Raw genomic sequence first — 99414 nt, 5'->3', positions numbered from 1 at the left:
GCCGAAGCTTCTAATTGGATTATCATCAACGAGTGCCCACACAGATTGATAGGTCTATATTGTTAAAGAGCTTGCTTTGCGAGAAGTTTTTCTCTCAAAGCGGAGGTGCATTCTAGCGATTTAGTCGTTAGTGTCAAACACTTTTTTAAACTAATTTTTTGTAGAAGCTTTTTACCTCTTCGACCCTGCTGAAGCCTTGTGACGTCTGCCGTGTCGATGGATGCGCATTATAGGGAGAAGATTTTCTTTGGCAATACTAAAAATGCATTTTTTCTAAAAAAACATGCCAAATGGATACTTTCCATCCAACCCTAAAATTACCCAGAAATAACACTCAGGATTTATACAATTTACTCACAAAAAGCTGTGGATAACTACTCATCACTATCAAAGAAATAAGAAATACGCGAACGCGGATTTAGATACTCTTTTACTTTATCCGGTAATTTTGACGGATGAATCGCGTTAACTATCTTTATATCTTTTGAGGCAAGATCAATGATTGGCGCTTGCGTCCTTGGTACTGATGGATCGTAAACCAAAACATTCGGGAATAATAGATGCGATGCATTCACTGAGATAACCAGGCCGACCATATTATTAGAAAGCTGAACTACGGTACCCGGAGGAAACACGCCCATAAACTTAATTAGGATGTTCAGGTTCTCTTCTTTATATAGGTGTTTACAGTTCTTATATAAATGAGAGAGTGCGGTATAAGGAATCTTTTGGTCTGAGACTATCGGGGTATGGCACAAGTTATCAAACGCATTGGCTACAGCAATAATTTGAGCAAACTCGTTGATCTCATCTCCTTTCAGGCCTTTAGGATAACCAGACCCATCTCTTAGCTCATGGTGCTGCGCGATCACAATTCTCGCGACTTCGGGAAAAGCCTCGATTTGACTCGCAAGATCGACGCCATATTTAGTATGCAACTTTAAGTAGTTGGTTTCTGGCTCTGTTAGAGGTAGTTGCTTTCTTAATATTGCAGTCGGGATTTTTATTTTCCCGATATCATGGAATAGTGCGGAGAAGGAAAGCTCTTTCAACTGTGCTGCTGAGTACCCTTTAGCACGGCCAATCATCATCGAGATAACAGCCACGTTCAATGAGTGGAAATAAATATCTTCAAACTCATTTTTTCCGTTCATCAGATGTAACGTAACATTATCATCGCACATTAACTTCTCGACGATATCTTCAATAAGAAGCTTTGCTTCATCAACTGCTGCTGTCGGACGGTTACGGATTTTAGTCATGACTGAACGCATACGTGCCAGAGAGCGCTCAAACTCTTTTTCACACTGAATCACGCGTCGACGGTATGCACTTAACTTTTCTATGCGGTTCTGTTTTTCTTGCCACATTTTTTGAGTTTCATGATCTAACGACGCTTCATTTGTTACTCTGTCAGCTTGTCTTTGATCAACAGGGAGTGGAACGGCATCGCTTTGCTCTGGATTAAAGTAAACGAACTCTACGCCGAGGTGGCGGATCATCTCGACTTGCTCTTGGTCTTTAATCTTAAAGCTATTGAGTAGAAAGGGGTGATCGTTCCACTTTAGCGGAAGACGGATATGTAATCCGGGTTGAATACGATCGACCGTTAGTTTAATGGCTGCCACTTATTCACTACTGATTTATATTTCTTAAGAGAGTTAGAATACTAGTAAATTTTGTGAATAAATTCATCAGTAACTATCAAAACATCAAACCGTTATTTCTAAGCGACTCACTTAATTAGATAGAAGTAAGCTACTTTAAGGAGCGATCTGCTTTGCGTATTTTAAGCTTGGCCTCGAACACTGGCTTGTCTATTACTTCTTGATCTTTGACTAGCCCCATTAACGTTTGTACCGCTACACGGGCCATGTCACTGATAGGAAAGTGCACTGCTGATACTGTAGGGTAAAGACTTTCACAAAGATCAACACTGTCAAAGCTAGTTAATGAGATTTGCTCTGGTACAGAAATACTGTGCTCGTGTAAGTACTGCATTGCGCCAACCGTCATTTCTTCACTGCACGAAAAGACAGCCGTCACATCAGGGTGTCGTTGTAAAATTGCAGCCATTGCATCATAACCACTTTGCCGGCCATAATTCCCTTCTTCACACCAGCTTTCATCAATATCTATACCAGCATCCTTCATTGCATCAATATACCCAAGCTTTCTCAATACACTGTTATGACGTTGGGATGGACCGGCAATACAAGCAATCTTTCGATGACCACCAGCTAAAAGGTGCTCAACGGCAATACGGCTTGCATGATGATGGTTAAAGGTAACACAACGCTCTTCTATTCCTTCCACGTAGCGATCCAGGAGAACGAAAGGTGTTGGCTGTTTAGCTAGTTCACGTAAGTCATCATCTGACAAATAACGACTATGAAGTACATAGCCGTCACAACGTAAATCATTAAAACGCTGAATTGCCTCTTTTTCACCTTGTGCAGAATGATGGCCTTGAGCTGTAATCAAAAACTTCTTATGAATATCCAGCTCGGTCTGAACCTGCTCCATCATCTCGCCAAAGAAGCCCCCCGTATAGTAAGTCACCAATAACCCAACCATATTACTGGATGAGGTTGCGAGTGAACGAGCAATTGCACTGGGACGATAATTCAATTGCGCCATAGCCTGCTCTACTTTTTTTCGAGTTTCCTCACGAAATTTCCCCTCTCCATTAATAATTCGAGAAACGGTAGAGCGATTTACACCGGCGAGTTCGGCTACATCTTTAATCCTTGCCATAATGCTATTGGGTCCAACTGCAATTGTTATTAAATATTCGTTTGTATAGAACGGCTGCCAGCAATTCGTAAGGTGCTATAGGGGGCGAAGCTGGCAGCCTTTAATCATACACCGACCATTTGATTGGTAGAAACAAGCTCAGAGTAATCCGTGACAGTTATACCATGATGAGCTAACTGTTCTTTTAAAATGGGAGAGGTAAGAACTTGTAACTCTAGCTCTCGCTGAAGCGCATAGCCACTCTTTAAGATAAGCGCCTGATCGGCCTCTGCCGGGTGGCACATCACCTCAACCAAGTCATAGTCAGCTTTTAAGCTCAATAGATGTGCCATTAAGCCATCCAAGCTCACTTTTTGATCATAAAACTCATCAGTAAAGATATACCTGATTGTCATCGATTCTTGACACAAGCCAGTGCCCCGCAGTGGCACTCGGTATTCATTCGCTACTTCTTTAATAACGGGCAAAATTTGAGGGTGAGTATGCGCGTGATGATGGCTATCTAAGTGGCTTAGCTCTAACCCAAGCGATAAAAAATGTTCCACCTGAGCTTTTGCTTCATCATAAACGACCTGAGTTTCGAAGTCCTGCTTACTCCAAAGTTCGTCATAGTTGATAAAGTGCGCTCGGCCGTTAGTCAAGTTACGATGCTTCGTTATAGGCACACCTGCTGTAAACCTAAGATGAACGCCAACTTTCAAGTCTGGATTATGGCGAGCTAGTTCTAAGGCATGTTGCTCAGCATCCATACCCACCATCATGGTGGTTGAATGAACCACACCTTGCTGATGAGCTTTAACGATGCCGTTATTTACACCTCTCGTTAAACCAAAATCATCAGCATTAAAAATGACTTTCATCGGCGCCCTTCCTTAGTCTTACAACGTCGTTAGTTTAAATTGAGGTAAATACGGAGCGTTCACCGCCAGAATATCATCCAGGATTGACTTGGCGCGGCCAATGTCAGGCACCAATGGGTTATTGGTTAATGCCATAAGCGCCTTGTCATAATTACCTTCGACAGCAGCTTCTATTGTTAGCTGCTCATACGCTTTAACTTGATGGAGTAATCCTTTGATATTGTTTGACAACTCGCCAACCGCAAGAGGTTTCGCCCCCCAGCTACCAATCACGGCACTACATTCAATCACAGCATCGTCAGGTAGGCCGTTGATCGCTCCATTATTTAAAACGTTAACAACATGAATACTATTACGATTGTTATAAATTGAATCAACTAGGTTCAGTGATGCATCAGAATAATAAGCACCACCCCGCTCCTCTAACTCTTTCGGCTTATGATCGAGGGTAGGATCTTGATAGAGCTTAAATAGCGCATTTTCTGTTTCCATTACCCGCTCAGCACGAGTGCCTTTTTCATCGGCACTTTGTTTCTCTTCAGCAAGCATGGCATCAGTTTGGTAGAAGTAACGATGATAAGGACATGGTATCGCCCCCAGTGCTTTTAGAAATGCCGGATCCCACGGCTCTTCCCAGATATTCTTCATACTGAAGTTGGCACCATCACCAACTTTCTCTAATACCGTTTGAGTAATATCTTCCCCATTGAGCCATGCTTTGTGTACCCACACGAGATGGTTTAACCCAGCAAACTCAAGTTGTAGCTCTTTTGGCTCGCACTCCATCATTTCTGCAATCATCATTTCCATTGAAACGGGCACATTGCATAAACCAATACTTTTTACTTTGGTGTACTTACTGACCGCTTCGGAAACTAAACCCGCTGGGTTGGTGAAATTGAGCATCCATGCGTTTGGAGCCAACTCTTCAATGTCTTTACAGATATCAAGAATGACCGGAATGGTTCGCAGTGCTTTAGCAAAACCACCAGGGCCCGTTGTTTCTTGGCCGATGACGTCGTACTTGATTGGGATTCGCTCATCATTAGCGCGAGCAGCAAGGCCACCAACACGAAACTGCGTCATCACAAAATCCGCATCTTTTATCGCAGCACGGCGATCGAAACCGGCTTTTATCTCAATTTTTGCTCCGGCTTTATCGACCATTCGCTGAGCCAATCCTTTGATGATCTCAAGCTTCTCAGCTCCTGACTCAATGTCCACAAAATGGATTTTCTTAACGGGTAAATATTCTAAGCGCTTAATAACCCCTTCAACCAATTCCGGGGTATAGCTACTACCACCGCCAATAATGGCAAGCTTGATCGCCTCTCTAGACATTTTCATCCCCCTTTATTTGTTCGAGATTTTTTTGTTCAGTGCGACGATTTCTACAGCCATCTCTTGAGCCAAAATCGTAGTCATTAGGTGATCTTGAGCATGCACCATCACTAACGTCATCGGGACTTTCCCTTCTCCCTGATCTTCTTCAATAAGCTGAGTCTGTATTAAGTGGGCTTTATTAATGCACTCTCTTGCTTGAGAGAGCTTCTCATCAGCCGCTTCAAAATCTTGCTCTCGAGATAAACGCAATGCCTCGTAGCTTAAACTTCTGGCTTCACCAGCATTGCAAATGATCTCCATTACAACCAATTCTTGTTCCATCATTTTCTCTCCGAAAATCGGGCCGCGGTAATTGCGGCCCATTAAGCACAGTTAAGCAGTAACGCCTTCGCCTGACGGCTGCGTGTCACCTTTAGTTTCCTTCGTCGTTGGCAGTTCTTGCTCCAACATTTGCTTCTCAAACATTTTGAAGAATGGGAAGTAGATGATTAGATCAAGAATTAATAAGCCAATGACGAGCAATACTGGCGCAAAGGTCCAACCGCTACCCCACGAAGCACCTATCAGTGCCGGTGTTGTCCAAGGTGTTGTAGCGACACCCATACCCACAAAGCCGACATGCACAGCAAAATACGCAATCGTAGCGTTGATGACTGGAGCGAAGACGAACGGGATAAACAAGGTCGGGTTCATCACAACTGGGCTACCGAAGATCACTGGTTCGTTGATTTGGAAAAAGCCAGGCACCGCACTCATTCGACCAATGCTCTTAAGGTGAACAGAACGGCTAAACGACATCAGCATAACAAGAGCAAGTGTTGCACCAGAGCCGCCAATAAAGATGTAAAAATCCCAGAACGGTTGAGTAAATACATTTGGAATCGGTTCACCTGCAACAAAGGCTTCAATGTTGGCACCAATGTTGGTCAAAAAGATTGGAGAAAGCAGTCCAACAACAATTGCAGCACCATGAATACCCGCAAACCAAAGCAGCTGGCAAAGCAATAAAGCGCCAATAATGGCAGGCAATGAGTTAGACGCACTAATTAGCGGTTTAAAGATAGCCATAACAGCATCTGGAATCAGCATGTCGTACTGGGTTTGTACGAAAAGGCTAAGTGGATATAAGGTAATGAATATCGCTAAGACTGGTAGCAATACTTCAAATGATCGCGCAATCGCCGGTGGAACCTGCTCTGGCATGCGAATCGTAATATTGTGCTTTTTCATAAAACGGTAGAGCTCCACCGAGAAAAATGCACACATCACTGCGGTGAAGATCCCGGTTCCGCCCATGTGAGACATAGACAACGCGCCATCTTTAGCTGGGGCCGCAATGAGTAAAAAAGACATTAGTGACAATACAGCACTCGTGATCCCATCCATCTTGTAAGCCTTCGCTAAACTATAAGCAACGCCCAGCGAAACAAAAATGGTCATGATCCCCATCGACATGTTGTAGGGCATCATTATGGTATCAAAATGTGTAGTGGCGAAATCGAGCCAAATTCGACCAAAAGTAAAGGTTGTATCTTCGGCAAATGGGGGGAATGCAAAAATCAAAATGAAACTACCGACAATAATAAACGGCATTGCGACAATAAAACCGTCTCTCATTGCGCGAACATGGGGCTGATTCCCCACTTTAGCTGCTATAGGGGCTATATGCTTTTCGACTGCGCCTATAATTGCGTCATAAAGCTTCATAGAATCCATCCTTATTTTAGGCAAAAGAATCCCGCATCAAATATTTATATTTGATGTACAGTTATCTTTTTAATTTAAAACTATAGTTTAGTTAATTAATTCTAATGCTTGCTCTAGTACTTCTTCTCCCTTCATCATTCCATAATGCTGAGGAGAAATAGCATCAATGTTTTTACCATGCTCTTGCGCCGTTTTTCTTAGCTCTTCTAGCTGAAAACGTACTTGAGGCCCGAGAAGACAAACATCGTACTCTTTAATTACATCTTCAAACGCATTCACTGACATTGCATCAATTTTGCACTCAATTCCTTTATTTTCAGCAGCTTGCTCCATTTTCTTAACAAGCATACTGGTTGACATCCCTGCGCTACAGCATAAAAGGATCTTTTTCATAGCCTTACTCCCGTTGTGTAAATTTCAACCTGTAAAAACTGTAGCAAAAATAACCAAGACAAAAAAGCGCAACCGGTTGCATTATTCGTGAACACAATCCCAATTTAGAAAATACCACCTATTTTTTTGTAATTATTTAGGTCTAGGATAAAAGTCATAAAATAATTTAAGACATCACATTAAGTTTCAAATTATCAATATTTTACTACTGACAACGTCGTTATTAATTTCTTAAAAGGAATAGAGAATGAAATTTAATAAATTGGCTATTGCAGCGCTTGTAAGTGCCGCACTATCACAGCACTCATTTGCTCAAACCGACTCTAAAGGCACCATTTATCTAACGTTTGATGATGGACCAATCAATGCATCTATTGACGTTATTCAAGTACTTAACCAGGAAGATATCAAAGCGACGTTTTACTTTAATGCTTGGCATTTAGATGGAATTGGTGATGAGAATGAAGACCGTTCGCTAGAAGCCTTAAAGCTCGCATTAGACACTGGTCATATTGTCGCGAACCATAGTTACGATCATATGGTTCATAATTGCGTTGATGAGTTTGGACCGAACAGTGCTGCGGAGTGTAATGCGACCGGGGACCACCAGCTTAACTCGTATCAAGACCCTGTTTACGATGCCTCAATGTTTACGGAAAACTTATCTGTGTTAGCAAAGTATTTGCCGAACATTACAAGCTACCCGAACTACAAGGCAACAGAGTTTGCTAGACTGCCCTACACCAACGGTTGGCGCGTGACGAAAGACTTCAAAGCAGATGGGTTATGTGCCACGTCTGATGACCTGAAACCTTGGGAACCAGGATATGTATGCGATACATCCAACCCATCCAACAGTGTAAAAGCAGCTATCGAGGTTCAAAATATCCTAGCGAATAACGGCTATCAAACTCACGGTTGGGATGTGGACTGGGCACCTGAAAATTGGGGCATTGAAATGCCAGCAAACAGCCTTACAGAAGCAGAAGCATTTCTTGGATATGTGGATTCCGCGTTAAACACTTGTGCACCAACAACGATTAACCCGATCAACTCCAAAGCTCAAGAGTTCCCATGTGGTACACCTTTACACGCCGATAAAGTTATCGTTTTAACTCACGAGTTCCTATTTGAAGATGGTAAGCGTGGCATGGGGGCAACGCAAAACTTACCTAAGCTCGCTAAGTTTATACAGTTAGCAAAACAAGCGGGTTATGACTTCGACACAATGGATAACTACACACCGAACTGGCAAGTTGGTCATAACTACGACGCTGGCGATTACGTCTTACACCTAGGTACTGTATACCAGGCTGTAACAAACCATACTGCACAACAAGATTGGGCACCGTCTCCAACCTCTAGCCTCTGGACAAATGCAGACCCAGCCACTAACTGGACTCAGAATGTTTCCTATAAACAAGGTGATGTGGTGACTTATCAAGGTTTGCGTTATCTAGTTGATGTACCGCACGTGTCCCAAGCAGACTGGACTCCGAACACTCAAAATACCTTGTTCACAGCTCTATAGGCTGTTCCTACTATCACCATGTAGTAGTTTGCGCGAGGCATACCCCTCGCGCTTTTTTGTTTTGAAGATCCAGATACAACAAAGCCCCGACTTTCATCGAGGCTCTGTCTTAAAATATGGTACCGGTGGACGGAGTTGATTGGACTGGCATTCCTGCCGCCACCGCGAAGGCAACGCTAACTTCCTTTTGATATTTACGAGCACCTAAAACGACGAAAGGCCGCTATAAAAGCGACCTTTCTGATATGGTACCGGTGGGCGGACTTGAACCGCCACGCCCGAAGGCAACGGATTTTGAATCCGTCGTGTATACCAATTTCACCACACCGGCATCTTTGGGCTATTGCCCTTTGATGGTTGGCATTATACGTAAGCTTTTGACCTGCGCAAGCAGAAATACCTTAAATAACTATCGTTTGCTGATAATTTCGCCACAAAGTGTGACAAAGCTGTACTCATAAGAAACGTACGCTCCATTTTCTACTACTCTTCCAGATGAAAATGAGTATACGAAACTCTTTTTAAGTTCTATTCACTGTAATATCAGAAACATAACCATTCCCAATGCTCGACACCGCATTATGGAGCATCTCTGCGGCATCTTCTGCTTGCATGAAGTGACTCGTGTCCATCGTATTGCCGCTTGTTTTCCAGAATTCCGTATCCATTCCACCAGGATAAACCGCGATGATTTTCATAGGTTTTCCTTTTAGCTCCAAACGAACCGACTCAATTAATCCTTTGACGGCCCATTTCACTGCACAATACGTAGACTCTTGCGCTTTAGGTTGTTGCGCGGCTGTGGACATGATCATGACCACTTTTATTGGATGATCTTTGTAACGCTTTACTAACTCTCTTAACACATGAATCGCAGAATTCAGGTTGTTATCAATCAACTTTTGAATCTCTTCCGGCTCCTGCTCTTCCAGTAAGCCAAAATAACCACTTCCCGCACTATGAATGACCATTTCAGGGGACTGTTTCACCCCATCAAAGAGCTGTTTCACATTTTGGTGCGATGAGAGGTTGCAAGCTTGATAACCAACGTTATGAGAGAGTTGTTTTGCTAGTGCGGATAGTTTTTCTGTGTTTCTTCCTATGATATACGTCTCTTTGTCTTCCGCATCATAACGCTTTGCCAACTCTGCCCCTAAACCGCTACTTGCACCTGTAATTACAATCATGCGCTACCTCTTTTCAATCACATACTTTTAATTCATCTATCAATTAAGGTAACAGAATCGTGGTAATTCACACCTCAAGAGCACCATTCTTTGAAGCAAGCGGCTTTCTTACTTTCGTGATGCATGAAATATCAAGCAGAACGACGGGCATTTAACCTATGCTTAAGCAAGAATAACTTTCTGAATTTTCTATCGACTTTCTAGTGAGAACTGAATAGGAGCAAAGAATGACTGGGTCAAAATGGCAGTGGTTACTGAAACAGATGACGCGAAAACTGTGGGTCCGGACGTCACTCTACGCATTACTTGCTGTTGCTACCGCCTTAATGTCGATTGTTTTAAACCAGTTCATTACTCTGCCCCCTGCCATCAACGTCAGCAAGGATTTGTTGAACAACATATTAAATATCCTCGCAACCTCCATGCTTGCAGTGACTACATTCTCTCTCAATATTATGGTCTCAGCGTACAGTGCCGCTAGTGCAGGGGTAACGCCGCGAGCGACAAAACTGTTGATGGAAGACAGCACAACACAAAATGCCTTAGCAACCTTTCTTGGCTCTTTTCTATTTAGTTTGGTAGGAATTATCGCGCTAGGTATTGGGGCCTATCATCAACAAGCTCAAATTTATCTGTTCATCGTGACTATCGCCGTAATCGTGATGATCATACTCACTCTGCTACGTTGGATTCAGCACCTTTCCGTACTAGGAAGGGTCAGTGAAACCACTTCATACGTGGAGCAAGCCTTGTTAGATGCGATAAGAAAACGGGGCAAAGAGCGTTGGCTAGGTGCTCACCCGTGGAGCCACCCAGAACATAAACCCAGAGGAAGTAAACCTATTTTGAGCCAAGAAATTGGCTACTTACAGCATGTTGATATGCATCATCTCGATAGTATTGCTGAAGCAAACCAATGCACCATCTACCTTGAGCGACAACCGGGAAGTTTTGTGTACGTAGGTCAACCATTGGCTTGGGTTTGTGGAGAGTCGCCAGACGAAAGCGAAGTAACGGCAGCCTTCACGATTCGAACGGAGCGTTCATATGATCAGGACCCTCGCTTTGGTTTAGTCGTTATGGCGGAAATCGCCTCACGAGCACTATCTCCGGCTGTAAATGATAATGGCACCGCGATTGACGTTCTTGGGCGTTCTGTACGAGCACTTTCATTATGGGGAGACCTACTCAGTGAGCCGCCTACCAAAACTCGATATCCTAGACTATTTGTGCCCGCATTGAGCTGCCAGGATTTGTTTGATGATGTCTTTTTGCCGATAGCACACGATGGTGCAGCGCAACTCCAAATACAGATTCGCCTACAAAAGGCCTTGCTAGCTCTCTCTAGTATGCACCCTAAGTTATTTTTGTCACCAGCAATCAAGCTGTCAGAAAAAGCTTTAGAGCTTTCATTAAGCCAACATTATACCGAAGATGAGAAACACCAACTCTCTCAGCTATCTAATCTGGTCACAGACCAAAAAGCCAATGGTTAAGAGAGTCGAATTCAGTTGAAACATATTGCTGCACGGCCTCGTGTATCATGACATGTGCTGATAACGTAGGGCAGAAAAGTCTCTTCGTTTATACACAATTAAAGACTCTGTGCGTTAGGTCTCTTTTCTCTTGGTGAGGGAATCTATATTCTGACGCACAATTTTTAAGGTAAGTGATGGAATAATGACAACGTCTACAACTCTTCCACCTGCTGGTCTCTTTCGCCGACTTGCAGCGTTGATTTACGACACATTGATTATTATCGCAATTGAAATGATGGCCGCTGGTATTGTTATGGCCGTTGTGTTTGCACTAAATGCAGCAGGATTGTTGAGCTATGGCGAGTACGCTGATGCCGCAGATATGCTCGGAAAGCACCCTGTATTCAGCCCTCTATTTACACTTTATCTTGCGGGTGTGTGGATATATTTCTTTGTGTTCTTCTGGACGCGAGCAGGACAAACTCTTGGGATGCGCGCTTGGAAGCTTCGAGTTCGCAATGCCAAAGACGGAGCACCAATTACGGTAACTCAAGCTCTGATTCGTATTTCGACATCTGGCTTTGGCTTGGCAAATCTGACTGTACCGATTGATCCGAAGAAACGTGGTTTCCACGACATTTGGGCCAAAACAGAGGTTGTTGTATTACCTAAGGCAAATTAACTTGTCTAGGAACACAAAAAAGGAAGGCGTAATGCCTTCCTTTTACATTTGGTTCGGTAAAACTTGGTTTATTCGATGATGCTTCAGTTATAGCTTTCTTCGTAGCAGTGCAATCGCAATAGCTAAGAACACCAAACTCGGGGCCAAAGCACCAAACACTGGGGATATGCCATACACCAAGCTTAATGGGCCAAAGAACTCACTGGATATGTAAAAAGTAAACCCGGCAACCACGCCCGACAATACCCTTGCCCCCATGGTCACGCTTCTGAGTGGACCGAAAACAAAAGATAGCGCCATTAACATCATCACAGCAATTGAAAGCGGCTGAGTCAACTTACGCCAAAACGCCAACTCATAGCGAGATGCATCTTGTTCCGATGCTTTCAGGTAAGTCACATAATCATACAAACCGCTCAGTGACAATTCCTCTGGCTTCACGGTCACCACAGCTAGCTTATCTGGTGCCAAAGAGGTGTGCCACTCCATCTGTTCGATGTCTTGCTTTGAAATTACGTTTTCATTTTCCATGTCCGTAATCTGTACGTAGCGCATCAGCCAGTTGTTATCTTGTTGGTAGTCGACTTCTTCGGCGAAAATAACTTTTTGTAGATTCTTATCATCATCAAAACGCCACATATTTAAAGCATAAAGCTTGTCGTCTTCGACTTTACCGATAAAGATAAAGTCGTTTGCGTCACGAGCCCACACACCTGAGCGCACAGACACAATGCTACCACCTGATATCGCAAACGCACGTAAGTCACGGGCCATCTTCTGGGCCTCAGGAGCGCCCCATTGACCTAACGCCATAACGACAATCATGAGCGGGACGGCCGTTTTTAGTACCGATAACCCGATATCCAGCTTAGAGAAACCAGCAGCTTGCATCACCACCAGCTCAGAGCTTGAAGCCAACATACCTAAGCCGATCAGGGCACCGAGTAATGCCGCCATTGGAAAGAACATTTCGATATCACGCGGCACACTGAGTAACACAAAGTACAACGCATGAGTGAGGTCGTATACACCTCGCCCTACTTTACGTAGCTGTTCTACATATTTGATGATGCCCGATAAGCCAACAAACGTCGCTAAAACCAAGGCAGTGGTAGAGATGATGGTTCTACCGATGTAAAGGTCTAAGATTTTGAACACAGCTTACGCGAGCCTCTTCTTGCGGAATTTGTCTTTTATTCGTCTAGCAGCAACGCTGTCCATCATATTCGCCATGATAGCAACAATCAGCAACATCGCATTGATTGGCCACATACCAATAGCAGCCGGGATGTCACCATCTTCTAATGCAGATTTGGTTGCACTGATCGCCAAGAAATACGCTAGATAGATCAGAATCGCAGGCCCCATTTTGGCAAACCGTCCCTGACGCGGATTCACCGCAGACAAAGGAATAACGAGCATTGTTAAGAGTGGAATACACACAAATAACGAAATTCGCCATTGTAGCTCCGCTTGCGCCTCTGGATCTGGGTGACCTATCAAGTCAACCGTTGGGTATGCTTCCCAGTCTCGCCCTTTCTTTTTGACCTCACGTTGGCCGATAACACCTTCGTATTCATCGAATTTCGTGATCATATATTCAACGCGAGTAGGCACACCTTCATAACGCGTACCTTCTTTCATAGTGATGATCTGACGACCGTCCGAAAGCTCTTTTACTTCACCAGAAGATGAGAACATCACACTCGGTAACACCGAATCTCGAGGGCGCATCTGCGCAACAAAAACGTTGCTCAAGGTATTGTCTTTAATGTCATCGATGAACACAACCGATGAACCGTCTGGTGTACCTTGGAACTGACCTTTTTTAAGTAGGTCAACGCTGTTTTCTGACGCTACCTGCTCATAAAGCTGCTCAACGCGGTCTTGAGACCACGGCGATAGCCACAACGCATTGAAAGCCGCCACCGCTGAAGTAATCAACGCTAGGTATAAGGCCGCTTGAACCAAGAATTTATTACCAATACCTGTCGCGTTCATTACGACAATTTCGCTCTCTGCATACAGACGACCAAATGTGATCAATATGCCGATATACAGACTTAAAGGCAGCATTAACAGACCCATTGCTGGCATGTTCAAACCAACAATCGAGAAAATCAATCCAGCAGGAATATCCCCATCAGAAGCATCAGCAAGAACACTTATGAATTTCTGGCTTACAAACACCAAAAAAAGTACGAAAAAAATCGCAAATTGGCTCTTGAGTGTTTCGCGGATCAAATATCTAACAATAATCACGCTGAAATTACCTATACAAAACTTGTTTTTTTGGTCGAATCACTATAGTTTCCCGTTGAACCATTTATTTTTTTAAAAATTATAAACTAGATGTTAGTCGCTTAATCAGCTCTGCATGTAAGCCTGGAGCTAAAATTCAACAAGTAAGCGATCATTATCTAACATTTAGAGCAATTTGTCTTCAGGATGTAGGAGTACGCATGGAGTTCAGTGTAAAAAGTGGCAGTCCAGAGAAACAACGTAGCGCATGTATCGTTGTTGGTGTGTTTGAACCACGTCGCCTTTCTCCAGTAGCCGAACAACTTGATAAAATCAGTGACGGTTACATCAGTTCACTACTTCGCCGTGGTGATCTAGAGGGTAAACCTGGTCAGATGCTGCTACTGCATCAAGTACCAGGTGTTTTGTCAGAGCGCGTTTTACTTGTCGGTTGCGGCAAAGAGCGTGAACTTGGCGAGCGCCAGTACAAGGAAATCATTCAAAAGACGATCAGCACACTTAACGAGACAGGCTCAATGGAAGCGGTATGTTTCCTAACTGAACTGCATGTTAAGGGTCGTGATACATACTGGAAAGTGCGCCAGGCTGTAGAAGCGACTAAAGATGGTCTATACACATTTAATCAATTCAAGAGCGTGAAACCTGAGACTCGCCGCCCACTGCGCAAGCTTGTTTTCAACGTACCAACGCGTCGTGAATTGAACTTGGGTGAAAAAGCAATCACTCATGGTCTTGCTATCGCATCAGGTGTCAAAGCCTCAAAAGACCTTGGCAACATGCCGCCAAACGTAGCTAATCCAGCTTACCTTGCTTCTCAAGCTCGTCGTCTAGCGGACGATTACGAAACCGTAACCACCAAAATTATTGGTGAGCAAGAGATGGAAAAACTGGGTATGACCTCTTACCTAGCAGTAGGCCGTGGTTCTAAAAACGAATCTATGATGTCTATCATCGAGTACAAAGGTAACCCTGACTCAGATGCAAAACCGATTGTGCTCGTAGGTAAAGGTCTAACCTTCGATTCAGGCGGTATTTCTCTAAAACCGGGCGAAGGTATGGATGAGATGAAGTACGACATGTGTGGTGCGGCATCGGTATTCGGTACAATGAAAGCGCTGGCGAAGCTAAACCTACCAATCAACGTTATTGGTGTTCTAGCGGGCTGTGAAAACATGCCTGGCAGCAACGCTTACCGTCCAGGTGACATCCTAACGACCATGTCTGGTCAAACTGTAGAAGTTCTGAACACGGATGCTGAAGGCCGTCTTGTTCTTTGTGACGCACTGACTTACGTAGAGCGTTTCGAACCAGACTGCGTGGTTGACGTTGCAACGCTAACTGGTGCTTGTGTTATCGCACTAGGCCACCATATCAGCGGCGTAATCTCTAACCACAACCCTCTTTCTCATGAGCTAGTAAACGCTTCTGAGCAAGCGAGTGACCGTGCATGGCGTCTACCAATGGCAGACGAGTACCACGAACAGTTGAAGAGCCCGTTTGCGGATATGGCAAACATTGGTGGTCGCCCTGGTGGCACAATTACTGCGGGTTGCTTCTTATCTAAGTTCGCGAAGAAGTATAACTGGGCACACGTCGATATCGCAGGTACCGCGTGGAAATCAGGCGCAGCGAAAGGCTCAACGGGCCGTCCTGTCTCAATGCTTGTCCAATTCCTTTTGAACCGCAGCGGCCAAGAGACAGAAGAGTAATTTCTGAACAGAATCTAAAAGGGCCGCAAGGCCCTTTTTTATTATCCTAATTTTCTAAAATGAAAGTGGGACTTAAGATGGTCTTAGGAAGAGACCCAAGGCAAGTGAGAGAATGATGCAAACTGCAACCTTCTACATCATTAACGAAGAGAGCCCGCAAGCAACGGTGGCTGGCTTTGAAGAATACATCGTGTTTTTGGCTCAGCACTTTGCTCGCCAAGGCGCTAAAGTGTATTTAAACTGCCAAGACAAACCACACGCCGAGCAGCTCGCTGAAGCCTTTTGGCAAGTTGATGCAGACAAGTTCATGGCACATAACCTCGTAGGCGAGGGACCGAAATACGCCACCAACATTGAAATCGGCCATGAAGGTGTAAAACCTAATTGGAACCGTCAGCTGGTAATTAATTTGGCGGAAAATGAGACAACCTTTGCGAACAAGTTTGCTCAAGTGGTAGACTTCGTGCCCTGCGAAGAAAAAGCTAAACAACTCGCAAGAGAAAGATATAAAATTTACCGTCAAGCAGGTTACCAGCTGCAAACGATCGAAATTCAATATCCTTAACGGTCAATCCTTATAGTTAAGGCGATCTTGTTAAGATCCCTCACTTATAAAGATTGACTAAGATTCAACCATCAACGTATCCATTAAAAGAGCGCTATGGAAAAGACATACAACCCAACTTCAATCGAACAAGCTCTGTATCAGACTTGGGAAGAGAAAGGCTACTTTAAGCCACACGGTGACACTACTAAAGAATCATACAGCATCATGATCCCGCCACCGAACGTCACTGGTAGCCTACACATGGGCCACGCGTTCCAAGATACGATCATGGATACGCTTATCCGTTGTGAACGTATGAAGGGTAAAAACACCCTTTGGCAAGTAGGTACTGACCACGCTGGTATCGCAACTCAGATGGTTGTTGAGCGTAAGATCGCTGCAGAAGAAGGCAAAACAAAACACGATTACGGTCGTGAAGCTTTCATCGACAAAATCTGGGAATGGAAAGGCGAATCTGGCGGCACTATCACTAAGCAGCTTCGTCGTCTTGGCGCATCTGTAGACTGGGATCGTGAACGCTTCACGATGGACGATGGTCTATCTAACGCCGTTCAAGAAGTGTTCGTACGTCTATACGAAGACGATCTAATCTACCGCGGTAAGCGTCTAGTTAACTGGGATCCAAAGCTACACACAGCGATTTCAGATCTAGAAGTAGAGAACAAAGACACTAAAGGCCACATGTGGCACTTCCGCTACCCACTGGCAGATGGCGCTAAAACAGCGGATGGCAAAGACTACATCGTTGTTGCAACGACTCGTCCAGAGACCGTGCTAGGCGATACGGGTGTTGCAGTTAACCCAGAAGATCTACGTTACAAAGATCTTATCGGTAAAGAAATCATCCTTCCTATCGTTGATCGTCGCATCCCAATCGTGGGCGATGAGCACGCAGATATGGAAAAAGGTACTGGCTGTGTGAAAATCACACCTGCGCACGACTTCAACGACTACGAAGTAGGTAAGCGCCACCAGCTACCAATGATCAACATTCTGACTTTCGACGCAAACATCCGTGATGCTTCTGAGGTATTCAACACCAACGGCGAAGCAAGCGACGCTTACAGCACTGAGCTACCAGCTAAATACCACGGTATGGAGCGTTTTGCCGCTCGTAAAGCTATCGTTGCTGAATTCGACGAGCTAGGCCTACTTGAAGAAGTGAAAGATCACGATCTACAAGTTCCTTACGGCGACCGTGGTGGCGTGGTTATCGAACCAATGCTAACTGACCAATGGTACGTACGTACTGCGCCTCTAGCGAAAACTGCAGTTGAAGCAGTAGAAAACGGCGACATCCAATTCGTTCCTAAGCAGTACGAAAACATGTACTTCTCTTGGATGCGTGACGTTCAAGACTGGTGTATCTCTCGTCAGCTATGGTGGGGTCACCGCATCCCAGCTTGGTACGACAACCAAGGTAATGTTTACGTAGGTCGCACTGAAGAAGAAGTTCGTAAGAACAACAACCTAGAGTCAGTCATTGAACTTCACCAAGACGAAGACGTACTGGATACGTGGTTCTCTTCTGCACTATGGACGTTCGGTACTCAAGGTTGGCCAGAGCAAACTGACGATCTGAAAGTATTCCACCCTTCAGACGTACTAGTAACTGGTTTCGACATCATCTTCTTCTGGGTTGCGCGCATGATCATGATGACCATGCACTTCGTGAAAGACGAAAACGGCAAGCCACAAGTACCATTTAAGACGGTTTACGTTACTGGTCTAATCCGTGACGAAAACGGCGACAAGATGTCTAAGTCGAAAGGTAACGTCCTTGATCCAATCGACATGATCGATGGTATCGACCTAGAGTCTCTCGTAGAGAAGCGTTGTGGCAACATGATGCAGCCTCAACTAGCGAAGAAGATCGAGAAGAACACTCGTAAGACGTTTGAAAACGGTATCGAAGCATACGGTACAGACGCACTGCGTTTCACTCTTGCAGCAATGGCATCGACAGGTCGTGATATCAACTGGGATATGAAGCGTCTTGAGGGTTACCGTAACTTCTGTAACAAGCTATGGAACGCAAGCCGTTACGTAATGATGAACACAGAAGAGCAAGATTGTGGCTTCAACGGTGGTGAGATTGAATACTCACTAGCAGACAAGTGGATCGAGTCTCAGTTTGAACTAGCAGCGAAAGCGTTCAACAACCATATCGACAACTTCCGTCTAGATATGGCTGCGAACACGCTTTACGAATTCATCTGGAACCAATTCTGTGACTGGTACCTAGAGCTTACTAAGCCAGTTCTATGGAAAGGTACTGAAGCACAACAGCGTGGTACTCGTCGTACATTAATCACGGTTCTTGAGAAGACTCTACGTCTAGCTCACCCAGTGATTCCTTACATCACTGAAACTATCTGGCAAAGCATCAAGCCATTAGTTGAAGGTGTAGAAGGCGAGACAATCATGCTACAAACACTTCCTCAATTCGACGAAGCAAACTTCAACCAAGAAGCGCTAGATGATATCGAATGGGTGAAGGCGTTCATTACCAGCATCCGTAACCTACGTGCTGAATACGACATCAACCCTGGTAAGCCGCTTGACGTTATGCTGAAAGCAGCAAATGCAGAAGATGCCTCTCGTCTAGAAGCAAGCAAGCAAGTACTGATGTCACTAGCGAAGCTAGAAGCAGTACGCGTGCTTGAAACTGGCGAACAAACTCCTGCATGTGCGACAGCACTGGTTGGTAAGTCTGAGTTGATGATCCCAATGGCAGGTCTGATCGACAAAGATGCTGAGCTTGCTCGTCTAGATGGCGAAATCAAGAAGACTCACGGCGAAATCAAGCGTATCGAAGGCAAACTAGGTAACGAAGGCTTCGTAGCGAAAGCACCTGAAGCAGTTGTTGCTAAAGAGCGTGAGAAGCTTGAAGGCTACAAAGAGACACTAGCTAAGCTAGAAGAGCAGAAGACAACGATCGCTGCGCTTTAAGCCTCAGTGAAAGAGAAGAATTAACACTTCTCACTTTTGGTTCAAAGGTTGGTCATCATGGCCAACCTTTTTTGTATACATTTCACCAAAACCATCATCAATAGCTTCCCCCTATCACAACAATACTCATTACCCATTAGCATTAATGAGAATTATTATCGATAATGAACTCATCGAAACAAACACGATTGAGTAATTATCATGAAAAAGACACTAACTTTCGCAGCACTGCATTTTACTATCGCATTTAGTGTCGCTTACGTACTCACAGGCGACATTCTAATTGGTAGTTTAATTGCCATGATTGAGCCTTCAGTGAACACCGTAGCCTTCTACTTTCATGAAAAGGCATGGGCAAAAGTCCCAGCACTTAAAGCTCGTCAGTGGATGACCAAATTAAAAACCGCAAGCTTTGCGACCGTGCACTTCAGCGTCGCTTTTACCGTGGTTTACTTACTAACAGGTGATGCATTTGTCGGCGGCGTAATGGCGATGCTAGAGCCGAGTTTGAACACGGTGGCTTACTACTTCCACGAGAAAGTATGGATGCGTAAATCATCAGAAAAAGCTCCAGCACCGCAGTTTTGTTTACATCACCACGCTTAAACATGGAGGCTCACTACGTCTCCTAACGAGAAAAATGACATTTACCATTGACAAGGTTGCGCACCGCAATTAATTTAATTGCGGTGCGCAACTTTATTTTTAGAGGTAAGTGATAATGAACGCTCGTCAACTTCGACACTACTCCCGTCAAGCCGTCCGATTGCTTGGTATGCTTGATAAACAATGCGGCGATGTCGCTCTCACTCCAGTGCAAGCGCACGCATTGGGTGAAATCCAATTGCAGCCATTGACCATCAATCAGCTGGCACAGCAGCTTAATGTCGACAAGTCCAACGCGAGCCGAACCGTTACTGGTTTGATTAAATTAGGTTTGGTCGAGAGCATCGAAAACCCAAAAGACAAACGTAGTCAACTCGTAGCGATTACAGAGCAAGGCCAACAGGCGTTATCACAACTGGACCAACAGCAAAACCACTTCTTTGAACAACTGCTTACCCAACTCGATGACAGCGAGCAAGAGCAACTCAAACTTGGTCTAGAGACTTACCTAAAAGGGCTAACAAAAGTGTGTCAGTCTGAGGAATACGTTCTTCGGCCTCTTACTAAAGCAGACAACCCGCAAGTCGCAGATGTGATTCGTAAAGTCTCTGCAGAATACGGCTTAACCGCAGACAAAGGTTATGGTGTGGCCGATCCAACGCTTGATGATATGTATTCGGTTTACAATCAATGCGGGGCCGCCTATTGGGTCATTGAACATCGCGGAGAGATCGTTGGTGGCGGTGGCTTTGCCCCTTTAGCTGGCGAGCCAAATGTGTGTGAACTACAAAAGATGTACTTCTTACCTCAAACACGAGGACACGGTTTAGCCAAACGCATCGTCGCATTGAGCTTACAATTGGCGGAACAATTTGGGTATCAGCAGTGCTATTTAGAGACAACTGAATGTCTGAGAGAAGCGGTAAGCTTGTATGAAAAGCTAGGCTTTGAGCATCTCGATGCCCCGCTTGGACAAACAGGGCATGATGCATGTGAAGTCGTAATGCTTAAGATGCTGTAATAGATAATATTATTAGAAGTTAAAGCACAACATGGGTAACACAAAGCTCCTGGCTCAAGGCAACAGTGAAGTTTTGGTGCTGCCCATCCAACTCAACAGACAATTGGTAGAGATCACTTGGATCAGGATCAGTAAGATCGGCATACTTTGGCGCTTCGATCTGGAATAAAGCGCTCGCATGCTCCGCTCGGACATCAATAGGAATATGGTAAGTCATACCATTAAACTTAACCGATGCAGAGACCAGACCCGGCGCAAAAGTTTGATAGTACAAGTCTACTTTAAACTCGCAACCACCACCGTGGTGCCAAATCTGCTCGGTTGCCACGCGGTCTAAACGTACATTGCGAATGAACTGCAGATACGGTTCTTGCCATACCCCTAAGCGCTCATCACTTTTTTTATATTCATGATCGGACAGAGAGCACAGCTCAGGTTTATCTTCATCAAACAGAAGATCCTCTTCTTCCTCTAAGAACAAGATTTCAAAGCGGTTACGCCCCATTTGCATGAACGGACGAATGTCTTTCTTGTAGACATTTTGAGAACCGTCACAGTCGAACAATGCTACTCCGTTCAAACGCACTTCTGCATGGTAATCCACACCACCCAACACCATTTCTACCGCAGGGAATGCCATCATGGATTCGTCCACTTCAATGTCATGCATCAGGTGCCACTCTTGCTGACGAATTGCTTCTTCTGTCAGTTCAGCTGGCAATACCTGACTCAAAGGAGCAGGGAAAGTAATGTCATCCTGTGGGATAGAAAGGTCCGTCAGTGGAGAGACTTGCCATAAACCGGCGAGTGAGAGTTGCATATACACCTTGAGCTAGATCAATTTTCACGCATTATAGGGAGAAATCCCCTATAAACTCAATGTGAATTATTTATCGCCTCCACATTCGTCAGTTTTTCAAGGAATAAAAAAACCAGCGTTAAACGCTGGTTTTTCCAAAAGTAGTGAGCTTTGATTACTCGTCGTCTTCATCTTCTTCAGGGTAAAGCGCATCTTCGCCTTCGTAGTACGTACCCCAACCGTCATAGATGATGTCGTATTTTTCTGCCAAGTGAATCAATTTTTCAACTTGCGCATCAATCGCTTCTGCGTCTAGTGCGGACTCCATAGTCGCATCACAGCAAAGCAACTTGTTACCATCTTCATCTTCAGTTTCTTCTGCTTCAAGAACTTCAAAGCCCATCTTGAATGCTTCAACTACCGCTTTTTCTAGCGTGTCAAAATCTTCTGCAAACAGGTGGTGCTCAATTTCGTATAGCGAATCTGGATCGCTGCCATCTTCTAGCAATGCTGCAATGATATCGCGAGTCTCTTCCTTTTGAATCTCAATTAATTCTTCTACTGATAGATATTCATCTTCGTGAGACATGTTTTGGCTCCAGATTAGTTACTTGATGGAAACACAATACCCGATACTGAGTATGCTGATCCGGTGAAATATGGCATGGATTGCGATGAAAAGCCACAAACAAACATCATACCACTGCGATTCTTATCGGTTATTTGAATCTAAATATTAAACCGACCACACAAAGAAACAAAAAATTAACAAAGAATGGCATTTTTTAATATTCAGAACATCCTAATTGACACTTAATGTGGTTATTTTCTCTTTCTATGCGTGTTTATGATGCTTTCTTGAATACACTCACGTGTAAAACGAAGAAGCATAACGAATAAATTCACTTTAATAATGCATAATTTAGAATAAAAATGCACGTTTTATGCACTGTGCGTGTATTCTTTCTCAACGGGAAAATTAGAATAAAAACGCACGCACTCTAATTTTAGTAAAATAGCATTTATATCTAATAATAAATTTCATAAGAATCAAAATAAAAATAAAAAACTCACAAAACCAGAAACACCAGAATATAAACAAAGCTTGATAACTTGCATCTTTCTAGGAAGCTTGTCATAACTAATGGCTGGAAAATTTGTAAGGATACAAAATGAGCAAGCTGTACGTTGGATCAGAAGTTGGTCAACTTCGACGAGTTCTATTAAATCGCCCTGAACGCGCCCTAACCCACTTAACTCCGTCAAACTGTCATGAGTTGCTATTTGATGACGTTCTTGCTGTAGAAGCGGCAGGTGAAGAGCACGATGCATTCGCACGTACGCTGCGCGAGCAAGACGTTGAAGTGCTTCTCCTCCACGATTTACTGGTCGAAACCCTCGCTGTTCCAGAAGCAAAACAATGGCTGCTGAACACTCAGATTTCTGACTTTCGCTACGGGCCAACATTTGCGCGAGACCTACGCCAATACTTTTCAGAAATGGATGATGAACATCTTGCCTGCATCTTTTTAGGTGGCTTAGCATACTCAGAGCTACCGATCTCCTCATCTTCTATGCTGCCAAAAATGAAGCGTCCTCTCGACTTTGTTATTGAGCCACTGCCTAATCACCTCTTTACTCGTGATACCTCATGTTGGGTTTATGGCGGCGTTTCTCTTAACCCGATGATGATGCCTGCACGCCAACGTGAAACAAACCACCTACGTGCGATTTATCGTTGGCACCCAATTTTTGCTGGCCAAGATTTTATCAAATACTTCGGTGACGATGATCTGCATTATGATAATGCTAATGTCGAAGGCGGTGATGTGTTGGTTATTGGTAAAGGTGCAGTTCTGATCGGTATGTCTGAGCGTACGACCGCGCAAGGCGTAGAGAACCTTGCAGCGAGCCTATTTAAAGCAGGCCAAGCGACCGAAGTGATTGCAATTGATCTGCCTAAACACCGCTCATGTATGCATTTAGACACCGTGATGACCCATATGGATGTAGATACTTTCTCTGTCTACCCAGAGATCATGCGCAAAGATCTCGACACATGGCGCTTAACACCAAAAGGCAACGGTGAAATGCATGTTGAAGCCTCACATAACTATCTGCACGCGATTGAGTCCGCTCTTGGCTTAGATCAGCTGAAAATCATCACCACTGGTGGCGACAGCTATGAAGCGGAACGCGAACAATGGAATGATGCCAATAACGTTCTAACTGTAAAACCGGGCGTAGTAATTGGTTACGAACGCAACGTATACACCAACGAAAAATACGATAAAGCTGGCATCAAAGTACTGACAGTACCTGGTAACGAGCTTGGTCGTGGTCGCGGTGGCGCTCGCTGTATGAGCTGTCCAATAGAGCGAGACGATATATAACTTACTCGTCCCTTTACATTAGGTGAATCAAAACTAAGGTTGATGTGAATACATCAACCTTTTTTAGCTTTATTTGAAAATAATTATTCACAATAAAAGCATTTATATGTTTTAATGAATTCTATTAATCTAATCACATGTACTAAGGGACGAGCTATGGCTTTCAATTTACGTAACCGCAACTTTTTGAAGCTATTGGACTTCTCAACCAAAGAAATCCAGTTTTTGCTCGAACTGTCTGCAGAGCTGAAAAAAGCTAAATATGCAGGAACAGAGCAGAAGAAACTTCAAGGTAAAAACATCGCACTAATCTTTGAGAAATCTTCGACTCGTACCCGATGTGCGTTTGAAGTCGCTGCCTTTGACCAAGGTGCTCAAGTCTCTTACATCGGCCCTTCTGGCTCGCAGATCGGTCATAAGGAATCGATGAAAGACACCGCTCGTGTTCTTGGTCGTATGTACGACGGGATTGAATACCGAGGCTTTGCCCAATCCATTGTTGAAGAGCTTGGTACGTATGCTGGTGTTCCAGTGTGGAATGGTTTAACGGATGAGTTCCACCCGACCCAGATCCTTGCTGACTTCCTGACCATGCAAGAGCACGGCCGTGGTAAACAGCTGCATGAAATAACCTTCGCTTACCTAGGTGATGCGCGCAACAACATGGGTAACTCACTTATGGTGGGCGCAGCGAAAATGGGCATGGACATTCGCCTTGTCGCGCCAAAAGCGTTCTGGCCTGAAGAAGAGCTCGTGGCAACTTGTCAAACTATCGCGCAACAAACCGGTGCAAAAATCACGTTAACAGAAAGCGTTGAGGAAGGTGTGAAAGGTTGTGACTTCCTATACACCGACGTTTGGGTGTCTATGGGTGAGTCTGCCGAGGCATGGGATGAACGTGTAGCGTTAATGACACCTTATCAAATCAATATGGACGTGATTGAGCAAACGGGTAATCCACATGTGAAATTCATGCACTGCCTTCCAGCTTTCCACAATGATGAAACCACCGTCGGCAAAGAAGTCGCTGAAAAATACGGTATGAAAGGCCTTGAAGTAACAGAAGAGGTATTTGAATCGGAATACTCCATCGTATTCGACGAAGCTGAAAACCGTATGCATACCATCAAAGCCGTGATGGTTGCGACGCTAGGAAGCTAAACCAGTGCGCAAAAACAGCCGATAAAAACCATGATGTAATCGCTTGCGCTCACGAAAGTTAAGCGTATAATGCTCGGCAATTTGTCTGAGGATTAAGAAATGACCACGCTGATTGCTGACGTAAAAACGCGATTTGCTCTCGCTAAGCGACTACGCTTACGTGGTGTTATTTTCGTTAATTCTATTGAATTTTAAAACCTCCCCATTGGGGAGGTTTTTTTATGTCCAAAATTCCTTTCGGTTATTTGGATGTAGTCATCAATGTTATAGGGAAGAAGATCATGGCGAACTCGCTTTACCAGAAGCACATCATCTCTATTCCAGAGCTTTCACGCGAAGAACTGGAACTTATCGTAGAAACAGCAGGTAGCCTTAAAAAAGCACCTCGACCAGAACTGATTAAAAACAAAGTCGTTGCAAGTTGTTTCTTTGAACCATCAACACGTACACGTTTATCGTTTGAAACAGCGATTCAGCGCATTGGTGGTGACGTGATTGGCTTTGATAATGATGGTAATACCTCTCTGGCGAAAAAAGGCGAAACACTCGCAGATTCAGTACAAGTCATCTCTTCTTACGTCGATGCCTTTGTGATGCGTCATCCACAAGAAGGCGCCGCTCGCTTGGCATCTGAATTTTCAAATGGCGTGCCAGTGATCAACGCGGGCGACGGTGCAAACCAACACCCAACTCAAACGCTACTCGACCTATACACCATCGCGGAAACACAAGGGCGTCTAGACAACCTGAACGTCGCATTCGTAGGTGACCTAAAATATGGCCGCACAGTGCACTCACTGACTCAAGCCTTAGCAAAGTTTAACAACATCCGCTTCTTCTTTGTTGCACCAGATGCGCTGGCAATGCCAGATTACATCTGCGAAGAACTAGACGAATCTGGCATTCAATATAGCCTACACACAGACATGGAAAGTGTGATTCCTGAACTGGATATTCTGTACATGACACGCGTACAGAAAGAACGCTTTGACGAATCGGAATACGCTCATATTAAGTCGGCTTACATCCTAACGGCGGCACTACTAGAAGGCGCGCGTGAGAACTTGAAAGTACTGCACCCACTACCACGTGTGGATGAAATCACAACTGATGTTGATAAAACGCCTCATGCTTACTTCTTCCAGCAAGCTCAAAATGGCGTGTATGCTCGCCAAGCACTGCTGGCGCTTGTTCTAAACGAAACACTGTAATCGAGGGGAAAAATCATGGCTAAAGAAACTCAATTGCAGGTAGAAGCAATCAAAAATGGTACGGTCATCGACCACATCCCTGCGCAAATCGGCATCAAAGTATTAAGACTGTTCGATATGCACAATTCATCACAACGCGTAACGATTGGACTGAACTTGCCATCATCAGCACTCGGTCATAAAGATCTACTCAAAATCGAAAATGTGTTTATCAATGAAGAGCAAGCGAGCAAGCTAGCGTTGTATGCTCCTCACGCGACCGTGAATCAAATCGAGAATTATGAAGTGGTGAAAAAGCTCGCGTTAGAGCTTCCTGAGCGCATCAATGATGTATTTGAATGCCCGAATTCAAACTGTATTTCTCATAATGAACCAGTAGAAAGCAGCTTTAGCGTGTTCGAGAAAAAACAAGAAATCCGCCTAAAGTGTAAATACTGCGAGAAAGTGTTCTCACGCGAGATCGTAACCGAGCGATAAACACGCCGCACGACTAGGCTGTGATACGTTTAAAATACCCTGCAATGTCAGGGTATTTTGCTCTTTACCTACCGAGGGTTTAGAGGCAAACTGAGAATCTTTATTCCCTACAACTGATGGAAAAAATCAAATGACGAAAGTACTTCACACTGAGTCTGCACCAGCAGCAATCGGTCCTTACGTTCAAGGCGTAGATCTAGGTAACATGGTTCTTACTTCTGGCCAAATCCCAGTAAACCCAGCGACAGGTGAAGTGTCTGCTGATATCGCAGAACAAGCTCGTCAGTCTCTAGAAAACGTAAAGGCTGTAGTTGAATCTTCAGGTCTTAAAGTATCTGATATTGTAAAGCTAACGGTTTTTGTTAAAGACCTAAATGACTTTGGCACGGTGAACGAAGTTTACGGCAAGTTCTTTGATGAGCACGGCGTAGCAAACTACCCTGCACGCTCTTGTGTAGAAGTGGCTCGCCTACCAAAAGATGTTGGCATCGAGATTGAAGCAATCGCTGTTCGCAAATAATTGCACTTGCTGACAAACAAAAAAACAGGTAGCTCAGGCTACCCGTTTTTTATTGTCTTTTCGTGATGATATCGCAGTAAAACTTAAGCAGCGTTGCGCTGTTTGACTTCTTCATCTAACGATTCAAGCTTCTCTTTCATCTGTTCACGACAGATATTCGCTAACTCGCGAATGCCCTCTTTACCATAGCCTTCAGTGCTGATTGGAGGTAGCATTTCAACAATCACATGACCATTGTTCCAACGGTTCAGCTTAATTTTATTCGTCGAGCTACATACGATAGGAATGATTGGCACACCTGCACCAATTGCCGCATGAAAAGCACCTGTTTTGAATGGCAGCAAACCACGCCCACGAGAACGCGTGCCTTCTGGGAACATCCACACAGAAACATCACTTTCTTTCATGCTGCTCACGACCTGATCGATAGTACCTTTTGCTTTAGAACGATTCGCTCGGTCAATCAGAATGTTACCCGTAAGCCAGTAAAGCTGGCCAAACAGTGGCATCCAAGCCAAGCTCTTTTTACCTACTGTCACAACTTTCGGAGTCACAGCCGCAGAAACAGTAAACATGTCCCAGTTGTTCTGGTGGTTAGCAATGTAAACATGTTGGCCGCGTGAATACGCATCTTCAGGGATACGCAACTCTAACTTAATCCCAAACACACGAGACATCTTGGCAAACAAACGGCCAAAAGTGAAAACGTGCTTAGGGTTTCTAGGGCTTAATAGGCAGTAACCACAACCACCAATAAACATAACAATCGCAAAGATAGCGACAGCAAATACACGTAACAGTGCAATCATTCTTGTTCTCCAGGAACCGGCTTTTGCCAGATACAGCTATTAATATCTCTCTTTCCATAAAGGGAAAATATGGTCATGAGAGTGATATAAAAAAGCCGAAACTCAGGTTTCGGCTCTCTTGATATCCAAGTTACCTGCGGTGCAGTTTAACTTGCCTAGCTCACTCGCTCAATATTTGCGCCAAGTGCAGCCAGTTTATTTTCGATTTTGTCGTAACCACGGTCGATATGGTAAATACGATCAACGACGGTTTCGCCTTTAGCAATGCAACCTGCAATAACCAAACTAGCCGAAGCTCGTAGATCGGTTGCCATCACTTGCGCACCGCTGAGTGACTCAACATCACCACAGATAACCGTATTGCCTTCGATCTCAGCTTTAGCGCCCATACGCATGAGTTCTGGTACGTGCATAAAGCGGTTTTCAAAGATAGTCTCTGTGATCACGCCGCCACCTTTCGCCATCATGTTCAGAAGCGTAAATTGAGCTTGCATATCCGTCGGGAAACCAGGATGTGGCGCAGTACGTACACTTACCGCTTTTAGCTCGCGGTCGGTCATATCAACGGAGATCCAGTCTTCCCCCGTTTCGACAAGCGCGCCAGCTTCTTCCAGCTTGGCAAGAACCGCTTCAAGCAAATGAGCATTAGTGTTGCGACATACCACTTTACCGCCAGATACTGCTGCTGCGACAAGGAATGTTCCCGTCTCAATACGGTCAGCAACCACGTTGTGTTTACAACCGCCTAGGCGCTCAACACCTTCAATCGTAATGGTATCTGTGCCAGCGCCAGAGATTTTTGCGCCAAGCTTATTTAGGAAATCAGCGGTATCGACGATTTCAGGCTCACGCGCAGCGTTATCTAGTGTTGTTGTGCCTTCCGCCAGCGCTGCGGCACACATGATGGTGATCGTCGCGCCTACGCTGACTTTATCCATCACGATGTGCGCGCCTTTTAGACGACCATCCACTTCTGCTTTCACATAACCATCTTCTAATGTAATGGTTGCGCCAAGCTGCTCTAAACCAGAAATATGCAGATCCACAGGACGGGCACCGATGGCACAACCGCCTGGTAAAGAAACCTGACCTTGACCAAAGCGCGCCACCAAAGGACCTAAAGCCCAAATAGAAGCACGCATGGTTTTCACCAAATCATAAGGCGCGCAGTATTCTGTAATACTGCTTGGGTCAACATGAACAGAGCCATTGCGGCTTACTTTCGCGCCTAAACGCTTAAGCAATTCCATGGTTGTATCGATATCACGAAGGTGTGGTACGTTTGCCACTTCTACTGGCTCTTCCGCCAAGATAGACGCAAATAAAATCGGCAGTGCTGCGTTTTTTGCACCTGAAATGGTCACTTCACCAACTAGTGGTTTATCTGACCCAATAACTCGAAACTTTTCCATCAATAAACCTTAAAGCGACATCAATTTCTTATCACGAGCCCACTCTTCTGGTGTGAACGCTTTGATTGATAATGCGTGAATGTCGTTACGCTGGATGTATTCCATCAGAGGAGCATAAATTAGCTGCTGCTTCTTAACGCGGCTCATTCCATCGAAACAAGCATCAACAGCAACCACTTCATAGTGGCTACCTTCACCTTTCACATGCACTTCTTGAAGGTTTAGTGCTTCTTCTAATAACTGTTGTACTTTTGCGCTATCCACAATTTACCCCTGATAATTCTGTACGTGTTTGGCCACTAAAGATTCAACATTGCTCAGTTGAAACAAAGTGCGCAGTTGCGCCGGCACGAAACTGAGCATTATATGACAGTTTTGCTTTTTTGCATGCTCTAATAAGTGGATTAACATCACCATTCCTGCAGAGTCGACTCGCTCTATCTCTTTTAGCGAGCATTCCAGCTCCGATTGAGCAGGTTGCCATTGCTGTGCATACGCCCACAATGAAGGCACTGTATCTCTATCAAGTGCCCCTGTTAGCTTAAGAATGTTTTGATCCAATTGCCACTGAGCGGGAGTCTGGGCCATTATTTCTTCGCCTCGAAGCGGATCGGTTCTGCGGCCAATTTTTCTAAGTCTTTAGCAACAGATAGAATGCCTTCTTGACGAATTTTACTGTTCCATTCGGATTGTTTACTAGAAAGCAAACTAATGCCCTCTGCAATCATATCGAATGCTTCCCACTCACCAGACTGGTTGTCTTTACGCAGTTTAAACTCAAGTTTGATGTTTGGACGCGGAGTATCGATGATATCAACTTTAATGCTTGTAATACGCTTAGAGTCATCAATGCTAGGCTCAGGACCAAACTCAATTTTTTGGTCAGAGTATTGCGTCAACACTTGTGCATAAGACGCAATCAGGTACGCACGAAATGCATCGATAAACTCAAGTACATCTTCACGCTTAGCACCTTTTAAGTTTGGACCAAGAAGTTTTAACCCTGCATATCGGTAGTTGACGTAAGGCATTAGCTCTTCTTCAACGATCACTTTAAGTAAATTTGGATCTTGTTTGATTTTCGGCTGTTCGGCTTTCAATCTTTCGAACGTGACTTCAGCTACTTGCTTCATCATCTTATAAGGTTCAGTTTTATCCACCTCGGCTGCTGTTGCTCCAAAAACGCTAAACACAGCACAAACTGAAAGTAGTAATCTCGCTAACATAGTTATTCCTTACTTGAGTCGTCTGAACCACCTACGCTGTATAGTACTTGACCAATTAAGTCTTCAAGCACAAGCGCCGATTTGGTGTCTTCGATGGTATCACCATCCACCAGCATGACTTCATCATCAAAAACGAAGCCAGGTACTAAACCAATGTATTGCTCACCAATCAGGCCAGATGTCAAAATTTGTACGCTCGACGTTTCTGGGAACTGATTGTATTTGCTATTGATAGATAGTGTTACAACTGGCAATAAGTTATCTGGGTTAAGCGAAATACTACTTACTCGACCAATCACAACGCCCCCCACTTTTACGGGAGAACGAACTTTTAAACTGCCAATATTATCGAACTCGGCTTTGAGGGTATAAGTATCACCAGAGCCAATGCTTTTTACGTCAGCAACTTGAAAAATCATCACAAGAATCGCGCAAATTCCCGCTAATACAAAGCTGCCAACCCATAATTCAGTTTTACGTGTTTGTTGCATGATTAATTCCCAAACATCAATGCGGTCAGTACAAAGTCTAATCCTAGTACTGCTAAAGAAGAATGCACAACAGTGCGCGTAGTTGCTCGGCTGATCCCTTCCGATGTTGGAATAGCATCATAACCGTTAAATAGAGCGACCCAAGTAACCGTAATTGCAAACGCAAAACATTTGATCATACTGTTACCAATGTCTTGCCCTAGCTCAACAGAGGACTGCATCGCTGACCAAAAACTGCCGTGATCAACGCCTTTCCAGTCAACACCAACAAGCTGAGCGCCCCAAATTCCCACAGCCATGAAAATCATAGCCAGTAAAGGCATTGAGATAACCCCAGCCCAAAACCGTGGTGCAATCACTCGTTTCAATGGGTCTACCGCCATCATTTCAAGGCTAGACAGTTGTTCCGTTGCTTTCATTAGACCTATCTCTGCGGTTAACGCAGAACCGGCACGACCAGCAAACAAAAGTGCAGTAACAACGGGTCCTAATTCACGGAGTAACGAAAGCGCTACCATTTGCCCCAAACTGCCTTCTGCGCCGTAATCCACCAACACAACATAGCCTTGTAGACTCAAAACCATTCCAATGAACAGACCAGATACGACGATGATCGCCAGCGACTGAACACCAACAGAATAAAGTTGCTTAACAAGCAGAGGAAAGCTTCTGATCGGTTGTGGCTTAGAAAATAGCGCCCCAATCAACATGAAAGTCGCACGACCAAATGCTCCGCAAATAGAAAGCGTGCGTCGACCCAGCGAGGCGACAAAGTGAATGAAGTTATCGACCATCAAATAAGTCCTTTTCGATACTTTGAGAAGGGAAACGAAACGGTACAGGACCGTCGGCATCACCTTGTAAGAACTGCTGGACACGAGGATCAGAGTTTTGAGTCAGCTCTTCTGGCGTACCATAGGCGATGATTTTTCCATCAGCCATCAGGTATACCCAGTCAGCAATACTCATGACTTCAGGTACGTCGTGAGAAACCACAATAGAGGTCAAACCTAACGCTTGGTTTAGATTGCTAATTAGCTCAACCAAAACGCCCATAGTGATTGGGTCTTGCCCCACAAACGGCTCATCGTACATGATCAGGTCAGGATCAAGTGCGATTGCACGAGCCAAAGCAGCGCGTCTTGCCATACCACCTGAAAGCTCACTCGGCATTAATTGCGCCGCGCCGCGCAGACCGACAGCTTCGAGCTTGAGTAACACCATGGTGCGAATCAAATCTTCCGATAAATCGGTATGCTCTCTCAATGGAAAGGCGACATTATCAAAAACATTCAAATCAGTGAATAAAGCCCCTGACTGGAACAACATGCTCATTTTCTTTCGAGCATGGTAGAGTTTTTTACGCGAGAGAGAGGGAATATTGTCGCCATCAAACCAGATCTCTCCTTGCTCGGGATACAACTGACCACCAATCAAACGCAGCAGTGTTGTTTTACCAATTCCCGATGGTCCCATAATGGCCGTCACTTTGCCCTCAGGAACATGCAGATCAATATCATCAAAGATCATGCGTTCTCCCCGTGAAAAAGTGAGGTTGTTCACGGTGACTAAATCGTTGTTCGACATATCATCTCTTCTACTGTAGGAGCGTTGCAACTCACGGAATCATCAAGCAGATACTCATCGGAGTTGAATTCTACGTTTAATAAAGTAACGTCGGTACATTTATTAGGCTGCAATCATAAGCACATTGGCGTTGAATTTAAAGCACTGTTCAATTAAATAAAGTCGAGTATATCCCTGCAATTTCTCATGGTTTATGACCGAATTAGCACGAAGTGTTTAAATCCTAGACCAGAATTGCTCATTTAAATGAGTGAGATTTACATACATTTTCGTTACTAACCTTTAATTTATTCTTCGTTTATCTTCCATTTTAGGCCGCAAAAGGTCAAAATTAGCGGTTATTCATTTTACTTATTTAATACTTAGGAATTCTCATGCTCGAAGCCGTTGCGTTGCTTATAGTCGGTCTTGTTTTGCTTGTTTGGAGTGCAGATAAACTTGTTTTTGGCTCTGCAGCGATAGCCCGCAACGTCGGTATTTCCCCGCTTGTCATCGGCATGACAATCCTCGCGATGGGCTCATCCGCCCCTGAGATGATGGTATCTGCAACCGCTGCTTGGGATGGCAAAACAGATACAGCGGTGGGTAACGTATTAGGCTCAAACATAGCGAACATTGCGTTAATCCTAGGTATTACAGCGCTGATCAAGCCTTTGTCGATTAGCTCCGCCGTCATCCGCCGAGAACTTCCACTCATGATAGCCGTAACCGTACTCGCTGGTATTCTGCTTTGGAATAGCCATCTCGGTTTTTATGAGGGTGTCTTATTGTTTGTACTCTTTGGGGCATTTTTATTTGCTATGTTGCAAATCAGCCGCAAAGAGCAAAAATCAGGTGATGTTTTTCTTGATGACCAAGAGTCAGAGATCCCTGAAGGCGTCAGTAACCCTAAAGCAATCATGTGGGTGGTTATTGGCTTGATACTGCTTCCTTTGGCAGCCAGCATGCTGGTTGATAACGCGGTAATTATTGCTAAACACTTTGGTATGAGCGACCTTGTTATCGGTCTAACTATTATCGCCATTGGCACTAGCCTGCCTGAACTGGCCGCATCACTTGCGGGAGTTTTAAAGGGTGAAGACGACATGGCTGTCGGTAACATTATCGGTTCGAATGTGTTTAACATTCTGGCGGTAATGGGGATTCCTGGCATCATTAATCCATCGGTGCTCAGTGAGTACGCGATGGGACGTGACTTCTGGGTCATGTTAGGCGTTTCATTGTTACTTGTCGCGATGTGTTTGGGTAAATCACGCAGTATTAACCGTATTGAAGGTGCCATCTTGTTTGTGTGCTTCTTAGGTTACCAAGTGTACTTATTCGCAAACATGACCGCTTAATTACCACGATCAATAAGTAGAGATCTGATATGTCCAATCAATTTGATTTTCGCGCTGCTGCTAAACAAGTTCTTGATATCGAAGTTGCTGCTCTGCAAGAGCTAGATACCTACTTTGATGATCAATTTGAAAAAGCGTGTGAACTTATCCTTTCCAACAACGGCAAAGTTGTCGTTATGGGTATTGGCAAGTCAGGCCATATTGGTAACAAGATTGCCGCCACTCTAGCAAGCACTGGGACTTCGGCGTTTTTCGTTCATCCAGGCGAAGCCGCACATGGTGACTTGGGTATGATTAGCCCTGGTGACATTGTGCTGGCAATTTCTAACTCTGGTGAATCAAACGAAATTCTGTCTCTATTTCCAGTATTAAAGCGCCTGAATATTAAGATCATCAGCATGACAGGTAAGCCAGAATCAAATATGGCCAAGCTGTCTGACTTACACCTGCAAATTACGGTACCTCAAGAAGCTTGTCCGTTAGGCCTGGCGCCAACTAGCAGTACGACTGCCACATTAGTGATGGGAGATGCATTAGCCGTAGCTCTGCTTCAAGCTCGTGGTTTTTCTGCCGAAGATTTTGCCCTATCTCACCCAGGTGGTGCACTGGGGAGAAAACTGCTACTTAAGTTGTCTGATATTATGCACTTTGGAGAAGCGTTACCTAAAGTTTCTCCTGACGCATTAATTCGCGATGCCCTGCTTGAAATTTCAGAAAAGGGGTTAGGCATGACAGCCATCGTCGATGAGCACGATGCTATGCTTGGTATATTCACCGATGGTGATTTACGTCGTACCTTAGACAAGCGTATCGATATTCATACGACGGCAATTGGCGAGGTCATGACGACAAACCCAACCACAGCACACCCTGATATGCTGGCGGTTGAAGGTTTGAACTTGATGCAGAATAAAAACATTAACGCTCTGATTTTATGTAAAGACGAAAAAATTGTGGGTGCACTGAACATGCACGATTTACTAAAAGCTGGCGTGATGTAATATCAGCACAAACATTTAAATCATTTATTAGACGAATCAAGGCAATGGTCAGGGAAGTACTGAGCTAAACGATAGGCCTTCATTATATGAGTTTTACTCGCCTTATTTATTTGCTCTTGATCTTCGTTGTAGCGTGGTGCGGTTATTACCTACTAACCCCTAAAGGCAACGACGCAATTCAAGTAGCACCAGATTCTGAACTGCCCATGTTCAGTGGTTCTGGATTAGAAAACATCACCTACGGTGAAGATGGTGTCCGCAGTTACATCATTCGCTCCACTAACTTAGACCATTATGCTAAGAGTGGAGATACTATTTTTAATAACCCGACTTTGATGGTTTACCGTGAAGGTAGCGTCATTGAATGGAAGGTGACTGCCACAAGAGCAGTGTTAGATGAAGACCAAGTTTTGACTTTATATGACAAAGTCTTAATGCAAAATCTTCTGCCTGGTGCGAGTTTTGATACCATGGCAACAGACAAATTGGTCATTAATCTAACCAATCGTGATTTTAAAGCTGACCAACAAGTGATGTTGGTTGGACCACAATTTGAAACTACTGGAGGCGCAATGCAAGGCAACTTAAAACAGCATACTGCGACTCTGACAGATGAAGTTCAAGGTCGATATGAAACCGTTACACCTTAGCCTACTGGCACTGGTATTGGCGGCGCCTCAAGCGCTGGCACTCAAGTCGGATACTCAACAGCCGGTTTACATAAACTCTGACACCCAACAGGTTGATATGAAGAGTAACCAGGTTGTTTTTGAAGGCGATGTATCTCTTAAGCAAGGGAGCATCAATATCGATGCTGATAGAATCGTGGTAACTCGCGATCCTAAAACCGAAGCAATTAAACAGATTCAAGCATTTGGTAAACCTGCGAAGTTTTCTCAGCTGATGGACGATGGTAAAACACTTAGTGGTCAAGCTACGGAGTTGGATTACCGTATTTCTACAGACGAACTGACCATGAAAGGTCAAGCGCAGCTGGCGCAAGACAACAACACCATCAAAGGTTCTTCGATTCGTTACCAAATTGGTAAACAAAAGCTAGTCGCAGATAGCTCTAAGGAAGAGCGCGTTACGACCATTTTGCAACCCAATCAGATAGAGAACTAATATGGCAGTACTGAGTGCGAAAAACTTGGCGAAAAGCTACAAAAAACGCAAAGTCGTCACTGATGTTAGCTTAGAAGTTGAATCTGGTCAGATTGTTGGGCTGCTCGGTCCAAACGGTGCGGGTAAAACCACCTCGTTTTACATGATTGTCGGCTTAGTACCTCGCGATGAAGGCACCATTACCATTGACGACAATGACATCAGTATTTTGCCGATGCATAGCCGTTCACGACTTGGCATTGGCTATCTTCCGCAAGAAGCGTCGATTTTCCGTAAGCTTTCAGTAGAAGATAACATCATGGCCGTACTTGAAACTCGTCAAGAAATGACGAGGGAAGAGCGCCAAGATAAACTGGAAGATTTGTTGGAAGAATTCCACATCCAGCACATCAGAACCAGTGCTGGTATGGCACTATCAGGGGGTGAACGACGCAGGGTGGAAATCGCTCGAGCTTTAGCGGCTAACCCTCAGTTCATTTTATTGGATGAACCTTTCGCTGGTGTTGACCCAATTTCGGTTAATGACATCAAGAAAATCATTGAGCATCTGCGCGATCGTGGTCTCGGAGTGTTAATCACTGACCATAATGTACGTGAAACACTGGACGTATGTGAAAAAGCCTATATCGTGAGCCAAGGGCACCTAATTGCATCGGGAACTCCGGCAGAAGTTCTCAATAATGAACAGGTGAAACAAGTTTATCTCGGCGAACAATTCCGTCTATGATTATATTAGGAACGGTAAGATTCTGAGCATTACAAGGTAAGTAACACTGAATGAAACCTTCATTACAACTCAAGCTAGGTCAGCAGTTAGCCATGACGCCACAGTTGCAGCAAGCGATTCGCTTATTGCAATTGTCGACACTCGATCTTCAACAAGAAATCCAAGAAGCGTTGGACTCAAACCCATTATTGGAAGTTGAAGAAGGCCAAGACGAGCCTCTAGCAAACGGTGAAGATAAGTCAGCGGTCGAGGCTGCTGATAGCAACAGTGCTAGCGAACCAACAGAAATTGACGTTCCAGATAGCTCCGATGTGATAGAGAAATCAGAAATTAGCTCTGAACTTGAAATCGACACGACTTGGGATGACGTCTACAGCGCGAATACTGGTAGCACTGGCTTAGCTCTTGATGATGATATGCCCGTCTACCAGGGCGAAACCACTGAATCATTACATGATTACCTCATGTGGCAGCTTGACCTAACACCATTCAGTGAAACCGACCGCACGATTGCATTAGCGATTATTGACGCTGTTGACGACTACGGCTATTTAACTTTGTCGCCTGAAGAGATTCATGAGAGCTTCGATAATGAAGAGATAGAGTTAGACGAAGTAGAAGCTGTTCGTAAACGCATTCAACAATTCGATCCTCTTGGCGTTGCATCGCGTAACTTACAAGAATGTTTGTTACTGCAACTGACGACCTTCCCAGAAGACACGCCGTGGCTTGCTGAAGCCAAAATGATACTTGCGGATCATATTGATCACCTAGGCAACCGAGACTACAAGCTCGTCATCAAAGAGACTAAGCTGAAAGAAGCCGATCTTCGTGAAGTCTTAAAGCTTATCCAACAGTTAGATCCTCGTCCAGGTAGTCGCATCACTCCTGATGATACCGAGTACGTAATTCCAGACGTATCCGTTTTTAAAGACAATGGCAAATGGACCGTTTCTATAAACCCGGATAGCGTGCCAAAATTAAAAGTAAATCAACAATATGCTCAATTAGGCAAAGGTAATAGCGCGGATAGCCAGTACATCCGCAGCAATTTGCAAGAGGCAAAATGGTTAATTAAGAGCTTAGAGAGTAGAAACGAGACGCTACTCAAAGTTGCAAGATGTATTGTTGAACATCAACAAGATTTCTTCGAGTATGGTGAGGAAGCCATGAAGCCAATGGTACTCAATGATGTCGCTTTGGCTGTGGACATGCATGAATCCACGATTTCTCGTGTAACAACGCAAAAGTTTATGCATACACCACGTGGTATTTTTGAATTGAAGTACTTCTTCTCTAGCCATGTTAGTACTGACAACGGCGGAGAATGTTCGTCAACAGCAATTCGTGCACTCATTAAAAAACTGGTCGCAGCAGAGAATACTGCCAAACCACTGAGTGATAGCAAGATTGCTGCTCTTCTGGCTGACCAAGGGATTCAGGTCGCAAGACGTACGATAGCCAAATATCGCGAATCCTTGGGAATTGCCCCTTCAAGTCAGCGTAAACGCCTATTATAAGGCACTAACTGAAAAGGAAAGTCTATGCAAATCAATATTCAAGGCCATCACGTTGATCTTACCGATTCAATGCAAGACTATGTAAATTCTAAGTTTCAGAAGCTCGAAAGGTTCTTCGACCATATCAATCAAGTGCATGTTGTACTAAAAGTTGAAAAAATTACTCAAATCGCGGAAGCTACGCTTCACATAAATCAAGGCGAAATCCACGCATCAGCCGATGACGAAAATATGTATGCCGCGATCGATTCGCTGGTAGATAAATTGGTTCGCCAACTTAATAAGCACAAAGAAAAACTAAACAGTCATTAATCATGCAACTGAGCGAAATACTGTCATTGGACTGCACCAAAAGTGCGGTCCACTGCACGAGTAAAAAACGCGCCCTTGAAATGATCAGCCGTATCGTGGCTGATCAAACGGGCCAAGATTCTACCGAGCTGTTCGAATGCATGCTCAATAGAGAAAAAATGGGCAGTACCGGTATCGGAAACGGTATTGCGATCCCTCACGCGAGAATGCAATCAAGCGACAAGGCCATTGCTGTCTTACTGCAATGTGATGAAGCAATCGAATTTGATGCGATTGACAATCGACCTGTCGATCTTCTTTTTGCGCTCCTTGTACCAGAAGAACAGTGCAAAGAGCACCTCAAGACTCTATCCTCTATGGCAGAACGTCTGAGCGATAAGCAAGTATTGAAACTACTGCGTAATGCTCAGAGTGATGAAGAACTTTACGACATCATGATTCACCAATAAGCAGGACTAACTCCATGCGACTAATCGTTGTTAGCGGGCACTCAGGTGCCGGTAAAAGTATTGCGCTTCGTGTACTGGAAGACTTAGGTTACTACTGTGTTGATAACCTGCCAGTTAACTTGCTGGACGCATTTGTTCATTCTGTTGCTGACAGCAAACAGAATGTTGCAGTCAGCATTGATATTCGTAATATTCCTAAAAAGCTAAAAGAACTGACGAGTACACTAGAACAGTTAAAAACTGAGCTTGATGTGACCGTGCTTTTCTTGGACGCTAATAAAGAAACGCTACTCAAACGCTACAGCGAAACACGCCGAATTCACCCGTTATCTTTAGGTGGCACCTCCCTCTCGCTCGATCAAGCCATCGAGCGTGAGAAGCAAATTTTGACGCCACTCAAAGCGCATGCAGATCTGGTCCTAAATAGTAGTGGGCAGTCTTTGCATGAATTGAGTGAAACCGTGCGTATGCGCGTTGAAGGCAGAGATCGCAAAGGGCTCGTTATGGTATTTGAGTCTTTTGGTTTTAAATACGGCCTGCCTTCCGATGCCGATTACGTATTTGACGTTCGCTTCTTACCTAACCCACATTGGGAACCAGCACTACGCCCGCTTACAGGTCTGGATGCTCCTATCGCCGCATTTTTAGAGCAACACCAATCGGTGTTAAGTTTGAAATATCAAATTGAAAGCTTTATAGAGAATTGGTTACCTCTGCTTGAGAAAAACAACCGCAGCTACCTGACCGTTGCAATCGGTTGTACTGGTGGTAAGCACCGCTCGGTGTACTTAACTCAGCAAATCGGTGAATACTTCTCCAACAAAGGACACCAAGTACAAATTCGCCATACCTCACTAGAGAAAAACGCTAAGGAGTAGCCGTGGAGTTAAGTCGTAAAGTATTGATTCAAAACCGCCTTGGCTTACATGCTCGTGCAGCAGTCAAACTGGTCGAACTGGCACAGAGCTTTGAAGCGGTCATCACCATCGACAATGAAGAAGACAAAACCGCCACAGCAGACAGCGTAATGGGCCTGTTAATGCTAGAGTCCGCTCAAGGACAATACGTCACGATCCACGCAACGGGTGGGCAAGCGGAAGAAGCACTGGATGCCGTTTGCCATTTGATCGAAGATAAATTTGATGAAGGCGAGTAGTTTACTCGCTTTTTTCTTACCTCCCATTATCTTTCTCTTCCCTGACCTAATAAATAAATTTGCTTAGTATCATAAGTTGTTATTAAAAGGCGCCTAGAATTAAGTTATTATTCAACGCATTGTAAATATCAGGAATTGGGAGGAATGAATGGCAGAGCAAATTGAATTCGACCAAGCTCACCAAGCCCTCCAAGAAGTCACAGAAGCGCTAGAAAATGGTCGCTTCGTCCATGTTCGTCGTCAATTACAGGACATGGAACCTGAGGATATCGCTCACCTTTTAGAAGCCTCCCCACGGAAGAGCCGTGAAGTTCTTTGGCAACTCACCGACCCTGAAGATTATGGTGAAATCCTTGACGAGCTGAACGAAGACGTCAAAGACAGCCTCGTATCCAAAATGGCACCAGAAGCGCTTGCAGAAGCGACAGAAGGCATGGATACCGATGACGTGGCTTACGTACTGCGTAGCTTGCCTGACAACCTGTCACGCGAAGTCCTGTCGCAAATGGACTCCTCTGACCGTCTACGGGTCGAAACCGCCCTATCCTACCCAGAAGACACTGCGGGTGGACTGATGAACACCGACGTCATCACAATTCGTGGTGACGTCGATGTGGACGTAGTTTTGCGTTATCTACGTATGAAAGGCGAGCTTCCAGAAGCTACGGATGCCCTGTATGTGATCGATGAAGAGAGTAAGCTCATCGGTGAACTGCCGATCACGACGCTTATTACCACTCAGCCAGACGTAAAAATCATTGATGTAATGGAAGACGCGGACGAGGCCATCACCGTCGATACTAGCGACTCAGATGTTGCGAGTCTGTTCGAACGCCGTAATTGGGTATCTGCACCTGTTGTTGATGAAAACTTGCATTTGGTCGGTCGTATCACCATCGATGACGTGGTTGACGTTATTCGTGAAGACGCGGAACACTCGATGATGAGTATGGCGGGTATGGACGATGACGAAGATACTTTCGCGCCTGTTGTAAAATCAGCTCGCAAACGCAGTATCTGGCTTGGCGCTAACGTATTAGCCGCCCTTGCTGCTGCTTCCGTTTCTAACATGTTTGAGGCCACATTAGACCAAATGGCCGCCATTGCGGTATTGATGACGATTGTTCCGTCCATGGGTGGTGTCGCTGGTAACCAAACCGTCGCACTAGTGATTCGTGGTCTTGCTCTTGGTCATATCGGTGACTCAAACAAACGCGAACTGTTAATGAAAGAAGCCTCGATCGGCTTACTCAACGGTATCATGTGGGCGCTGATTATTGGTGGTATTGTTGTTGCTTGGAAAGGTAACTGGATGCTCGGAGGAATCATTTCCGCCGCCATGCTGACCAACTTATTGGTCGCAGGTATTGCAGGAGTAACGATTCCAATCCTTTTGAAAAAAATGAACATCGATCCTGCTTTAGCTGGTGGTATGGCATTAACAACGGTGACGGATGTGATTGGTTTATCTGTCTTCTTAGGGCTTGCCACAATACTGATTACCTAACAGAAAAAACGAAAAAGCCTGATGAACACATCAGGCTTTTTTGATTCTGAATTGCTAGAAAAGCTTATTCACCCGCCACTTTCATGGTATCCAGTAGGATAGAGCCCGTTTGGATTTGTGAGCGCGTTTCAATATCACTACCAACCGCCACAATCTTGGTGAACATGTCTTTTAGATTACCTGCGATGGTAATTTCTGATACTGGGTATTGGATTTCGCCATTCTCAACCCAGAAGCCTGCGGCACCGCGAGAGTAATCCCCCGTTACCACGTTCACACCTTGTCCCATGACTTCTGTCACTAGAAGACCAGTACCGAGCTCTTTAAGCATTTGTTCGAAGTTTTGGCCTGTCGACTTCACGTACCAGTTATGAATCCCACCAGCGTGACCTGTCGGCGTCATCTTCATTTTACGTGCGGCATAACTGGTTAACAGATAAGTTGCTAGCACACCGTCAGTAATGATCTCACGGTCTTGAGTGTACACACCTTCACTATCGAATGGACTTGATGCCAAACCACGCAATACATGCGGACGTTCTGAGATATTGAACCATTCAGGAAGCACTTGTTTGCCTAGATGGTCAAGTAAGAAAGAAGATTTTCGGTACAGGTTACCACCGCTGATCGCCATAACGAGATGGCCAATCAAGCCTGTCGCAACATCAGCCGCAAACATGATTGGGTATTGACCTGTTTTTAGACGCTGCGCATCTAAGCGGTTAACCGTATTCTCTGCCGCCTTACGACCCACCGTTTCTGGGGTCCATAAGTCATCACGATGACGTGCCACGGTGTAGCTGTAATCACGTTCCATCTCGCCGTTTTGACCAACGCCAATTACACAACAGCTAGTACTATGGCGGCTAGACGCATAACTAGCTAATAAGCCATGGCTATTGCCATACACTTTCACGCCGTAATGACTATCATAACTCGCGCCATCACTTTGTTTGATTGCACTGTTATAACTTAGCGCCTCTTTTTCTGCTGCAATCGCCACATTGGCAGCATAGTCTGGATCGGGTGCGTCAGGGTGGAAAAGATCAAGCTCAGGGATATCTTGCACCATGTATTCTTTTGCTGCAGGGCCTGCAAATGGGTCTTCAGATGTGTAATGTGCAATATCTAGCGCCGCTATAACGGTTTGCTCGATTGCCGCTTCACTTAAATCAGACGTGGAAGCACTGCCTTTGCGTTGACCTCGGTAAACGGTAATGCCCAGCGCACCATCGCTGTTGAACTCGACATTCTCTACTTCACCCATACGAGTTGAAACACTTAAACCAGTGCTTTTAGTAATTGCGACTTCGGCGGCGTCAGATTTTGCCGATGCAAGCTTTAAGGCTCTTGCGACGGCTTGCTCTAGCTCGGTACGTTGCTCAGCAACCTGCTGTTTAATATCCATTGTCTTTCACATCTTGTCTTTGATGAACAATAGGATAACAAGAATTTCGCTTTCTCCCCATGATTCTTGTTAAAATAGTCATAATATTAATCAAAACACAGGCAACTGAAATGGCACGTAAGAATCAAAAAGCGCCATGGGAACCAGAAGAAGAGATCATCTGGGTAAGTAAATCCGAGATGAAGCGAGACATGGAAGAACTGCAAAAGCTAGGTGAGGAGCTTGTCGGCCTCAAACCTTCAGTTCTAGAAAAGTTTCCATTGAGCGAAGATTTGCGAGAAGCAATTGCTGACGCGCAACGCTTTAAAAATGAAGCGCGTCGTCGCCAATTACAACGTATTGGTAAATTGATGCGTTACGAAGATCCAGAGCCAATCCAAGCCGCACTGGATAAAATTCGTAATAAGCACTCTCAATTAACGGCGGTATTCCACAAACTTGAAGCGTTGCGTGATCGCGTAGTGGAAGAAGGTGACAAAGCCATTGATGACGTAATGGAAATGTACCCAGAAGCGGATCGTCAGCGTCTACGCCAACTTGCTCGCCAAGCAGCGAAAGAGAGAAAAGCTGGGAAACCAGCAAAAGCGTACCGCGAAATCTTTCAGATCCTTAAAGGTCTAAACGAAGAAGAGTTTTAATTCGACGGCTCAAGCAATGAGCATTCGATTTAAACGCAAAAAGCAGACGTCAATGTCTGCTTTTTTTATCTTTGGTTTTACAGTCAGCGTTACACTAAGCGATTAACGCGGTCTCCGCGCTCGAAAGCGTTAATGTTCTCAATCAAGATTTCCGCTAAACGTTGGATAGATGAGTCGCTGCCCCATGCAACATGCGGTGTCAGTAACAAATTAGGTAAACTCATATTGGCAATCAGCGGATTGCTCTCATCAGCCGGTTCTTGTGTAAAAACATCAAAACCAGCCGCTGCAATTTCTTGCTGTTTTAAGGCATCCACCAGTGCGCTCTCATCCACCAAACCTCCACGCCCTGTATTAATCAAAATGGCGTTGGACTTCATTTGTTGCAACTCTGCTTGACCAATTAAATTCTGAGTATGATCGTTGAGCGAGCAATGCAAGGTCAGCGCATCGGAGCGTTTTAATACTTCCTCAAACGACACATAACCTGGTCTACATTCTGCCGCCCCTTTACGCTCAGAAAACAAGACGGTCATTCCTAACGCTTGAGCCAGATTCGCCGTCGCTTGCCCTAGTGCCCCACTACCAACAACACCTAACGTGCTACCACCAATATCCCCGATTGGGTGAGTAAAAAAACAAAACTGCTGGTTACGCTGCCACTCACCTGCGGCAATATCTTGGTGGTACCCAAATAAATTCCGTCTTAAAGCGAATAACATTGCCATCACGTGCTCGGGCACCGAACGCGTCGCGTAACCACGTACATTAGCAACCGCAATATCATGATTAGCACAGTAGTTCACATCGACGTTGTTAAAACCAGTTGCGGCAACCGCGATCATCCGTAATTTTGGTAGTTGCTCTAATACATGTTGGTCAAGCAGGACTTTATTGCTAATCACGACATCGGCATCGGCTAACCTTTCTATTACCTGCCCAGGCGCAGTTAGGTCGTACTCACGCCAGTGGTGCGGAAAGCTAGGTCGTGGGATCTCAATATGTTCTGGGATGGTCGCTCGGTCTAAAAATACGATGCTTGGCAAAGACATAACAACTCCTTGTTCACGGCTGAAAGACAGGATACATCAACCACAGTAACGAAATAGCCAAAAATAGCGAACTAGAAAGAACCGTTGTTGAGTGCAATTGGCATTAAGGGTGTGGCAACGTTTTATAATCAGGCAATGTACGCTCTGGCGAAAAATAGTTAAAGATCATCGCCTCGGCTTCAGAATAAAAGTCACAGGGTACAAAAATACTGCTCAGCTGACCCGTAGCTGGATGATAAAAACTTAGCTCCGCAGCGTGCAACTCTAAACGTTCTGAAAACTGATACGCCTCTTCGCTTGCATAAAACTCATCACCCACAATCGCATGACCAATCGCCATCAAATGCACGCGTAACTGATGCGATCGACCAGTAATGGGCAGTAGTCGCACAACGGTCGTATGGGTGCCATCAGGGTGCACTTCACGCTTCACTACTTGGAATAAAGTTTGAGATGGTTTGCCGTCGTCAAAACATACTTTTTGTCGTGGACGATTTGGCCAATCACAAATTAATGGAAGATCAATATTCCCTTCTTGCGGCTCAACATGCCCCCACACACGTGCGTAATACACCTTGTGAGTGAGGCGATATTGGAACTGCTTTTTTAATGCTCGCTCCGCGGGTTTGTTTTTCGCCAGCAACATCAACCCTGATGTCGACATATCCAAGCGATGCACAACTTGAATTTCTGGATGCAACTCTTTGAGGCGGCTCCACATGCTGTCGTAATGCTCTGCAAGGCGACCAGGGACAGACAGCAGCCCTGATGGCTTATTCACTGCCAGAATGTCGTCATCCTCAAAAACGATATCAACCCAAGGGTCGGTGGGAGGGGTATATTCAAGCATTGCCATGGGAGATCTCTACAAAATAAAAACGCCGCGATTATATACCCAAATAGCACCCAGATGCAGGATTCTGAAGAAAAGTTCAACCCAATAAAACAAAGTCAATCCTTTAGCATAAAAACTAAAAATAGCACGTTGTAAATTTAGTTTGACAACAAGACGCATAACTGAATAGAGTGCTAGATGCACACAGCATGGTATTCGCAAAGAATACTTAAAATAAATACACCAAAACACAGCATTTAAAAGACATTACCGTTGCGCAGTATAGGGCGATCGCTCAGCTTGTCATGTACTGCGGTATGTATCTCTTTAGAAAGATACATAAGATAAAAAGGACAATAAGCAATGGACTCCGCCGTTATAGATAAACCCCAATCCAAACTTTCCTTATTTTTTCGTTCGCTAGGCCCCGGCATATTAATGGCATCTGCTGCGGTCGGTGGCTCTCACCTCGTGGCATCAACCAAGGCTGGTGCGATTTATGGTTGGCAATTGGCTGCACTGATTCTGCTCGTAAACCTGTTTAAATACCCTTTTTTCCGAGCGGGCGTACAGTACACCATGGGGACAGGGCTGACCTTGGTTGAGGGCTACGCGAAATTAGGTCGGCCTTATCTATGGCTATTTCTATTTCTGAGCGTGGTATCGGCCGTCATCAATACCGCCGCTTTGTTGATGTTTAGCGCTAGCTTGCTGGGCTACTTCATTCCGTTTTCACTATCAATGGCATCACTCAGTATCATTGTGATTGTCACCTGCCTGATTATATTATTTGCTGGCCATTACAAAGCGCTCGATACGCTATCTAAGGTGATCATGTCGGTGTTAACCATCGCGACTTTACTCGCTGTTTCTATCGCCGTTGGTAACCCTGTTGAGCAAGTAGCCAACTTCGAGCCGCCATCACCTTGGTCTATTGCGGCTATTGGTTTTATCGTCGTGACAATGGGGTGGATGCCTGCACCGATTGAGATCTCCTGTTTAACCTCAGCGTGGCTAAAACGCCAATCAAGCCAGCAAGAAGTAACATACCGCTCTGCTCTATTTGACTTTAATGTCGGTTATATTGGCACGGCGTTTCTTGCCATTATCTTTGTATCGCTAGGCTCTTTGATGCTTTATGGATCTGGCGTTGCGCTTGAAAGTTCTGGTGTTGGCTTCTCCCACCAATTGGTTGGCTTATATGCGGCAACGATTGGCGAATGGTCTCGTTACTTGATCGCGGTAATTGCGTTTTTCTGTATCTTTGGCAGCACGATTACCGTTATTGATGGCTATTCGCGCGTTATTTCGGATTCTCAACGCCTACTGCGCTCGCAACCAGACACTAACCCTCAAACCACTTCAGCGATCATGCTGGTAGTCTCCTTACTTGCATTGGGTATTGTGGTTTTCTGGGCTTCTGCGTTATTGCCTATGCTGAACTTTGCGATGATCCTCGCCTTTATGACCACGCCATTCTTTGCTCTGCTAAATTACACCTTAGTGAGCAAAACTGAGTTACCGGAGCCTTTGGCTGTTGGACCTAAACTAAAGTGGTTATCGATTGCGGGCCTGATTTACTTGTTTGGCTTCTTGGCTGTGTTTATCTGGTGGAAGTGGTTGATGTAAATGAGGTAGCTATCAGTGATTAATGCATTCCGCATAAAGAAACTAAACCGTAAATAAAGAAAAAGGTCTTCAACTGAAGACCTTTTTAATGAGCAATAAATACTTACTTAGTTGTGGCTCACCACAATCAAACGCAGCGAGTCGAGCTGAACCTGAGCTTGGTTGATGTAACCAGTGAGCTCTTTAATTTGTGCGTCGATAGCTTCAATTTCTTCGTCACGAATATTTGGGTTCACCGCTTTCAGTGCTTGCAAACGCTCAAGCTCTGCATTCAAACTGTGCTGCATATCTTGATGAGCTTGTTTGCGTACTTCTTCAACCTTCTCTTCAATAAGAACATCACCGGCTTCAATTAAGCGGTGTACATCTTTCTGTACCGACGTAACCAACTTGCTACCTAAGTGACGGTTTACAGGGCTGAGCTGGCGGTTAAAGCTTTCAAACTCCACTTGAGCAGACAAATCATTACCACGCGAGTCCATCATTAAACGGATTGGCGTTTTCGGTAAGAAGCGCGCGATACCACTGCGTTTTGGCGCTTGCGCATCTACCGCGTAAATCAACTCAAGAAGAATAGTCCCGACTGGTAACGCTTTGTTTTTCAATAGAGATACCGCAGACGTCCCCACCCCTTCACTCATAAGAAGATCGATACCACCCTGGATCATTGGGTGTTCCCAACTGATAAAGTGCATATCTTCACGAGATAACGCTGTATCACGATCAAACGTGATCGTCGCTCCTTCGTATGGCAGACCTGGGTAGCTTGGCACCATCATGTGCTCAGATGGGGTCACAATCAGGGCGTTTTCACCTTTGTCGTCTTGATTCAAGCCAATCGTGTCAAAAAGAGAAAGTGCGAAGGTGACCAGATTGGTATCGCCGTCGGTTGATTCAATTTTCTCAACGATTTGTTGTGCTTTTTCCCCGCCATTTGAATGCATTTCTAATAGGCGATCACGGCCTTGCTCCAATTGGGATTTCAGCTCTTTATTCATTTTTGCTGACGCTTCAATGATCTCATCTAGCGTACTGGTATCACCAGAGGCAAGAATTTCAATCAGATCATCGGAGTACTTATCGTAAACAGCACGGCCTGTTGGGCAGGTTTCCGCAAAAGCGTTCAGGCCTTCATCGAACCAACGTGCTAGGATCGCTTGCGATGTGCCTTTCAGGTAAGGAACATGAATGTCGATATCGCGATTTTGACCGATACGGTCCAAACGACCAATACGTTGCTCAAGCAAGTCTGGGTTGAATGGCAAATCGAACATGACAAGTTGGTTGGCAAACTGGAAGTTACGACCTTCAGAGCCGATTTCGCTACAGATAAGAACTTGTGCTCCACCTTCTTCTTGCGCAAAGTAAGCCGCCGCTTTGTCACGTTCAAGAATCGACATACCTTCGTGGAAAACGGTGGCGCGGATACCTTCACGCTCACGCAGTGCTTGCTCCAATTGCAGTGCGGTACTCGCACGAGAAGCAATCACGAGGATTTTCTCGCTGCGCTTCTCTTTTACTTTTTCAAGCAACCAATTCACACGCGAGTCAAACTGCCACCAGCTCGCGTCATCGCCTTCAAATTCTTGGAAAATTTCTTCTGGGTAAAGGTTCTTCATCGCACGTGCTTCAGAACTCATCTTACCGCCAATCATCCCAGCAACACGCATTGATGTAGTGTATTGCGGTGGAATATCCATTGGCATCAGATGCACGTTACGCTTAGGGAAGCCTTTGATGGCCGCGCGCGTATTACGGAACAGAACACGCCCTGTACCATGACGATCCATCAAGTTATCGATCAGCTCTTGGCGTGCCGACGCTTTAGCTTCTTCGTCCGCTTCACTTTCGATAATACGGAAAAGTGGTTCTACGTCTTGTTCAGACAACAACTCAGTGATCTGGTTTTTTGCTTCATTAGGTAGCTTTTCACCGGAAAAGAGTGAAGTAATCGCATCTGCTACGGGCGCGTATTGCTCTTCTTCCTCAACGAACGCTTCGTAATCATAGAAGCGGTCTGGATCCAACAAACGCAGACGAGCAAAGTGACTCTCACGACCAAGCTGCTCTGGCGTTGCAGTCAGTAGCAACACACCTGGAGTACGTTCAGCCAAGCCTTCTACCACTTGGTATTCACGGCTCGGTTTATCTTGGCTCCATTCAAGGTGATGCGCTTCATCGACGACCAGTAGGTCCCATTCACCTTCCAGTGCTTGTTCAAAACGCTTGCGGCTCTTGCGTAGGAAATCCAAAGAACACAGCACATATTGCTGAGTATCAAATGGGTTTTCTGCATCCGCAAAAGCTTCGATACAGCGCTCTTCGTCAAAGATAGAGAAATGCAGATTGAAACGACGCATCATCTCAACCAGCCATTGATGCTGCAGTGTTTCAGGCACCACAATCAAAATGCGTTCGGCACGACCAGACAGAACTTGTTGGTGGATGATCATGCCCGCTTCGATGGTTTTACCCAAACCTACCTCATCCGCCAACAAGACGCGTGGCGCGTGACGACGGCCAACTTCGTGCGCGATGTAAAGCTGATGAGGGATCAAACCTGCACGCATACCACATAGGCCACGCATTGGGCTCTTATGCTGCTCAAACTGGTTGGTTAGCGCACGGTAACGCAGAACAAAGTTGTCCATACGGTCGATTTGACCGGCGTACAACTTATCTTGAGGTTTGTTAAAACGAATTTGGTTGCTAAGAAAAATCTCACGCAGAACAACAGCGGTTTCTTGCGTGTCTTCACGAGTACCGAAATAGGTGTAAAGACCTTCATCTTCCAGTACTTCTTCTACTTTTAGAGACCAACCTTCTTGGCAATCGATGACATCCCCAACATTAAAGGTGACTCGGGTAACAGGTGCATCGTTACGTGCGTAAACTCGGTTTTCCTCTGACGCTGCAAACATCAATGTCACAGTACGAGCATCCATTGCTACAACGGTACCTAAACCTAAATCGCTTTCCGTATCGCTAATCCAGCGCTGCCCCAAAGCAAATGTCATGAATTGACTACCTCGTTATTAGTTCTTGATTCGTATTTCTTGTTGGTCTACTCATGCCCGTAGGCATGGATAATAGTTTAGATCTGATTCTGGCTTCTGCTATGCCGATAGCATTCGTCATTCCAGTATGAACTGAGTATTTTTTAAGCCAGCTCAACATGATAAATCGGACGTAGCCTATACGCAGAAAAAGGTCGCTAATCTTACTTGAAGCTGTGATTTAGGTCACGCCGAAACCGCACCAAGCAGAAACTTTTTTTCCCAAACTCTAAATGCAATCAAATTGTAAAATACTCATGCCAATTATTAAGTTGTAGAACGTAAATATTACGTATACTTCTAATGAGGGGCGTTTAAAACCATTGCATATGATTTAAGCGCGTTAGTACACGATTAGGATCAACACGGGTTTGCAGTAAGTTGTCTTGCTACTCGGTTGCACACTAGCCGACATCAGCCCGACAACCTCTATTGCAAGCAATCAGAGTTAGGTCACTTCACACCTATTTGGAAACGACCTAACAACTCGCATGCAGAGCCGTACTACGGCAAGGAGACGCTATGGGCGATACCGATCGGAAACTGTTTGTACTCGATACCAACATTCTTCTTCATGAACCCTTTGCCATCTTCTCTTTCCAAGAACACGATGTCGTTATCCCCATGACCGTGTTGGAAGAACTCGACCGAATCAAAGACAGTAAGCGCGACGTTGCAAGAGATGCGCGCGTGGCTATTCGCACCTTGGAAGATTTGTTTAAAGAAGCAACGCCAGATGAAATCTCTGAAGGCATTCCTGTTTCTAAAGACAACCCCGACCAAGGTACTATTTCCATTTTGGCGGATTTTGAACTGCAGGAAACTGTCAAAGCCTTCGCCGACAAAGCCGGTGACAACCGTATTCTCAACGCGGTGCTTTATCTGCAAAATAAACGTGCACCACGTGAAGTGGTACTGATCACGAAAGACATCAACATGCGTCTGCGAGCCAAAGGGGCTGGTGTACGCTTTGTTGAGGACTATAGAACCGACCAACTGATTGACGACATCCAATACCTAACCAAAGGCTTTCAATTGCGTGAAGGTGATTTCTGGAGCGGTATTGAGGAAGTAGAAAGCTATGCTCTGGGCGGAAAAACTTACCACAAACTCAGTCGCGAACCCTTCGACCCAACCTTTATCAACCAATACGTTATTGATGAAGACAGTGACTTTGCTGGTCGCGTAGAAACCATCAATGAAGACAAGCTAACGCTTCTCGACCTGAGCCGCGAACGTCTAATGCATCGTAAGGCTTGGGACATCACACCTAAAAATATCTACCAGGGAATGGCGTTAGATGCCTTACTCGATCCAGAAATTGACTTGGTGATTCTAACGGGTGCGGCGGGTAGTGGTAAGACATTACTGGCAATGGCAGCAGCATTGGAGCAAACCATTGAAAAAAGCATGTTCGATAAAATTATCGTAACACGTAACACGCCAGATATCGGTGAATCCATCGGCTTCTTACCCGGCTCCGAAGAGGAGAAAATGATGCCGTGGTTAGCGGCGGTGACCGATACCTTGGAAGCACTACATAAACACGATCACTGCACTGAAGGCTCATTGAAGTACATCTGCGATAAAGCCAACATTCAATTTAAATCGATCAACTTTATGCGTGGCCGTTCGATTCAAAATGCGTTTGTACTGCTTGATGAGTGTCAAAACCTCACTGCATCACAAATCAAAACCATCATTACCCGCTGTGGCGAAGGAACCAAAATCGTCTGCTCCGGTAACTTGGCGCAGATTGACTCTCATTACCTCACCCCAGTGACATCAGGATTGACGTACATGGTTGAGCGCTTCAAGAACTTTGAAGGCAGCGCAAATATTCACCTCAACGGCGTGGTTCGTAGCCGCTTGGCGGAATTTGCTGAAGAAAACCTGTAATTGACACCGACTCACAAAGCAAAAGAGCTCTCATTAGAGCGCTCTTTTTATAACGATTCGACTGAGTTACTCCGTGCCACCCACTGTCAGTGAGTCCAGCTTCAAGGTCGGCTGACCAACACCAACTGGCACACTTTGACCTGCTTTACCACATACGCCAACGCCCTTGTCGATACTTAGGTCGTTACCGACCATAGACACTTGCTGCATTGCTTCGATACCTGAGCCAATCAACGTCGCACCTTTAACAGGGCGCGTAATTTTACCGTTTTCAATCAAGTACGCTTCCGATGCAGAGAACACAAACTTACCCGAAGTAATGTCCACCTGGCCGCCACCAAAGTTTGGCGCATACAACCCTTTCTCGACCGTCGAGATAATTTCTTCTGGCGTATGTTCACCTGGAAGCATGTAGGTGTTGGTCATACGAGGCATTGGCAAGTGTGCATACGATTCACGACGACCGTTACCCGTTGGATTTACACCCATTAGCCGCGCGTTTAGCTTGTCTTGCATATAGCCTTTCAGCACACCATTCTCGATAAGCGTGTTGTACTGACCGTTTACCCCTTCATCATCCACATTCAGTGAACCACGAAGGTCTTTTAACGTGCCATCATCGACGATGGTACACAACGAAGACGTCACTTGTTGACCCATTTTTCCAGAGAACACTGACGACTCTTTGCGGTTAAAGTCACCTTCTAGGCCATGACCTACCGCTTCGTGTAGCAACACGCCTGGCCAACCTGAGCCTAATACCACTGGCATCATGCCTGCTGGTGCGGCTTCTGCTTCAAGGTTGATTAACGCCATTCGAATCGCTTCGTCTGCATAATGGAAAGCTTGTTTCACTCCATTGCTTTCCGTTAAAAAGAAATCGTAACCGAAACGGCCGCCGCCCCCCGCACTACCGCGTTCACGTCGTTCGCCTTTTTGTGCAAGCACACTAATAGACAAACGCACCAAAGGACGAATGTCGCCTGCATAAGTACCGTCTGTTGCCGCAACAAGCATCTGCTCATGCACACCGCTGATGCTAATCGAAACTTCTTTAATCAATGGTTCTTTAGTGCGGATGTAAGCATCTAGAGATTTGAGCAATTCTGTTTTTTGCTGCTTTTCCCATTCAGCTAGTGGATTCACAGCCGCGTAGTACGCTTGGTTTTCGGTGCGTTTAAACGCTTGGACTTTGCCATTTTGCCCTTGCTGAGCAATACCGCGCGCCGCCATTGCACTCTGCTTCAGGCCTTCAGGCTGGATTTGATCAGAGTAGGCAAAGCCGGTTTTCTCGCCAGTTACGGCGCGGACACCAACACCACAATCAATGTTAAAAGAGCCATCTTTGATGATGCTGTCTTCTAGAACCAGAGACTCATGCCAGCTGGACTGAAAGTAAATGTCCGCATAATCGATCTGGCGCGTCGCAATGCTGGCAAGCGTGTCAGCAATGTCTTGTTCTGTCAGACCATTTGGGGCAAGGAGTGCCTGTTCTATTTGGTTTGTGCTCATAGTTAGCTCTTTTATTTCCGTCTCAATTCATTTTGAAAGCGACTGTGTTGAGTCAGCGGCATATTCTGCCTTACTTGTTGGCTTTGTGACAAATCTATCTCAGTCACCAATAAACCTACTTCATCCTGAAGCTGTTTATGGATACGTCCCCAAGGGTCAACGACCATTGAGTGTCCCCATGTTTTTCGTCCACATGGATGCGTTCCAGTTTGTCCGCTTGCCAAAATCCAACATTGTGTCTCAATCGCTCTAGCTCGCAATAGTATTTCCCAGTGAGCTTGCCCCGTCACAGCGGTAAACGCAGCGGGCACCACAATGATATCCGCCCCTTCTTGACGCAATACTTTATAAAGTTCTGGGAAACGTAAATCATAACAAATACTCAATCCAACACTGCCGATATCAGTTTCCGCAACGACTATTTGATTACCCGCCATAAACGTATCCGACTCACGATAACTACCATAACCATCGGCTACGTCGACATCAAACATATGCAGTTTGTCATAGTGAGCAATGCATTTACCGTGCGGCGGCAATACAAGTGTTGTTGTCGTGACACCTTTTGCGGTTTGAATGGGCATGCTTCCGACAATCAGTGTTAACTGGTTCTTTCTTGCGATTTCACAGAGCCGCTGTTGAATCATGCCACTGCCAAGTGGCTCTGCATGTTGATGATAAGCTTCGCGACTGGCAAATAGCACTGTATTTTCAGGAGTAAGAACAAGTTTGGCACCTTGCTTGCTCGCTAAAGCACACTGTTTTTCAATGAAGTCCAAATTCGCGTTAATATCCGGACCCGAAGTCATTTGAATAATGCCAACACGCTCCATGTGTTTCCTCCCTATTCCATTATATTCGGTGAGTTATTTGGCCTGTTCACGCAGTTTTTCTGGCAGCTTGTATTCACCTTTACTTCGCGAAATTTCTTTCACCGTTGGTGAATCTAGTGGGCCTTTCACTTCATAATTGACTTGAGTGAAGACCTCAACCACCGGAGATATCACCGTAGAGATGGCCAAGACATACAAAGCAGTTTGAGGCGCAACGGCAAACGCGGTCAGCATTGGTAGGCCTGATGTGATGTCTGGTGTGAATTTCACTTCCGCATCAACCATTCTGCTGTTCATATTAGCGATGCCGCGGATTTGCATTTCCCCTGCTAACGCATCCATTACGATATCATTGGTGATAAACACACCGTCTTGGATTTTGCCCGTTCCCGTGATCGAGTTGAATGCCATGCCTTTATCGAATACGTCGGTAAAGTCGAGCTGCATCTTACGGATGATAGAATCCAAGCTAAACAAGCCTAACAAGCGTGCCGCACCACTAACTTCACTGATCACGCCTTTACCAAATTCCGTTGAGACGTTTCCTTGCAAGGTTTGTGTCTTCATTGACCAAGGTGCGCCGTCCCATTCCATATTGGCATTGATCTCAAATGGTGCTTGTTGAATGCCTGATGTAATACCAAAGCGCTCCATAAGATCGGTGTTGTTATCACCTTTCATTTTCATGGTTAAGTTGGAATGACTACTCTCTTTCGTCAGGTCCCACCAACCACTCATATCAATGCGGTTTTTGCCGCTACTAAAGGTGATATTTTTCCACTCCAAGCGGTTCTCGCGACGCTGCAAATCAACATTAACTTTGCCCACTTTGTAACCTTGCAGCCAAAAATCATCGATGTTCAAAGTTAAGTTTGGCATCTCTGCGTGAAACTTGCGGTCAAAATTGGTAATCAAAGGTGCGTTTTGATCTTCACTCGCAAAGATTGAACTGCGCTCTTTGGTCATCTCTTCAAACCCTGGGATGTACAGATGCAAGTGCTCTAGAGAGACCGATAGATCATAGGGTTTCAGATAGTTAGCTTTCCCTTTAACCTCTTGACTGTCCACATCGAGTTGCCAACTCAAATTTTTCTTGCTTGCTGAAAAATCCACATCATGAAACTCAATCCCACCGAGCTGTAAGTTTGGCGTTTCAACTTCAATGCGTGTCGGCAATGGAATGGTCGGCGTTTTCATGCTTGCCAAAACAGACGATGAAGGCTTGCTCTCAGAGACCTGCGCAAGCTCAGCCCATTGGTCTAAATTCAGTTCTTCGACACGCACCGAAGCATCGTGCCCGACAATAGGACTAATCCGGAAGCCACCTTTGCCAACCATTAAATGAGTCGCAGTCAGAACCGGGACATCGCCAGCGATATCTATCTCAGTTTGATACTTCACATTTGGGATCTGTAGTCTTGCTGAAATACTCTCTTGGTTGCCGGATGCTTGCAGTTTCGCTTGCCCAGACTCGCCAATTTGTTTCGCTAAAGGATAAGGATATTGACTAGCCAGACGATTTAGCTGCGCCAGCACTTCAAGCTGATAAGTGAAACCAACATCATTGAGTTGCAAGTCAATGTCCATTTGCCACGGCGCATGGCCAGAAACAAGGTTTAACCAACGCTCACCGACATAGGGTTTGAGAGGCTCGACATCCCAATCTCCTAGTGTATTAATTGTCACGTTGTAGCCTTGCTCCGCACTCTCTCCATGGAAATCAAGAGAGATAGGCTGTTGTAATAATTCGGCCGACAAACCCGATGTGGTAACCACATCATTGTCGAAGGTGATACGCCCTGTGGCGTTTTCAAGCGTCATTGGCGGCGCTTCAATATCAACACGATTTTCTGTTAAATCTGCATAACCCCAAGCGCGAGACTCTTTCTCAAAATCAAACGGTATATTGAGTTGAAACTCAGAGTAAACGGGACCACTCACTTGCAGCGCTGTCAATGCGGCACCGACTGAATCCACTAATGGCGTCGCCATCATGTAGTCACGGACTTCATTACCCGGCGCGCTTGCTTTCGCTTCAATCTCGATGTGTCCACCTTCTGCCAACTCAGGGATTCGCCCAGTGATACGCTTGGCATGAACGCCATTTAGTGTGGCTGATTTTGAATCCAAATACATGGCATCATTTTCAAACAGCAAGTCTAGCTGCAAATCCGTGATGGTTGGCCATGCCGTATCAAAGCTAAATTTCGCGTCTTTTAATCCAACCCAAGCTTGGAACATGCCATTATGTTCTTTGTAAGGAAAATCACCTAACTCGCCATACCACAACAATTTCGCTGTATTCACTTTTCCGCCCTGAATCGCGGTCGAAAGATAGTCGGTCAAGTCTTGTCCAAGTGCCAGAGTCGGTAGATAGCGCCATGTTTCACCCGCGTTGTAGAGATCCGCTTCGGCATAGAACGATAAAAATGGGCTTTGTTCTTTTGGAAAATCAAGACGAAATGCCCCCAAAACTTGAAGATCAGGCGTTGCTGCCGTCACTTTATCCGACCACAAACGCCAGCCCGCATCATCTTGCTGCCAGATAATATCGACTTCACCTTGTTTGATATTCAGCGGAGATTGGAATACATCGCCGTACGGAAAGACATCATCAATGACGGTGACTTTTGCTTTAGCTTGATTCACATCCCCCGATACGCTGCCCTGTACGTGATGAAACCCGGGTAGGAGCTCCCATTGTGTCATCGCGAGTTCATCCAGTTCAGCCGAGTAGCGTAAGGTGTCTAAACCACCGTTCATTGACAATCGGACATCTTCGACCCGACCTTTCGGTGCTAGTTTGTTAATAAGGTCACTGGTCGACTCTGACTCTGGAGCCAGCTTAATGAGCGGAATGAGTGCTTCAATGTCGAGTTGAGAGAGATTAAGCATCCAGCCGTTTGGTTGCCAATCAAACGCGACGTCTAGCTCTGGCCAAGGAGTATTATCGGTTCTGATCTGAAGTGAGTGGCCATTTACTTTCCAGCCTTGTTTATCTGGTCGAAGATTGAAAATTCCAGACTCAATAAACAACTCATGATGTCCATCTTCATTCCACACCAACTCGGAAGGCAGCAACTCAACATAAGCATCATGCGGTTGGCTATGTTTGAGCGTTAGCCAAGTATTTAAGCTGACTTTACCCGACTCAGCTCCTGACTCTTCTTGCATGTAAGTGGTCAGCCAAGGTGTGACCGAGACATCTTGAGCACTCACGTAAAACTCACCAGATACATCGCGCAACGAGCCATGATCTTTAAAGTTAGCGCTTACTAACAATGAGTTCAGGTGAACATCGGCAATGCTAACCGTGCCTTCGGCTACGTGATGTTTCCCTTGATTGCTCCAACGAAGCTGCTCAATATCTAAACGGCGAGTTTCACCTGACACAGACTTATACCAAATCCGTGAATCGCTAATAGTGAAGTCTTCGAACTGACGTAAAAGAAGTGAGTCGAGTTGGTCAATGAGTTTCACTTCGCTCTTATCCACTTCAGGCTTCGGATCTTGACGATGAGAAGTCGGCAGAATGTCTACCGTGTGAATGTCTAAAGCGAGGTTATGAATGGTAAGGTCTGCAACTACAGGTTTAAGTTGAAAAAGAGATTGAATAAGGTCGAACTCAATTTGGACTTCTTCAACAGCGAAGCGTGCATCTTGTACGTTTGGTAGATTTGCCTCTAAACCCAGTAACGCAATTGAGGGATGATTATTGCGCCACGTCCCTGCGACATTAGCAATAGAAACGTCAAAACCTGTGCCTTGTTTGACCCAGGTTTTGATCTCATCTTGGAAATGGTTAAGTTGCGGCAGTGTGACGCGAAGCGTGGTTACTAATATGGCTAATAACACCAATACAGTAACTAAACTCCACGCACAAAAACGCCCAAAACGGTTAACACCAGAATTCACAAATGTTCCAAATTACATCATTACGACGTCAAACTGTTCCTGAATGTACAGGGGTTCAGCCTGAACTCGCACTTGCTTGCCAATAAATACTTCGAGCTCTGCCAACGCATGAGACTCATCGCCCAATAGCGCTTCAGCAACAAACGGCGATGCGTACACGACAAAATTATCGGCGTCGTAAGCACGGTTCACACGAGTAATCTCGCGTAATATCTCAAAGCATACGGTTTCGACCGTTTTCACGCTGCCACGGCCTTCACAAGTAGGACAGCCAGAACACAAGATATGTTCAATACTTTCTCGTGTGCGCTTGCGCGTCATTTCAACTAAGCCAAGCTGGGTAAAGCCGTTGATGTTGGTTTTTACTCGGTCTTTCGCCAGCGCCGTTTCCAGTGAGGTAAGTACTCGCTGACGATGCTCTTCGGATGCCATATCGATAAAATCAATAATGATGATACCGCCGAGGTTACGTAAACGTAGCTGACGCGCAATAGCTTGCGTTGCCTCTATATTGGTATTGAAGATAGTCTCTTCGAGATTACGACGACCAACAAATGCACCCGTGTTGATGTCGATGGTGGTCATGGCTTCGGTTTGATCGATGATCAAATAGCCGCCCGATTTTAGCTCGACCTTGCGCTCTAAAGAACGCTGAATTTCGTTTTCGGTGTCGTACATGTCAAAGATTGGCTTGTCACCTTCGTAAAGCTCAAGCTTATCTGTTAACTCCGGTACATACTCAGAAGTGAATTCTTTCAGGTTCTCGTATTCAAGGCGGGAGTCGACCATGATCTTATCGAGCTCTGTGCCAACAAAGTCACGCAGAATGCGTTGAGCTAAGCCGAGTTCACCGTAAAGTGTTGAACGCGTTTTGTATTTTGAGCGACGCTCCATGACTTTTAGCCACAAACGCTTTAGAAATGCCGCATCTTGAGATAGCTCTTTTTCATCAGCGCCTTCTGCCGCGGTACGAATGATAAAACCACCGTGCTCATCGCAGTAATGGTTCACCACCTTTTTCAAACGCTCGCGCTCTTTTTCACTTTCAATACGCTGCGAAACACCGACATGGCTGGCCCCCGGCATAAAAACAAGATAACGCGAAGGTAAGGTGATATCCGTCGTTAAACGCGCACCTTTTGTGCCGAGCGGATCTTTGACCACTTGCACAACAATGTCTTGTCCCTGGCGTACCAGCTCAGAGATATCACGGACTTGAAACTGCTGTTTTTCGTTTTCTGCCACACATTCGGTATGAGGAACAATATCTGACGCATGTAAAAATGCCGCTTTATCTAAACCAATGTCGACGAAAGCCGCCTGCATACCTGGTAACACTCGGCTTACTTTGCCTTTGTATATATTGCCCACAATACCGCGACGCGATTCGCGCTCGATATGTATTTCTTGTAGTACTCCACCTTCAATCATGGCCACACGAGTTTCACTCGGGGTCACGTTAAGCAGCAATTCTGCACTCATGTGCACACCTCAAAACAATTATAAAAATTCTTGAATTAGCTGATCGGTTTCGAACAAAGGTAAGCCTACTACAGCGTGATAACTGCCTTCGATTCGGGTGACAAATCGCCCTCCGAGTCCCTGAATACCATAACTTCCAGCTTTATCGCATGGCTCTCCTGACTGCCAATATTGTTCGATTTCTTCGTGAGTCAGTGGTTTGAACCACACGTCAGTGGTAACGACCACTGAATGTTGTTGTTCCGATGATACAACGCTCACCGCAGTCATCACTTGATGACGACGACCCGATAAGTCAGTAAGCATACGCTTTGAATCTTCAAAACTTTTTGGTTTTTCTAGCACACGGTCATCGCATACTACGACCGTATCAGAGCCCAATACAACGGAATCAGGCTTAGCCAACGCTAAGCCTGCCTGAGCTTTTTCCAAAGAAAGACGCAACACGTAATCTCGTGCTTGCTCATGAGCCTGTTTGGCTTCCTCAACATCAGGCAATACGATCTCAAAATCATAACCCAGTTGAGCAAGCAGCTCTTTTCTTCTCGGAGAACCCGATGCGAGAACGAGAGATAAGCTTTTCTTCACCGCTTTACCTTACGTGCCATGCACGACGAACTCGTCGCATTAATAAAAACATCCATGGCCAAAGTATACAGTTTATTGCCGCCGTCCACAGAGATAATGGATTAAATACTACGTCCTGGTTCAAATATTCCCCACAGAATATCAAAACTTCCAATAACGCAGTAAAAAAGGCAATTAAAATCGACTGTTGCCACAAAGCCATGTTGCGAATCAACAGGAAATTCAGCGCCACAAGGTAGATAACGATCGACATCATCATGCCACGAATTCCAAGCGTTGAGCCGATCAAGATATCCCACAATAAGCCCAACACTAGCGCAGTTCCGACGTTCACTCGGTGCGGTAGTGCCAACACCCAATAACACGTGACAAGGAACAACCATGACGGACGTAACACATCTAACACACCTGGCCATGGAATGGTTTGCAGTACCAGCGCAACGAAGAAACTGACGCCAATCACCATTCGGCTACTCAATACATTATTGGCCATCGGTTACCTCTTGTTCTTGCTCTAACCCTTCACCTACATTGGACCGCAGTACTTTGTGTTGACGGTCTTCATTCGGCCAAATCAGCAGTAGGTAGCGTAAGCGATCAAATTCCACAACCGGCTCAGCCTTGATTGAGGCGAACTCTTGACGCGTATCATGATCCACATTGGTAACCGTCGCGACTGGATATCCTTCAGGGTAAATACCACCTAAACCGGATGTCACCAATAAATCACCAACCTGAATATCTGTGCTGGTTGGAATGTGCTCCAGTTGGATTTCATCCATTTCACCATTGCCCGATGCGATCACTCGGATATCATTGCGGATCACCTGGACAGGAATTGCATTTTTCGCGTCCGTTAGCAGCAGAACACGTGCGTTGTGCGCTGCGACAAACGTGACCTGACCAACGATGCCTTTCTCATTGATAACAGGCTGACCAACGTAAACACCATCAATACGGCCTTTATCGATCACCACTTGATGACGATAAGGTGAAGTATCAACCGCCATTACTTCTGTCACGACTTTCTTTTCATCACGGACAAATGAAGATCCTAACAACTTACGTAAGCGTTGGTTTTCTTCTTTATACTGGTCGAGCAAGATAAGCTCGCTTTTCAGGCGTAGCACTTCTCGCTTTAAGCTGCGATTGCCTTCAACCAATGCCTGATGAGAATTAAAACGTTCAAATACGCCATCGAACATACTACGAGGTAAATTCGCTGCGTACTGAATCGGTGCAACCATACTGTTTAGTAGGTATCGAACGTTGGAAAACGTATCTAGACGACTATCGGCCAGCATTAAGCTCGCCGACACGATGACAGCAAAAAACAGACGTAATTGCAGAGACGGACCTCTGCCGAAAATCGGTTTCATCTTGTTTTTGACCTGATTGCTTCCATGATTATTGAGCCTTACTTGGCAACCTAAAAATACTTAACTAAATACTTTTAGGTATGGAGCATGTTTGAATTACAGAGAGAGCAGAAATGAAGGTGAAGCCCGACATGAGCTTCACCTAAACCTTTATTCTTCAGAGAACAGATCGCCACCGTGCATGTCGATCATTTCTAGTGCTTTACCGCCACCACGCGCAACACACGTTAGTGGATCTTCCGCGATAACCACAGGAATACCAGTTTCTTCCATTAGTAGACGGTCTAGGTCTTTAAGTAGTGCACCACCACCGGTTAGTACCATACCGTTTTCAGAAATGTCTGAAGCAAGCTCTGGTGGACACTGTTCTAGTGCAACCATGACTGCTGATACGATGCCAGATAGCGGCTCTTGAAGCGCTTCTAGGATCTCGTTTGAGTTCAAGCTAAAGCTGCGTGGCACACCCTCTGCAAGGTTACGACCGCGAACTTCAATCTCTTGAACTTCATCACCAGGGTAAGCAGAACCGATTTCGTGTTTGATCTTTTCAGCCGTTGCTTCACCAATCAAGCTGCCGTAGTTACGACGTACGTAGTTGATCACAGCTTCATCAAAGCGGTCACCACCGATACGTACAGACGATGAGTAAACCACACCGTTTAGAGAGATAACGGCAACTTCAGTTGTACCACCACCGATATCGACCACCATTGAACCTGTCGGCTCAGATACGCGTAAACCAGCACCAATTGCCGCCGCCATTGGCTCGTCGATTAGGTAAACTTCACGCGCACCAGCACCAAGTGCTGATTCACGAATTGCGCGACGCTCAACTTGGGTAGAACCACAAGGAACACAAACAAGAACACGTGGGCTTGGCTTTAGGATGCTGTTATCGTGCACTTGCTTGATAAAGTGCTGAAGCATTTTTTCGGTTACGTAGAAGTCAGCGATTACGCCGTCTTTCATTGGGCGAATAGCGGAAATGTTGCCAGGTGTACGACCAAGCATCTGTTTTGCTGCGTGACCGACTGCAGCAACGCTTTTTGCAGAACCTACACGATCTTGACGAATAGCAACTACAGAAGGTTCATCAAGGACAATTCCTTGCCCTTTTACGTAAATTAGAGTGTTGGCTGTACCTAAATCGATAGATAGATCGTTAGAAAACATGCCACGAAGTTTCTTAAACATACTCTTCGCTCATCCTGCAAAAATATAGAAGACAAAAATTGCTCTAAATGTACCAATGCCTCGCTGTCACAGCAAGGTATTGGTACACAAACATGAGCAGAAAGCCTCAATTTCTTGCAGTTTCCTAACTTAAGGGCAAAAACCTAAGTTGTTACTGTCCGGTTAACCCTGGCTCACCACGGTAAATCACGCGATCGTTACCACGGTGAATACCGAAGGTTACTACGGATGATGGGTTTTCTTCACCAGCTTTCTTATTGTCCCAGTTGTACTTGAGCCAAGGTAAGCCATTTTTTGAATCATCAAGATCTAACCAAACGCGCGTTTGCTGGCGATATGGTTCAGCTTGAGTTGCAGTAATAGAGCGAGAAGAACCTGAAGAAACAGTCCCGCCATCGCCTAGAGTTACCTCTTTTGCACTGTTATCTGTCGGCCAAATGTGACTCAAGGAATCCTTTTCCATCAATCCCATAACTTTTGTCTGGCTGTCATCAGAGTTAGCAATAAAGCGGCTACCATTCCAGTACTCAACTCGAAGTGGCACATGTAATGTCGAACCTTGATTACCACCTACATCATCTAGATCAACGCGACCAAAGCGGATGTCGGGTTGAATAGAAAGAACTGGATTACCATACACCGATATAGGATCTGGATCTATTGCCACGCCAACCTTTATATCTGTCGCTTTTATGGTGTTGCCATTAAGATTAAAAGGTCCATCTTCGTAACCTGCGGCAGGAGTCTTTTTCATCCAACATAAGCCTTCTATCGCATTACATTTACCACTTAATGGGGGAGTCAGTGTGAAGCGTTGAATGCTTCCCAAAGCGTCTACCCAAGAAGGTGTTAAATTACCCTGAGCATTAAACCGATTCAACGAATCACTCAACTCAAAAGATGCTACATGTTCTTTGTTGAAGTATTTATAATTTTCTACTGATTTTGGAGCATCCCCACCAGCCAATACCTCTACTTCGTACCACATAGAATCAAAGTTTTGATTCATATAGTTAAAGCTTTGACTTCCTGCATAGTCCCAATGTTGCCCACGCAACTTGTAGAACTTCGGATAGAAACGCCCGAGAGTAATGGTCGCTGGTTGAATCAAGAATGAGCTCTTACTAAGGTAGAGAGACGTATTTTCAACATTACCTTCAGGAGCACTTATTGAAAATTTGAACGCACCTACCTCAGACACAGTTTGAGAAAATGACGTTTTGGCATCATCAGAGGCGATATGTTGATATGTATCTGTGAGAAGTTCTGCTTTTTTCCCGCCGGCGCTTATAGCAGGATATACTACTTCATTTGACACAACCATTTGTTCTTCTTTGTAATTTTTAGCTGGCATGCCACCTTTACCATCTTCACTATACTGCAAAGCAGTGATGCTTATAGTAAATTCCTCACCAGCGGCGATAAACCCTCTATCACACCCAGATTTACTACCGCACCGCCCACTTGCCGTTGCTTGGAGGCGATGTGGATAGCTTACAAATGTGCCAACTCCTTTGGAGTCTTCGATTCCTTCAACAGATGCATTAAACGAAACTTTACCTACTTCAGGATAGGTAAACTTAAACTTAGCTCGACCATTATTATCAAAGTAAACATCTCTAAGATAGGCGGGGTCATCCTCTGGGCCTGAAATAGTTTGGTCAGAGCTCCAAACAGGCGTACTATTCCCGTCGCTCTTTTTATAATTTAGCGTAACACTTGGTTGCTCTTTAGGAGCAACGTCATACGTCATGCTCAACTTAATATCACGAGTAGTGTTTGTTGCTGAACTAGATGAACAAAATTCAAAATAGTTGCTATCTGAAGACTCCTTGTTAGCAATAACATCTTCAGCAACGATAGATAACGTATTACCATGGAATTCAATCTTACATTTTTCAGCCGAAAGCTCATCGCCATTAATTCGACAACGTGTATCCTCAAAACCGAACTGGTGAACACCATGGGTATTTGCAATGCCGATGGTCACGAAACCCGCTTTTGCGCCTTGCAACTGAAGGTGAGTTGACCCCTTAAAGCTAATCGGTGAACTTTGTACCCAATTAGCAACCTCATGACCCGCACTAGGAGAAAGGGTCACTTGCAAATCTTCGGCATCGGTTATTGAACCAGGATAAAGCGTATCACAGTCTTTATCCATACATGCTCGTAGAATTACATCAGACGGCTGACATGTGCTGCCAACTCCAGAATAATCAAACTCAAAATGATGTATACCTTCTGTTAGTGGTTGGAACTCATCAGCACATATTTGAAAGTTATCAATTTCATGCACATTTTTTACTAACCCAGTAGAGCCCGCTACAGACACTCGAAATTCACTTGGAGCAGTCGATTGAGCAAAACCTTGCATGATATTGAAAGAATCAATAATGTCCTCCCAATTTAGGTTATCGCTTTTTAGTTTCCCTCTATCATCAACATCAACTTTGAGGTTACCTTGGTAGCTGGCTCTTTTGATAGAGACATAAACCCCGGCATCTCTACCATCGATAGCCCGTGAATCAATCGTCATCCGATAACGGTGAATTTCGTCCTTTGACTCATCATCGAGCTTGCCAACCTTACTGTTCTTTTTAATAAAGCGATATCCACCGAACCATCCTTCAGGGAACGTACCTATACGATGGTTGCTCGTATCAATATATTCGCCAGGGCCTTTTTTCTCACCCGAGCCTCGTATTGTTATTGAATGGTCATTCTGTCCCGGACTGCTATCAAGCGGATTTTTATCTTGATAATAGCTGCCTTCGTTAGAGAAATTACCATATTCATCAATACCAAAAGCAATCCACCCTCCAGCAAATCCTTCGATACCGCCGTCGTCAGGTTTCACTCCATACCCTAACGGCCCACCAAATGCACCAGTAGATGGTAGAACACTTGCATCCGAAAAAACAATCGCAACCCCGTCTGCACCAGTGTTGTTACGGTTACCATCGTACGCAAAATGGTCAAATTCAACTTCAACAATGTTGTTACTTGATGGAAATATATAGTTGTATGCGCCAACCGCAGCTTGGCCCTGTACATTGTTGGTTATTCTCAACCGATTCTTGTGAATAAATGGTTTAGGCTCTGCACCATCCTGTCCATCATAATCCCCGCTAAAGTAACCCATAGTTGCCCATTTTTGCTCAAGGTCATATTCTTGATCAAAGGCCTCAACATCAATACATTGTTTTGGATCGGGAAGTGGCTCTGGCTCAGGTTCCGGCTCCCAACCACAAATCGATTCAACATCTGAAACTGGGCACTTAGCAGGGGCATAATAGCAATCAGGCTCATCCACTCCACAATAAATGTCACTCTGCGGATCAGAACTTGGGGTTGGGTTAATCGAGCCGCAGATGTCTGCCTGTTTGAGTATTGGCTGTCCATGAGACTTAATAGCATCGTGCAAGGCAAAAACCCCATTTGAATTACCATTACCACTGCCCTGACCATTGCTTTTTGAGTTTTCAACAGTAACCGTGCGCCCTTTTGATTCGAGCGTACCACAGACTAATGTTTGCTTAATGTAAATTGCATGTAAAGCCGTTACATTGCCAAAGATCTTGTTATGAGTAGAGCTCTTAGTTTCATCATCACCAGTCATTACGTCACCGCCATCAGAGGTAATGTTGCCTTGGATAATACTATGTCTTAGCATCACATCATTATGTGCATGTATATCACCCCAGACCGTACTTTTATTATTAATTACTATGTTTCTATAACCACTTGAATTTGTGTTGTTTCCTTTGTTAAATCCACCTCGTTTCATCTTCTGCAAACGGGAAGGAGAGCTTGAGGTTTTCAAGTTGATTCGCTGCTGTTGGGTACCTACATTGTTCTTCCCTTCAAGAATAATGTCACCGCGCACTGCTTCGAGCGTGATAGGGGCTCCATTTGACTCTCCGGTATAGATTACTGAAGCACCTTTCTCTAAAGTGATGCCACCAGTGATACATCGATAAACGTTACCGACTAATTGACCCGAGCCTATATCATCACAAATATTGATCCCAGATTCTGATAGGTCATAGGTCACTGCCTGTGCGTGCGAAAAAACACCAAAAGGAAGTAATATTAAAAGTAAAAATAGTTTTTTCATTATTCTACTCCCTAACCCAAACTTCTTGCTGTCGCTGTACTTGAGACAGCCCAGAACCACAAATGGCTGTTGCTTGCACTCTAAATAAAGACTGTGCCTCTGAGGTTCCCTCATTCAGAACCCCCAACTTCAAACAACTCATCTTATTAATCCTACATGCCGTATTCTGTGTAACATTAGGGGTTGCACCGCTGACCTCATTCAAACAAATATCTGCGATATCAGGATCATCATCGTTAAGCGGGTACAACTGCGTCAATGCCCATTCGTTGGCAGATTGAGCGACAAACCAGGCTTTTGTGCCTAAGAACTCCCGGGTTAGTCCACTTTGATTTGACCAACTGATTCTCATAAGAGAGGCGGCTAAATACCCCATCACGATAATGACAAAAAGCACTACGATGAGAACATTACCTTGTTGATTTCGTTTACGGAACATTGAGCACCTGCACGTCTTGCTGATACACACTACGCTCCCCATCCTGTAAAAACTCTAAGTTAATATGCACTAGTCCACCACGTTGTAGAGTTGGCTCAACATAACGCATGTAACTCGCTGAGGCATCAATACTATCCGTGACAATGACATTATTACGAAGTACTCGGCCGTTATCGAAGCAATAACGGACTTCAGTGCTGGGTTGGTAGATGTAATGACGACCCGAAACCGATGTCGCACCTATTGAACTGGCAGCACCACTGACGACAAATGCCTCTTTCGTTTTGGTTAAACCGCTAATATCAATACTTTGGGAAGACGACTGAAGGTCCTCATAGCGGCTAGGGTTTATCACCATCCGATTCTTCTCTGGAATAGACTCAAGATCAGGATCATTACCGACTAAAAATTCAATATCGTTCGCCGTAAATACATAAAAGCCAGAATATTCAATGGGTACAAACTCCAAACAATTGCTTGTCCCAGCTGGCTCATGAAAACTATTTGGCACGGCATGGCGGATTTCTCGGGTCATCTTTTCTAAAACAAACTGAGCCTGTGTTTGTATTCGTTGGCGATCGATAGTATCAGCGTAACCTTTCATTCCTAACTGGACATACCCAGCTATCCCCAACATGATGAAGCTGCCGACCACAATCGTAACTATCATTTCCATTAAGGTGAAACCACGATCTTTCATCAGTAGTTCCCCTTAATAGCTGTTAAAGTAAGGGGCTGCGTGTTCCCCGCAAAAATCCTTAATGTTACTTTTTTGTATTCGGTTATTTCATCGGGAGCTTTATCCGTCAGATCATCATAGGCAACACTAACTTCTAATCTAAAGTTTTTGTACTGCTCAGTACTGTCCGCACCAAGTACATCACTGATATTCCCTCTAGAGGCACCATCACACTGAGAAGCTGTTGTAGATGTGCTCCAACACCCGATATAGTCATCTACATCGTTGAAATCACTAGGCGTTGTTTCCAAGGAACCGTCTAGTTTTTTATCCACACCTAATTTATTTACGTCAGTGCAGCTCACTCCATTCTCACCACACCGAACGGTGCCACCATCAAAGTCGCTGTTTTCATCGAAGCCTCGCGCCAATATCTGCGACATGAAACCTTGGCCTAATGCGGCAGCGCGGGTTTGATAATGAGGGATGGCGGAATCTCGAATCTGAGGGACAAGAAAAGAAGTAAACGCCACCATCGCAATGCCCATTAAAACAATCGCGATGATCATTTCTATCAAAGTCATGCCACTAGATTTCTTCATGAGCATGTGCCTTTTGAAACATAACCTTGAGAATTTATTTCAACTTGGCAGCGGCTTCGACCATGCTTATCTTCAATTAAGATGTTTACAGCACCACTTACAGGATTGCCGAGAAGGTTAAAATTAATTGTATTTGCGGCACCGCTGATAACGGAAAACCTTGCGGACTTATCGATAACCACGTCACTACGAGCATCTCGTGCACTGCCTGTTAGTGCACAGGCAGCAACCGAACCAACACATGAGCTAGAAACTTGTAAACGAAAGTTGTTATCAGGACTTGTAGCATTCGACTGCATACGATTCACCTGCACTTGGCGAATCACAGAAATCACGCGTTCTTGTAATGCATATGCAGAAAAACTGCCAGATCCCATAAAACGGCTGGCTGCAAAAAGTGAAAGGATAGAGAGGAGAACAATCACGAGGATTAACTCCATTAAAGTGAATCCTAATGCAGAGCTGCGAATTTTCATAACCCAACCTTAGGCTTAGAACAAGCGAGATAAGTATACGATGAAATTATGAGATTAATGATAGGTTTATAATTTTTCGATTCGAAGTGTGAACAGACGAACAAATAACCAATGTCTAGTTACTTTACTCTTTTGAACGGCCAATCTCTTCTTCAATTCGATCGTAAGTTTCTTTATTGCTCAGCGTTTCAGAAACATGCTCAGCGGTTTGCTTGGTTTGCTCCCACTTAGCCTCGTAAGTTTCTGGTTCAAAGCTGATAAATCTTAGTAATACCACATAACCGATCACACCTAAGATAATCAGCACAACCACAAACTCTATTGCACTAAGACCTGATGATTTACGCATATGAACTATTCCGAGATCAATCAAAATATAGAGTTAAAGGCCAGACTAGCTGGCCTTCATGAGAAGATAGTTACTATTTCTCACATTCCTTGTTTGCCGTTGTGTTTTCAATAACCTTAACAACAGCTGGAGTATCCTTGTCTTTTGCGCCAGTGTACTCTACACATTTATCTTCATAGTTCTTAAAACCATATGTGATCTTGCCTGGGTTGCCGCCTGCTGCTGCTGTTACTTTTTTAGCTTCCCAGTCATCTGTCGTTAAACCATCAACAACTAGTGCTAATGCTGTCGCTGTAGGCTCTGGATACCCGAAGTCTAAATTAAGTGTCGATGAACCAACACTAATTGCGCCGTCAGCAGTCGATTCTTGTCCATTAACCGCCGCCTTACCATAAGTAATACCAGCCGCACCAGCCATTGCGCCTTTTAGACCATCAAGCGCTGAATCACGAGCATCGTCCTGTAGGTTAAGGAAACGTGGCGCTGCAGTTACCGCTAGAATACCTAGGATTACAATTACCACTACCAATTCGATAAGGGTGAAACCACCTTGTCTTTTCATTGTTTACTCTCTCTATGTAAGCATGCAGTACAACTGCAAAGTTTTGTTTAGGTCACGCGACCATTTTGGATATTGTCAAAACGGTTTGGGGCAGCAACGTTCACTAAAACTGACCGTGAAGTGGATACTGTATCTACCGCTTGAGCAGAATGACGATTCGCCATTATTCAGTTCATGCTGCAATGAGAAAAACACATTATTGTTTACCCACTATTACAGCCTGTTACTTATGGTAATGATTGCATTATACCGACTTTCATTACCAATTATAGTGATTAGGTGTCAAAAAATTCACTCTGCCGACATTTCGACTTCTATTTTCAGTTGATTAGCAGTTAAGATAACTACAATCGACTGACCATTTTCATAAGTGTAGTGACAGACATAACGATCAGTTTTGATGGCTCCACTGATATCTATTAACTTGTTGGTCATTATTTTACGTTGGGGGTAATGCACCGCTAGCCAATAACCACAATCTAATACACCTTGCTGAGTAAAGGGAGACACTAACCCGTCCTCAGTCATAGTAAGGTTAAAACCATCCATCAGCATATGCTCTGGCTCGCCTTGTACTAGCCAAGCTTGACGATAACGCTGAACACTATCTTGCATCCAAACTCTCGCCAACTTAGCCCCAGTTACTTGTGCTTGCTCGGTCACAGGACGTAATTTGACCGCCAAACCCACCGCCATAATCGTAGCAATAACCCCAAACACAATAAGCGTTGCTCGGCTTTGATTTTCAACCACCTATTAGCCGCCTTTGATGATGTCGAGCATTCCCCACATTGGTAAGAAGATACCCAATGCCAGCACCATGACCATGCCTGCGACAATCACCAAAAGTAATGGTTCTATTCTTGCGGTCAGCGTTTTTAGATCGTAATCGACTTCTCGATCGTAAAAGTCCGACACCTCCAGCAGCAACTCATCAATACGACCAGTTTCTTCACCTACTGCAATCATCTGAATCACCAATGGGGTGAATATTTTACTGTTGATGGCCGTCACTGAAATGGTGCTACCCGCTTCAATTGCGGACTTCATCTCAAGAATTCGATTTTCTAAAAAACGGTTCCCTAAGGCTTCCCCGGCCAAAGCCAAAGACTGGTTAAGTGGCACCCCTGATTTCAGCATCAACGAGAAGGTTCTAGCAAAACGAGAAAGCTGCGCACGATTAACGATATCGCCAACAATTGGCAGCCGAAGCCGAAACTTATCGAACTTCTCCCGACCATCAGCCGTCGCCACCCAGGCTCTGAACACCGTAAACGCACCAATCATTGCCACAACCAGCAACACCCAATAATTAACAAAGAAATTAGAAGTCGCGATCAAAATACGCGTTGGCAATGGTAGCTCAACCCCAAAGCGCGTGAACATCGATGCAAACTCAGGGATCACCAAGATATTCAATACAAACATGGCGATGGTGATAAAGATAATGACAAACGTTGGATAACGCATCGCCGCTTTAATGCGTTTGCGAGTCTCAAGTTCCTGTTCGTAGTAATTCGCCAGTTGCAATAGCGCTTGGTCAAGCCGACCCGTATTCTCACCGACGTTGATCATAGAAACGAACAGTGGGCTGAATACTTTACTGTGTTGCTGCATCGCAGAAGACAAACCTCGGCCATTACTCAGTTCAGAAACGACATCTTCTAGCGCCTCTTTGAGCTGTTTGTTTTCGCAATTTTGCAACAAGCCACGCATAGAGCGCAGCAAAGGTACGCCAGCTTTAGTCAAACTAAACAACTGACGAGAGAAAAGAATAATTACTTCCAACGGAATAGCAGGCACAAACAGCTTAGACAAGCTCACTTGGCTTTTTGCCGACTCTTTCTCTAACCGTACATTGAGCGGGATGACCCCTTTGTTCATCAATGCTTCCGCCGCAGCTTCTGAGTTCACTGCTTCGATTTTGCCGTTAGTGGATGAGCCGTCTAGCGTGCGGCCTTGATAACGAAAAGTTGGCATTCACTTACCTATATGAAAATGGGATCAGTCTTACCAGAAGCATCACCCTCACCTAGGGTCATCACTTCATCCAAACTGACGGTGCCTTGTAGCGCCAGTTCCATTGCAGAAGCAAGCAGTGGCTTATAGTTTTCTGAGCGGCGCGCGGCTTGCGCAAAGCCAACCGCATCATTGGCTCGCAATTTATCCATCATCTCTTGCTCAAGTTCGAGCATTTCAAACACACCGATTCGGCCTCGATAACCAGTCAAGTTACAGTTTTGGCAACCTGCGCCTTTATAAAAAATGGTGCTAACTTGATTTGGGAAACGCCCAGCTAACCACTGCTGGCGAGACTCATCTAAGTGGTCTTCTGTTTTACAATCTGGGCAAACTCGGCGCACAAGACGCTGCGCCACCACGGCTCTGACTGCACTAGCAACCAAGTAACCCGGCGCACCCATATCGATCATACGTAACGCACTGTCGACAGCATCGTTGGTGTGAAGAGTGCTCAATACTAAGTGACCCGTTAGTGCAGCTCGCAGACCAATTTCTACCGTCTCTTGATCACGCATTTCACCAACAAGAATGATGTCTGGGTCTTGACGTAAAAAGGTTCTAAGGACACGCGAGAAAGTTAGATCGATCTTACTGTTAACCTGTACCTGAGTGATGCGAGGCAGACGATATTCAACCGGGTCCTCTGCTGTAATGATCTTTTTCCCAGGTTCGTTGAGCTCACTCAATGCGCCGTAAAGCGTGGTGGTTTTACCGGAACCTGTCGGCCCGGTAACCAAAATCATGCCGTGCGGACGCGCCAGCTGTCGACGTAAGCGAGCAAGTAAGTCTGGCGGCAAGCCCGACTCTTCTAACGGACGCAAACCAGCAGACTGGTTAAGCAGACGCATTACTACAGATTCTCCGTACTGCGTTGGTAACGTCGACATACGAATATCAATTGACTGGCCACGAACTTTGATATTGAATCGGCCATCTTGCGGCAAGCGCTTTTCAGAAATATCTAGGTGTGCCATCAACTTCAGTCGAAGAACCAAAGCCGATGCAATATTCACTTCATTTAAGAGCGTTTCATGCAATACGCCATCAATACGCTGGCGCAAACGCAATACTTGATCGTCTGGCTCAATATGAATATCCGAAGCTCCAACCTGTACCGCATCTTCAAACATGGAATTAACCAGCTTTACAACGGTAACCTCTTCACTATCGGCTTCATCAATACCGTAATCAAAGCTTTGTACATCTTTATGCTCTTCATGCAGCTGTTCAGCAAAGGAGGCTATCTCTTTAGTACGGCGGTAATAACGGTCAAAGCTTGAAATAAGCTGACGCTCTGAAGCAACAATGAACTCAAGGTTGTATTGGCCCAACAAGTTCATCAATGATTCTTGGATGAACAAGTCCGCAGGGTCACTCATAGCAACGCGCAGTGTGTCCCCATTTCGAGCAACGACCATCGCACGTAAGCGACGTGCGTGTACCTCAGGTAGAATCTGCACGGCTTCGGCATCCACAGGCGCACGACCAAGATCGATCAGTGGCAAACCAAGCTGCTGAGACAAGAAGTCCAACATTTGCTTTTCGGTAATAAAGCCAAGGTCAATTAACGCATCCCCTAGCTTCTGCCCGGTACTGCGTTGTGCGTTTAGTGCTTGCTGGATTTGTTCTTCAGAGACGATACCTTCCTCAACCAGAAGATCGCCCAAGCGTTTTCTCAACTGAATTTTCATTGTGCGCTCTCCAACTCTTTCAAGATGCTCAAACGGTCACGGATAAATGCTTGCGATTGATTCGAAATGCCAACTTTACCCAGAGCTTGGTTGTAAGAGTGCATCGCGGCAGTAAAAGCCAGGGCGCGCTCTTGTTGAATAGCCAAACCTAACCACCAGCGCGCGTTTTCCGGCTCACGCTGAGTTAGGAGTTGATAGCTCTCAAGCGCAATGTCATTTTGCTTGTGTTTTTGTGCCAATGCCGCACGCATCGCCAAGTAATCTCGACTTGGTACTGGAGGCAAATGAACAAGCGGGCTCAGCGCCGCTTCAGGTTGATTAGCTTTCACTAACAACTTAGACAAGGCCAAGCGGAGTACTTGGTTGTTCGTATCTAGGTTGATGCCTTCTTGAATAATCTCATATGCTTTACGCGTGTCACCTTTACCAAAGTACAACGCTGATAACTTTTGACGCGTGTCTGCATTCATTGGCTCATAACGCAACGCCTCGGCATAAGCCGATAACGCTGTTTGCATATCGTTAGCATCGAGTGCCTTTTCCGCTCGACTAACAGCCTTAAGGGAAAGCTGACGATGTGTAAGCTCAACCTGCTCAATACTCATTGAACTGTTTTCTGCTGTCGTGTGGGTTACGTGATCGTATTGTTCCTCGCTCGGCATCGTTGCTAACTGCGCGAGTAAAACTGAATCATCAGAGGCGATATTTATCTCAGATTTTGGCGTGAACCTATCAGTCTCTTGCATGTGAGGCTGTTGCGCGACCGGCTGTGTGGCTGGTTTAGTGTAAACCACTTGAGTTGTATCGGGCGTCATTTTACTCGTTGGCGAGTGAGTGCGCTCCGATGAAACAATTGGTGAGACATTCACAGACGACAATGGCATAGCTTCGGTTTGAAATTGTGATAGCTCGCCTGAAGGGACAGGACCGCGAGAGACCGCCCAGCTACCAACCGCAAGGCTTAACGAAAAACCGGCGACAAGCCAAAGCCAAGGTTTACTGCGTGAGACACTTGGAATCTCCGCACGAGTAAGCTCTGACGGCGATGTTTTTTCAGCAAGTTCTGATAATGCTTTATTGATGGCACTCAAGGTTGACTCCATCCCCAAAATACGGGTGTTTTAAACTTAGGTTTACGGGCATCAAACGTATCGTGCATAGCGGCGTAAACGTGATGATTTTTCAATAGTGTGCAACGATCATTAAATGCAGCAAGCAACGACTTGTGACTAATTTGGTTTATCAAGCGCGGAATCCCCATGGATGAACGCCAAATCGCTTTTTTCTGTTCAATAGAAAAAATGTGCGCCCCATTGCCTGCTTTATCTAAACGATTATTGATGTAAGCCACGCCTTCATCGATAGAGAGAGGACGTAACTGGCAACTAAACGTAATGCGTTGACGAAATTGCCTTAGCTCATGGTTAGCCAATCTTTCATCCAACTCAGGTTGTCCGAATAACACCAATTGAATGAGCTTATCTTGTTCCGTTTCTAAGTTGCCAAATAGACGTAATGTTTCTAAAGCTTGTGGGGAAAGAGCTTGCGCTTCATCAACGATCAAGACGGTTTTCTTTCCCAAGGCATGTACTTGAATCAAGTGCTCTTGAATGAGGGAAACGATACGCAGCGGATCATCGTTCTCGATACCCAACTCTCTGGCGACAGCAAACTGCAACTGTTCCCCATTCAACACTGGATTGGGTAAGTAAATAAGCTCAACTTCAGATTCAATCTGCTCGATCAGCTTACGGCATACCATGGTTTTTCCAGTGCCGACTTCTCCCGTCACCTTAATCACCCCTTCTCCCATTTGCACGGCAGCTAGGATGGTTTGGATCGCCTCATAGTGAGGGACTAACCCCAAGAACATTTCGGTATTTGGGGTTAACGAAAAAGGCTGAACTCGGAATCCAAAGTGTGACAAGTACATACTCGAATCACAAACCTATTAAAAAACAGAACCTTTCCCAGCGCTTATTGCGCATCTGGGAACCACTCTTGCAGCAGATCACGAGAGCGCTCTAGCTCTTTCTGCCAAGAGTTCACGCCAACTACGGTCGGTTTTAGCAAGATGACCAATTCTGTTTTCTCAGTTACGTTATTCACGTTGCGGAACAAATGCCCCAGTGCTGGTACATCGCCCAAAAATGGGACTTTAGAAACAAGCTCACGATTTTGCTGTTTCATCAACCCGCCGATAACCACAACATCGCCATCTTTAGCACGAATAACCGAGTCTGATTCACGAATAGAGCTTTTCGCTAATGGCAGTTGGATGTTTTGGAAATCTCCGCCCAAGTTCAATTGCTTCACTTCTTCCGTGACTTCAATAACTGCGGGGTGAACATGCAGGAACACATTGCCTTTGTTATCAATTTGCGGAGTCACATCAAGGGAAATACCCGAGAAGAATGGCGTCAGTTCCACTTCAGGAACCGCATTTGAGTTTTCACCGTTGCCTGCATTGCTCGATAGCTCGGTAACAAAGTACTCATCGGTACCCACTTTGATGACAGATTTTTGGTTGTTGGCAGCGGTAATACGAGGGCTAGAAAGGACGTTCAAGTCACCTTGCGTAGACATGAAGCTCAATACAGCATTGAAGTTACCATCCGAAATAGTCACGTTAGTTTGACCGCCCAATAGCGTGCCAATCGCATCCAATGGTGGTAATGTCGACGCAGGGCGGTTGACTACAATACTACCCGAGTTACCAATTGATGCCGATAAGTTTGACCAGTTGATGCCTTGTTGGTAGCCATCATTCAACGTCACTTCTAGGATTTTAGCTTCAAGAATGACCTGGCGCTGCATGCGCTCCTGCGATACACCTAAGAACTCGCGTACTTCGCGAATATCATCTGGAAATGCTCGAACCGTAATAACTCCCGCTTGTGGCGTTACAACCACACTTTGCCCTTTGCCTGAACCAATTAGATTCGCAACAGCTTGCTGCAGCATCGGCCAGAAATCACTTTCAGTGATGGTTTCAATGCGTGTACCACCCGTAGATGTGGTTGAGCTATCGTTGTTGTTTCCATTGTTAGAGTCTGACGAGTCAGAACTGTCTGAGCTACCACCAGAATTAGACGTACCAGCCGAGGTTACAGAGCCCGTAACAATGCTGGTTAATGAGCGACCAGAACGCTTGAACTGCAGGTAATCGACTGGAATGGTCACAGTACGCATACCTGCTGGGTAGATTTGAATAACTTTGCCAGACTTCACCACGTCATAGCCATACATATTCTGTACGACATTCAGAACTTCATCCAATGTCACATCAGACAAGTTGACAGTGATATTACCTTGTACCGATGGGTGAATCGCCACGCTGTACTCTGTGCCTTTCACCAACGAAGCGAAAAAGCTTCTTGCATCGACCGCATTCGCTTGAATACGAAAACGCTTCGAGGTGCCTTGCTCTGATGCAACGTTCGAGTCTAAATTTGGCATCAAGTCTGCCTCAACAGAAGAAGGGATTTCTTCCAATGTGCGGCTGTTCGCTTGATTGATAGATTCATTGAGCGCTTCTTTAACTTCCACTGGATTCCGATGACCCATTGAACATCCCATTAAAGAAGCAATCGCTATTCCTACAACTAATTTGCGCATATCTGATCGGGCTCTGGTTATTATTGTTTTACGTTTAAATCAAAAAGCTCTAGGTCCCACTGACGGTTACCACGCTTTAAAGTTACAAATTCACTATTAATGCTCGCGACGCGATAACCCTTAAATAGCTCGCCTTTTTCGACAAGTTTGTTATCCATAATCGCGATACAATCAGTACTTGGCTTACACACAATACTGTTGAGCTTAGGCAGTCGATACCGTTTAACTTTTGGTTTCGCTGACGTTTCAACCGCTGGCTTTTCCCAACCAAGTGGGGCCGTTGGGTCTTGGTTTGCCCAAGCGGTTCCTGCCGCTGCCATAACAAGCAATGAGATGATGAGTTTGTTAACCACCAATAAACTCCTCTCTAGATCCTAGTGTGTAGACTTCTAACACAAGCTTCGCTTTCGGGTACTCTTCGACTTTATAACTAAAGCTGCGCCAGTAATAACTCGCAGGAAGGCTCTCCAATTTATTCAGATAATTAGCAATAGAAAAATAGTCACCAGTCAGTTCCATACGAACAGGATGCACGTAGTAACCAGAGTATTGCGATGCTTCTTTATCTTCCGTTATTGGCTCAGATGGCAAGGTTTGCAGAGACAAAAGGTGAATGCCACTTTGCTGCTCCAACACATTTTCAAGCAGCTCAGCCATTTGCGAAGGTGTAATAAGATGCTCGATGATCTCCGCTAATTGCATCGAAAGATGCTGACTCTCAGCTAACAGATTAGATATCGCGCGATCAACCTCAGCATTTGGATCTTTCTTAAGTTGCGCCTGAATACGTAGCGTATCGATTTCAATCTTTTGATTGGCTTGCTTTAAATTACTTAGTTGCCTCTCATTACTGATGATCTCGTTAAGCTTTGGCTCCAATACCAGCGTAAAGAGCAACATGATCACGACAACTAAACCGCATAATGCGGTGAGCACTTTTTCACGCGTACTCATTTCGCCAAAGCGCCCTTCTAATGAGAGCCAGAATTCGTTCATTTCTCTTTATCCTCGCGCGTTTTTAGTTCAAACGTCACAATATCCTTATCATTTCGACCTATTTTGACGTCGTCAAACGTTCGACCAACCAAGCTAATTTCGTTTTTAAATTGGCTAACCCAATTTGGCACTGAGCTCGGTTTTTTCGCTAGTCCCTTCAGGTCTAAGGTATGGGTATTGATTCGAATTTCGGACAAAGAAATTTCTTGGTTTCCTAGCTTCGCTAATGATTGCATCACGCCAGAGTAACCCGTGCGTTGCGAGTCATCGTATTTCCCGACAGCTTTAAGCGAGTCTCGCTTCGCCTTGACTTCACGTTCTAAGCGGGCTTTAGCTGCCAGCTTATTATTGTCAGGTTGATGCTTACGTAGCTTGACTTGATAACGTTCAAGCTCTGACTTCATGATATCGCCTTTACTTTTTACAATAGCAATCTCATCTTCCAAACCGCTGCTCTGCCAAGTGACATAACCGTAAGAAAATAGAATTGCAGCCGCCGCAACGCCCCAAGATAACGCGATATTTTTTAGCGTCAGGAGCTCTTTTTTCGGCTTTAAGTAATCGGGATATAAGTTGACGCGTCGAGTATTTGAAGTAGCCGCAGTGTCAGCCAAAACATGTCCTGATAGCTCATGTTCTGGTGGTAATAACGGTGAAACCTTAGTACTTAAACGGTAGTTCAGAGCCTGAACAAGCTCGCTCTCATCCTCTTCATCACAGCACACTTTCAATTGATGTAATTGCACGTGGCGTAACTGAGATGAAAGATAGTCAATCGAACGTTGCAGTTCTAACGACAGACTGTCCATCTGTAAATCGCTAGACGGAACCCCCGTTAACGGTGGCGTCACACTGCGAATAGAGCGGTGGAACGCAATAGTATTTTCGACAAAAGCGCTTATACGGAAATGACCACGCACACTGCGTTGTAATAATAGGAAGTTTCCTAGTTCACCCGCAGTCTCTCCCCAAATATCGTCTTCAGGAAGAATGGCTTCTAATGGTAACTGGGCTCGACTGGCCAGTAACACAATCTTATCCAATATTTTTCGCGATAAGACATATGCTTGCACTTTGGTTGAATTCGGTAACTCGACCGCATCGGCAATAATGTCGATGGCACGCTCAGAGATCAGTTCTTTCAACAAAAACGGTAATGCGGCTGGCCATTCTTGACGCGGCATGACCGGTTTGTCGATTTGGTACATCTGGTAATAGTTATGAGAAAGAACAACCGTTAATGAATCATACGCACTCGCTGCAACGCTCAATGCTTGCTCAACGGCTTTTTCCCAATTGGACTCAGAAATATCAAATTGGTATGGACGACTACTTTTGATTGAAGATGATAAATAAACGGCGTCTGGCTGAATAACCAAAAAGCAGGAGCGAACACCACTAGATGATCGCTTAAGCTTGTCGAATAGTGCTTTGAAATCCATGATTATTATCTTTATTTTTTCCGCCAGCGATTTCGTCTTCCCAATTTAACTTGGGATTCTGATTGAGAATTCGGCAACGCTTGGGGACGAGGAAGAAACTGCTGCTCCGCAGAAAAGTAACGTCCTTGCCCACCATAAACCCCGAGCTCAATTAATGTGTTGAGCTCGTTCTGATTCTCAATTCCCACTGCTATAATTTTAGTTTTACTGTTTGCCGCCGCACCTAGCATACTGCGGACAAATAGCTGGTTTTCATGTCGTTGGTCGATTTTTGCTACTAAACTGCGATGAAGTTTAAGGTAACGAATGTCCACTTCTTTTAAATAGTGAGTGCTGACGATGGTACGCCCAGCCTGCCCAACCATTAAGTGGCACCCTAAACCGGCCAGCATTTTAGCGACTGGTCGCATAAAGTCTAAGTGTCTTACAAATTGTGCCTCAACAAACTCAAAACTGAGACACTTTCTCTGCTCACGTGACAACTGTAAGAGTTCATCACGAAACCATTTAAAGTACTCTCGGTTAGAAAATGGCGTTACATTCAAATTGAGCGCATACGATCTTGAGTTATCAAAATTATCCTTAAACTCTCTTAAGAATTTATTAATAACCGACTTATCCATTTGCGCTTCATAACCAACCTGTCTGATCGCAGAAATGAACCGAGACGCTTTAACAATCCCATTCTCAGGATCGCGAATCCGACATGTTAACTCTTCATATAATGATTTTTTATGCGTCGCGTCACTTATTGGGTGCACAGATTGTGCGTAGAGTATCACACTTTCAGGTGTAAGTGCTGTGTCAAATAACGTTCTCCACCTCACACTTCCGCGAGCTTCTTCATCGTGGTTCCATTTTTTGAAGCGACTCCAATTATTGTTATTTTGTAGTTGCGCACTACGCAAAGCAGTCTCGGCTTCATCAATGATTTGGCTGTGTCGCTCACCTTCTTTATAAGTGGTGATGCCAATATGGCACCAGTTGTCTGGATCAAGTGGCTCTGGCGGCATTAACTTTTCTAACTGGCGAATGCATTGCGAGGCGAGGTTAGCCACATCTTTCGCACTTTGGTGCGGTAGAAAAAGCGCAAAATCAGCATCGTAATAACGGGAAAATACAACATCTGGGTATCGTTGAACTAAATTGGACAATAAACTCCCAACTTCAACAATAAACTCATCCGTAATTTGCTTATCTTGCTCTTCTTCAACCAGTTTCCAGTCTTGAATACGAACTAGCAACACGGCGCCGCGAGCCCCACTTTCTAGTAACGCCGATTCCAACTTGCTATCAAATAACACTCGGTTAGCGGTACCGGTTAGCTTATCAAGGAAGGTTTGAGTTCGAATAAAGGTATCAAATCGGCTTCGCTCTTGACGCGCATCTTGTAACTCTTCGATTAATACATCGAGCGCTTCACTGGCGGTGTAAGGCCATTCTTTTTTGTCACCTTTGGCATACTGCTCTACCCTACCAGCCAGGATCATTCTGCCTCGCTCTTCGAGCATTTCGGAGCCTTCTAATTGTTCCTTAAGCCATGCCACGCCGCGCATTAAGCAGAAGATGATCAATATAACGGCAAGCGTGATCGACCAAAGCGCCTGCATTGAGTAGCTGTAACCTAAGTAAGGGGGAATTGCTTTAAAGTGAATCGTGTAATCTTGATTGTGAGTCAGCTGGTACTCAGCCTCAAACAAGACTGACGCTTCCATTTGATGAGAAGTATCTTTGAAGCGATAAACAACGGCGTTGTTGGTCGACAACGTCATTTCGACAATATTGGAAGCCTGCAGCATCTTCGGCATCCAGCGCTGCATAGAATAAGCGGCGTCAGGATCTTCCATCTCCTTGTCGACCACCTCTACGATCCCTTCTAAATAATGGGTGAGATATTCCTGCCCAAGACGTTTAAAAGAGAGGGTGCCACCGACAAACAAGATAAACATGGCGCAGATAACGATCATGGTGACAAAGGCCACCAGCCGTGTGCTTAACTTAAGAGTTGGGGTATACCTCATGAATACCAAATTCCTTTTTTATTCATCATATACCTTATTGAAATATTTATACTTGATAAGAGTTCATCAAACAATCGGATTAGTCTGATAGTGAGAGGCTGGAGCATAAAGAAAATCACACTCATTGATAAGTTTTATTGTTACGCCTAACCTTGCCAAGATAAGCCTGTGAGATCATTAGATTGCGACAATAAAAAAGGCCGCGATATTCGCGGCCTTTTCGATTCAAGCATAAGCAGAATTTAGAACGGGATATCGTCGTCAAAATCCATTGGTGGCTCATTGTACTGCTGCTGTGATTGCTGCGGAGCCTGTTGTTGTGGTTGCTGTTGCTGTTGCTGAGGCGCATTGTACTGCTGCTGAGCTGGCTGTTGAGGCTGACCCCATCCACCTTGCTGCTGCTGTTGACCGCCCATAGGTGCGCCGCCACCTTGAGCACGACCGCCAAGCATTTGCATCACACCATTGAAGCCTTGAACAACGACTTCAGTTGAGTAGCGATCTTGACCACTTTGATCTTGCCATTTGCGAGTTTGCAGTTGCCCTTCAATGTAAACTTGAGAGCCTTTACGCAAATACTCACCTGCTACTTCCGCAAGTTTGCCGAACAACACAACACGGTGCCATTCCGTTTTTTCGCGCTGTTCGCCAGTCGCTTTATCACGCCATGAATCAGAAGTCGCAATAGTAATGTTTGCTACTGCACCGCCATTCGGCATGTAACGAATTTCAGGGTCGTTACCTAGATTCCCCACCAAAATAACTTTGTTAATTCCACGGCTGGCCATGATGTGCTCCGTTTCACTCTGGATATATAAAATTTTAGCGCATTAGAATAGCACGCTTTAATGTTTTGATTAAAGTCTAATACCATTGTGATCTATTGAGTCATCCTCTAGAACCCAAATCGTATTTCAACTTACGTGTGTAGCATTTTTGATTCGCGTTGCAGACATCGTTTCGTGAAGCTTTGAATTCGAACGCATTTATTCAGTAAAGCGATGGTTATGGCCTCTCTTTAATGCCAGTTTATGGCTTCTATTGAACCCAGGGAGATTGGAACACGTGAGAAAGTCGGCTTACGCAAGAAAGCTATTTCTGATCAGTATGGAAGATAATGCGCAAAAAAAAGTGGCGGCACTCGAAAAGTACGTTGATATGAGCATCCCGGTGATTTCAACCGCAGCACTCATGGAAGCCAAGCCACAACACCGTAATAAAATTCTACTGATCGACTTCAGTGAACATAAATCACTTGTTCAATCGATCAAAAACTTGCCTCTTGTATGGAAAAACTTTGAAACCGTTGTCTTCAACGTGCCTAAAAGACTAACCACAGATGAACTTCTTTCATTTGGTCAATTAAAAGGTGTGTTTTATTCTGAAGATACGCTAGAGCAAATTGGAGAAGGGTTAAAAGGCATTGTTAACGGTCAAAACTGGCTGCCGCGTAATGTAACCAGTCAACTTTTACACTATTACCGCAATGTCATTAATACTCATACTGCACCAGCTACGGTAGACCTAACCATTCGTGAGCTACAAGTACTGCGTTGCCTACAAGCTGGCGCCTCGAACAGTCAGATGGCCGAGGAGTTATTCGTCAGTGAATTCACCATCAAATCGCACTTATATCAGATATTCAAAAAGCTATCCGTAAAGAACCGAGTACAGGCAATCGCCTGGGCAGACCAAAACTTAATGTCATGATGCAATGTGAGCGGCTCTGATAACTGAAATGACAAGTCGCTCATCTTTTTTCCGCACCGAGTCTCACATTTTTTCCTACTTTATTCATGATTCATTGATACCTCTCGTGTTAAAGTTATACGTAGATTCTTGATAAAAACGAGATAGGATATTCCCCCAATGATAAAAAAATGTCTGTTCCCTGCTGCAGGCTATGGCACACGCTTCCTACCGGCAACGAAATCTATGCCAAAAGAGATGATGCCAGTCGTGAACAAACCGCTTATTGAATACGGTGTCGAAGAAGCAATCCAAGCTGGTATGAACGGCATGTGTATTGTGACAGGTCGTGGCAAGCACTCGATCATGGACCACTTTGATAAGAACTACGAACTGGAACATCAGATTAGCGGTACCAACAAAGAAGAGCTGTTGGTAGATATCCGTGAAATCATTGAATCTGCAAACTTCACTTATATACGTCAACGCGAAATGAAAGGCTTGGGCCACGCGATTCTAACTGGACGAGAATTGGTAGGCGATGAGCCATTTGCTGTTGTTCTTGCTGATGACCTTTGTGTGAACGAGCAAGAGGGCGTACTGGCTCAGATGGTGGCACTATTTAAGCAGTTCCGCTGTTCTATCGTTGCAGTACAAGAAGTACCAGCCGAAGAAACACACAAATACGGCGTTATCTCTGGTGAAATGATCAAAGACGACATCTACCGCGTAGACGACATGGTAGAAAAACCAGAGAAAGGCACGGCGCCTAGCAACCTTGCTATCATTGGCCGCTACATCCTGACTCCCGATATTTTTGAACTGATTGAAAACACCGAACCTGGTAAAGGTGGTGAAATTCAAATCACTGACGCGCTGCTAAAACAAGCAAAAGCGGGCTGTGTATTGGCTTACAAATTCAAGGGCAAACGCTTTGACTGTGGTAGCGTTGAAGGTTACATCGAAGCAACTAACTATTGTTTTGAAAACCTGTATCTAAAAGATGAAAAAACCTCTGAGCTAGGTAAGCACGCAACACAAAAAGCAGTATAAAGCATCGTCTTAGTACGAAATTACTGTATCGAAAGCCCAGCACAACGCTGGGCTTTTTACTTTACTGTTTTTTTATCCAGTAATTTTCTTTGCACATTTCTCACACTATGTAATACTTGCCCCACTTGGTTATACATAGAGCAAAAACGATGGATAAAATAGAAGTTCGCGGTGCCCGAACCCATAACCTTAAAGACATTAATCTTACAATCCCTCGCGATAAACTGATTGTCATTACTGGACTAAGTGGCTCCGGTAAATCCTCTCTCGCTTTCGATACATTGTATGCAGAAGGCCAACGACGCTACGTAGAGTCTCTCTCTGCCTACGCTCGTCAGTTTTTGTCTCTGATGGAAAAACCCGATGTCGACCACATTGAAGGGTTATCACCCGCGATTTCTATTGAACAGAAATCTACTTCTCATAACCCGCGTTCAACCGTCGGTACAATTACCGAAGTCTACGACTACTTACGTCTATTGTATGCTCGTGTGGGCGAACCCCGCTGTCCAACGCACCATGCCCCTCTTGCTGCGCAAACCATCAGTCAAATGGTGGACAAAGTCCTAGAGATGCCGGAAGGCAGCAAAATGATGCTATTGGCGCCTATTGTCAAAGAACGTAAAGGTGAGCATGTTAAAACGCTTGAGAACTTAGCGGCTCAAGGCTTTATTCGTGCGCGTATTGATGGAGAAACTTGCGATCTTTCCGATCCTCCAACCCTTGAGCTACATAAAAAGCACACCATTGAAGTCGTGGTAGACCGCTTTAAAGTTCGTCCAGACTTACAACAGCGCTTGGCCGAATCTTTCGAGACCACGCTCGAATTATCAGGCGGAATTGCGGTTGTCGCGCCAATGGATGGCGACGGTGAAGAGATTATTTTCTCCGCCAACTTCGCTTGTCCACAATGTGGTTACAGCATGCAAGAGTTAGAGCCGCGACTTTTCTCATTCAACAATCCTGCTGGTGCATGTGGCACTTGTGATGGCTTGGGTGTTCAACAATACTTCGATCCAAGCCGAGTCATTCAAGATGATTCATTAAGCTTGGCACAAGGTGCGATTCGCGGTTGGGATCAAAAGAACTACTACTACTTCCAAATGCTCACCTCATTGGCCGATCATTATGGTTTTGACCTCCATGCCCCTTTTAATTCTCTGCCAAAGAAAACGCAAGATGTCATTCTAAAGGGCTCAGGTCGTACTGAGATTGAGTTTAAATACATCAACGATCGTGGCGATATTCGCGTTAAACGCCATCCATTCGAAGGTATTCTGAATACCCTAGAACGTCGCTATCGTGATACAGAATCCAACTCTGTCCGTGAAGAGCTTGCAAAATACATCTCCACTAAATCTTGTTCAAGCTGTGGCGGTACTCGTCTACGCCTCGAAGCACGTAACGTGTTTATTGCTGATACGACACTACCTGAGATTGTTGAACTCAGCATTGCTGATGCATTGGAGTTCTTCCATTCCTTGAAACTGGAAGGTCAACGAGCCCAAATCGCTGAAAAAGTGATGAAGGAAATCAACGACCGCCTGCAATTCTTAGTTAACGTCGGTTTGAACTACCTAAACTTATCACGCAGTGCAGAAACCTTATCAGGCGGTGAAGCTCAACGTATTCGTTTAGCAAGCCAAATTGGTGCAGGTCTTGTTGGTGTCATGTACGTCTTAGATGAACCGTCGATTGGCCTCCACCAGCGTGATAACGAACGACTCCTAAAAACACTGACTCATTTGCGCGATTTAGGTAATACCGTACTTGTGGTAGAACACGATGAAGATGCGATTCGCTGTGCAGATCATGTCATAGATATTGGTCCTGGTGCTGGCGTACATGGTGGTAATGTTGTTGCGGAAGGCACCATGGAAGAGATAGTCGCGAATCCGAATTCTCTGACAGGTCAGTACTTAAGTGGTGTTAAAGAAATCGCAGTACCGAAAGATCGCACGCCGCGAGATCCGAAAAAAACGGTTGAGCTATTAGGCGCTACAGGTAATAACCTTAAAAACGTTAACCTTTCAATTCCTGTTGGGTTATTCAGCTGTATTACAGGAGTATCTGGCTCAGGTAAATCAACGCTGATTAATGATACTTTCTTTAAAATTGCGCATACCCAACTTAACGGAGCGACAACGGCTCAGCCTTCACCTTATAAATCGATTAAAGGTCTAGAGCACTTCGATAAAGTCATCGATATCGATCAAAGCCCAATTGGCCGTACACCTCGCTCTAACCCTGCAACCTATACGGGGATCTTTACACCAATCCGTGAACTGTTTGCAGGCACACAGGAGTCGCGTTCTCGCGGTTACAAACCGGGCCGTTTTAGTTTTAACGTGCGCGGTGGTCGTTGTGAGGCCTGTCAGGGTGACGGTGTTATCAAAGTAGAAATGCACTTCCTACCAGATGTTTATGTGCCATGTGATGTGTGTAAAGGTAAACGCTACAACCGTGAAACGCTCGAAGTACGTTACAAAGGTAAAACTATTGATGAAGTGCTAGAAATGACGGTCGAAGATGCACGCACCTTCTTCGATCCAGTTCCTGCCATCGCTCGCAAACTACAAACACTGATGGATGTGGGTTTGTCGTACATACGATTGGGTCAAGCGGCAACAACACTCTCCGGTGGTGAAGCACAGCGTGTGAAACTGGCGCGAGAGCTATCCAAACGTGATACAGGAAAAACCTTGTATATTTTGGATGAACCAACAACCGGCTTGCACTTCCATGATATCCAGCAGTTGCTCACTGTACTGCACAGACTTCGCGACCACGGAAACACTGTCGTGGTGATCGAGCATAACCTGGACGTCATTAAGACTGCGGACTGGATTATCGATCTTGGTCCTGAAGGGGGTCAAGGTGGCGGCGAGATAATCGCTCAAGGCACTCCGGAAGATGTGTCGCAAATCGAGGGTTCGCACACAGCTCACTTCCTCAAGCCTATGTTGAAGTAGAAAAAACAGGTAAAGTATCGAGACCAGCAAGTGCTGGTCTTTTTTCATTCAAAACAACGCAATAACTATGGCTACTATACATGTAAGTGGAACAAAGCTTTCTCCCGAAAAAGTACAGGTTCCCCTCAATCGCAAGTTTCTCATTGCCTTGGCAACACTATTTGTGTTGGCAATGCACTTTTTCATGCCCAACCCCGGCGGTTCGGGGCTTTCGCTTTCGTTCAATGCGACAACTTGGATTGCTTTTAGCTTTGCATTAGGCATTGGGTGTTACCAACTAGCGAATAATCGAGTGCTACGTTACTCAAAACTAACCATCGGCTTGTTCATTAGTGCTCTTATCATGACAGTGCCCATTCTGTACCCAAATGCGAATAGCAGCTTGGCAGCCAATAAGCTCATAGGCCTGTGGTGTGGTGTCCTGTTCTTTATTGTTTTACAACAATTTCATTTCAGTAATAAACATCGCCAACGCCTATTATGGTTCATTGTCCTTGCGGTTGTTATCGAAGCCATTTTTGGTTTGACACAATATCTGTATCTCAAACCAGGCAATCCGTTTGGTTACGACACGGTGGCCAATCGTCCTTATGGTATTTTCCAACAGCCCAATGTAATGGCCAGTTTTCTTGCGACAGGGTTGGTGATTGCCAGCTATTTACTTGCACGTCAGCCCTACAAATACGATCGTAAGTTAAGCGATGTTTACCTTCTCTATGCCGTACCAGTTTTAACTTTACCACTAATTGTGGCATTGGCTTCACGCACTGGTTGGTTAGCCTCGGTCATCGCCGTGTTGTTGGTCATTCCATACATGTACCGCTTTGCAACCAAAGGGCGCTTTATCCGCTGGGTTGTGTCACTTGTAAGTGGGCTCTTACTCTCAGTCGTTGTCATGCATCTTGCCTTTCCTGATGGAGGTGGGTTAGCCGCAGAAAAAGTAAATATGGAGTCTCCTCGAGCGTATACTTTTCCGCAAACATTAGACATGGTGATTGAAAAGCCTTTTACTGGTTATGGATATGGCAAGTTTGAATCTGAGTACATGCTGTATACGGCTCGTCAACATGCCCTAAATGAGAATTACCCAGCTGGTTTGCCAGCCATGGATCATCCGCATAATGAGCTACTTTACTGGGGAGTCGAAGGTGGCTTGCTGCCAATACTCGGCATCTTCTTAGCGATGGCACTGGTACTGTATCGAATCTATCAAGCCAAACGCGGAACTCGTCTTGCGTTGCTGGCCTTGTTTATACCTATCGTATTGCACTCGCAACTGGAATACCCTTTCTACCACTCTCTCGTGCATTGGTTGATCTTCGTTATCCTGCTGTACTGGGTCGATCAGCGCGTCTCTCGTTATCGACAAGTCGGCTTTAGTAATGTGACCAAAAGCTTGCTGCGTGTTTTTAGTTTGGTACTTCCCGTTGCGTTTACGTTTTACATGGTAAGCGCATTGCATACGAACTATGTATTGACGAAGTTTGAGACCACTAGGCCAACTAACCCTGATATTCTGAATCAAGTCAGTAACCCTGTGGTTTGGAAAGACAGATTTGATTGGGATGTTTATAGCACGTTTTTAAACCTTGGGCTGTACCAACAAGACGCAACCTTGATTCAGCCTTATATCGATTGGTCGCTAAAAATCATCAAAGATAAGCCTCGCCCTGCATTTTATAATAATTTGATTTTGGCCTACCAAGGCTTAGATGACTCAAGTAAAGCGGAGCAAATTAGAGCTGAAGCGCAGTTTTTGTTCCCGAAGATTGATTTCAGTGACGTCAATTACCAACCACCTTCTCAAGCAATCTCTGCCTCACCAGCCCCCACTTCAGGAGCTGAGTAATAAATACAAAAAAGCGAAGGGATGACCTTCGCTTTTCTTTATCTCATTGCTGTATGATTTTATTCAGTGAGTGACTCTTCTAACGCTTTTAAGCACAGCGCAACGTTTTCAGATCGAGCGCCGTAACCCATTAAGCCAATACGCCACGCTTTACCAGCTAATGCCCCAAGGCCTGCACCAATTTCTAGGTTATAGGTTTCTAGCAAGTGAGCACGAACTTTTGCTTCATCAATTCCTTCAGGCACGTAAATCGCATTTAATTGTGGCAACCGATGGGCTTCGTCCACAACAAATTCAAAGCCTAACTTTTGTAAGCCATTTTTGAGTTTTTCATGCATCAGTTGGTGACGAGCCCAAGCGTTTTCTAATCCTTCATTTTTCAGTATCAATAAAGCTTCATGAAGCGCATACAAGCTATTAACTGGCGCCGTATGATGGTAACTACGCTTACCTTCTCCACTCCAATACCCCAAAACTAAACTCTGATCGAGGAACCAACTCTGTACTGGTGTTGTTCTTGCTTGAATCTTTTCAATCGCGGCAGGAGAAAACGTCACTGGTGAGAGCCCAGGTACACATGACAAACATTTTTGACTACCAGAGTAAACCGCATCCAGTTGCCATTCATCCACTTTTAACGGCACACCACCAAGCGATGTCACCGCATCAACAATAGATAATGCATTATGCTGTTTCGCCAGCTTACCCAATGCTTGAGCATCACTGACTGCACCAGTTGAGGTTTCCGCATGCACAAAAGCAAGAACTTTTGTATCTGGGTGCTGTTCGAATGCTTGCTCGACTTTATCAATGGAAACAGGCGTCCCCCATTCATCATCGACGATAACAACTTCACCACCAGCACGGACGACATTTTCGCGCATGCGTTCACCAAATACACCATTACGGCAGACGATCACTTTATCGCCTTTCTCGATCAAGTTTACAAAGCAGGTTTCCATCCCTGCACTACCTGGCGCTGAAACCGCAATAGTGAACTCATTGTCAGTTTGAAAGGCATACTTCAATAGCTGCTTGAGCTCATCCATCATACCGATAAACAGAGGATCAAGGTGACCTACAGTAGGACGGCTTAGTGCTTGTAACACTTGAGGATAAATATCAGAAGGACCAGGTCCCATTAAAATACGGTGAGGTGGAATAAAGCTTTGGATCGACATGTCAGCTCCTTGATTATCTTTTATCCTGAGCATTCTAAAAGTTCTATTCAATAACATGGCTCAGGTGTAGGGTTCTTCACCCTAATAGATTTTTCCTCTATCAGCAATTAGCCGTAAGTATGGAGGTCAAACCAGTGTCACAAAATCGTTAATAAAAAACACCATAAAGGTTGAAATATTGATTGACATTAAGGCCTCAAAACCGTTCAATGTTTGAGCTTTATGTAGAAGAGGAGCGCTACCCAGGTAGATGATTTGTGGAACCGCAATTCCAACACCAATCATTGAGGGGGAGTAGTGCCGAGGTAAGTCAAAGTTGCAGGATTTGACTTGTCGGTTGAATTGGGCTGAATCCCATCAACTGTCATCAGCGCAGTCTGATGAAGGGCTTCTGAGGGTAAATTTTTCAAATAGCATTCTAAATACCTCTCTTTTTGCTCTGTTCCTTTTCTCACTAAACATTGGATGTACAATTTTTTAGGAAGTCGTGGGAGAACGCAGTGAGCGCATTTAACGTAGCTAAATTCGGTGGAACCAGTGTTGCCAACTTTGAGGCAATGAGTCGTTGCGCCACCATTATCGAAAACAATCCAAATACTCGCCTGGTCGTGAGCAGCGCTTGCTCTGGCGTCACCAACCTATTGGTAGAACTCGCCAACGGTGTTCAGGATCAAACGCACCGTACTGAGCTGCTGCAAAATCTGGCCAACATTCATGACGCCATTTTAACTCAGCTCGAAGACAGCACGAAAACTGCTGCCGAGGTGTATGGCATATTAGATACCGTAACCAGCCTGGCCGAGGCTGCATCTATCCAAGCTAGTGCGAAGTTAACCGATCATTTAGTCGCATGTGGCGAACTCATGTCGACGCATATTCTAACTCAGTTAATGTGTGAGCGAGGCATTCAAGCTGTGCGCTTTGATATCCGCGATGTGCTGCGTACTGATGACAACTTTGGTCGCGCGGAGCCAAACATTGAAGCAATTTCGACGCTTGCGCAAGATAAACTCGTACCACTTTGCCAACAATCCGTTGTTGTTACTCAAGGCTTCATAGGATCTGACGAAGCCGGTAATACAACAACATTAGGTCGAGGGGGCAGCGATTACAGCGCCGCCTTAATTGCTGAGAGCGTTAAAGCGGCAGGGCTAGAAATCTGGACTGATGTTCCGGGTATCTACACAACAGACCCGCGAATTGCACCAAAAGCCTCACCAATTCCCGAGATCAGCTTTAGTGAAGCTTCAGAAATGGCTAACTTTGGCGCTAAAATCCTTCACCCTTCTACGCTAGTACCCGCATTACGCCACGACATTCCGGTATTTGTAGGGTCATCGAAAGAGCCAGAAAAAGGGGGAACTTGGATTCGCCACCAAGTCGAAAGCTCACCGTTATTCCGTGCGCTAGCTTTGCGTTGTAACCAAACCATGGTAACGCTACGCAGCGCCAATATGTTCCACGCATACGGATTCTTAGCGAAGGTTTTTGAGATCCTTGCAAAGCATAAGATCTCTGTCGATTTGATCACGACATCTGAAATCAGTGTATCGTTAACACTTGATCAAACTGATACATCTGGCGGAGCACCACAGCTGCCGCAAGCTGCACGAGAAGAGTTAGAAGAGTTATGTAAGGTAGAAGTTGAACATGACCTATGCCTCGTTGCTCTCATTGGTAACAACATGAGTGAGAGTAAAGGCTACGCGAAACAGGTTTTTGGCACGCTAGAAGATTTTAACCTACGCATGATTTGTTATGGCGCTAGCCCTCACAACTTATGCTTCTTGCTCCATGAATCGGTATCGAAACAAGCCATACAAAAACTCCACACTAAGTTGTTTGAGAAGTAAGTTCAACTCAATAAAACAAAGGGCTGCGTATCTGCAGCCCTTTGTCGTTTCATTAGTTGTTACATTTTGACGAGGTAAACATCAATTTAACCGTTAATGTTTGGCCCTAACCATTTTTCAGCCTCGACCCTATCCCACCCCTTACGATCGGCGTAACTCTCTAGCTGATCTTCTTGGATCTGTGCGATCGCAAAGTAACGTGAGTCAGGATGAGAGAAATACCAACCAGAGACTGACGCGCCCGGATACATTGCATAGCTGGAGGTTAGAGTCATGCCAATATTCTCTTCCACATTAAGTAGCTCCCAAAGCGGTCCTTTTTCAGTATGCTCAGGGCACGCTGGATAACCTGGTGCAGGGCGAATACCTTGGTATTTTTCACGAATGAGATCATCGTTAGATAAATCTTCATCCGCAGCATAACCCCAAATTTCTTTACGGACACGCTCATGCAAATACTCAGCAAACGCTTCGGCTAGGCGATCCGCCACCGCTTGAATCATAATTGCGTTGTAATCATCTCCCTGTGCTTTGTATTCATCAGCAAGCTCTCGTTCACCAATACCACCAGTGACAGCAAATGCCCCTATCCAATCATGCTTACCCGACTCTTTAGGTGCGATGTAGTCGGATAAACAATAGTTGAATCCTTTTGGTTTCTCGGTCTGTTGTCGCAAGTTACGTAATACTTTCACAACGTCGGTACGAGTTTCATCAGCATAAACTTCAATGTCGTCCCCCACGCTCGCAGCAGGGAATAAGCCACACATTCCACGCGCTTTTAACAGGCCTTCTCGCTCAACTCGATCAAGTATCTCGTTGGCATCTTCGAATAAACGTTTTGCTTCTTCACCAACTTCTTCATGTTGGAAAATTGTTGGATACTTACCCACAAGTGACCAAGTCATAAAGAATGGTGTCCAATCAATGTATTGACGTAATATAGCCACATCAAAATCATCGAAGATATGAATGCCAGGCTTAACAGGCACTGGAGGTGTATAAGCTTCCCAATCGATCGCAACTTTATTCGCTCGAGCCGCTTCTAATGTCACTGGTTTGGTTCTCGGTTTCTTTCGATTATGTTGATCACGTACTCGTTCGTAATCAGCTTCAAGTTTTTCAACAAATTCAGGGCGACGTTCATCTGACAGAAGAGAAGTACATACGCCCACTGCACGTGAGGCGTTGTTCACGTAAACCACTGGATGCTTGTAATTTTGCTCAATCTTAACTGCTGTATGGGCTTTTGACGTTGTTGCGCCACCGATGAGAAGAGGTAAGTTAAAGTCGAGACGCTCCATCTCTTTTGCAACATGCACCATTTCGTCTAATGAAGGCGTGATCAACCCTGATAAACCAATAATATCGACGTTTTCTTCTTGCGCTACTTTTAAGATCTTTTCGCAAGGAACCATGACACCAAGATCGATAATTTCGTAGTTATTGCACTGCAATACAACGCCAACGATATTTTTCCCGATATCATGTACATCACCTTTGACCGTCGCTAGCAAAATCTTACCGTTTGTTTGTCCCACCTGCTTTTCTGCATTGATGTAGGGCTCCAGATGCGCGACTGCTTGCTTCATCACTCGGGCAGATTTTACGACCTGAGGAAGGAACATTTTACCTTCACCAAACAAGTCTCCGACGACGTTCATCCCATCCATTAGTGGGCCTTCAATCACCTCTAATGGCTTTGAAGCGTTGACACGAGCCTCTTCGGTATCATCAACGATGAACTCAGTTATTCCTTTCACTAACGCGTGCTCTAAGCGCTTTTCAACAGGCCAAGTTCTCCACTCAAGTGCAGAGGCATCCTCCTCTTTACCTACCCCTTTGCCTGCATATTCCGCCGCGATATCTAACAATCTCTCAGTGGCATCATCGCGACGGTTAAGAACGACATCTTCCACAGCCTCACGCAGCGTTTCAGGCACGTTATCGTAGATTTCTAACTGACCCGCATTCACGATCCCCATATCCATACCATTCTTAAAACAGTGGTAGAGGAATACCGCATGAATCGCCTCGCGAACATAGTTATTGCCACGGAAAGAGAATGAGACGTTAGAAACCCCACCCGAGATCATCGCATGTGGTAAATCACGTTTGATATCTCCAACGGCTTGAATGAAATCCACCGCGTAGTTATTATGCTCCTCGATCCCCGTAGCAATGGCAAAAATGTTTGGGTCAAAAATGATGTCTTCTGGTGGAAAGCCTACTTCATCAACAAGAATTCGGTAAGCGTTGGTACAAATTTCTACTTTGCGCTCACGTGTATCTGCTTGCCCAATCTCATCAAACGCCATCACAATCACAGCCGCACCGTAACGGCGGATCAACTTAGCTTGTTCAACGAATTTCTCTTTGCCTTCTTTGAGAGAGATCGAGTTAACAATGCCTTTGCCTTGGATGCACTTAAGACCGGCTTCAATAACCTCCCACTTGGAAGAGTCAACCATGATTGGTACTTTTGAGATTTCAGGTTCTGACGCACAAAGGTTTAAAAAGCGAACCATACAAGCTTGTGCATCCAACATGCCTTCATCCATGTTGATATCGATAATTTGAGCGCCATTTTCAACTTGTTGACGAGCCACATCGAGCGCTTCATCGTACAGCTCTTCTTTAATTAAGCGCTTAAAACGCGCAGAACCGGTTACATTCGTACGCTCACCGACATTGATAAATAAAGAGTCTTTATCAATAGCGAGTGGCTCCAGGCCAGACAAGCGACAAGCAACGGGAAGTTCAGGTAATTGACGAGGGGCGATATTTTCAACCGCGAGTGCCATTTGGCGAATGTGCTCAGGAGTTGTACCACAACACCCACCAATCAAGTTTAAAAAGCCACTTTGAGCCCACTCTTTAACATGCTTAGCCATATCTTCTGGCGACAAATCGTATTCGCCGAATGCATTCGGAAGCCCAGCATTTGGGTGAGCGGAAACAAAAGATTCTGATATACGAGAGAGCTCTTCAACATAAGGACGCAGCTCATCTGGACCAAGTGCACAGTTCAAACCAAACGAAATCGGTTTAACATGACGTAATGAGTTGTAAAACGCTTCTGTGGTTTGACCGGATAATGTCCGACCGGAAGCATCAGTAATAGTCCCCGAGATCATCACAGGTAACTCAATACCCATCTCTTCAAACACACTTTCAACAGCAAATGAACAAGCCTTAGCGTTAAGCGTATCGAAGATGGTCTCGATAAGAATAAGGTCAGAACCACCTTTAATTAGAGCACGAGTCGATTCAGAGTAAGCCTCAACTAACTCGTCGAAAGAAACATTTCGATATCCGGGGTCATTTACATCAGGAGAAATAGAACAAGTTCGGTTCGTCGGCCCTAAAACCCCTGCGACATAACGCGGCTTATCGGGTGTTTTTGCGGTCCATTCATCTGCAACTTCACGTGCAAGATTGGCTGCTGCAAAGTTAATTTCTTCACTCAGGCTTTCCATCTCGTAGTCAGCCATCGCAATGGTTGTTGCGTTAAACGTGTTGGTTTCGAGAATATCTGCACCCGCTTCTAAATATGCAGCGTGAATTTCCTTGATAAGTTGAGGCTGACTTAGAACCAACAGGTCGTTGTTACCTTTTAGATCACAATGCCAATCCGCAAAGCGCGTTCCTCGATAGTCTTGCTCTTCAAGTTTGTATCCCTGAATCATGGTCCCCATACCACCATCAATCAAAAGAATACGTTGCTTCAATTGAGCTTCAATCTGTTGTCTTACGTTACTTCCCACAGTACAGCCTCATTCCTTTAGTTATCTTTCCATCCTATCACACAAACTTCAGGAGTCTAGACGTCTAAACGTAGAATTAATGATTATTTTATCTCCTTTTTAACTTGCAAAATAATCACGAAAAAATGTTTGCTATTTAAGCAGCATCAGCCGAGAATTCCATTCATAAAATGTTACAAATAGAGAGCTCTATGTCGGTCTATCATACTTTATGTTTTCTATCCGCAGCTGCGATGCTAATTGCTTTTGTAAACAGCAAGATAGGAAAGATGCAAACCACCATTGCGATTACCGCAGGTTCAATGGTGCTTTCACTTCTAATCTTAATTGCGGGTCAAAACAACTGGTTCCATCTCACCGAAATTGCGACGGAGACGGTCACAAGGATTAACTTCGAAGATTTCTTGCTCAAAGGCATTCTTGGCTTCTTACTATTTGCTGGTGGACTAGGCATCAAACTCCCGAACCTTAAAGATCAAAAGTGGGAGATCACTGTTTTAGCCCTTGGAGCCACACTGTTTTCCACGTTCTTTATTGGATTTGCGCTGTATGGGTTTTGTCAGTTAATTGGCATCCAATTTGATTTGGTCTACTGCTTACTATTTGGTGCTCTAATATCGCCAACTGACCCAATCGCTGTATTGGCTATTGTTAAAAAACTCGATGCTCCCAAACGTATCTCCACTCAGATTGAAGGAGAATCGCTCTTCAATGATGGCTTCGGTTTGGTTATCTTCGTCACTCTATTTACGATTGCATTTGGCACTGAGGCACCAACTGTAGGTAGTGTCACCTTACTCTTCATCCAAGAAGCTATCGGTGGTATCACATATGGTTTCGTCCTCGGTTTGCTATTCCACTACTTGATCAGTGCCACCGATGATCACTCAATGGAATTGTTACTTACCATTGGTGTCCCAACAGCAGGTTACGCATTTGCTGAATACATCCATGTATCAGGCCCACTCGCGATGGTTGTATCCGGTATTATGATTGGCAACTGGACACGCTTTATTGGCTTTTCAAAAGAGAGTGAAGATCACCTTGACCATTTTTGGGAGCTTGTTGATGAGTTCTTGAATGGCGTGTTATTCCTACTGATCGGCATGTCGATGCTGCTATTTGAATTCCACAAAGAAGACTGGATTATGATGGCTATTTCAGTCCCTCTTGTACTAGCAGCTCGCTATTTAAGCGTATTTCTCTCGTACATTGGCTTTAAGCGTTACAGAAAATATAACCCGTGGTCAGTACGTATTTTGACGTGGGGCGGCTTACGCGGGGGCCTTGCATTGGCAATGGCACTTTCCATTCCATCTGGTATTTGGGTGATTCAAGATAAGTTAATCGATGTAAAAGAGATTATTCTTGTAATGACCTACTCCGTCGTTGTTTTCTCTATCCTCATTCAAGGCTCAACAATCACCCCAATGATTGAAAAAGCAAAAGCAGAAGAGAAGAAGATGGAAGAGAACAACCAAGCAATAACCACTCCGGAACATACGGAGCCAGTGGACTCTTAAAGACACGTAACTTAATAAATAAAAAGCAGCTACCTAGCTGCTTTTTTCATAACTAATTTTCAGACTCCCCTTCAAGGACGAATGCTCCTTATTCTTTGATATACCTTCAAATATACGAAGAATCGCTACGCTGCATTTTCATAGATACTAACTATTGCCGATAGATAGTATTCATAGACGTGCCTTTTAATTTACCCATTTATCACTTCTCTTCTCTTGGCAATATAGGCTCCTCGCAAATATCAAAGCTAAACTTCCACAATACTTAGCAATGAGCGAGTTTGTATTTTTATGAGAAAGAGACATTTAGGGTGATTGCGTTCAGAACCCAAACAGGTTAGCAATCTCACCAAGATAAAACTGAGCTAGCATTCAGGTAGATCAAAGCCTTAACAGAAATTTAGTCCCCCTCTCTCTTGATCTCAGTGAGACTAAACTTGTATTCAAAGTCGTCCTGTTTTCAAAATTGGAACAAGTGACACCTCAAACAATTAAACTCTGTCACATAACTAGATTTTCTAATATCGAATAAAAGGAGCTTTGGTGAATGAAGAGGCTCAAAACTAGCGCTCGAGACTGCAGGAACCACACAAAACTGCGTTCCACTTCACTCATGACAGGGCTTAGAAAGCATAACCAGAGGGAAGCCTACCTCTCGATGCAAGGTTTCAATATGAAAGTGGGTTTAAGGTAAGTCGGTTAACCAAAACGAAAAAAGCCTCAGTCTTTCGACTGAGGCTTAATATAAGTGGCGGAGTGGACGGGACTCGAACCCGCGACCCCCGGCGTGACAGGCCGGTATTCTAACCAACT

General features: G+C 44.9%; 86 protein-coding genes, 1 tRNA gene and 1 riboswitch. Of the genes, 34 read left to right on the top strand and 53 right to left on the bottom strand.

Going from position 1 to position 99414, the window contains the following annotated elements:
* Positions 1-374: 374 nt before the first annotated feature.
* The 7 genes from R7E42_RS17935 to R7E42_RS17905 form a co-directional block, all read right to left on the bottom strand.
* Positions 375-1628 carry an HD-GYP domain-containing protein gene (locus R7E42_RS17935; protein WP_222712668.1) on the bottom strand — a complete coding sequence of 418 codons (1254 nt, stop codon included), beginning with the start codon at positions 1626-1628 and terminating at the stop codon, positions 375-377.
* Between the two features lie 130 nt (positions 1629-1758).
* Positions 1759-2757: a LacI family DNA-binding transcriptional regulator gene (locus tag R7E42_RS17930; protein ID WP_005381031.1), complete on the bottom strand. Its 999-nt coding sequence runs from the start codon at positions 2755-2757 to the stop codon at positions 1759-1761.
* 104 nt (positions 2758-2861) lie between these two features.
* Positions 2862-3617, bottom strand: coding sequence for a chitin disaccharide deacetylase (gene chbG / locus R7E42_RS17925; protein ID WP_005381046.1), 756 nt, complete (start codon positions 3615-3617; stop codon positions 2862-2864).
* 18 nt (positions 3618-3635) lie between these two features.
* Positions 3636-4958, bottom strand: a complete 1323-nt coding sequence (locus R7E42_RS17920) for a 6-phospho-beta-glucosidase (RefSeq protein WP_222712669.1) — start codon at positions 4956-4958, stop codon at positions 3636-3638.
* A 12-nt stretch (positions 4959-4970) separates the two neighbouring features.
* Complete coding sequence (locus R7E42_RS17915) at positions 4971-5282, bottom strand: PTS lactose/cellobiose transporter subunit IIA (protein ID WP_031777269.1); 312 nt, start codon at positions 5280-5282, stop codon at positions 4971-4973.
* Positions 5283-5333: 51 nt separating this feature from the next.
* On the bottom strand, positions 5334-6668 hold the full coding sequence (locus tag R7E42_RS17910) for a PTS sugar transporter subunit IIC (protein WP_005381064.1): 1335 nt from the start codon (positions 6666-6668) through the stop codon (positions 5334-5336).
* Between the two features lie 87 nt (positions 6669-6755).
* A complete protein-coding gene (locus R7E42_RS17905; protein WP_020480920.1) occupies positions 6756-7061 on the bottom strand; it encodes a PTS sugar transporter subunit IIB in 306 nt (101 codons plus the stop codon).
* A 247-nt stretch (positions 7062-7308) separates the two neighbouring features.
* On the opposite strand from R7E42_RS17905, the gene R7E42_RS17900 reads away from it, so the two are divergent.
* Complete coding sequence (locus tag R7E42_RS17900) at positions 7309-8592, top strand: carbohydrate-binding protein (RefSeq protein ID WP_017821842.1); 1284 nt, start codon at positions 7309-7311, stop codon at positions 8590-8592.
* A gap of 246 nt (positions 8593-8838) precedes the next feature.
* On the opposite strand, the gene R7E42_RS17895 is transcribed toward R7E42_RS17900, so the two are convergent.
* A tRNA-Leu gene (locus tag R7E42_RS17895) sits at positions 8839-8923 on the bottom strand.
* Between the two features lie 190 nt (positions 8924-9113).
* On the bottom strand, positions 9114-9779 hold the full coding sequence (locus tag R7E42_RS17890) for an SDR family NAD(P)-dependent oxidoreductase (protein WP_054702631.1): 666 nt from the start codon (positions 9777-9779) through the stop codon (positions 9114-9116).
* Positions 9780-10006: 227 nt separating this feature from the next.
* Here R7E42_RS17890 and R7E42_RS17885 point away from each other — a divergent pair, with 227 nt between their 5' ends.
* Both R7E42_RS17885 and R7E42_RS17880 read left to right on the top strand, forming a co-directional pair.
* The gene (locus R7E42_RS17885; RefSeq protein ID WP_054702634.1) at positions 10007-11275 is read left to right on the top strand and encodes a DUF2254 domain-containing protein; all 1269 of its coding nucleotides are present in this window, start codon (positions 10007-10009) and stop codon (positions 11273-11275) included.
* A 184-nt stretch (positions 11276-11459) separates the two neighbouring features.
* Entirely contained in the window at positions 11460-11939 is a 480-nt protein-coding gene (locus R7E42_RS17880; RefSeq protein WP_005385535.1) for an RDD family protein, read from the top strand.
* Between the two features lie 87 nt (positions 11940-12026).
* Here R7E42_RS17880 and lptG read toward each other — a convergent pair whose 3' ends face one another.
* Complete coding sequence (gene lptG / locus R7E42_RS17875) at positions 12027-13097, bottom strand: LPS export ABC transporter permease LptG (protein ID WP_005381071.1); 1071 nt, start codon at positions 13095-13097, stop codon at positions 12027-12029.
* Between the two features lie 3 nt (positions 13098-13100).
* Positions 13101-14201 (bottom strand): LPS export ABC transporter permease LptF, encoded by a 1101-nt coding sequence (gene lptF / locus R7E42_RS17870; protein WP_005381072.1) that lies wholly within the window; start codon positions 14199-14201, stop codon positions 13101-13103.
* Between the two features lie 200 nt (positions 14202-14401).
* On the opposite strand from lptF, the gene pepA reads away from it, so the two are divergent.
* The 5 genes from pepA to R7E42_RS17845 all read left to right on the top strand — a co-directional run bounded on the left by pepA (position 14402) and on the right by R7E42_RS17845 (position 21057).
* Positions 14402-15910: a leucyl aminopeptidase gene (gene pepA, locus R7E42_RS17865; protein ID WP_005381073.1), complete on the top strand. Its 1509-nt coding sequence runs from the start codon at positions 14402-14404 to the stop codon at positions 15908-15910.
* 115 nt (positions 15911-16025) lie between these two features.
* Entirely contained in the window at positions 16026-16475 is a 450-nt protein-coding gene (locus tag R7E42_RS17860) for a DNA polymerase III subunit chi (RefSeq protein ID WP_031777270.1), read from the top strand.
* 96 nt (positions 16476-16571) lie between these two features.
* Entirely contained in the window at positions 16572-19430 is a 2859-nt protein-coding gene (locus R7E42_RS17855; RefSeq protein ID WP_222712670.1) for a valine--tRNA ligase, read from the top strand.
* A gap of 201 nt (positions 19431-19631) precedes the next feature.
* Positions 19632-20036, top strand: a complete 405-nt coding sequence (locus R7E42_RS17850; RefSeq protein WP_005381078.1) for a DUF2061 domain-containing protein — start codon at positions 19632-19634, stop codon at positions 20034-20036.
* 115 nt (positions 20037-20151) lie between these two features.
* Positions 20152-21057 carry a bifunctional helix-turn-helix transcriptional regulator/GNAT family N-acetyltransferase gene (locus R7E42_RS17845; RefSeq protein ID WP_080996865.1) on the top strand — a complete coding sequence of 302 codons (906 nt, stop codon included), beginning with the start codon at positions 20152-20154 and terminating at the stop codon, positions 21055-21057.
* A gap of 19 nt (positions 21058-21076) precedes the next feature.
* Here R7E42_RS17845 and R7E42_RS17840 read toward each other — a convergent pair whose 3' ends face one another.
* Both R7E42_RS17840 and rraB read right to left on the bottom strand, forming a co-directional pair.
* Positions 21077-21877 carry a glycosyl hydrolase 2 galactose-binding domain-containing protein gene (locus tag R7E42_RS17840; RefSeq protein ID WP_033906208.1) on the bottom strand — a complete coding sequence of 267 codons (801 nt, stop codon included), beginning with the start codon at positions 21875-21877 and terminating at the stop codon, positions 21077-21079.
* Positions 21878-22031: 154 nt separating this feature from the next.
* A complete protein-coding gene (gene rraB, locus R7E42_RS17835; RefSeq protein ID WP_005381081.1) occupies positions 22032-22445 on the bottom strand; it encodes a ribonuclease E inhibitor RraB in 414 nt (137 codons plus the stop codon).
* 583 nt (positions 22446-23028) lie between these two features.
* On the opposite strand from rraB, the gene arcA reads away from it, so the two are divergent.
* The 6 genes from arcA (at position 23029) to R7E42_RS17805 (ending at position 27618) form a co-directional block, all read left to right on the top strand.
* The gene (gene arcA / locus R7E42_RS17830) at positions 23029-24249 is read left to right on the top strand and encodes an arginine deiminase (RefSeq protein WP_005381082.1); all 1221 of its coding nucleotides are present in this window, start codon (positions 23029-23031) and stop codon (positions 24247-24249) included.
* Positions 24250-24405: 156 nt separating this feature from the next.
* Positions 24406-25410, top strand: coding sequence for an ornithine carbamoyltransferase (locus R7E42_RS17825; RefSeq protein WP_104975634.1), 1005 nt, complete (start codon positions 24406-24408; stop codon positions 25408-25410).
* Between the two features lie 99 nt (positions 25411-25509).
* Positions 25510-25605, top strand: a complete 96-nt coding sequence (locus tag R7E42_RS17820; RefSeq protein ID WP_005381084.1) for a hypothetical protein — start codon at positions 25510-25512, stop codon at positions 25603-25605.
* An 86-nt stretch (positions 25606-25691) separates the two neighbouring features.
* Positions 25692-26621 (top strand): aspartate carbamoyltransferase, encoded by a 930-nt coding sequence (gene pyrB, locus R7E42_RS17815; RefSeq protein ID WP_137282515.1) that lies wholly within the window; start codon positions 25692-25694, stop codon positions 26619-26621.
* A 15-nt stretch (positions 26622-26636) separates the two neighbouring features.
* A complete protein-coding gene (pyrI, locus tag R7E42_RS17810) occupies positions 26637-27098 on the top strand; it encodes an aspartate carbamoyltransferase regulatory subunit (protein ID WP_005381086.1) in 462 nt (153 codons plus the stop codon).
* A gap of 130 nt (positions 27099-27228) precedes the next feature.
* Positions 27229-27618, top strand: coding sequence for a RidA family protein (locus R7E42_RS17805; protein ID WP_005381087.1), 390 nt, complete (start codon positions 27229-27231; stop codon positions 27616-27618).
* Positions 27619-27701: 83 nt separating this feature from the next.
* Here R7E42_RS17805 and R7E42_RS17800 read toward each other — a convergent pair whose 3' ends face one another.
* The 8 genes from R7E42_RS17800 to mlaF form a co-directional block, all read right to left on the bottom strand.
* Complete coding sequence (locus R7E42_RS17800) at positions 27702-28427, bottom strand: 1-acylglycerol-3-phosphate O-acyltransferase (protein ID WP_005381088.1); 726 nt, start codon at positions 28425-28427, stop codon at positions 27702-27704.
* Positions 28428-28582: 155 nt separating this feature from the next.
* On the bottom strand, positions 28583-29839 hold the full coding sequence (gene murA, locus R7E42_RS17795; protein ID WP_005388419.1) for a UDP-N-acetylglucosamine 1-carboxyvinyltransferase: 1257 nt from the start codon (positions 29837-29839) through the stop codon (positions 28583-28585).
* A 9-nt stretch (positions 29840-29848) separates the two neighbouring features.
* Positions 29849-30103, bottom strand: a complete 255-nt coding sequence (ibaG, locus tag R7E42_RS17790) for a BolA family iron metabolism protein IbaG (protein ID WP_005381092.1) — start codon at positions 30101-30103, stop codon at positions 29849-29851.
* A gap of 3 nt (positions 30104-30106) precedes the next feature.
* Positions 30107-30427, bottom strand: coding sequence for a lipid asymmetry maintenance protein MlaB (locus R7E42_RS17785; RefSeq protein WP_025767617.1), 321 nt, complete (start codon positions 30425-30427; stop codon positions 30107-30109).
* The gene (gene mlaC / locus R7E42_RS17780; RefSeq protein WP_005381098.1) at positions 30427-31065 is read right to left on the bottom strand and encodes a phospholipid-binding protein MlaC; all 639 of its coding nucleotides are present in this window, start codon (positions 31063-31065) and stop codon (positions 30427-30429) included. The genes R7E42_RS17785 and mlaC overlap by 1 nt, the downstream gene beginning before the upstream one ends.
* Before the next feature lie 2 nt (positions 31066-31067).
* Complete coding sequence (gene mlaD, locus R7E42_RS17775; RefSeq protein WP_005381099.1) at positions 31068-31556, bottom strand: outer membrane lipid asymmetry maintenance protein MlaD; 489 nt, start codon at positions 31554-31556, stop codon at positions 31068-31070.
* Between the two features lie 2 nt (positions 31557-31558).
* Positions 31559-32350 (bottom strand): lipid asymmetry maintenance ABC transporter permease subunit MlaE, encoded by a 792-nt coding sequence (gene mlaE, locus R7E42_RS17770; protein ID WP_005381100.1) that lies wholly within the window; start codon positions 32348-32350, stop codon positions 31559-31561.
* Positions 32340-33143, bottom strand: coding sequence for a phospholipid ABC transporter ATP-binding protein MlaF (mlaF, locus tag R7E42_RS17765; protein WP_005388422.1), 804 nt, complete (start codon positions 33141-33143; stop codon positions 32340-32342). Before mlaF ends, mlaE begins: the two co-directional genes overlap by 11 nt.
* Positions 33144-33517: 374 nt before the next feature.
* On the opposite strand from mlaF, the gene R7E42_RS17760 reads away from it, so the two are divergent.
* From R7E42_RS17760 to mgtE, 11 genes are all read left to right on the top strand, one after another.
* Positions 33518-34483: a calcium/sodium antiporter gene (locus R7E42_RS17760; protein WP_005381102.1), complete on the top strand. Its 966-nt coding sequence runs from the start codon at positions 33518-33520 to the stop codon at positions 34481-34483.
* A 29-nt stretch (positions 34484-34512) separates the two neighbouring features.
* The gene (gene kdsD, locus R7E42_RS17755) at positions 34513-35484 is read left to right on the top strand and encodes an arabinose-5-phosphate isomerase KdsD (protein ID WP_005381104.1); all 972 of its coding nucleotides are present in this window, start codon (positions 34513-34515) and stop codon (positions 35482-35484) included.
* An 86-nt stretch (positions 35485-35570) separates the two neighbouring features.
* Positions 35571-36134 (top strand): LPS export ABC transporter periplasmic protein LptC, encoded by a 564-nt coding sequence (lptC, locus tag R7E42_RS17750; RefSeq protein WP_005381106.1) that lies wholly within the window; start codon positions 35571-35573, stop codon positions 36132-36134.
* Positions 36115-36609 (top strand): lipopolysaccharide transport periplasmic protein LptA, encoded by a 495-nt coding sequence (gene lptA / locus R7E42_RS17745; RefSeq protein ID WP_005381109.1) that lies wholly within the window; start codon positions 36115-36117, stop codon positions 36607-36609. Before lptC ends, lptA begins: the two co-directional genes overlap by 20 nt.
* A 1-nt stretch (position 36610) precedes the next feature.
* Positions 36611-37336, top strand: coding sequence for an LPS export ABC transporter ATP-binding protein (lptB, locus tag R7E42_RS17740; protein WP_005381111.1), 726 nt, complete (start codon positions 36611-36613; stop codon positions 37334-37336).
* 50 nt (positions 37337-37386) lie between these two features.
* Entirely contained in the window at positions 37387-38856 is a 1470-nt protein-coding gene (locus R7E42_RS17735; protein WP_005381112.1) for an RNA polymerase factor sigma-54, read from the top strand.
* A 24-nt stretch (positions 38857-38880) separates the two neighbouring features.
* Positions 38881-39168: a ribosome hibernation promoting factor gene (gene hpf, locus R7E42_RS17730; RefSeq protein ID WP_005381114.1), complete on the top strand. Its 288-nt coding sequence runs from the start codon at positions 38881-38883 to the stop codon at positions 39166-39168.
* 2 nt (positions 39169-39170) lie between these two features.
* On the top strand, positions 39171-39617 hold the full coding sequence (gene ptsN / locus R7E42_RS17725) for a PTS IIA-like nitrogen regulatory protein PtsN (protein WP_005381116.1): 447 nt from the start codon (positions 39171-39173) through the stop codon (positions 39615-39617).
* Positions 39618-39631: 14 nt separating this feature from the next.
* Positions 39632-40495, top strand: coding sequence for an RNase adapter RapZ (rapZ, locus tag R7E42_RS17720; RefSeq protein WP_054577138.1), 864 nt, complete (start codon positions 39632-39634; stop codon positions 40493-40495).
* A gap of 2 nt (positions 40496-40497) precedes the next feature.
* Positions 40498-40773 carry an HPr family phosphocarrier protein gene (locus R7E42_RS17715; RefSeq protein ID WP_005381120.1) on the top strand — a complete coding sequence of 92 codons (276 nt, stop codon included), beginning with the start codon at positions 40498-40500 and terminating at the stop codon, positions 40771-40773.
* A 148-nt stretch (positions 40774-40921) separates the two neighbouring features.
* The gene (gene mgtE, locus R7E42_RS17710) at positions 40922-42280 is read left to right on the top strand and encodes a magnesium transporter (protein WP_005381121.1); all 1359 of its coding nucleotides are present in this window, start codon (positions 40922-40924) and stop codon (positions 42278-42280) included.
* 64 nt (positions 42281-42344) lie between these two features.
* Here the strand turns inward: mgtE and pmbA are convergent, their stop codons facing one another.
* Positions 42345-43688, bottom strand: a complete 1344-nt coding sequence (pmbA, locus tag R7E42_RS17705) for a metalloprotease PmbA (protein WP_005381122.1) — start codon at positions 43686-43688, stop codon at positions 42345-42347.
* 110 nt (positions 43689-43798) lie between these two features.
* Here pmbA and yjgA point away from each other — a divergent pair, with 110 nt between their 5' ends.
* Positions 43799-44326: a ribosome biogenesis factor YjgA gene (gene yjgA / locus R7E42_RS17700; protein WP_025767614.1), complete on the top strand. Its 528-nt coding sequence runs from the start codon at positions 43799-43801 to the stop codon at positions 44324-44326.
* A gap of 89 nt (positions 44327-44415) precedes the next feature.
* Here the strand turns inward: yjgA and R7E42_RS17695 are convergent, their stop codons facing one another.
* Both R7E42_RS17695 and rluA read right to left on the bottom strand, forming a co-directional pair.
* Positions 44416-45378, bottom strand: a complete 963-nt coding sequence (locus tag R7E42_RS17695; RefSeq protein ID WP_318072889.1) for a D-2-hydroxyacid dehydrogenase — start codon at positions 45376-45378, stop codon at positions 44416-44418.
* Between the two features lie 103 nt (positions 45379-45481).
* A complete protein-coding gene (gene rluA, locus R7E42_RS17690) occupies positions 45482-46234 on the bottom strand; it encodes a bifunctional tRNA pseudouridine(32) synthase/23S rRNA pseudouridine(746) synthase RluA (protein ID WP_054575320.1) in 753 nt (250 codons plus the stop codon).
* Between the two features lie 342 nt (positions 46235-46576).
* On the opposite strand from rluA, the gene R7E42_RS17685 reads away from it, so the two are divergent.
* On the top strand, positions 46577-47842 hold the full coding sequence (locus tag R7E42_RS17685; protein WP_025767611.1) for an NRAMP family divalent metal transporter: 1266 nt from the start codon (positions 46577-46579) through the stop codon (positions 47840-47842).
* A 107-nt stretch (positions 47843-47949) separates the two neighbouring features.
* Here R7E42_RS17685 and rapA read toward each other — a convergent pair whose 3' ends face one another.
* Positions 47950-50859 (bottom strand): RNA polymerase-associated protein RapA, encoded by a 2910-nt coding sequence (gene rapA / locus R7E42_RS17680; RefSeq protein ID WP_005381132.1) that lies wholly within the window; start codon positions 50857-50859, stop codon positions 47950-47952.
* A gap of 561 nt (positions 50860-51420) precedes the next feature.
* Here rapA and R7E42_RS17675 point away from each other — a divergent pair.
* A complete protein-coding gene (locus R7E42_RS17675) occupies positions 51421-52797 on the top strand; it encodes a PhoH family protein (protein WP_005381133.1) in 1377 nt (458 codons plus the stop codon).
* A gap of 66 nt (positions 52798-52863) precedes the next feature.
* On the opposite strand, the gene tldD is transcribed toward R7E42_RS17675, so the two are convergent.
* The 26 genes from tldD to R7E42_RS17545 all read right to left on the bottom strand — a co-directional run bounded on the left by tldD (position 52864) and on the right by R7E42_RS17545 (position 83502).
* Positions 52864-54309 (bottom strand): metalloprotease TldD, encoded by a 1446-nt coding sequence (tldD, locus tag R7E42_RS17670; protein WP_005381134.1) that lies wholly within the window; start codon positions 54307-54309, stop codon positions 52864-52866.
* Between the two features lie 11 nt (positions 54310-54320).
* Entirely contained in the window at positions 54321-55142 is an 822-nt protein-coding gene (locus R7E42_RS17665) for a carbon-nitrogen hydrolase family protein (protein ID WP_085570016.1), read from the bottom strand.
* Between the two features lie 33 nt (positions 55143-55175).
* Complete coding sequence (locus tag R7E42_RS17660) at positions 55176-59057, bottom strand: YhdP family protein (RefSeq protein WP_318072888.1); 3882 nt, start codon at positions 59055-59057, stop codon at positions 55176-55178.
* A gap of 12 nt (positions 59058-59069) precedes the next feature.
* Positions 59070-60539 carry a ribonuclease G gene (rng, locus tag R7E42_RS17655; protein ID WP_005381138.1) on the bottom strand — a complete coding sequence of 490 codons (1470 nt, stop codon included), beginning with the start codon at positions 60537-60539 and terminating at the stop codon, positions 59070-59072.
* 18 nt (positions 60540-60557) lie between these two features.
* Positions 60558-61127, bottom strand: coding sequence for a Maf family protein (locus tag R7E42_RS17650; RefSeq protein WP_017821310.1), 570 nt, complete (start codon positions 61125-61127; stop codon positions 60558-60560).
* Between the two features lie 4 nt (positions 61128-61131).
* The gene (gene mreD / locus R7E42_RS17645; RefSeq protein ID WP_005381141.1) at positions 61132-61620 is read right to left on the bottom strand and encodes a rod shape-determining protein MreD; all 489 of its coding nucleotides are present in this window, start codon (positions 61618-61620) and stop codon (positions 61132-61134) included.
* Positions 61610-62506: a rod shape-determining protein MreC gene (gene mreC, locus R7E42_RS17640; protein ID WP_318072887.1), complete on the bottom strand. Its 897-nt coding sequence runs from the start codon at positions 62504-62506 to the stop codon at positions 61610-61612. Before mreC ends, mreD begins: the two co-directional genes overlap by 11 nt.
* A 150-nt stretch (positions 62507-62656) precedes the next feature.
* On the bottom strand, positions 62657-63700 hold the full coding sequence (locus tag R7E42_RS17635) for a rod shape-determining protein (protein ID WP_005381144.1): 1044 nt from the start codon (positions 63698-63700) through the stop codon (positions 62657-62659).
* Between the two features lie 151 nt (positions 63701-63851).
* Positions 63852-67817 carry a DUF6701 domain-containing protein gene (locus R7E42_RS17630; RefSeq protein ID WP_318072886.1) on the bottom strand — a complete coding sequence of 1322 codons (3966 nt, stop codon included), beginning with the start codon at positions 67815-67817 and terminating at the stop codon, positions 63852-63854.
* A 4-nt stretch (positions 67818-67821) separates the two neighbouring features.
* Positions 67822-68256 carry an MSHA biogenesis protein MshP gene (locus R7E42_RS17625; protein ID WP_065274898.1) on the bottom strand — a complete coding sequence of 145 codons (435 nt, stop codon included), beginning with the start codon at positions 68254-68256 and terminating at the stop codon, positions 67822-67824.
* A complete protein-coding gene (locus tag R7E42_RS17620; protein ID WP_213904083.1) occupies positions 68246-68956 on the bottom strand; it encodes a PilW family protein in 711 nt (236 codons plus the stop codon). The genes R7E42_RS17625 and R7E42_RS17620 overlap by 11 nt, the downstream gene beginning before the upstream one ends.
* Entirely contained in the window at positions 68956-69537 is a 582-nt protein-coding gene (locus R7E42_RS17615; protein WP_158159795.1) for a type II secretion system protein, read from the bottom strand. The genes R7E42_RS17620 and R7E42_RS17615 overlap by 1 nt, the downstream gene beginning before the upstream one ends.
* Positions 69534-70013, bottom strand: a complete 480-nt coding sequence (locus R7E42_RS17610) for a type II secretion system protein (protein WP_213904081.1) — start codon at positions 70011-70013, stop codon at positions 69534-69536. Before R7E42_RS17610 ends, R7E42_RS17615 begins: the two co-directional genes overlap by 4 nt.
* A 124-nt stretch (positions 70014-70137) precedes the next feature.
* The gene (locus R7E42_RS17605; RefSeq protein WP_318072885.1) at positions 70138-70362 is read right to left on the bottom strand and encodes an MSHA biogenesis protein MshA; all 225 of its coding nucleotides are present in this window, start codon (positions 70360-70362) and stop codon (positions 70138-70140) included.
* Positions 70363-70435: 73 nt separating this feature from the next.
* Positions 70436-70924 carry a type II secretion system protein gene (locus R7E42_RS17600; RefSeq protein ID WP_017817383.1) on the bottom strand — a complete coding sequence of 163 codons (489 nt, stop codon included), beginning with the start codon at positions 70922-70924 and terminating at the stop codon, positions 70436-70438.
* A 291-nt stretch (positions 70925-71215) separates the two neighbouring features.
* Positions 71216-71677, bottom strand: coding sequence for an MSHA biogenesis protein MshF (locus tag R7E42_RS17595; protein WP_318072884.1), 462 nt, complete (start codon positions 71675-71677; stop codon positions 71216-71218).
* Positions 71678-71680: 3 nt separating this feature from the next.
* On the bottom strand, positions 71681-72904 hold the full coding sequence (locus R7E42_RS17590; protein ID WP_005381186.1) for a type II secretion system F family protein: 1224 nt from the start codon (positions 72902-72904) through the stop codon (positions 71681-71683).
* Positions 72905-72912: 8 nt separating this feature from the next.
* The gene (locus tag R7E42_RS17585) at positions 72913-74637 is read right to left on the bottom strand and encodes a GspE/PulE family protein (RefSeq protein WP_005381188.1); all 1725 of its coding nucleotides are present in this window, start codon (positions 74635-74637) and stop codon (positions 72913-72915) included.
* Positions 74634-75740, bottom strand: a complete 1107-nt coding sequence (locus tag R7E42_RS17580) for a tetratricopeptide repeat protein (protein ID WP_411978977.1) — start codon at positions 75738-75740, stop codon at positions 74634-74636. The genes R7E42_RS17585 and R7E42_RS17580 overlap by 4 nt, the downstream gene beginning before the upstream one ends.
* Positions 75725-76570 (bottom strand): ExeA family protein, encoded by an 846-nt coding sequence (locus R7E42_RS17575; RefSeq protein ID WP_005381192.1) that lies wholly within the window; start codon positions 76568-76570, stop codon positions 75725-75727. The genes R7E42_RS17580 and R7E42_RS17575 overlap by 16 nt, the downstream gene beginning before the upstream one ends.
* Before the next feature lie 44 nt (positions 76571-76614).
* Positions 76615-78255 (bottom strand): pilus (MSHA type) biogenesis protein MshL, encoded by a 1641-nt coding sequence (gene mshL, locus R7E42_RS17570; RefSeq protein ID WP_115386322.1) that lies wholly within the window; start codon positions 78253-78255, stop codon positions 76615-76617.
* A gap of 20 nt (positions 78256-78275) precedes the next feature.
* The gene (locus tag R7E42_RS17565; RefSeq protein ID WP_005381196.1) at positions 78276-78608 is read right to left on the bottom strand and encodes a hypothetical protein; all 333 of its coding nucleotides are present in this window, start codon (positions 78606-78608) and stop codon (positions 78276-78278) included.
* Positions 78601-79251: a type II secretion system protein GspM gene (gene gspM / locus R7E42_RS17560; protein WP_054577143.1), complete on the bottom strand. Its 651-nt coding sequence runs from the start codon at positions 79249-79251 to the stop codon at positions 78601-78603. Before gspM ends, R7E42_RS17565 begins: the two co-directional genes overlap by 8 nt.
* Complete coding sequence (locus R7E42_RS17555; protein ID WP_213867263.1) at positions 79248-80693, bottom strand: MSHA biogenesis protein MshI; 1446 nt, start codon at positions 80691-80693, stop codon at positions 79248-79250. The genes gspM and R7E42_RS17555 overlap by 4 nt, the downstream gene beginning before the upstream one ends.
* Before the next feature lie 11 nt (positions 80694-80704).
* Positions 80705-82714, bottom strand: a complete 2010-nt coding sequence (gene csrD / locus R7E42_RS17550; RefSeq protein ID WP_005381201.1) for an RNase E specificity factor CsrD — start codon at positions 82712-82714, stop codon at positions 80705-80707.
* A 242-nt stretch (positions 82715-82956) separates the two neighbouring features.
* Complete coding sequence (locus tag R7E42_RS17545; protein ID WP_054579428.1) at positions 82957-83502, bottom strand: single-stranded DNA-binding protein; 546 nt, start codon at positions 83500-83502, stop codon at positions 82957-82959.
* A gap of 277 nt (positions 83503-83779) precedes the next feature.
* Here R7E42_RS17545 and R7E42_RS17540 point away from each other — a divergent pair, with 277 nt between their 5' ends.
* From R7E42_RS17540 to R7E42_RS17525, 4 genes are all read left to right on the top strand, one after another.
* Positions 83780-84424 carry a LuxR C-terminal-related transcriptional regulator gene (locus tag R7E42_RS17540; protein ID WP_005381237.1) on the top strand — a complete coding sequence of 215 codons (645 nt, stop codon included), beginning with the start codon at positions 83780-83782 and terminating at the stop codon, positions 84422-84424.
* 159 nt (positions 84425-84583) lie between these two features.
* Positions 84584-85456 carry a UTP--glucose-1-phosphate uridylyltransferase GalU gene (gene galU, locus R7E42_RS17535; protein ID WP_005381239.1) on the top strand — a complete coding sequence of 291 codons (873 nt, stop codon included), beginning with the start codon at positions 84584-84586 and terminating at the stop codon, positions 85454-85456.
* A 149-nt stretch (positions 85457-85605) separates the two neighbouring features.
* Positions 85606-88428, top strand: a complete 2823-nt coding sequence (gene uvrA, locus R7E42_RS17530; protein WP_005381241.1) for an excinuclease ABC subunit UvrA — start codon at positions 85606-85608, stop codon at positions 88426-88428.
* Positions 88429-88495: 67 nt separating this feature from the next.
* On the top strand, positions 88496-90277 hold the full coding sequence (locus tag R7E42_RS17525) for a PglL family O-oligosaccharyltransferase (RefSeq protein WP_047103670.1): 1782 nt from the start codon (positions 88496-88498) through the stop codon (positions 90275-90277).
* Positions 90278-90336: 59 nt separating this feature from the next.
* On the opposite strand, the gene R7E42_RS17520 is transcribed toward R7E42_RS17525, so the two are convergent.
* The gene (locus tag R7E42_RS17520) at positions 90337-91458 is read right to left on the bottom strand and encodes a pyridoxal-phosphate-dependent aminotransferase family protein (protein WP_104975641.1); all 1122 of its coding nucleotides are present in this window, start codon (positions 91456-91458) and stop codon (positions 90337-90339) included.
* A 220-nt stretch (positions 91459-91678) separates the two neighbouring features.
* Positions 91679-91857, top strand: a riboswitch (Lysine riboswitch).
* Between the two features lie 101 nt (positions 91858-91958).
* Here R7E42_RS17520 and lysC point away from each other — a divergent pair.
* The gene (lysC, locus tag R7E42_RS17515; RefSeq protein ID WP_318071118.1) at positions 91959-93311 is read left to right on the top strand and encodes a lysine-sensitive aspartokinase 3; all 1353 of its coding nucleotides are present in this window, start codon (positions 91959-91961) and stop codon (positions 93309-93311) included.
* An 86-nt stretch (positions 93312-93397) separates the two neighbouring features.
* Here lysC and metH read toward each other — a convergent pair whose 3' ends face one another.
* A complete protein-coding gene (gene metH / locus R7E42_RS17510; RefSeq protein ID WP_318071119.1) occupies positions 93398-97078 on the bottom strand; it encodes a methionine synthase in 3681 nt (1226 codons plus the stop codon).
* Positions 97079-97269: 191 nt separating this feature from the next.
* Here metH and R7E42_RS17505 point away from each other — a divergent pair, with 191 nt between their 5' ends.
* Positions 97270-98601 carry a cation:proton antiporter gene (locus tag R7E42_RS17505; RefSeq protein WP_053306797.1) on the top strand — a complete coding sequence of 444 codons (1332 nt, stop codon included), beginning with the start codon at positions 97270-97272 and terminating at the stop codon, positions 98599-98601.
* Positions 98602-99414 lie beyond the last annotated feature (813 nt).

It is taken from the genome of Vibrio sp. Vb1337 (genome assembly GCF_033338715.1).
Classification (GTDB): Bacteria; Pseudomonadota; Gammaproteobacteria; order Enterobacterales; family Vibrionaceae; genus Vibrio; species Vibrio alginolyticus.
This window is presented reverse-complemented; position numbering and strand designations above follow the sequence as displayed.

Excerpts from the sequence above, each read along its gene's own strand:
- R7E42_RS17930 (WP_005381031.1), bottom strand. The coding sequence starts at position 2,757 with ATGGCAAGGATTAAAGATGTAGCCGAACTCGCCGGTGTAAATCGCTCT.
- chbG (WP_005381046.1), bottom strand. The coding sequence starts at position 3,617 with ATGAAAGTCATTTTTAATGCTGATGATTTTGGTTTAACGAGAGGTGTA.
- R7E42_RS17920 (WP_222712669.1), bottom strand. The coding sequence starts at position 4,958 with ATGTCTAGAGAGGCGATCAAGCTTGCCATTATTGGCGGTGGTAGTAGC.
- R7E42_RS17915 (WP_031777269.1), bottom strand. The coding sequence starts at position 5,282 with ATGGAACAAGAATTGGTTGTAATGGAGATCATTTGCAATGCTGGTGAA.
- R7E42_RS17910 (WP_005381064.1), bottom strand. The coding sequence starts at position 6,668 with ATGAAGCTTTATGACGCAATTATAGGCGCAGTCGAAAAGCATATAGCC.
- R7E42_RS17905 (WP_020480920.1), bottom strand. The coding sequence starts at position 7,061 with ATGAAAAAGATCCTTTTATGCTGTAGCGCAGGGATGTCAACCAGTATG.
- R7E42_RS17900 (WP_017821842.1), top strand. The coding sequence starts at position 7,309 with ATGAAATTTAATAAATTGGCTATTGCAGCGCTTGTAAGTGCCGCACTA.
- R7E42_RS17890 (WP_054702631.1), bottom strand. The coding sequence starts at position 9,779 with ATGATTGTAATTACAGGTGCAAGTAGCGGTTTAGGGGCAGAGTTGGCA.
- R7E42_RS17885 (WP_054702634.1), top strand. The coding sequence starts at position 10,007 with ATGACTGGGTCAAAATGGCAGTGGTTACTGAAACAGATGACGCGAAAA.
- R7E42_RS17880 (WP_005385535.1), top strand. The coding sequence starts at position 11,460 with ATGACAACGTCTACAACTCTTCCACCTGCTGGTCTCTTTCGCCGACTT.
- pepA (WP_005381073.1), top strand. The coding sequence starts at position 14,402 with ATGGAGTTCAGTGTAAAAAGTGGCAGTCCAGAGAAACAACGTAGCGCA.
- R7E42_RS17860 (WP_031777270.1), top strand. The coding sequence starts at position 16,026 with ATGCAAACTGCAACCTTCTACATCATTAACGAAGAGAGCCCGCAAGCA.
- R7E42_RS17855 (WP_222712670.1), top strand. The coding sequence starts at position 16,572 with ATGGAAAAGACATACAACCCAACTTCAATCGAACAAGCTCTGTATCAG.
- R7E42_RS17850 (WP_005381078.1), top strand. The coding sequence starts at position 19,632 with ATGAAAAAGACACTAACTTTCGCAGCACTGCATTTTACTATCGCATTT.
- R7E42_RS17845 (WP_080996865.1), top strand. The coding sequence starts at position 20,152 with ATGAACGCTCGTCAACTTCGACACTACTCCCGTCAAGCCGTCCGATTG.
- R7E42_RS17840 (WP_033906208.1), bottom strand. The coding sequence starts at position 21,877 with ATGCAACTCTCACTCGCCGGTTTATGGCAAGTCTCTCCACTGACGGAC.
- rraB (WP_005381081.1), bottom strand. The coding sequence starts at position 22,445 with ATGTCTCACGAAGATGAATATCTATCAGTAGAAGAATTAATTGAGATT.
- arcA (WP_005381082.1), top strand. The coding sequence starts at position 23,029 with ATGAGCAAGCTGTACGTTGGATCAGAAGTTGGTCAACTTCGACGAGTT.
- R7E42_RS17825 (WP_104975634.1), top strand. The coding sequence starts at position 24,406 with ATGGCTTTCAATTTACGTAACCGCAACTTTTTGAAGCTATTGGACTTC.
- R7E42_RS17820 (WP_005381084.1), top strand. The coding sequence starts at position 25,510 with ATGACCACGCTGATTGCTGACGTAAAAACGCGATTTGCTCTCGCTAAG.
- pyrB (WP_137282515.1), top strand. The coding sequence starts at position 25,692 with ATGGCGAACTCGCTTTACCAGAAGCACATCATCTCTATTCCAGAGCTT.
- pyrI (WP_005381086.1), top strand. The coding sequence starts at position 26,637 with ATGGCTAAAGAAACTCAATTGCAGGTAGAAGCAATCAAAAATGGTACG.
- R7E42_RS17805 (WP_005381087.1), top strand. The coding sequence starts at position 27,229 with ATGACGAAAGTACTTCACACTGAGTCTGCACCAGCAGCAATCGGTCCT.
- R7E42_RS17800 (WP_005381088.1), bottom strand. The coding sequence starts at position 28,427 with ATGATTGCACTGTTACGTGTATTTGCTGTCGCTATCTTTGCGATTGTT.
- murA (WP_005388419.1), bottom strand. The coding sequence starts at position 29,839 with ATGGAAAAGTTTCGAGTTATTGGGTCAGATAAACCACTAGTTGGTGAA.
- R7E42_RS17785 (WP_025767617.1), bottom strand. The coding sequence starts at position 30,427 with ATGGCCCAGACTCCCGCTCAGTGGCAATTGGATCAAAACATTCTTAAG.
- mlaC (WP_005381098.1), bottom strand. The coding sequence starts at position 31,065 with ATGTTAGCGAGATTACTACTTTCAGTTTGTGCTGTGTTTAGCGTTTTT.
- mlaD (WP_005381099.1), bottom strand. The coding sequence starts at position 31,556 with ATGCAACAAACACGTAAAACTGAATTATGGGTTGGCAGCTTTGTATTA.
- mlaE (WP_005381100.1), bottom strand. The coding sequence starts at position 32,350 with ATGGTCGATAACTTCATTCACTTTGTCGCCTCGCTGGGTCGACGCACG.
- mlaF (WP_005388422.1), bottom strand. The coding sequence starts at position 33,143 with ATGTCGAACAACGATTTAGTCACCGTGAACAACCTCACTTTTTCACGG.
- R7E42_RS17760 (WP_005381102.1), top strand. The coding sequence starts at position 33,518 with ATGCTCGAAGCCGTTGCGTTGCTTATAGTCGGTCTTGTTTTGCTTGTT.
- kdsD (WP_005381104.1), top strand. The coding sequence starts at position 34,513 with ATGTCCAATCAATTTGATTTTCGCGCTGCTGCTAAACAAGTTCTTGAT.
- lptC (WP_005381106.1), top strand. The coding sequence starts at position 35,571 with ATGAGTTTTACTCGCCTTATTTATTTGCTCTTGATCTTCGTTGTAGCG.
- lptA (WP_005381109.1), top strand. The coding sequence starts at position 36,115 with ATGAAACCGTTACACCTTAGCCTACTGGCACTGGTATTGGCGGCGCCT.
- lptB (WP_005381111.1), top strand. The coding sequence starts at position 36,611 with ATGGCAGTACTGAGTGCGAAAAACTTGGCGAAAAGCTACAAAAAACGC.
- R7E42_RS17735 (WP_005381112.1), top strand. The coding sequence starts at position 37,387 with ATGAAACCTTCATTACAACTCAAGCTAGGTCAGCAGTTAGCCATGACG.
- hpf (WP_005381114.1), top strand. The coding sequence starts at position 38,881 with ATGCAAATCAATATTCAAGGCCATCACGTTGATCTTACCGATTCAATG.
- ptsN (WP_005381116.1), top strand. The coding sequence starts at position 39,171 with ATGCAACTGAGCGAAATACTGTCATTGGACTGCACCAAAAGTGCGGTC.
- rapZ (WP_054577138.1), top strand. The coding sequence starts at position 39,632 with ATGCGACTAATCGTTGTTAGCGGGCACTCAGGTGCCGGTAAAAGTATT.
- mgtE (WP_005381121.1), top strand. The coding sequence starts at position 40,922 with ATGGCAGAGCAAATTGAATTCGACCAAGCTCACCAAGCCCTCCAAGAA.
- pmbA (WP_005381122.1), bottom strand. The coding sequence starts at position 43,688 with ATGGATATTAAACAGCAGGTTGCTGAGCAACGTACCGAGCTAGAGCAA.
- yjgA (WP_025767614.1), top strand. The coding sequence starts at position 43,799 with ATGGCACGTAAGAATCAAAAAGCGCCATGGGAACCAGAAGAAGAGATC.
- R7E42_RS17695 (WP_318072889.1), bottom strand. The coding sequence starts at position 45,378 with ATGTCTTTGCCAAGCATCGTATTTTTAGACCGAGCGACCATCCCAGAA.
- rluA (WP_054575320.1), bottom strand. The coding sequence starts at position 46,234 with ATGGCAATGCTTGAATATACCCCTCCCACCGACCCTTGGGTTGATATC.
- R7E42_RS17685 (WP_025767611.1), top strand. The coding sequence starts at position 46,577 with ATGGACTCCGCCGTTATAGATAAACCCCAATCCAAACTTTCCTTATTT.
- rapA (WP_005381132.1), bottom strand. The coding sequence starts at position 50,859 with ATGACATTTGCTTTGGGGCAGCGCTGGATTAGCGATACGGAAAGCGAT.
- R7E42_RS17675 (WP_005381133.1), top strand. The coding sequence starts at position 51,421 with ATGGGCGATACCGATCGGAAACTGTTTGTACTCGATACCAACATTCTT.
- tldD (WP_005381134.1), bottom strand. The coding sequence starts at position 54,309 with ATGAGCACAAACCAAATAGAACAGGCACTCCTTGCCCCAAATGGTCTG.
- R7E42_RS17665 (WP_085570016.1), bottom strand. The coding sequence starts at position 55,142 with ATGGAGCGTGTTGGCATTATTCAAATGACTTCGGGTCCGGATATTAAC.
- rng (WP_005381138.1), bottom strand. The coding sequence starts at position 60,539 with ATGAGTGCAGAATTGCTGCTTAACGTGACCCCGAGTGAAACTCGTGTG.
- mreD (WP_005381141.1), bottom strand. The coding sequence starts at position 61,620 with ATGGCCAATAATGTATTGAGTAGCCGAATGGTGATTGGCGTCAGTTTC.
- mreC (WP_318072887.1), bottom strand. The coding sequence starts at position 62,506 with ATGAAACCGATTTTCGGCAGAGGTCCGTCTCTGCAATTACGTCTGTTT.
- R7E42_RS17635 (WP_005381144.1), bottom strand. The coding sequence starts at position 63,700 with ATGTTTAAGAAACTTCGTGGCATGTTTTCTAACGATCTATCTATCGAT.
- R7E42_RS17630 (WP_318072886.1), bottom strand. The coding sequence starts at position 67,817 with ATGAAAAAACTATTTTTACTTTTAATATTACTTCCTTTTGGTGTTTTT.
- R7E42_RS17625 (WP_065274898.1), bottom strand. The coding sequence starts at position 68,256 with ATGTTCCGTAAACGAAATCAACAAGGTAATGTTCTCATCGTAGTGCTT.
- R7E42_RS17620 (WP_213904083.1), bottom strand. The coding sequence starts at position 68,956 with ATGAAAGATCGTGGTTTCACCTTAATGGAAATGATAGTTACGATTGTG.
- R7E42_RS17615 (WP_158159795.1), bottom strand. The coding sequence starts at position 69,537 with ATGAAGAAATCTAGTGGCATGACTTTGATAGAAATGATCATCGCGATT.
- R7E42_RS17610 (WP_213904081.1), bottom strand. The coding sequence starts at position 70,013 with ATGAAAATTCGCAGCTCTGCATTAGGATTCACTTTAATGGAGTTAATC.
- R7E42_RS17605 (WP_318072885.1), bottom strand. The coding sequence starts at position 70,362 with ATGCGTAAATCATCAGGTCTTAGTGCAATAGAGTTTGTGGTTGTGCTG.
- R7E42_RS17600 (WP_017817383.1), bottom strand. The coding sequence starts at position 70,924 with ATGAAAAGACAAGGTGGTTTCACCCTTATCGAATTGGTAGTGGTAATT.
- R7E42_RS17590 (WP_005381186.1), bottom strand. The coding sequence starts at position 72,904 with ATGCCAACTTTTCGTTATCAAGGCCGCACGCTAGACGGCTCATCCACT.
- R7E42_RS17585 (WP_005381188.1), bottom strand. The coding sequence starts at position 74,637 with ATGAAAATTCAGTTGAGAAAACGCTTGGGCGATCTTCTGGTTGAGGAA.
- R7E42_RS17580 (WP_411978977.1), bottom strand. The coding sequence starts at position 75,740 with ATGGAGTCAACCTTGAGTGCCATCAATAAAGCATTATCAGAACTTGCT.
- R7E42_RS17575 (WP_005381192.1), bottom strand. The coding sequence starts at position 76,570 with ATGTACTTGTCACACTTTGGATTCCGAGTTCAGCCTTTTTCGTTAACC.
- mshL (WP_115386322.1), bottom strand. The coding sequence starts at position 78,255 with ATGCGCAAATTAGTTGTAGGAATAGCGATTGCTTCTTTAATGGGATGT.
- gspM (WP_054577143.1), bottom strand. The coding sequence starts at position 79,251 with ATGAACGAATTCTGGCTCTCATTAGAAGGGCGCTTTGGCGAAATGAGT.
- R7E42_RS17555 (WP_213867263.1), bottom strand. The coding sequence starts at position 80,693 with ATGGATTTCAAAGCACTATTCGACAAGCTTAAGCGATCATCTAGTGGT.
- csrD (WP_005381201.1), bottom strand. The coding sequence starts at position 82,714 with ATGAGGTATACCCCAACTCTTAAGTTAAGCACACGGCTGGTGGCCTTT.
- R7E42_RS17545 (WP_054579428.1), bottom strand. The coding sequence starts at position 83,502 with ATGGCCAGCCGTGGAATTAACAAAGTTATTTTGGTGGGGAATCTAGGT.
- galU (WP_005381239.1), top strand. The coding sequence starts at position 84,584 with ATGATAAAAAAATGTCTGTTCCCTGCTGCAGGCTATGGCACACGCTTC.
- uvrA (WP_005381241.1), top strand. The coding sequence starts at position 85,606 with ATGGATAAAATAGAAGTTCGCGGTGCCCGAACCCATAACCTTAAAGAC.
- R7E42_RS17525 (WP_047103670.1), top strand. The coding sequence starts at position 88,496 with ATGGCTACTATACATGTAAGTGGAACAAAGCTTTCTCCCGAAAAAGTA.
- R7E42_RS17520 (WP_104975641.1), bottom strand. The coding sequence starts at position 91,458 with ATGTCGATCCAAAGCTTTATTCCACCTCACCGTATTTTAATGGGACCT.
- R7E42_RS17505 (WP_053306797.1), top strand. The coding sequence starts at position 97,270 with ATGTCGGTCTATCATACTTTATGTTTTCTATCCGCAGCTGCGATGCTA.